This window comes from Bacillus sp. FSL M8-0071 (assembly GCF_037975455.1).
Lineage (GTDB): Bacteria > Bacillota > Bacilli > Bacillales > Bacillaceae > Bacillus > Bacillus subtilis.
In genome coordinates this window covers 1060344-1175236 of sequence record NZ_CP150256.1, presented here as the reverse complement: position 1 = coordinate 1175236, position 114893 = coordinate 1060344, and the positions used below count along the sequence as shown (strand labels likewise).

The following is a 114893-nucleotide window of genomic DNA, read 5'->3' as shown; positions in this document are numbered from 1 at the left end:
ACATCTTCGTACGGCGGCAAATGCTCAGTTGCGACTAGTGCGTCCTTCGATAAACCGACATCAACGAAAACGCCCATATCCTCCACTTTATCCACCACTTCAACCCAGCCATATTCATCCGCGCTGATGACCGGAATTTTCATCGTGGCCGCAAGCCTTTCCTGCTGGTCGACGTATATAAAGACTTCTACTTCGTCTCTGTCCTCGATATCCTCAGTCATTTCACTGTTATGTAAGAGAATCGTATCTTCCCCATCGGTTAAAAAGTAACCGAAGTCGGTTTGGTGATCTATACTCAAGGTTAATTGCTGCCCTGGTCTCATGCTATCGTCCTTCCTGTTCCGCTTATTCTCTGCGGATTTTGTTAACATTTTTTCCAATCATCACAAATTGATTCTTTGTTCTGTTGGAAGTTTCTCTTTATTCTACTATAATCAACACATAAGTTAAATGTTATGGAGGTTTTCATATGGCAAAAGAAAGTTCATTTGATATTGTATCCAAGGTGGAATTGCCTGAAGTGCAAAACGCAATCCAAATTGCACTGAAGGAAATCAGTACCCGATATGACTTTAAAGGCAGCAAAAGCGACATTTCTTTAGATAAAGAGGAGCTTATCCTCGTTTCCGATGACGAATTCAAATTAAGCCAGCTGAAAGATGTGCTGGTCAGCAAATTGATTAAACGAAACGTACCGACAAAAAACATTGAGTACGGCAAGGTTGAAAACGCGTCAGGCGGAACGGTACGCCAGCGTGCAAAGCTTGTTCAAGGCATTGACAAGGACAACGCAAAAAAAATCAATACGATCATCAAAAACTCCGGACTGAAAGTAAAGTCTCAGGTGCAGGATGATCAAGTGCGTGTCACCGGAAAAAACAAAGATGACCTGCAGCAGATTATCTCAGCTGTGCGGGGAGCAGATCTGCCAATTGACGTTCAATTTATAAATTTCAGATAAATTTTCTGATTCCTATTGATTATTGTCTTTATTTTCGGTAAATTTGGAGAAAGGGAAAAACGCCAGGTATCTTTTGGCACTTCCTGACACGAAAATTTCATATCCGTTCTTATCAAGAGAAGCAGAGGGACTGGCCCGACGAAGCTTCAGCAACCGGTGTAATGGCGATCAGCCATGACCAAGGTGCTAAATCCAGCAAGCTCGAACAGCTTGGAAGATAAGAAGAGACAAAATCACTGACAAAGTCTTCTTCTTAAGAGGACTTTTTTTATTTCTCTTTTTTCCTTGCTGATGTGAATAAAGGAGGCAGACAATGGGACTTTTAGAAGATTTGCAAAGACAGGTGTTAATCGGTGACGGCGCCATGGGGACGCTCCTCTACTCCTATGGCATTGACAGGTGTTTTGAGGAGCTCAATATTTCAAAGCCGGAGGAAATTCAGCGCATACATAAAGCGTACGTTGAAGCGGGAGCCAACATTATTCAAACGAATACGTACGGGGCCAACTATATTAAATTATCCAGACACGGGCTTGAGGATGACATCAAAAAAATGAATCAGGAGGCCGTAAAGATCGCGCGGGCTTCAGCAGGCGATGCATACGTGCTTGGAACGATGGGCGGCATACGCACATTTAATAAAAACGCATACAGTCTTGACGAAATTAAGCGCAGCTTCCGCGAGCAGCTGTATCTGCTGCTGCATGAAGAGCCGGATGGCTTGCTGTTAGAAACATATTATGATTTGGAAGAAGCCCGTGAAGTGCTGAAAATCGCGCGCAAAGAGACTGATCTTCCGATTATGCTCAATGTCTCCATGCACGAGCAAGGCGTATTGCAGGACGGAACGCCGCTTTCTGACGCATTGCGCTCGATTGCGGATCTCGGAGCTGATATTGTCGGCATTAACTGCCGCCTCGGCCCTTATCACATGATTGAAGCGCTAAGCGAAGTGCCGATTTTTGATGACGTATTCTTATCCGTTTATCCGAACAGCAGTCTTCCTTCGCTTGAAGAGGGACGGCTCGTCTATGAAACAGACGACACGTATTTTCAAAACAGCGCGTCAGAATTCCGTAAGCAAGGTGCGCGGATTATCGGCGGCTGCTGCGGCACAACGCCGAATCACATCAGGGCGATGGCGGAAGCGGTTGGCGGGCTGGCTCCGATTACGGAAAAAGAAGTCAAAACCCGGGCGAAAGAATTCATTTCTGTTCATCACGAGCGAACCGAGCCCGGCCTGGATGAGATCGCAGCGAAAAAACGCTCTATTATCGTAGAGCTGGACCCGCCGAAAAAACTAAGCTTTGACAAATTTCTGTCCGCTGCTGCTGAATTAAAAGAAGCGGGAATCGATGCCCTGACACTCGCCGACAATTCTTTGGCGACCCCGCGGATCAGCAATGTTGCCTGCGGCGCCCTTGTCAAGCAGCAGCTCGATATGCGTTCCCTTGTCCATATTACGTGCCGTGACCGTAACATTATCGGCTTACAGTCACATTTAATGGGCCTTGATACGTTAGGGCTGAATGACGTGCTTGCTATTACAGGTGACCCTTCTAAAATCGGGGATTTTCCTGGGGCGACGTCTGTATATGATTTAACATCTTTTGATTTAATCAGGCTGATCAAACAATTCAATGAAGGTCTGTCTCTGTCTGGAAAACCGCTCGGCAAGAAAACGAATTTCTCAGTTGCCGCCGCATTTAATCCTAACGTCCGCCATCTGGATAAAGCGGTAAAACGGCTTGAGAAAAAAATAGATTGCGGCGCAGATTATTTTGTTTCTCAGCCTGTCTATTCCGAGCAGCAGCTTGTCGATATCCATAACGAAACAAAACATCTGAAGACGCCGATCTATATCGGCATCATGCCGCTGACAAGCAGCCGGAATGCCGAATTCATCCATAATGAAATTCCCGGCATTAAGCTGTCTGATACGATTCGCGAAAAAATGGCCCATGCCGGTGAAGATAAAGAAAAGCAAAAGGCGGAAGGCCTTGCAATTGCACGCTCCCTGCTGGATACGGCATGCGAGCTGTTTAACGGCATCTACTTGATAACGCCTTTCCTCAGATCTGACTTAACCGCTGAGCTCACATCATATATTCAGCAAAAAGATGAGCAGCGCCAAAATATCTTTTTGCATTAATTTCCAAAAGACTGCCTGATCGAATCGGGCAGTCTTTTTCAACGAGATTCGTGTTACGATATAGAAAAACAATCATGAGGAGGAACATTATGCTCGAAGTCAAAACCATTTCCGCGGAAGATACATATGAAATCCGGCATCGCATTCTGCGTCCCCATCAATCCATCGAACAATGCAAATATAAAGAGGATCACGCAGAATGCTCCTTTCATCTCGGCGTGTTTTATGATGGAACGCTGATCAGCATCGCTTCTTTTTCCCCGCAAAGTCAGCCTTTATTAACGGAAGCCCCTGCGTATCGGCTGAGAGGCATGGCAACGCTCGAGGGATATCGCGATCAAAAAGCTGGAAGCACGCTGATCAAACACGCGGAGCACAAACTGGCGGAGAGCGGCGTTCAGGCGGTATGGTGCAACGCAAGACACCATGTCAAGGGCTACTATGCCAAGCTTGGCTGGAAGGAACTTGGCGAACCATTTGACATTCCCGGCATTGGCAATCATATTGTCATGTACAAAACACTTAGAACAAGCAGGTGATCTTATGGACGTAGTAGATGAACTGATTGAGCTTCATGAAGAACACGTTTCCGGCTTATTGCGGCTTTGCGGGCAAGCCGGGTGGCCGGATTATGGCGAACAAGAGCTGAAACTGCTTGTTCAGCAGGGACGCTTTTTCGGTTATCAAAATGTCAGCGGTGAGATGATTTCCTGCATCGGCTTGTTTTTGTTTGGCCGTCTTACTTCTATCGGCCTTGTTATCGTTGACAAGGAATATAAACGGCTTGGTCTCGGCAGGCGTATGGTAAACGCCTGTATCACCCAAACGGATGAAAACACCGCCATCAGGCTTTGCGCCACAAAAGAAGGTTTGCCGCTTTATGAAAAAGCAGGCTTTCATACGGCAGGAACAGTGCGAAAGTACAGCTGTCACAGTTTTCAACCTTATACAAAACAGCTTGACGCTGAACTGTCATCCTTTAGAGAACAAGACTTTCACGACTTAACCACGGCGGATCTGGCTGCCTTTGGCGGAGATCGATCAAACCTTTTGCAGCAGCTTATTTCTGCTTCATGCGAATGTATCATCGCCAGAAATCATGACGGACAGCTCATTGGCTACGGACTTTCTGTACAGACACCGGCCAATTTGAAATTCGGCCCTATCATCGCTCCATCATCAGATGTTGCAGCACAAATAATTAACAGGCTGGCGGCCGGCAAACAAGGGCCGATGCGAATCGATATACCGAGTGAACACACGTCTCTGCATGACAGCCTGATAGAAATGGGATTTCATAAAGATGATGAACCTCCGCTTTTGTTCTATCAGAAAAAAGCGCCTATTCAAAATGGACACTTACATGCTTTGATTTCACAGGCTCTCGGTTAACCCTCTTTTTTCCCGAACAGGTATCTTCTGTTCGGTTTTTTGCTGTCTGATCGCTGAATAAACGAAGCCATCAGGGACATTCTAAGCAGAAGAAAAGGAGTGTGCTCTGAGATGGAATCATCAAAACAAAATAACGGAATGACGATTGTAGCGATCGGTTCAATCCCTTTAATATTAACCCTAGGAAACTCGATGCTTATTCCGATTTTGCCAAAAATGAAATCTGAACTTCATTTATCACAATTTCAAGTCAGTCTCGTGATCACAGTATTTTCCTTGATTGCAGCATTTGCGATTCCGATTGTCGGTTATCTCGCAGACCGATTCTCAAGGAAAGTCATCATTATTCCCTGCTTAATTTTGTATGGTGCCGGCGGTTTGTTAGCCGGGTTTGCGGCAGGTTTTTTTGACAATGCCTATCCTTGGGTCATGGCAGGACGAGCGTTACAGGGAATCGGGGCAGCCGGAACCGGCCCAATTGCCATGGCACTGACGGGAGATCTGTTTAAAGGCGCCCAGGAGAGCAAGGTGCTCGGCCTTGTTGAAGCTTCAAACGGCATGGGGAAAGTGCTGTCGCCGATCATTGGCTCGCTGATCGCCCTGCTTGTCTGGTATGGTGCGTTTTTTGCCTTTCCTGTGTTTTGTATCATTTCGATCGTACTGACTTGGATTTTTATTAAAGAAAAGAAAAAGGAAAAAGAACCGCCACCAATCGGAAAATATGCAAAAGGGCTGTTAAGTGTCTTTAAACATGAAGGCAGATGGCTGTTTACCGCTTATTTAGCCGGTGCGACCTGTTTGTTTACTTTATTCGGCATCCTGTTTTATCTCTCAGATGTTCTTGAAAAAACATACGACACCGACGGCGTGAAAAAAGGCTTAATTTTAGCGATCCCGCTTTTGGTTATGTGTGTGACGTCCTATACAACAGGAAGCAAAATCGGGCAAAAGCAATCGTTAATGAAAAAGCTGATTGTACTTGGATTGGCGTTCATGACCGTATCCTACGCGGCACTGTCATTCATTGAAAATCTTGTCCTTTTTATCAGTGTTCTTGTACTGAGCAGTATAGGCTCAGGTCTTGTCCTTCCTTGTGTGAACAGTTTCATTACCGGGGCTGTCGGTAAAGAAAGACGGGGATTTGTCACCTCGCTGTACGGCTCTGTACGTTTCTTAGGGGTAGCGATCGGTCCTCCGATTTTCGGCCGCCTGATGCAATGGTCCAGACCCGGCATGTTTTTAAGCATCGCGGGATTGACTCTCGTTGTCGGGATTCTTGTGATGATGCTCATCCATGTGAAGCAAAACAATGAAGAAACAAAAGAAAAAGAAGACCCTAAAATGGCTGGCAATCGGCTCCAGCCCGCTGAGGAAAGGTAGCACCCAGTGTGAAAATTGTACGGATTGAAACCTTTCCGCTATTGCACCGATTAGAAAAGCCATACGGAGACGCCAACGGGTTTAAACGATATCGGACTTGTTATCTCATCAGGATTATCACCAAAAGCGGGATAGACGGCTGGGGAGAATGCGTTGATTGGCTCCCTGCTCTCCATGTCGGTTTTACGAAGCGGATCATCCCATTTCTATTAGGAAAACAGGCTGGCAGCCGCCTGTCATTAGTGCGCACGATTCAAAAATGGCACCAGCGGGCGGCCTCCGCTGTAAGCATGGCGCTGACAGAGATTGCAGCCAAAGCTGCGGATTGTTCGGTTTGCGAATTATGGGGCGGGCGATACAGAGAGGAGATTCCTGTGTACGCGTCTTTTCAATCGTACTCAGACTCCCCGCAATGGATCAGCCGCTCAGTCTCCAATGTTGAAGCCCAGTTGAAAAAAGGTTTTGAGCAAATCAAAGTCAAAATTGGCGGGACTTCATTCAAAGAGGATGTCCGGCACATCAATGCGCTGCAGCATACAGCAGGCAGCTCTATTACGATGATTCTGGACGCAAACCAAAGCTACGATGCCGCTGCGGCTTTTAAATGGGAGCGCTATTTCTCCGAATGGACGAATATTGGCTGGCTTGAGGAGCCTTTGCCCTTTGATCAGCCGCAGGATTATGCTATGATTCGAAGCCGTTTGTCTGTTCCTGTTGCCGGCGGAGAAAACATGAAAGGCCCGGCGCAATATGTGCCTCTCCTTTCACAGCGCTGTTTGGATATCATTCAGCCCGATGTCATGCATGTCAACGGAATTGATGAGTTTCGGGACTGCCTCCAGCTCGCGCGTTATTTCGGCGTCAGAGCATCCGCCCATGCATATGACGGATCGCTTTCACGGCTCTATGCTTTATTTGCACAAGCCTGTCTGCCCCCATGGTCTAAAATGAAGAAAGATCACATTGAACCGATCGAGTGGGACGTCATGGAGAATCCTTTTACAGATCTCGTCAGCCTGCAGCCTTCAAAAGGAATGGCCCACATCCCGAAAGGAAAAGGCATTGGAACAGAGATCAATATGGAGATCGTCAATCGCTACAAGTGGGATGGCTCAGCATATTAAGCTGGGCCATTTCTTTATTTTGAGACATAAATCATGGACAGCCTCATAAAATGAAAACAGCGGACAAGTCTTTTCATAAAGGAGCAAATGACTTAATGGCTGAACTGCTGATGAAAGCAAAACTTACGTTTATGATTGTCGTAGGCGGCGTACTACAGGGACTCGGCATGTCCTTGTTTTTATTTCCGCATGATATTCCAACAGGCGGTGCAGCAGGTATTGCGGTGCTATTGCATTATCTGTTTCAAATCCCCCACGGATTTTCAGTGTGGGCTGTGAATGTATCAATGCTTTTTACCGCTTTAAAATGGCTGGAGATGAGAACATTCACCGGCACCCTCGCTTCTATCACCGTCACCTCTGTCTCGGTATTGATCTTTGATGCGGTTTTTCCGGATATCACATCTAATCTGTGGCTTGATCTGGCAAGCGGCGCAGTGTTATTGGGACTCGGCATCGGACTTTTATACAAATATAAAATTTCGAACGGAGGATTCGGAGCCCTTGCTCTGATGATTTCTATCTACCGCGGCGGGAATCCTGGAACGATCCTGCTCATCATGAATTGCATCATTTTTATGGTCACCGCGTCTATTATTGACTGGGGCATCGTCATTCAAGCCCTCATATGCCAGGTGATATCGACAAGAGTCATCGACTTCATCTACAACATCCGCCTGACCTCTCTTCCCTATCTCACGCCTATGTACCGCCATAAAAAATAATAGGCAGAGGCTCTCTTCACGACGAGAGCCCCGCAGCCGCTGTTTTACAGAAAAAAGGTATCGGATCTTAGCCCTAAACGCAGCGTTTCCAACGCGATGGCATCATGAAATGGAATATTGGCCAGATTCACATTCGGCCCGATTTTTTGAATAAACCCTTGCTGAAGCGTTTTGTTAGGCGCTTCAAAAATCAGCCTGTTGATATCAATATCTGAGGAAATGATGTCGTCAACAATTTGAAATCTGACATCGCCGCTGCTGGAACAGATTCCTCCCGTTCCGCTTTCTCTGGCTTCTGTAATCACTTTTTCCGCGCCCGCTTCCATATCCTCAACGATATATTCAAGCCATTCCTCAGAGCTTTGCCGGCTTGCTAATTCCGCATCCTTGCTGCCCACCTCACTGAGCACAAGAAATTCATCAGAAAAATCGGCAATGAAAGCCGCTTTCTCTTTATTTGTCATCGGGAGCGTACCGTTTGAAATCTCAATATATTCACAGCCGAAATAGGTGCAGTACCGATGAAATTCATTCACTTTTTTCTGGCTTACGTACTTTTCAAACAGTGTGCCGCCAAAGAAAAATGTAATGTCATGTTCTTTCAGTGTGCTGATTTTTTCTTCAAGATCTTTCGTAAGTAATGATGTGCCCCAGCCGAATTTCACAAAATCAATATAGTCGGACGCTCCGGCTATGACATCTTTGAAAAATTGCAAGGGATAGCCGTTATCAATTAAAATGGACTGCCCGGTTTCTCTCGGCTTATTTGTTCTCACTGGCAATTCTAGTGAAAAATCATTCATATTATGACCCTCTCTATCGTTGGAACTTCTCCATCTTGTTTCACTTTCATCACAAAATCGCCCGTCAGTTCTTTTGCACAGTAAGCGATGTCCTCCGAATCAAATAATGGCTGGCGGCGGTCAAAAAATTTCTCTGCAACAGAAGAGCCTTTTATTCTTTGAATCGCCTCCGCAGCCGTTACCGCATTTGTCCCTTCAATGATGCCTTTGATATACTCCGCACACGCCATATCGTCATCACCGGATGGATGGGAAGCCACTATGTTTATGACACAATCGTTTGCGGCGAGCTTTTTCACATGCTGTGCCGTTGTTTTGGCATTGGAAAATCCAGTTACGAACAGATGCTTTGCGTTCAGCGCCCCCAATGCTGCTGTGACGCCGTTTGTTGTTTTCTGGATCAGGCTTTTATCCGCCATATCCTGTCCCGCCATGCGTTTTGGAGAATTATCTAAATCAAATCCGCTGATACCGACCCCCTTTTCCTCTCCCGTCAATACATAATCCGGATAGGTGTCTTTCAGCGCAAAGGCTTCATCAGCTGTCCGGACCAACAAAATCTCTTTCGCCCCGCCGATAAAAGCATAATGGGCGACCGTAAAGGCTCTGATGACATCAATGACGATGTTAATATCAGCCGGGGCAAGCGAATGATGATGCCCCTGATAAATGGCAATCGGCATACTACCTCTCCTTGGGCATAAAACCATTTTGCTAAAAAGCATATTCAGCCGGGCTCTTAATGGTTCCGCACCTCATTTTAGGCGGGCGCAGCCCCTAAAAACCCTGAACCTTTATGCAAAAAATGAATAGTCTGCCTATAACTCGATCAATAGATAAAAAAAGCAGATGCAAACGGGGGGAAAACATTGAACGAAACCATCACATATGACACATGGAACGACATGCTGTCCAAACGGATAACGGATCAATTGATCGATGAGCTCGATGTGTTGAAATGGGCTTACCGAACGTACGGAGAAAAGATTGTGTATGCCTGCAGCTTTGGCGCAGAAGGAATGGTGCTTCTCGACTTAATATCAAAAATCAACAAAAATGCACACATCATCTTTTTGGATACCGGGCTTCATTTTCAGGAAACATATGAGCTGATCGAGACCGTCAAAGAACGATATCCGGGATTTGCAATCCAGATGCTCGAACCCGAGCTGAGCTTAACAGAACAGGGGACGAAGTACGGCGGAGAGCTGTGGAAGCATAACCCGAACCTCTGCTGCCAATTGCGGAAAATCGAACCGCTCAAAAAGCACCTGTCCGGCATGACAGCTTGGATTTCAGGACTGCGCCGGGATCAGTCACCAACGAGAAAGCATATTCAATACGTAAACCTGGACCAGAAGTTTGAGCTCATCAAAATTTGCCCGCTTATCCACTGGACATGGGATGACGTTTGGACGTACATCCGCCTGCACAATTTGCCTTATAACAAACTGCACGATCAACATTATCCGAGCATAGGCTGTGAAATGTGTACACTGCCTTCCCCGGACCCGAACGATGAGAGGGCTGGAAGATGGGCCGGACGGGAGAAAACAGAATGCGGCCTGCATCAAGAATAGCGGATGGCAGGTTCTTGATGTGAGAATCGAAATGATGTTAAGGCGCTGATGTCAAACTTTCATTAAGTGCAGAAAAGAAAACAAGGAAACGTATAAATGGAGGTTGAACACGTTGAATGGAAACGAACCCCACGGAGGGGTATTAATCAACCGCTGTGATCCCGCATGCCATTTTGAAGGGTGCGCGTGCCAAGCAGAGCTGGATCAGCTTGCACTGAGTGATCTGGAGCTTATTGCGATCGGCGGCTACAGCCCGTTAACAGGTTTTTTGGGAGAAAAAGATTATCATTCCGTTGTGAAAGAGATGAGGCTGGCAAACGGCTTGCCGTGGAGCCTGCCGATTACGCTGCCTGTCGGAGAAAAAACAGCAAGACAGCTGTCTGCCGGAGATCACGTCAAGCTTGTGAAAGACGGTGTTACCTACGGCATGATCACAGTCACCGATATATACCAGCCTGATAAAACACAAGAAGCACTGTCTGTTTTTAAAACAAACGATCCTGCCCACCCAGGCGTAAAAAAATTGCTGGCGCGCCCGGATTACTATATCGGAGGGCCTATCACGGTCAGCCGCCTGCCTGACAAATCTTTCGAACAGTTTTATGCAACGCCCGCTGAAACAAGAGCGGCCTTTCAAAAACTCGGCTGGAAGACGATTGTCGGCTTTCAAACCAGGAACCCTGTTCACAGAGCGCATGAATACATTCAAAAAACAGCGTTAGAAACGGTCGACGGTCTGCTGCTTCACCCACTTGTCGGAGAAACAAAGTCAGACGATATCCCAAGCGATATCAGAATGGAGAGCTACCAGGCTTTGCTTAATCACTATTTTCCAAAGGATCGTGTCATGTTATCGGTTTTCCCTGCCGCCATGCGTTATGCAGGTCCGCGGGAAGCGATTTTCCATGCACTCGTCCGAAAAAATTACGGTTGCACCCATTTTATTGTAGGCCGTGATCACGCGGGTGTCGGCAGCTACTATGGAACATACGACGCCCAAAATATTTTTCAATCATTCACAGAGGAAGAGCTGGGCATCAAGCCGCTGTTTTTTGAGCACAGCTTTTATTGCCGAAAATGCGGAAACATGGGCACCTCCAAAACATGTCCGCACAGCTCGAGAGACCACATCCACTTATCAGGCACAAAAGTGAGAGAGCTTCTCCGCCAAGGCAAAAAGCCGCCTAAAGAATTCAGCCGGCCTGAGGTCGCAGCCGTGCTGATCAAGGGACTTCACCAACAGCCTGTTGCCATCAAGCAAAACAGCGGGGAATTGCAATGACACACAATCCGAACATCATTTGGCATCCCGCTGCCATCTCAAAGTCTGACAGACAGTCCTTAAACGGACACAAAAGCTGCGTCCTTTGGTTTACAGGTTTGTCCGGCTCCGGAAAATCGGTGCTGGCCAATGCTGTCGATGAAAAGCTTTACCGCAAGGGCATTCAGAGCTACGTGCTTGACGGTGATAATATCCGCCACGGCTTAAACAAAGACCTTGGATTTCAGACTGGTGACAGGATTGAAAACATCCGCCGGATCGGAGAAGTGGCGAAGCTGTTTGTCGACAGCGGGCAAATGATTTTAACGGCTTTTATTTCTCCATTCAGAGAGGATCGGGACATGGTTAGAGCACTCTTTCCTAAAGGTGAGTTCTTCGAAATTTATGTGAAGTGCCCGCTGCATGTTTGTGAACAGCGCGATCCAAAAGGGCTTTATAAAAAAGCGCGAAACGGAGAGATCAAACATTTCACCGGGATCGATTCTCCGTATGAAGCGCCGCTTTCACCCGATTTCATCATTGAGTCAGACCAGACCTCTATTTCCGATGGAGCTGATATCATCATTAACGCACTGCAAAACAGAGGAATTATATAAAAAACCCGATCAATGTCGGGTTTTTTCTTATGAGTTGGAGAACTGCGCAATTAAACTGTTGATCTTCTCTTTTTCCTCATAAAATGCTCCGTGCCCGCTGTTTGCAAACGGAACCAATTCCGACTGTTTGATACCGCGCTTCAATTCTTTCGCAAAATCAAACGGCGCAATTTTATCCTTTCTCCCGTGCAGGATCAGCGTCGGCACCTTGATTGCAGCAAGTTCCTTTCTGAGATCTTCGTCTCTTAATGCGATGCCCGAGTGGATCGTCCCGTAGGAGGAAGCCTCCAGCATCAGATTGAGAAACCACTGCCTAAGCTCTGGAGACACTTTTTTCTCAAAAAACTGTTCCCCTAAATCAGCCAGTGTTTTGGGCCGATCAGCTTTGAACAATTCAATCATATCGTCAATATCCTGCTTCCTCATCCCGTACGGATAACCCGGGCGTTTTGTAAACGCGGGGGCCGCCGCAGACAGTAAAATCAGCTTATCAACATCGGCTCCTTCATGCCTTGCCATATAACGGATTGCAATGGCGCCGCCCATTGAAAAACCGGCAAGAATCGCATTCTCAAGCTGCAGCGTATAAATGACTGCTTTCACATCATCGGCCATCGTGTCATAATCGTAGCCTTCCCAAGGGCGGTCAGATTGCCCATATCCCCGTAAATCAACGCCGATAAAACGAAATCCCCTTTTCGGAAGCTCATTCATTTGATATTCAAACATCTTATGATTCAACGGCCACCCGTGCAAAAAGATGATCGGCCTTCCATGTCCGATATCCTCTACAAACAGTGTCACATGCTCCTCGGTTTTGATGTAATGCCCCATTCCGCATTCCTCCTGTTCCCTTTGGCTTTCCCGGCCTGTAAACGCCTTGACGTATAGGAAGCTTTCCATTTATGCTTACAAAACAAGCGGGCTGCTGTACCAAGAAAAGGCTCTTCACGATTTACTATATGTATCAATTTCCTTAACGATCTATTAAATTGAACCCGGAAGCCTCTGTTTTTCGGGCAGCAAAGGATGTCATCACATGAATAAAATCGCAATTCAAAAACCGAACATACCGGAAAACCTGCAAACCGCAGATTTTCATGATGCCGTGACGCAGGATGATGTAATCAGCATGCATTTGTTTGAAGATTGTACAATCTGCGGCGAAGATATCGAAAGACTCTGTGTGGAAAAAACGGTATTCAGAAATGTCGTCTTTATCGATGTGTCTTTTCGGCATATTGAACTGACCGATGTGATCTTTGAAAAATGTGATTTATCAAACGCCGATTTCAGCGGGGCTGTCATTCACAGAACTTCAGTTAAGCAGTCAAAAATGGTTGGAATGAATGTGGCGGAAGCAACGCTGCGGAATGTTTCATTCGAGGAATGCCACGGACATTTCAGCTCATTTTCGTACTCAAATATGAAACAAGTTCGATTTGATCACTGTGCTCTTATGCAAAGTGAATGCAGCAATACGGTGCTCCAGCAGACACACTTTGACGGATGCGAATTGGAAGGCGCCAGCTTTACCGGCACGTCCCTTCAAAATATGGACATCAGCACGTGCCGTTTTGAACAGCTTCATGTCTCCCTCGACAAATTGAAAGGCTGCAAAATCGCACCTGAGCACGCGATTGCCTTCGCCAGGGCACTGGGAGCTGTCATCGTATAACCAAAGCTTAGGACATCATCAGGCGGCGTGCTGTTTCAGCTGCCGCTTTAATGCCAGTTTCCAAATCTCCAAGAGATGCATAGGAATATGACAGCCTGATGCTGTTTCGGTCTTCACCGTCATAAATGTAGCCGGGATTCACAAGCACCTGCCGTTTCAGCAATCCATAAAAGAAACGGCTGACAGGCAGGTTTTTGTGAAATGTCACCCAAATATAAAAGCCGCCTGCGGGAATCCGCCACGTGGCAATGTCCCCGGCATACCGCTCGAGAAAATGAACGGCGGCGTCTCTCCTTTCTTTAAGCTTCCTGCGTACCCAAGTCAGATGCTCTTCATAATACCCCTGTGACAGCCACTCGGCAGCCGCCCGCTGGGACAGGCCGCTTGATCCGTAGTCTGTCTGCATTTTAATGTCCGCCAACCTTTCAATAACCGGCTCCGGACCGGCAAGCCAGCCGATTCGCAGACCGGGGCTAACCGTTTTTGAAAACGTGCCCAGATACAGAATATTGCCCTCATGATCCATTGCTTTCAACGGCTGCGGAGGTTTTTCTTCAAACCATAAATCACCGTACGCATCATCCTCAATGATGGGCAGCTGCTCTTTTTTTGACAGGCTGATGATCTCTTTCCTTCGCTGCTCTGACATGACTGTGCCTGTCGGATTATGAAACGACGGAATCGTGTAAAGCAGCTGTCCTCCATATTGTTTTCGATTAGAAGAAACAAGCCCCGCTTTGACCCCTTCATCATCCATCGGCAAGCCGCGAAGCCGCATCCCAGCTGATTGAAATACATGCAAGGATTGAAGGTAGGACGGCTTCTCCGTCAAAATGACAGAATCTCGTTTTAAAAGTCCAATTGAGATGAGCTGAAGTGCCTGAAGTGCACCGGACACAATTAAAATTGCAGACGGTGACACATGGATCTTCTTTCCTTTTAAATGGTCGGCCACTGCCTCCCGCAGCTGACGGTTTCCTTTCGGCTGCTCATATCCTAAAGACAGGGCGCCCGGATTGATTTGCTGAAACATCCGTCCAATTGTGTCAGCAGGCACAAGATCCGGTGATAGTTCTCCAGTTCCTAATCTGATGATATCCGCTCTTGGTTCGTTCTGATTAATAGCTTGAATGATGGAAGAATTGGCGCGATGAATGCCCGAACGGACGTAATCGCTCCAATCAAGCGGTGGCTCAGCCGCCAGCACGCTCCAAGTACTGTTTACAACCTTCGTACCGCCGCCTCTTCTTCCCTCTAACAAGCCTTGAGACGTGAGTTCATCTATAGCTGCTGTGACTGTGCTGCGGTTGACTTGAAACATGTCGGCCAGCGTTCTCTGTGAGGGAATTTTCGTCCCTACAGCCCACTCTCCGTGAAGAATCTTGTCTTTCATATATTGTTCGATCTGCCGATGCAGCGGAACATCCGACTTTCGGCTTGGCTGCCATTGCGACAAGGTCATGCCCCCCTTTTTTACACATTATACATTTGGCTGGTTCCTAACCCAACCAAATGGCTGGAGACTTTAGTGACAATCTCTCTTATGATTGAAAAAAATGTGAAGGGAGCTTTTTCAGCATGAATGCAATCATTCACGGAATTGTGCTCGCGTTTGGCTTAATTTTGCCGCTGGGAGTGCAGAATGTGTTTATTTTTCAGCAAGGCGCGTGGCAAAAGCATATTTGGCGGGCTCTCCCAGCTGTCATCAGTGCTTCAGTCTGCGATACCCTGTTAATCGTATTAGCCGTTGCGGGCGTGTCTGTCATTGTGCAGGAGCTGCCTGTGTTTGAGACAGTCATGATGGCCGGCGGATTTTTATTTTTGCTCTATATGGGCTGGGTGACTTGGAACAGCCGTCCGAACACAAGCCAAAACGAGAAACATACGTTCACACCAAAAAAGCAAGCTGCGTTTGCGGCCGCTGTTTCTCTTTTAAACCCGCATGCCATTCTGGACACGATCGGCGTCATCGGCACGAGCTCTCTTCAATATTCGGGGCTTGAGAAATGGCTCTTTATGGCCGCCTGCATCGCTGTGTCTTGGATTTGGTTCATCAGCCTTGCAATAGCGGGTCGGTTGTTTCAGACGATAGATACGAGCGGCAGGCTTATGCTGATCGTAAACAAATGCTCTGCAGCGGTAATGTGGGCAGCGGCAGGATATTTTGGGGTGTCACTCTTTTGCAATTGAAGGAGAAACAGATGAAAAAAACGAATTTCTTAGAAAAGGGGGCATGCTGATGACTGATGCAAAACAGTTTTATGACTATCATTCTTGGGCAAACAAGAAAATATTTACCCATATCGAAAACCTGCCGGAGGAAACTGCCTATCAAGAAGTAAAGAGCGTATTTCCTTCTGTCAGCGACGTGCTGCTTCATATGTGCAGGGCTGACTACATTTGGCTGAATGTTCTTTCGGGAGTGGCCTACCAAGAGATTATAGACAGCGCAGGCAAATTAGAGTCCGCGCAAGGTAATATGGCAGCGATTAAACAGCACGCTGCCGAGCTGGAGTCACAGTATCATGATTTCTTCAGCCGCCAGACGGACTTAGAACAGACCTTCACAATGCAGCATCCGAAACTAGGTACACTGGAATCAACCTATGCAGACACCATCCTGCATGTCGTCAATCACGGCACTTACCACAGAGGAAACGTAACCGCCATGCTGAGACAGCTGGGCCATTCAGGCGTACCTACTGATTATATGTACTATTTATATGAGAAAAGAGAAAGCAAGGGCTAAAATGTCCTTGCTTTTTTTTGCGGAAAGCCTCAAATGCAACACATTAGCTTTTACATACCTGTATAAGCGCGCTTCACATCAAGCTGTACGGGCCTGCCGCTCTTATAGGAATTGGTCGCCGCGATGCCCACTTCTAAATTGATCGTCGCATCGATATCTGTCACAATCGGTGTTTTTCGATCCCGGACACACTCGGCAAAATGCTGAAGCTCCAAGCAGTAGGCTTCATGAAAACGAGTTTGAAAGTCTGGAATGATATCAAAACTGCTCCCTTTAGCCGATAGGATGGTCACATGTTGATGTCTCAATGTTCCTATGAAAATACTGCCCTCTGTCCCGATCACCTCCGCCCGAATGTCATGTCCATATGGAGAGGTTCTGCTTGCCTCGACGTCCCCCGCTGCGCCGGAGTCAAATTCAATATACGTCAGCGCCTGATCCACATCACCGTACTGCTCCATAAACGGATTGTTCAGAATCCTGCCGTGTCCTGAAACAGAAGTGATTTCCGCCCCTAGCAAATAACGGGCAATATCATAGTCATGGATGGAACAGTCGATAAAAATTCCACCGCTGTGTTTGATAAATTCTGCAGGAGGCGCGCCTTGGTCGCGCGTAAAGCCTTTATAATAGATAGGTTTGCCGATTTCTCCAGCGTCGATCCGCCGTTTGGCATCTGCGTATGCGGGATCGAACCGTCTCATAAAGCCGACTTGGCAGATGACACCTGTCTCCTGCACTTTTTCAGAAACTGCTCTAGATTCCTCAAGGCTTAATGTCAGCGGTTTTTCAACAAAGATCTGTTTGCCGTTCTCGGCAGCTTTGATGATCATATCACCATGTGTGCTTGTCGGCGTTACGATAATGACAGCGTCAATGCCGGTATCTTCTAACACTTCATACGGGTCCTCTGACCATTTTTCGATACCGAGTTCTCTGGCAACCTGCTCCGCTCTCCCTTTTAACGGATCACCGACACTAACCAGCTTTGCCCCCGGCACACTGGTGACGAGATTTTTCGCATGATAATAACCGAGCCTTCCTAATCCCAATACTGCACATCTTACTTGATGTTCCACGTCCCATCCTCTCCTTTATCTCATTTCAGGCTCGCTTCGAGAAAGCGCTTTCTCTTAACAGCTAAAAAAACAGCGGTTCTATCCGCTTTACCATTCTGCGCAAGCGCTTTCTCAAAAGATGGTTTTATTTTACACTGCCTTTGGTTTACACGCAATATGTTTTTTTGGCTTCAACTGTCATAATGAAAAAACCCGCTCATTAGCGGGCTCATGTGTTGAGCGGTGATGTAGAATGTCTGACTACAAGCTCAGGCGGGAGCACTATTTTTTGTTTCGCCTTTCGTTTTCCCTCTATTGCTTCTGCCAGCAGTTCGATGACGCTCCGCCCCATCTCTTTTATCGGCTGGGCTACGGTTGTCAGGGGCGGAGCCGCCATTTCTGCGAGTATCGTATTATCAAAACCAATGATAGAAAGATCATCCGGCACTTTTATGCCTCTTATTCTCGCAGCTTGTATGGCGGCACAAGCCAATACGTCGTTGAAGGCAAAAATAGCAGTCGGAGCGTTTCTGTCGAGCAATTTTCCCGCTTCTTCCTTGCCGCTTTCCAAGGAAAACCGCGTCTGGATGATAAGTGATTCATCAATGGGCACGCCCGCTTCCTCCATCGCCTGACGGAAGCCTTTAATTCTATTTTTTTCGCCTGTCGTTGACCCGTCTCCGATAATGCAGGCGATGTTCGTGTGGCCGAGTGACAGAAGATGCTTGGCAGCCTCATATCCGCCACGATCGTCATCTATCACAACAATATCCATCGAAAGAAGCGGCTTATCCTGAGAAATCATGGCAATCGGAATTTGTTCACTGGCGATTTCCTCCAAAGCAGACATACTGTCATGGCTTTCAATCCCTGTTGCAAAAATAATGCCATCCACCTTTTTCTGTTTCAGCACAGAAAAATACTTTGTTTCTTTTTTCGGATCGTAATCGGTGCTGCAAATCAACATTTGAAAACCGAGCTCATCCGCTCTTTCCTCAATGCTTTTGGCCAGTTCGCCGTAAAACGGATTTGAAATATCAGGCGCCACGAGAGCAATCATATTCGTTCGTTTTCCCGTTAACGCCGCGGCGTGGACATTGGGCGTGTATGCCATTTCATTCATGACATTCATGACCTTCTGCCGTGTTTTATGGCTGATTCTCCCCGTATTGTTAATCACACGCGACACAGTTGTGATCGAGACACCCGCCGCCTTTGCCACATCGTAAATTGTTGTTTTCATGTTCATCCCTCGTCTGGTTATTGAACTTTCCGGCTGACAATTTTCCGGTATTCAATTGGTGAAATGCCTTCTATCTGCTTAAAGAGTTTTGAAAAGTATGTCGGATCTTCCATTCCGACCGTTTCCGCAATAACGCCCATTTTATCATTTGTAGAGGATAAAAGACGCTTCGCTTCCGTCATTCTCACCCGGTTCGTGTATTGTGCCGGAGTTACGCCGAGCACCTGCTGCATGCAGCGGCTCACATAATCCTGATGATAGTGAAGGGCGAGCGACAGATCCTTGATTGTCGTCTTTTCCTTATAGTGCTCCTGTAAGTACCGGGCCGCCTCCCAGGCAACCCGCTCTTTCGCAGACGGTATTTGGAACGCTTCTTTTTGAAGATGCAGCATCAGCTCCTCAAATAAGATTTGCTTTCTGAGCGGCAAATCAGAGTTTTCCGCGGAGTAATCGATCAGCTTTTCAAACTGCTGCGCCATAAACTGCGGGCGCTGCACCTTGCCTTTTCTCGGCAAGGCCAATCCGTAGCGGGCCGGCTCTTCGAAGCTCCCTTTTTCCTGCTGAAGCTCAGACCAGTTGCTGCCTCCCTTTGCCGTAAATTCATATCGATGTTCATCGAAGTGAAGCCAATAGTAGGAGGTTGCTTCATCACTGCCCTTCGTCCCGTAGTGTTCAAGACCGGGAGAAAGCAAGATGTACTCGCCGCCTTCAACAGAAAACGATGTTTCATTTTCCGTTATATATAACGTTCCCTGTTTGACATATATCAGATCAAACACGGAGAATACACGTTTCACATGGGTTTCTCCTTTCTTAAAAACCCCTTCCCCGGCTGCGATAAATACCGGAAAAGGCGGGACTGTAAACAGGATGCGAGGCATTTGAATCATCCTCCTTTTTAAGTCGGATTTTTACAAGAAGTATCGTTTCTATCCCTTTTTATTATAAGGAAATGGAGGTACACTTTAAAACGTTGATTTTATTTACGAAAGGGGTTAGACACGATGAAACAAGCTGTCTTCAAATCAACTGCTTTGAAAAAACCCGCTGACAAAACGTTCTCATTATTTTCGCTTACTTGGCCGATCTTTATTGAGGTCTCATTATATATGTTTATGGGTAATGCCGATACACTGATGCTCAGCCAATACTCGGATAACAGCGTGGCAGCAGTCGGCGTCAGCAACCAGATTTTAAATTTAATTATCGTGATGTTCAGCTTTATCGCAACAGGAACGACCGTTATCATTTCGCAATTTCTAGGCTCACGGCAAAAGAAAGAAGCCATGGAAGTCGCTTATGTGTCAATCGGCGCCAACTTCTTCATCAGCCTGGCCATCAGCGCCGTCGTCTTTTTCGCGGCTGTCCCTCTGCTTCATATGATGGGATTATCAAACGCACTGATGCCTGATGCGAAAGTCTTTTTACAAATTGTCGGAGGTCTGTCCTTTATTCAGGCTTTAATCATGACATTCAGCGCGATCTTAAAAAGCTACGGCTACACAAAAGATACAATGTTTGTCACTATCGGCATGAACATTTTAAACATTGCCGGAAACTTTGTTGTGATTTTCGGTTTGTTCGGCTTTCCTGTTCTCGGCGTTGCCGGTGTGGCCATGTCCACATCTATCGCCCGCGTCATCGGATTAATCGCGATGATTGTGATTGTCAACAAACGCATCCAGCTGAAGATGTCGCTGAAAAAAGTCTTTCATATGCATAAAGAGCATTTGCGCAAGCTGCTGAAAATCGGCATTCCTTCTGCGGGAGAGCAGCTTTCATACAACCTTTCGCAAATGATTGTCACGTATTTTATCGCCATCATGGGCGCGCAGGCGTTGACAACAAAAGTGTATACGCAAAATATTACGATGTTTATTTTGCTGTTCGGCACTGCGATCAGCCAGGGTACACAAATCTTAATCGGCCGTTATATCGGCGGCAAACAATTTGATGCCGCTTATGAGCGCTGCATGAAGAGCTTATATTGGGCACTCGGAATTGCTGCGGCTACCTCTGTTTTGATGACGATCTTTTCAAAAGACCTGATCGGACTCTTCACACAAAGCCCTGACATTATAGCAACTGCAAGCCTATTGATTGCCATGACCATTATTCTTGAACCAGGCCGCTCGTTTAATGTCATTATCATTAACTCTCTGCGGGCTGCGGGGGATGCGAAATTCCCGGTTTACATGGCAATGATTTCAATGTGGGGCATCGGCCTCCCGCTTGCTTATCTTTTCGGCATCCACCTCGGTTTCGGTCTTGCCGGCATTTGGATTTCTTTTATCGCGGATGAATGGGTCCGGGGAATCTTAATGTACAGAAGATGGCGCTCACGTATCTGGATTCAAAAAGGTATGGCGTAACACCCGGCTCAATCAAGGCCGGGTGTTTTTTAGATATCAGACAGAATCTGCTTCACTTCGGTCTCTGTGAGAGCGAAGTGATATTGAAATACATCGTGCTGCTTCGCCCGGATTTTTTCTAAAACAGCCCGGTGCAAATGAAGAGCGGCTTTCACCGTTTTTTGAGAATACTGCGGAAATAGCGGCAAGGCATCCTGACACTCTTCAAGGTAGGCTTCTGCTTCAAAAGCGATATACTCCCACGTCATTGTGAACGCTTTATTTACGGTGCCTTTTTGGAGATCAGCCTCTGTATAGCCGAATTGCTGCATTACCTGACGGGGAATGCGGTTTTTTTGCTGATCTGTGCCAAGATCACTTAAGAAGCGAACCAGCTGTATGGCCAAGCCGAGAGAGACGGCTGCTTGTTTGAGCTGATCTTGTTTTCGGCGTGTCAGTATCGGCAGCAGCATCAATCCGGCAGCACCGCCCGTCCGATATGCGTACATGAGCAGTTCATCAAGGTCATCATACGGCTTGGCGTCTTCTTTTTGTGCGGCAATAAACTCCCGAAAAGGTTCGCTTTCCAATGTAAAGGTCCGATACGCATGATCAAAAGCCTTCCATAGATGTTGTTTACCGTTATTTGTCCTTTGGTAAACATGATCAGCTTTAGCTTCAAATGCGGGCAATACCTTTTCGTCTGCACTGGCCGCCGTGTGGCAAAACGACAATACTGCCCAAGAGGCTTGTCTTTGCTTTAGCGGGAGATATGATAATGCTTTGAAACAGGCTGGCGCGTATTCGCCAACAATCTGTCCGCATTGCTGGTAAGCTTCTTTTATCTCTTTCATTTTCTCACTCCTATGTATCACTGCTTCTTCAAGTCTAGTATGTTTTTTCCTAATTGTATATGAAGAAAATGACGATTCTTACTTTGTAAAAGTAACAAGACGCACAGCATCATCGACGAGATATGCATTATTATTTTTAATGCCATACAACAGGTAGAATGTAAACATTTCTCAATCATCACTTCAATAATAGAGGAATCACGGAAAAAAGGGCTAATTGTTATGATACATGATAGTATTGGAGTGAGTTCAGTGATAAAATTTTTTGAATATAACTGGCAGGTTAGAGATCAATGGTTTACTTGGTGTCATCAACTAACCACTGAAGAATTACTTAAAAACCGTCTTGGCGGAGTAGAGAATATTTTATATACCCTTTTTCATATTATTGATGTGGAATATAGTTGGATTCGTGCTATCCAAGGAAAAGAAGATATCGCTGTTCAGTTCGCTGATTATCAAACACTCAATAAAGTGAAATCTCTCTCAAATACATTCCGAACTGAAATAATTGATGTTTTACAAACACATTCAGATCAAATAAAAGATGAACTTGTAAGCGTTCCTTGGGAGACAAGTGTTTTATATACGCGAGATGAAATATTACACCATATCATCGCTCACGAAATTCACCATATTGGTCAACTTTCTGTATGGGCTAGGGAATTAAAGTTAAGCCCGGTATCAGCTAGTTTTATCGGCAGAACATTAAAACCTATTCATTCTTATTGAAGGAATGCGGGGGCAATTCGATAGTGCTGTTGTACAAAAAAGGATAGATAGAGCATATATTTCCCTGCTCATCTATCCTTCTTATTTAAATCTATACATCTCTGGCTTTTAATCACATTTGCATTGAACCTACCTCTCGTCAATATCAATGCGATACGCTTCAAACCATGTATGAATTTGAGCAAGATGGGCGATCAGCTGAGGCCCCTTCATGAGCTGCCCGAACCACGGCACCTTGAAGGAGGAGCCTTCCGTTTCTAAAAGCTGATCTAATTGTTTTCTGTCCAGCAAGGTATGGAGCACTGAGTCCTTTTGGCTTCTGATCGTTTTCAGCCATTCGCTGACGCCTTTTGTATATTCCGGATGGTGTGTTTTCGGATACGGGCTTTTTTTGCGATACAGAATGTCATCAGGCAAAATACCTTCAAGCGCTTTGCGTAAAATGCCTTTTTCCCGATTATCATGCATTTTCATTTCCCACGGAATATTCCAAACATATTCCACAAGCCGGTGATCGGCGAACGGCACCCGCACTTCCAGGCTCGCCCCCATGCTCATGCGATCCTTCCGATCCAAAAGGTTCGTCATAAACCAAAGCATATTTAAATAGAACAGCTGTCTTCTTGCTTTATCCACACCCGTTTCTCCGTCTAATAATGGCGTTTCTGCCAAGGTTTCTTCATATTTGGCATTTACGTATTCTTTCAGATTCAATTTTTTCTGCCATGAGTCAGAAAGCAGCTTGATCCGCTCCTCCGTTGATCTCATCCATGGAAAGCCAGACTCAACATCTGCCGTATGGAACCACGGGTACCCGCCGAAAATCTCATCCGCGCACTCTCCCGATAGGCTGACGACAAAGTCCTTTTTGATTTCCCGGCAAAACCACAGCAGGGATGAGTCGACATCCGCCATTCCCGGCAAGTCTTTGACCAGTACAGCTTCCTCCAAATGATCAACGAGATCTTTTTGGCTGATGACGCATTTGTGGTGCGTTGTGCCGAAAGCCTCTGTCATTTTTTCAATCCATGGTCCGTCATCATTCGGCTGAAAAGCGCTTGCTTGAAAAAATTTATCGTTCTCTTCGTAATCAATCGAATAAGTATGAAGCGGTGCTTTTCCTTCCTTTTCAAAATGGCCCGCCGCAATCGCTGTAATTGCGCTTGAGTCCAGACCGCCTGATAGGAATGTGCAAACCGGCACATCCGACACAAGCTGCCGCGTCACCGCGTCCTGAAATAACGATCTGACATTGGCAACCGTGTCATCAAAACTGTCCGTATGTTTTTCGCTTTCAACATTCCAATAACGCCAAATATTAAGTCCGTCTTTGGAAAATGTCAGCGCGTGAGCCGGGCGGATTTCTTTTATGCCTTTAAATATGCCAGTGCCCGGGGTTCTGGACGGTCCAAGACCGAAAATTTCAGAAAGTCCCGTTCTGTCCACTCTCGCTTTTATATCAGGGTGCGCGAGGATTGCTTTGATTTCCGAACCGAAGAGAAATGAAGAGCCTTCCTTCGTGTAAAAAAACGGCTTTACGCCGAGACGGTCTCTCGCGGCAAACAACAAATTTCGCTTTTCATCCCACACAGCGAAAGCGAATATGCCATTGAGATGGTCGACACAGTCTTCCTGCCATTCGATGTAGCTGTGCAGAAGCACCTCGGTATCTGACGTACGCTCGAAATGATGGCCCCGCGCCCGCAATTCTTTGCGCAAATCTTCCGTGTTATAAAGCTCGCCATTGTAAATAATGGTGTACGTATCCCCTTTATAGGTACACGCCATCGGCTGGCGTCCGCCTTCAATATCAACAACCGCAAGTCTTTTATGTCCGAATAAAACATGGTGCTCCCCCCAAACGTTTGAATCATCAGGCCCTCGTTTGGAAAGAGTGTCTGTCATTCTGTCCATCGTTTGTTTTTCCTGGACGAGCTGCTTTTTAAAATCGACCCAACCCGTAATTCCACACATGTGACATCAGCTCCAATCCCGTTTCTTTCGTAACAATTTCGTTTCTTTCAGCACCTTAGTAAGTTTATGCATCTATAGGCAGATAGTTGATTTGTCCATAAAAGAGTTGTATGGGACAGGCTTGAATTGGAAAGAAAAGAGAGGAATGAAGAAAAAGGAGACAGCATGGATGAAACGGAAACAATTGTTATATACAGAGGAACGAAAGTGGGAATACGGCACCATCCTCATTGAAGACGGCATCTGCTTAATCGAAAACGGTGAAGGCGATATACTGCTGGCGGACAGTCTCCAACACAGCCCAATCTGGATACATCATAAAGGAAAGTGGGAGCAAGCCGGCTTTCAGGACAAGTTGGTTTTGGCATGCGGTGCAGAAAACATCTCCCTTTCCGGCGGAGAACGCATCCGCTATGAGAAATCAGTCAAGCGGCCTCTCATGGCGCTTTTGGATTCGCTTGACGACGAAACCTTTCTCGCATTTCTGCAGCACTTGCACAGCTTCGGCTTATCGGTATTCGATTGCGTCTTTTCTTATAATAAAGGAGTCTTTTCGAATACTTCGGCGGGGCAGGGTGTGTCCTTTTATCACTTTTCAAATGACACCGCACAATGCGCGATGCAGCATCACTACAGCAGCGAAGGGACAGGAGACCGTTTTGAATGGACGGCTTCAAACGGAAAGCGATCCATTATGTATTCAGCAGTCCAACGGGGGCGCAAATAAAAAAGCGGTGCATCGAGCACCGCTTTTTAGTTACTTTTCAACAACAACTTTTGCTTCCTTGCTTTCTTTTTTATCTGTATCCGCAGCCGTGACGTACAGCACCGTTCCGGCTTTTTGTTTTTTGATTTTCACCGAAAACGTTCCTTTTGCGTTAGCTTTGGCAGAAGCAATGACTTTCTTTGATTTGTTTTTCACTCTGATCATCGCTTTGCTGTTTGCCTTCCCTTTTACTGCCGTATCCTTCGTTTTCACAGCGTTTACTTTCGGTGTGCCGGAAGGTTTTCCTTTGACGACGACAACTTTATACGATGTTTTCGCATCGCCTTTTGTTGCTTTCACATACAGTACTTGATCCTCTTTTTGAGTCGCGATATTGACCTTGAACGCATTGTCTTTTCCGGCTTTGGCGCTGCCGAGTTTCTTTTTGCCGTTCATCACCTCGATAAGTGTGCCTTCCTTCGCGTTTCCTCTGACAGCTGTTTGAGTGCTTTCCAGCTTGTTGACCTTAAGCTGTAAATCAGCTGCGCTGACAGCCTTCATGACATTCAGCCGCCCGTAGCCTGAATGCCAGTCTACACCAGGTGTCTTCGGAATTTCAATCGGATCGCCATAATCGTCATACAACTCTTCTTCTCCGCCATCGACACTTTCAAAGGAAATGTCATCTGCCGTCTTTTTCAACATATCCTCAACTTCTGTTCTTTTCAGCTTAGGATTTTGAGCAAACAGCAGTCCCGCAGCGGCGGCAGCATATGGCGTCGCCATAGACGTTCCGCTCATGTACGTGACATTTCCGTTCGGCACTAAGCTCGGGATATCAGACCCTGGAGCAGAGATGTCCAGACCTTTTCCATAGTTAGAGAAATCAGCGGTCATATCCATGCGATTCGTTGCGCCGACTGACATCACATATTTAGAAGATGCAGGATAAGATAAGGCATTTTCTCCATCATTCCCGCTGGCTGCGGCAATCAAGACATTTTTGTCAGCTGCGTACTTCAAAGCAAATTCAAGCACGCGGCTGTAGCCTCCGCCTAAACTTAAATTAATCACCTTTGCTCCTTTGTCAGCAGCATATTTGATGCCGAGAGCAATTTGTTCAGTATCTCCGGAACCTGCGGAATCAAGCACTTTTACCGGGATGATTTTTGCTTTGGCATTCAATCCAGTCATTGAATAGCCGTTATCGCTTTGGGCCGCAATAATGCCTGCGACATGCGTCCCATGCCCCTGATCATCCATTGCATTGTTATTCCGTCCGACAAAATTGTGTCCGAGATCTGTTCTTACTTTTCCTTTTAAATCAGCAAGCGTGCTGTCTACGCCTGTGTCTACTACTGCAATGAGTGTATCGTTAAGCTTGCGTTTGGACAGCAATGTGTTGGCAGGCTCATATTTCACATCCGCATTTTTGACACCCCCGTTTTCACCGTTGTTTTTAAGCGGCCATTGATAAGGGTACTGAATGTCGTTTGCCAGGCTTGTGTATTCCTGCACGGGTTCCGCAAACTCTACATTGGACATCTTGGATAGTGTCGCAGCAGCGCTTTTGACCCTTTTGGCGCTTGCCGTATATGCGCCGTTCTGTTTCTCATCTTTCGGAAGTTCAAATGAATACAGATTGTCAAACAGTTTCTTTGCCTTTTTCACATTGGATATGTCTTTTTTCGATTGCGCGCTTGCAGAAAAGCCCTTCATTTCATTATGTACGGATGAGAGGCTTTTATTGTCCTTCACCTTGAAAATAACCTTTGTTGTCTGAACTTCACTTTTTGCTGCAATATTGTTTTCTGTTAAAATGGTTCCGGCTGTTTTGCCTTGCAGCTGCTTCATATTTAGTCGGTCCGCTTGTTTCTTTATCTCCTCTTTAAGGAATGACGGGACTGATTGTAAAGCTTTATCATATAGCCGGTTGATCGCTTTTTGATCCTTTTCATTGACCTTATACGAAGATGATGCTCCGTTTTCTGACACATCGTCAAATAACGGCTTTAATGTCACAAGATCCTGATAGATTTCATTTCTTGCTGTTTTATTTAGTGCGAGTTTTGCAACGATAAACGGTGCTGCTTTGTAATAAAGGCTTGTCAGTTCTTTGCCTTCTGCTGTTTGGCTCAGCTGCTCATCACGAATCGCTCTCAGCTTATCCAGGATGCCTTTTCCTGATTTCTTCTGATCGACACTCATTTCAACCGGACAAGCTTCTTCCTCTTCTAAATCTGACGGCTGTTTTTTGGTGCCTTTATACCCAATCGTATACTTGGCTTCTGCAGCTGCTTCTGCCGTTCCGCCGTCCTCTGGCTCTTCTTCTCCGAGGTATTCAACTTTTACATAGTAAGGGCCGCTCCACGCGTATGGAAAAATGACTTCGCTTTTTCCATCCTCCGCTGTGAAAGAACGGTACATCTCAAACGTCTCATCTTTAAGCGCTTTTTCCTTACTTGGATATACAGATACATTCAGTACTGAATCACTCTTTACGGTCAGTGCCATATGTGAGTTTTTCTGAATATCCGTTGCTCCCGGGGTCACTTTGTACCATTTCACCTGTTCCGGCTCCTTCATGGCGCCTGTCTGCTCTTTGCCGTTTTCCAGAGCAGCCGCCTGATCGATCGCGCCGGCCGCTGCAGCTTTGGTTCCCGGAGAAAAAAGGCTGAAAATCAGTGCAAAAATAAGCACTGCCGCCACAACCGAGCTGAATTTTCTGCGTTTCATGTTATCCCTCCTGCAAAATAATGAATCTCCTTGAAGGTATCATAATTTCATAGGACGAGATACCGCTTACAGGGAATTTTAAGGTTATTTTAAATGATTTGGAATATGAGGGGATAAATATAAAAAAACCCAACTCTATCAAAGAGCCGGGTTCATAGGTTTTTCTATTAAAACAATTGAAAACCAATTGGCAAATGCAGACCGAGCAGCACTGTCAGCAAAAGGACAATGACGAAGCCGACCCACAGGCCTCCTGTTGATTTTTCTTTTTTCTTGCGGATGAGGAGCATTTCCATCAGGCCGATGGTGATAATGCCCAGAATCATTTTGCCGGCGTATTCTCCGTTCCAGTTGGCGAAACGGACAAACAGCTCAGCTCCTGTCAAAATAATAAGGATATAGAATAACCGCAGAATCATATGAGTGATTTTTGCGCCCTTTGCACTTCCTGACGAATACAGCGAGTAGCTGACGAAAAGCAGAATCAGCGCTACCACCCATGTTGTAATATGTAGGTGTGTCATATATGTTCCCCCTATCAGATAAATTACCCCACTTATAGTACCATGAACTTGTCCTCTGTCACAAAGATGATTACCAGAAAAAACGGGCGGGTCCGGGTCCGCCCTCCAGTTTTATTCAGCCAATTTGGTTTGACAGCGTTCCGATCGGATCAATTGTAATATCAATTTTGTCACCTGACCGCAAGAATTTTGGAGGCGTAAACCCCTTGCCGACACCAGACGGCGTACCGGTGGCAATGATGTCGCCCGCTTCAAGCGTCATCCCCTTTGAGAGGGTTTCAATTAATTCCGGAATGGAAAAGATCATATCGCTTGCCGAACCGGATTGGCGCAGCTCGCCGTTGACTCTTGTTTCAACCTTGAGGCGCTCTGGCTCCTGAATCGTTGATTTATGTACAAGCACGGGCCCCATCGGACATGTCGTATCCAAGCTTTTTCCGATAAAAAACTGCTTATGCCTTTTTTGCAGATCACGCGCCGTGATATCATTCACAATCGTATATCCGAAAACATGGTCATATGCATCTTCTTTTGAAATGCGAGTCCCGCTTTTTCCGATCACGACAGCAAGTTCTCCCTCATAATCAAGCTGAGAGGTAACCTCTTCATGGCTCTTTACGATATCACCATGCCCCGTAACCGTTACCGGCGATTTTGTAAATACCATCGGATGCTCCGGAATATCAGCCTCGCTCCCCATTTCAATCGCGTGATCCCGGTAGTTTTTGCCGATGCAGATGATATTTTTTGATGGCTTCGGAATGGGTGCATGGAGCTTCACCTCAGATAATGAATACATAAATGATCCCAGCTCATCATTCGGTTTCTTTGCCCACTCGGCCAGCTGCCTTGCATGCGCAACGAATTTATCCCCTTCTGCGATACATTCAATCAGCGATCCCGGAATCGTCTCAAGTTCAAACAGTTTTTTTTCAGCCTTTTGCAAATCCATAATTTTCTCATCGTCAATGATCAGGCCGACAAACATTCGGTTGTAAAGTTCCCCTGTCGCAAATTTCATGTTATTCCTCCATCATCTTTTAAATCAGAATGCTCCTTCATGTATTCTCTGTCGAATGCTGAAATCCCTTTTTCTCCTTTCCGTTTTCATTTCGTTTCAGGACGGGCTTGCTCTACATATCATACAAATGTCGTTTTGAGAAGGAGGAAAGAATATGGAGCGCGTGCATTTATTTTTTCACCGGGAGCAGCTGAAAAGGAAAGGTACTGCCAAGGGGCTTTTCGTAACAGATCGATCTGTTTCTCCCATTCTTCTCACACAGCGTGACAGAGCGGAAAAGGCATCCTATGAAATCAGCTGGGAACAGTCTCTGCTTGGTGAAAGGACACTTTTTTTGAATGCAGAACAGGATGATCCGTCCCTGATGCGGCGCAGACTCGCCTATTGTTTTTTTGACCAGATCGGCGTACCTGCTCCCGTTGCCTCGTACAGCTTTCTGACCATCAATGGCCAGCCTGAAGGCATTTATTTGAACATCAAGAACCATCAGCCAGCCGGTAAAAGGAGTTACGGAGTGAAGACGGCCGATCCAAGGGTTCCGTTGTCCCTTTTTAACAATGATTCCTCGGCATTCTTACATGAATTTTTCATACTGATCCGCACAGCCGGAGATGACGAATTGGCTGAAAGGATTAAATTGTATCTGGATGTCAAGCTGTTTTTTTTGTGGCTGATCGGCAACGCCTGCACCAATCAAGGCTTTTACTACACATTTTGTTTAAACGAATCCGGTCGGCTTTACGTTTCCCCGATGGAGACAAGATCGCTTGCCGTACAAGAATGGTATGACGAAGACCCGCTTCTGACAAAAGGAAAGACGCTTTCGTCAAGGCTTCTATCCATTCCCGCCTTCCGGTCGCAATATCACACATTAATGAAAAACGTGCTGAAGCGGTCGTTTACTATTGAACGATTATCTCCTCTCATCAACGAATGGCACCTTGACATTTGTCAAAGTGCTGCTGATGATCCTTTTATCAAAAAAAGCCCCTTTCAGATCGAAAAGGAGCAGACAAACATACTTAGAGAAATTGAGGAACGGCAGGACTTTTTGCAAACACACTTAGCAAGACTTTAGTCCTTTCTCCATTAAAAAAGGCCGCAGCAAAAATTGTCGCTTTTTTAGTCAAATTGACGAAAGGCAACCTTTTGAGCCAAAATAGGTTATACTAACGATATCCTGTATTTATATCAAAATAAAATCTAGAATTGGAGATAGCGTAATGAACAGTAAAATTGAAGAAATGAGGATCACACTAATTGAAACCGCACAAAAATACGGCATGAATTCAAAAGAAACGATTCAATGCAGCCAAGAGCTGGATATCCTGCTGAATACCCGGATTAAAGAAGAAATGATTTTTGGGAGATATCTTGAAAACTCCCGTATGTAAATCATTTTCTATAACAATTAGAATACACCACATGTAACTCCGCTTTTTGCTCAGCACTTCTGGGATATACCTCAGGGCGAGAATGTGCCCGCCCAAAAATCGAATACCGCAGCACGACATACTCCAAAAAGCATTCTACACGCAAAAACACCAAAGAAATAAACAAAAATCACCATAGGCGGATAGCGGCATCCTTCGCCGCATTTCCGCTCAATTTATACCCAACATCCTCTTTTGCCATGTTTAAACATAACGGCCCGAAAAAATAAAACGCTTTCATCAAGAGCCGATATGTCCCCTTTAAATTTCTCTCACACATATGTGCGTTTGTCATAAGCTATCGTGAATAGCCCAATTGAAATCAGAATTGTCATTTCACTTTACCTGTCTTTTTTCAATTTTTCAACAAAGGATGTGCTCGTATGCCGGCCATTGTCGGAGCGTTTAAAATTAATGCGATTGGTACGAGCGGAGTCGTTCACATCGGGGACTGCATTACGATTTCTCCTCAGGCTCAGGTCAGAACGTTTGCCGGTGCTGGCAGCTTTAATACCGGCGACAGCCTCAAGGTGATGAATTATCAAAACGCGACGAATGTGTATGACAATGATGCGGTTGATCAGCCGATCGTGGCCAATGCGTAAAAGGAGTGAGGCTCATGAACTTCTATATTAATCAAACCATTCAAATCAACTATCTCCGGCTGGAATCAATCAGCAACTCCTCCATTCTGCAAATCGGGAGCGCCGGATCAATCAAGTCACTGTCAAATTTGTATAATACAGGAAGCTATGTAGAACCGGCACCAGAAGTTTCTGGCTCAGGGCAACCGCTCCAGCTGCAGGAGCCCGACACAGGTTCATTGGTCCCGCTCCAGCCTCCTGGCCGTTAATCATATGAAAGAGGTGAAGAACATGTATGATCAATCTGTTTCCTCTTACCTGCAAAACTTGAATTCCTTCGTTCAGCAGCAGGCGATTCACATTCAGCAGCTCGAACGTCAGCTGAAAGAGATTCAAACTGAAATGAATACGATGAAACAGCGGCCGGCCACTACCATTGAGCGTGTGGAGTATAAATTTGATCAGCTGAAAATCGAAAGGCTCGACGGGACTTTGAACATCGGTTTAAATCCGACTGACCCGAACAGCGTCCAAAACTTTGAAGTCAGCCAGTCGACACCGCAAATCGGGATGATGCAGCAGGAAGAGAGCGCTCAGCTCATGCAGCAGATCCGCCAGAATGTCGACATGTACTTAACCGAGGAAATCCCAGATATTTTGGAACAGCTTGAAAACCAATATGACAGCAGACTTGACGATACAAACAGACATCATGTTATTGAAGACATCAGAAAACAAATGGACAGCCGAATCCATTATTATATGTCCCATATCAAAAAAGAAGAACATACACCGCCTGCACAATATGCAGAACATATCGCTGAGCATGTGAAGCGTGATGTCATCCGCGCTGTAGAACACTTTCTGGAGCATATTCCATCAGAAATGAAAGGAGATGAGCAAGCATGATCTTTACAGTCATCAACCGCAGCTTGGAAGTCGGGGACATCCGGATGAACGGTGTGTCCAGTTCCTCCGTTTTCCACATCGGAGACACTGAATCCATTTACCTGTCTTCTATTTTTGATACACCGCCTGAATCTCTTATTATTGGGCCGTTTGCTCCGCTTGCGCCAGAATAATGCTTAAACGCATATCGCGCATCAGACTAGTTAAGTTTAATTCCCTCGGGATCGCAAGTGTGTTTCAAGTTGGCGACACAAATGAAATCGATATGAGTGTAAAAGTATTTGCTGTGCAGCGTTCTCTGTCCACGTTTTACCATAATGAAGGCTCATTTAACAAAAAGGAGTATCAGATCTTTCAGCAGCAGGCCGTGAAGCCGCTCCCCGAAACAGGTGTACAAAGCGCTTTTTGCCACGAGGTGCCGGCTATTTATGTTCGCAGCATCAAAATTCAAGGGGTCTCAGCCTCTTCTGTTTTACATGCCGGATCAGCTTCGCTTATTCGCGGTGATGCGAGACTCAAACATATCAGACAGATTCAGTCTCCCCGCTCACAATCGCCCGCCAAGAACATATAATAAACAGAGACTTCGATAAAGGGTGTCGTTTATGCCAGCAATTGTCGGGCCTATAGCTATCAATTCCATATCGGGCGGAGTCGTAAACTTTGGTGATTCCTTTTACCTTTCTCCGAAAAGCTCTTCAAAATCTGCGCTCGGTTCGGGAGCAGGAAACACGGGAGATTTCCTTCTATTAAATAACGCAGTCAACGCGACAAATTATATAGACCCCGATGTCAACGATCAGGATATGGTTGGAAACGGATAAAAGCAGCCGCTCTGCAAAGAGAGGGCTGCTTTTTAGTCATTTTTTCTTTTTTCGTTCATTTGATTTCTTTGTTTTGATCAGCTTCTCAGGCGGCTGTTTTCTGATCCATTTGACAAACCGGGCAAGCTCTGGATCGCTTCTGAGTTCAGCCATTCCGTTTAAACGTACGGCGAGCTCTTGATTGGTATATAAGGCATGAATCTGTTTATGGCAAGGAATACAGAGCATCGCTGTCGGCAAAAACGTTCCGCCTTCCTCTTTCGGTGTGAGATGATGCTCTGTCAGCTGGACATTGCTCCGGCCACACAGCTCACATATTCCGGCAGTCTGCTTTGCCATATCCGCTCCTCCCTTACATCAACTCAAGTGATACCCGCGTACCGCGGCCGCTCGGTTCAGCCGGATGGACGATCAGCTTTTTCGGAAGCCGTGCACGCAGTTCCTGCACATGGCTGATGACACCGACAGCCAGATTGTCTGACTGAAGTTTTTCCAAGGCCGTTACAACCGTATCAAGCAGATCTTGATCCAGTGTGCCGAAGCCTTCATCTAAGAAAAAGAACTGCAGCGGGTATTCCCCCCGAAGCTGAATCTGCGCAGACAGCGCAAGAGCAAGTGAAAGCGAGGTGAGGAAGGTCTCTCCTCCAGACAAACTGGAAACCGGGCGTCGTACGCCTCCATTCGCGTCATCCCGCATCACGAAGCCGCCTTCTGAGTCTACTTCGATGGCATAGCGCTGTCTTGTCAGCATACTGAGTCTTGCTGAAGCGTCCCTCGCAACGCTTTCAAGCTGCTCCTCAGCTAAAAATTCGACGAAGGTATTGCCTTTAAACACAGCTTGCAGCTTGTCCAGCCTGTCGATATGCGTCTGCCATTTTTTCAGTTCAGCTTCAATTTCATTAAACCGTTTATGATGGTCGCGAATGACAGCCAGTGCTTTTGCTGCCGCGCCTTTTTCCTCAATAGCAGCGCCAAATGCGTCCTCAGCTTCTTGTAATGCTGCAACGGTTTCGTTCCATTCGCTCTCTGATAATGCTCTGCCGGCAAGTATCTCTGCTACTCGTTTTAAGTTTGCAGCATTTTGCTTCAGTTTATCCATAAACTGGTCTATGCCGGTTTTCATCTTTTCAAGTTCATCGGCTGGGATGAGACTTTGTTCAACCTCCTCAGTCCGGGTAATGGAGGTGTTTTTTGTATGCTCAAGCCAAGCAGCTTTTGCTTTTTCGAATCTGCCCTTCGCCTCTTGAAGAGTGAGCTCGCTTGCCGAAGCGCGGCTTTTCGCCTGGTTGAGCTTCATTTGGGCGCTTTGCAGTTCTTCATATAAAGATTGTTCTTTTTCCTTTAACAGCTTTAGATCCTGCTGGACAGAGCGGAGTTTGATTTGAATCGAATCTCCTTTTGCATAATCTCCGAGTTCGTGCTCATAATCAGCTATCACGCTCTTGATGCGTTCAGCCGCATAATGAAGCTCCAGCTTTTCCCGTTCAAGCCGGTGTCCAGATTCCCGCAGTTTTTCCTTTTGTGCTTCATGCTCAGCAAGAAACGCGATACTCTTCTCAATTCGTTTTTCACATTCTTCTGCAGCCCGGTCCTTTTCTTCAATGGCTTGCTGCCATTTTTCTGCTTCGTCCACAGATTGATTCTGAAATGCTTCTTTAAACATGTTCAGACTGCTGTCCATTGAGGATTGAAGCTCGCTGATGATGCTTTCAATACGGTCAGCTTCTCTTTTTTCAAAACCGATTTTTTCATTAAGCTGCTCGGCCTTTTTTAAAGATTCCTGATAGGCGCCGATCATTTGTGCCATTCGTGTCTTAACAGAAAGAATGTCCTGCTTGATTCGTTTCCATTCGAATTTGGCAGTTTCAAATGCTTCAAACACCGGCTGATGTTCGAAGGAAGCTGCCGCTTCAAGGTTCTGTGCTTGAATTGTCTGCAAAAACGGACACTGTTCAATAAAGCGCGCGGACTGTTCTTCAAGCGTAATTTTGGCTGAAAGAATCTCCTGGCTGAGAACTGCAGCTTCCGTCAATAACACATCTGTCCGTTTGATGTCCTCTTCAAGATGGCTGTCGGCTTCATATGTTTCATGTACTGAGGCAGATGGATCATGATCGGTTGAACCGCATACCGGGCAAGGCTTTCCGGCAGTCAGCTTTTGGGCTAACTCTTTTGTCAGCAGTGCCACCCTTGCTTTTTCACGCTGTAAATGAAGCGTGTGTTGACTCTTTCTAGCCTCTTCCGTCATACGTGTTAATGAGCGTTCCGTTTCGCACACCAAATGGTACACAGTTTGAACTGCCTCATATGCCTGAATGATGTTGTTTTCTTCTGCTTCCGTCTTTTGAACGAGTGTATTCTTCTCTTCATTTATCTTCTGAAGCACGAGGTTCAATTCGTCACTTCGTTTTTTCTCTTTTTTGATTTGCTCCTCGGTTTGTCTGATGCGCAATGCCATTTCTGCGGCCTGCTGGCAGCTTTTTCGCTCATCGGATGTCACCTGCAGGGATTTGAGCTGCTGTTTCAATTCTGTCTGTCTGTTTTGCCCTCGTGTCAGGCGGTCTGTTACGGCCTCTAATTCATTCATGACAGATTGAAGAGCCGCTTCTTTCTGCCGGAGGTCAGCCTTTTTGCGCTCTTCCTCTTGCTTGGCCTCACTCAGTTTGATTTCGATTTCCTGCAAGCGTGAAAGCTGTTCCTGCTCTGTTAAAAGCTCAGGCTCTTTCTCGCTTTTATGCTGGCGCCACGCTTCATACTCTTCATGTTTTTGCTGAAAGAAAGCTGTCCGGTCTGCTAAATCCTTTTGGGCTAGCGTTTGTTCCTTTTCAGCTTGCTCCTCATGCTGGATCGCTTCTGCGTACCGGTCCGCATAGGGTTTAAGGGCTGCTGCTGTTTCTGCTTCCAGCAGGCGTTTTTGCATGCTGTCTATATGCGGCTGTTCCTCTTCGAGACGTTTTTTCTCTTCTTCATATACGGCTTTTTCCTTTTGAACATTCCAAATCTCCTGATGTTCAGTAAACCGCTCTTTTGCCTGATCCCGATTCTTCTTCATCGCTTCCAGCCGGGATTCAGCTTGTTCGAGAGCCTGTTCTGCCTGCTCAACCGCTTCTGAACTCGCTTCCCCAAGACCGGACTGTTCAGCAAGCATTTCGTTTTTTCTCGCATTGGCTTCCTGTGCCTGCCGTCTTAGTTTTTTCACGAGCCGGTCTCCATACTGCTCCAAATGAAATAAGCGCTGGAGCATATGCCTGCGCTCCGCTCCTTTTAAAGACAAAAATTCAGCAAATTTCCCTTGCGGCAGGACCACCGCTCTCGTAAAATCGTCAATCGTCAGCCCCAAGAGCTCCTCGACTCTTTTATTGACTTCGCTGGCTTTATCGGCCAGCACTGTATGCTCATCCTTAATCTCAATGAAGCGGCAAAGTGCCGTTTTCACCTTCATTTCATCCGTTCTTTTAAACACGCGCTCGACTTTGTAAGAGATTTGATGGTTTGTCTGAAGCGCAAAGGTAAAGGAAACAGACAGCGTATCTTCCGCATGGTTTAAAATTCCGTGTGTATTGTTCGCCGCCCGCTCCACCTTTCCGTATAAAGCAAGCGTCATTGCGTCGAGAATAGAGGATTTACCGCTTCCTGTCGGGCCGAAAATGCCGAAAACACCGGCGCCGGAAAGGCCTTCGAAATCAATCGTCTGCTCCTCTCTAAAGCTGTGGAGCCCCTTTATCGATAAGGCGATCGGCTTCATTTCGCATCCTCCTCTTCAACACCTGATGCAAGCTCTAAAAACAGCTTCACCATTTCTTCATCCGGCACCGCGCCGCCAGTTTGTTTTTCATAAAATTTCTTAAAGCGGTCTTCGATCGACACATGCTTCACCTCGACCCGCTCCCGCTCTTTGTTTTGTTCTTCAAAAACCGGCCTGATATGGATAAAGCCCGGGTGCGCCTTCCGCAGCCTATGAATTTCTTCAAGTGACAGCTGGTCCGTCACACGGATTTCAAGGTCAATCCAGGCATTCTCATCCCTGCCTTCATCCAGCCAGCTGTACACCTCGCTCAAGCCATTTGCCGCTTTCCACCTCACAAGAGGCTTGCCGCTAGACAATAACACTTCATGCCAAGACGCCTCTTCTCCCGGCTTCGCGTCCACGATTGTCACCGATTTGGCGTAGCCCGCTTCAGAAAAGCTGTAGGCGAGCGGAGATCCGGAATAACGTGCAAGCGTCCGCGCCCGCTTGATCGTTTGCGGGCGATGCAAATGGCCGAGCGCCACGTAAGCGGCATCCGCCGGCAGGCTTTCAGCAGCCACCGTATATGCGCCGCCAACTTCAATCGGCCGCTCTGAATCCGTTTGGTTTCCGCCTGCGACATAAATATGGCTTGCGGCAACCTTCACTGCGTCTTTGCGAAACCGGCTCGTCATATGCTCAAACGCCTGCCTGATTTTCACATCATAATGATCGCGGAGCAGCTTTTCATCAAATGTATCGGAAAGCACTTCATTTAACCGCGCTTCAGATGGGTACGCCAGCGCTCCCACCGCCAAAAGCTCTCCTGCTGAAGGCACTTCAATATGAATCGGCTCTGTTGTCGGATAACCGATTAAATGAATGCCGTTTTCATGTGTCAGCGGTGAAGCGGCGGACAAACGGTCAGGATTATCGTGGTTTCCGGCAATGACGACGATCGGGCGCTTTCCTCTGTCGCTAAGCGCAGACAGGCTTTCATAAAACAGCTGCTCGGCTAAAGCTGGCGGGTTTACGGTGTCAAATGCATCCCCCGCCATTACAATGGCATCGATCTGCTCATCCTTTACAATCGTATTTATTTCATCCAGCACATCGGCCTGTTCACTCAGCCTGCTTCTTCCTTCAAGCGTTTTTCCAAGATGCCAGTCAGCCGTATGTAAAATCCGCAAATGCTTTCACCTCTCTTTTATATGGAAAACGAGATCCGCTCCGCCTGAAATCACCGGAGCTTACGGATCTCGCTATAATGTCAGAATGTGCCCTCCGTCAAAGAAATAAAGCGCACATCCCTTTACCTTTGTTTTTGCAATTTGCTCAACTGCCTTCGTGTACAGCTGAATTTGCGTTTCATATCGTTTCTTCAAGATCGGGGCCGCTCCTTCAAATCCGTGCTGGAATTTGCCCTCAATCCGGTCCGATTTATAGTCCAAAAGATATAAACCGCCGTCAGTTTCATAGAGACAATCAATGATTCCCTGCACTAAAAGCGGCTCATCCGCCTCCTGTGCATCAGGATAGATCTCCTTGGCTGGAAGCGCCAAACTGAACGGTACTTCCCTATTCTTCCATTGCGCGCTGATCAGCTGTCCGCCGATTTCCGTATGGAAGAATTGCACGATTTCTTCTATATCTATAGCGGCTTTTTGTTCTTCCGTGAGCAGTTCTTTTTCATAAAGCTTATGAACCGTCTGCTCCGCTTCTTCTATCGTCGGCACATGTGTCAGCGGGATATGCTGCATCACCGTATGCATGGCCGTTCCTTTCTCTGCCGCCGTCAGGCCTTTTTTCATCATGAAAGCAGGCCGTCTGTACAGCATGCTGCCGTCAGCCGGTTTAACAGGGGCCCTGCCGCTGTATTCATCCTCGTACTCTCTTTTTCTCTTGATCTCAGACACCGACTGCTTTGTGCGAATTTGCGTCACCTCGTGATGCGGGTAGGTCCAGTTCAGCTGCTCGCGGGCTTTTTCATCAAACATAAACGAGCCGGGAACTGGTTCACCTTGGCGAATCGCTTCTAGGCGCTCGCTTTTTTCTTCCATTCTTTCCTCCAAATCATCATCCAGCAAATCATAGGAATGGATCATTCGGACGGCAAAACGGGCCGGGTGTCCTGATATATCAGGACGCGCCGTCACACCGTTTTCAGCCAAAGTCTCCATATCTCTGTGTCTGGCAAGAGCCGGCCCGATGAAATCTAAATACGTTTTTGCCTGATAGCGGTCAAACTCCGGAAGAAGCCAATCAGTTTGTGACGCAGATGCCTGCCATTTTGCAAGCTGTTTCTGATGATCCTTGCACGAGCCAAGCAGAAACAATTTTTCCTTTGCTCTTGTTAATGCAACATAGAGTACCCGCAATTCCTCTGACAGCAGCTCCCTGCGCATTTTTTTCTTCATCGCAATGAGCGGAAGCGTCGGATAGCTGATACGCAATTGCGGGTGAATATACTTCGTGCCAAACCCGAGCTCCTTGTCCAGCAGGTACGATTTGTTTAAGTCCATCATGTTGAAATTGCGGCCGAGACCCGCTGCAAACACAACAGGGAATTCAAGCCCCTTGCTGCTGTGGATCGTCATTAAGCGGACAACATCCTCCTGCTCGCTGAGCGCTCTCGCCGTACCAAGATCATCGCCCCGCTCCTGCATGCGTTCGATAAATCGCAGGAAACGGAACAGGCCGCGAAACGCCGTTGATTCATATTGGCGCGCCCGGTCGTAAAGGACGCGCAAATTGGCCTGGCGCTGTTTTCCGCCCGGCATCCCGCCGACATAATCCATATATTTCGTGTCGCGGTACACTTCCCAAATCAGCTCAGATACTGAGTGGTTTTTCGAAAACGCGCGCCATTTTTGCAGATGTCCGTAAAACGTATTTAGCTTTTGATAAAGCTCATCGTTCCGGTCACCAGCAGCCAGGTAGTCTTTCATCGCCTCATAGTACGGCGCTTTTTTATTTTCAAGCCGGATCAAAGACAGCTCGTTTTCATCTGCTCCGACAATCGGTGAGCGCAGCACAGAGGCAAGCGGTATATCCTGATACGGATTATCGATTACCTTCAGCACAGAAAGCGCGACGGCGACTTCGACCGCTTCGAAATAGCCTGACGTCAAATTGGCGTAAACCGGTATGCCCTGTGCTCTCAGCTCCTCCATGATTTGCGGAGCCCAAGGCATGGAGCGGAGCAAAATCACGATATCCCGGTATTGAATATTGCGATGTGTTTTCGTTTTTCCGTCATACACCTTAAATGGCGATGAAATCAGCTTGCGAATTTCCTTAGCGATGGCTTTGGCCTCGAACTGCACCGTTTCAAGCTCTTCTGCTTCCTCGCTTGCATCCGTATCTTCTGCGTTGTCGATCAGCAGCAGCTCTGTTTCCGTCTCGTCATTGTCCGGATACGCTGCACCAAGCTTCAGCTCAGCCTGCTCGTCATAATCGACCTCACCGATTTTGCCGCCCATCAGCTGTTTAAATAAAAAGTTTGTGCTGTCTAAAATATCAGCCCGGCTTCGGAAATTTTTATTTAAATCGATTTTCCGCCCCGTGCCTTCTCCGCTCTCTGTAAACCGTTTGTATTTAGAGAGGAAAAGAAGCGGCTCCGCAAGCCTGAATCGATAAATCGACTGTTTGACATCTCCTACCATAAACAGGTTACCAGTCTCCTCCGGCCCGCTTGTGACAAGCTGCAGAATCGATTCCTGCACGAGGTTGGTATCCTGATATTCGTCAACGAGCACCTCATGAAACTGTTCCTGATAAAACCTTGCAGCCTCGCTCGGCCCACGTTCACCTTTGTCATTCTCAGCTGTCAAAATCGCTAAACAGTAATGCTCCAAATCAGAAAAATCGATGATTGATTTTTCCTGTTTCGCAGCTTCGAATCGTTTTCCATAGCTGATGACAAGCTGTACGAGCGTTTCAATGACAGGCTTCATCTCGGCTAGGCTTTTCAAGTGCTGTTCAGGACTTCGCGTGAAGTAGTCGGTTTTGAGCTTTTCAAGCAGTTTTTTTGCGCCGTTTCTCAAATCTGTCGCCTCATCAAGGAGCGCTGGATCGAACTCATCCCCTTTTACTGCTTTGGCACGCTTAAAAGAGACGGCGGGCACCCGCTTATATAGTTCACTGAAATCGTCCTGATGCTGAATCAGTTCATCAATCTGAGCAAGATCATCAAGAAAATTGTCAGCACGCGGCGCCGGGCCGCCCGGCGCTTTCGTCAGCTCAAGCGCGCGCAAGAGCTTTTCCTTCGCCCCGTTAAGCACCATTGCAATATCTTCTTTGACATATTGATAAAACGGCAGCTCCTCGATGGCGCTCTTTTCTGATACATCATACAAATGAACAAAGCTTTCCAGCCACGCCCCCGGGTTGGGATGGGATCGGGAATACTCGTACACCTGTTTAACGAGAAATTGCAGATCCAGATCATGCCGGTCTGTCGTATAGCGGTCAACAAGCTCAAAAAACGCCTTTTCGCCCTTTGCGTATTCGTCTTCAAACAGCTCGTCAAGCACTTCATCCCCGAGCAGCTCGCCTTCCGTCTGATCAGCTATCCGAAAGCCCGGATCAAGATCGATCAAGTAGTAATATTTCTTCAGCACTTGCAGGCAAAAGGAATGGAGCGTCGAAATGCTGGCCCGGTTTAAAAGAGACAGCTGGCGTCTAATATGCAGCGAGCCGGGGCGCTGTACAAGCTCTTTTTCCAAGGCTTCTGCGATTCGGTGCTTCATCTCTGCCGCTGAGGCGTTTGTAAATGTCACAACGAGAAGACGGTCTACATCTATTGGGTTTTCCTCCGCGGTGATTTTCCGAATCATTCGTTCAACGAGCACAGCGGTTTTACCAGAGCCCGCAGCCGCTGCCACAAGAATATCCTGGCCGGTTGAAACAATGGCATTCCATTGGTCATCTGTCCATGTGGTGTCTGCCGGTTTAGGAATGTTCATTGCCATCCGCCTCCTTTTTTATCCACTCAAGTATTGTCTTGTCCTTTTCAGCCTTTAATGGGCGATACTCGTTTTCTTCCAGTGATTCATCAAATTGGCATACTGATTTGAACGCACAGTATGTGCACGGCGTCTTGTTCTTCATTTTGTACGGCTCAATGGATACGCGCCCGTCGGTGATTTGTTCGCCCGCTTCCTGGAAGGTGCGGCGCACATGCTTTGTCAAAAGATCAAATTCCTTTTCACCGACTGCTGCCGAGTCTGATCTAAGAGATCCGTCTTTTTTCAAGCCGGCGTTTATGATATTTGACCGTCCCTCTTGAAGGGTTGTATCCATGAGGCGAACCACTTCCTGATCACCGAGGAGCAAGCCCTTCATTTTAAATTTCTTAAAGATCTCCTGTTCAATCTCGTCAAGCCCAAGCGGGAGATTAGATTGAATCATCGGGTCATGAATGTGGAAATACAGCACTCCGGCAGGCGTCGCCCTCATCCCGAGCCAGTCAGCTGAATGTGTAATCGATAAATCAAGGTACGTCAGCATTTGCAGTGCCAATCCGTAATATACTTCCGCTAAGTCAAGGCCTTTGTCGCTTGATTTATAATCGACAACCCTGAGGAGCAGGCCTTTTGAGCTTTCAGCCTTATCAACACGGTCAATTCGCCCGACGAGTTCCATCGTACAGCCGTTTTTCAGTTGAAAGGTCAGCGGCGGAAGCGGCCCTTTTCCTCCAAAGCCTAGTTCAAGCCCGATCGGTACGAATCCGCTCGCTTTCGCATGCTCGCTTAAAATGCCGGACACACGTGTCACAATTTTTTGCAGTTTTTCCTTCACATAATAATGCCGGTTTGAGCTGAGCAGAATTTCCTTTTGCAGTTTCGGTGCCAGCCGTTCTACCGCATCATAGGAAAACAGCTCGCACTGCTCCTTCGTTAAATCGCGCCAATCCAGCTTTTGCTCACGCAGCCTGTCAGAAATCAGCTTTAAGCTGGAATGAAACAGCTGGCCGATATCCGGTGCTTCAAGCTTGAAGAATTGCCGTTCCTTCAAATGCAGCCCGTGTGACGCAAAATGGGAAAACGGGCATGCGTTAAAGGTTTCCATTCTCGATACACTGCCCTGAATGCGTTCACCATAGAGCTGTCTCGACACGCTGCGTTCAAGCTGCTTCACTTCATTCCGGAAAAACAGGCTTGAGAACAGCTTTTTCGACTGCAGCCTGTCCGGCTCACTCATCAGCACATTGTACGTGCTCCACCAGACGTCGCTGATGTCGTATTCCCGTGTCCATAACCTGAGCTGGCTCGCGGTAAAGGACTGTGCCACGCTTTTATTCACGACATACATCAGCTGTTCCTCATCGCTGACCTGTTCAGGTTCATTTGTTAACAGGCGCTCCTTATGATGCGGAAACAGTTCTTCCAGCCGCTTAACGATCATCGACGGCAAAAGCGTTTTTCCTTCCGCATCAGCAATCGGATACGATACGTAAAGCCGGTCAGACGGACTTGAAAACGCCATGTAGATGAGGAAATGCTCATCAAGCAAACGCTCCCGTCCGCCTGAGGATAGCTCAACCCCAATCGTTTTCAGCCATTCCCGGTCATCATCCGACAGGACCCCGTTTTCATCAGGGCGTGCCGGCAGAACGCCGTCGTTTGCCCCGAGCACAAAGGTGCAGGAGGTGCCATACATTCTGGACAAATCCATATTGCCGACAAACACCTGGTCAAGCGCAGGCGGAATTAGAGAAAACGTAAGCGACTCCGCGCCGGCTTCTATCATTTGCTGAAACAAATCAAGAGAAATCTCATCATCTCCCATCATTTCAACAAACTCCTCAAGCAGCTGAATGACTGCGTCCCACGCCTGCTGATGCTGCTGCGCTTCAATGATTCTGCCGTCTTCCTCAGCACGCTGCCTTTCCTGATCCAGCTTCAGCGGCACATCCGTCTCTTCTAAATAACGATAGAGCGCCTCCGCCTTCTCTTGAACCGTCTTCGCTTTTTTCATGCGTTTTTGAAGCTGAAAAAGCGGCGGAACAATCCAATCGCGGGTGTCATTCAACATGTTTTCCATTTCGATTTCCTGATCAGTCTGCGCAAAATCATCATCCAATGACACAAAACGCCTGTATTGGAACCGATCGCCCTTTGTCCAGCGGTCGCCTTTAATACCATAGGCGATACAGTAATTTTCGAGCTGATCGACCTGTTCTCTCACTTTGGCCTTCGGTTCATTGAGCGGGAATAGCAGTTCGGTTTTCACGCAGCGAAACACCGCTTCATAACGCCAATTCCCTTTCAGAACATCAAGGCTTGACCGGATAAATTCGATTAACGGGTGGTTCAGCATAGATGCTTTTCCGTCAATGAAATAAGGAATCTCGTAATCTGCGAAAACTTCCTTCACCATATCCTTGTAGTCTTCCGGCTGGCGCGCAAGAATTGCTACATCCTTATAGCGATATCCCTTCTCTCTGACTAGGGCGTGAATTTCCCGAGCAATGCCTTCCAGCTCAGCTCGTCTGTTTGCGGCCTGCATCACAGTAAGGGCTTCTTGTTTTTCTGCGTATGGAACGGCCGGACGCGCTTCATACTGTGCCTCTAGATGCGCCAATTCCGGCGTCTTTGTATGCCGCTCAGTCCCGCTCAGCTCTTTATACGTAATGTCCAAATTCAGTTCCTTCGCCTTCTGATGCAGGCGGTAATAGGTTTTCCCCGTCATTCTGAACAATTCCAGTTCATGCGGCTCCCGCTCATATGACGGCTTGTCCGCTGTGAGCGAAAACGTGATATGCTCCGCATGAACCATAAGCTGCTCCAACACCCTGAATTCCTGCGGGGTAAACTGATAAAAGCCATCCACATAGATATGGGCGCCTTTTATATCTTCCGCAAGCGGGATATGCTCTGCCAGCAATGTCAAATAATCCTCAGAGTGAAGATATTGATCTGCGAGGCTTTTTTCCATTTGCTGATACAGAATTGATAAGTCATGGAGCTTTTCAGATAAAACACGTTCTCCGCGATACTCGGAAGCCGTTCCGCTTTCCGCCATCCGGCGGATATCCTCCGGTTCCAGACAATAGCGCTTAAACTCTGTCAGCATCCGCTCAACCTGTGCGGTAAACCCGCTTTTGTCACTCGCTTTTTGATAGACTTTGAACTCCTGTTTATGCTCCTCAATGAGCTTCCGCAGGAGCATTTGTACGCCGGTGCTCGTCAGAAACGGCCTGCTCATTCCTCCCGTATGCTGGAGGATGCGCCAGGCCAATCGTGAAAAACTGAACACTTGAGCGCGTATCATCCCGCCCATATCTGGCGTTTTAGCAAGCTCGTATTCCATTAAAAACGTCATTTGATCCGGGACTAGAAAAATGATCGGCTTCCCGAATGGAGCCCGGCGCAATTCATCCTGAATGCTGTCGATGATCAGCTTCGTTTTTCCACTCCCGGACCTGCCTACTAAAAACTCTGCTCCCAAATTAGAAGACCCCTCTCTTTTTATCTCTATATATTTTATCGAATGTTGACGAAAATGACCAATCTGATCTATTGGTAAAAACGGCCTTTTCACATATAAAAAGCTGATTATCTCCGCACATCTCTCCCTGCCCAACATATACTTTTACAGAAGCCCAATTCCTAAGAATGGAGTTGAATCCCCTTGCATTACAGCTACTATCCCTATCCGGTGCCATACAGGGAAGATCCTGTTTTGATTCGGAATTTGCAGAAGGCCATCAACGGAGAATTCAGTGCCATTCAATGCTACCGCAAGCTTGCCGAACTCGCCCACAGCGATGAGGTCAGAAAACAGATTGAAGAAATCAGGCGTGACGAGATTCGCCACCTCCGTGAATTTTCCACACTGTATGGTTCAATTACCGGCAAACACATCATGCCGAAACAAACGGAAGAATGCCCGGACAATTTCACAAGAGGACTGGATGCCGCTTTTAAAGATGAACAAGAAACCGTCGACTTTTACTTGCGTGCGGCCGAGGAAACGTCAAACTTAAAAGCGAAAGGCGTCTTTACGCGCGCAGCACGTGATGAACAAAATCACGCTGTCTGGTTCCTATACTATCTGATGGAACGTTAGATATACCCGTTCAGGGTATATGTACATATCCCCTTAGCTAAAAACACACTCCCCTGTTTTTTTCAAATGCAGCCGGGAAACATAAAACCATATACTGTCATACAGGGGGAATCCACCATGGAGCAATATTCTGAAGCTTGTATTGAGGCTTGCATCGATTGTATGAAGGCTTGCAATCATTGTTTCACTAAATGCTTGGAAGAAAGCGTGCAGCATCATCTCAGCGGCTGCATCCGGCTTGACAGGGAATGCGCGGATATTTGCGCGCTGGCGGTCAAAGCCATGCAAACGGACAGCCCGTTTATGAAAGAAATTTGTGCACTTTGCGCCGATATTTGTGAAGCATGCGGCACTGAATGCGGAAAGCACGATCATGATCATTGCCAAGCATGTGCGAAAGCCTGCTTCGCCTGTGCTGAACAATGCCGCAGCTTGGCAGTTTAAAAAAGAGGGTTCAAAAAAGAACCCTCTTTTTATTTGGACAGCCATACGGAGTACAAATCAACCCATCCCTCTTCATCAAGCACCAGGCCTTTTACATTTTTACTTGATGTCACCTGGAGCACATTTTGATACAGCGGAATCGCATTCAGCTCCTGTATCATCTGCCGGTCAATGTCACGTAAGATGTTGATTCTCGAACAACGGTCAGGCATGGAAAACATCTGCTCTGTCATTCCTGAGCATATCTGTGTCAGCTTTTCAGATAGATGCTGATACAAGAAACTGTTCTCCGACAGCAGCAAATGCAGAAAACCAAACTCGCTGTCTTGATAAAACGTCGCACTGTCATGAATGATATCCGCCATCTGCACGGTTTCCGGCCGTCGCAGATCAGCAGCATCACAGAATTGAAGTGTAAGCCTGATACCGTGCTGGGCGCAAATATTTTGAATCCATTCGGCGTCCTCACGATGATCTGTTTCCGAAAAGGTATAAAGCACGATTGTTTCGCCCTCGTATCCGCTTTTCTTCAACAATTCAGATGGCGAAACGCCCTCCCACTCAAAAGAACTCGGATGCAAAAAGGACGTAACCGGGATTCTTCGGTGCCCTCCCGCTTCACGAACGAGCCGTTCAGAGGAAATCAGCAGCCGGAGCGCTTTTCTAAAGCTTCGGTGCTGAAGAGGCCCCTTCTTTTTTAGATTAAGCGACAAATACTGAACATGCCGCTCATCAAAAACAGTTTGCTGCTCAGGACATGTTTGTTTTTCTTGAATGGTAAAACCGTTCATCTCTCCGGCTTGCTCAGAAAACACAAACTCAACGCGATCCAAATAGGGGCGTCCCTTGAAGTAGCGCTCATTGGCTTCAAGCACAAGCATCCCGCTGTGTTGCTGATTCACCTGAAAAGGCCCTGTTCCATTTTTCCCGCCGCCCTGTTCTGCCGGCAGTATGGACAGCCGTTCATCACAAAGAGCATACGGCAAAAGCGCATTCGGCTTATCGAGTATGAGTTCCACACAATAAGGGCCCTTTTCTAAGACTTGTTTCACTCCGTGCAGAAGCCATTTATACGGGTTGTCAGCCAGTTCCAAAAAGCGCTGAAATGTAAACGCAGCGTCCCGCGATGTCAGCGGCTGTCCATTATGAAATGACACACCTTTTCGAAGAAAAAATCTCCATTGTTTTTTTCCGACCTCTTCCCATCCATGAACCAAATGAGGCTTAGGCTCCTGCATATCCGAATCAAACGTGAAGAGTGTATCAAATATCTGTTTGACGAAATGGCCCTCAGACCGCAAAAATATTTGGCATGGATCCAAACTGCTGACAGATTCAGGCGTAATGAACAGCCGCAGGACATCCTTCGCCCCATTCTCGCCTGTCTCCGTCACAAATCCGAATACCTCTGAAAGCCACATGTTATATTCGTTTTGAAGCCCTGGAAACGCGGACTGATACTGCTGAAGCAGCTCCTTTGCCTTTTTAAGCTTTCCTGACATGGTATATTCCTTTGCAGTTTGAAGAAGCAGTTCCTCAGGCCTCCGAAGAAACGCGATTTTAGATTTGCGGCCGCGCCCCGCCCCGCTTTCCCGGATAATCCAATTGCTGTTCTCCAGCTTATGTAAAATGAGCTTTGCATTTCTTTCTGTACAAAATAAACAGTCGGCAATCTCAGTAAGCGTCATTTCGTTCATTTGCCCATACTCGGCACAGCCTGTTTTTACAAGCGCCACGTAGTGCTCTATCAGCTTCAATCCCCGCACCTCCCGACAAAAGGGGAACTTTTATCTCTTCTTTTCTTCACTTTTTGGGCCGCCGCCCCTTCTATACACTACTACTATATCAAACAGCGAAAGGCGGCGATCACATGTTGACCAGTTTTCACTCTATAAAATCGAGATATACCATTCCCGTTCGGCTCCGCTTTTTCGGCGAATTGCTGACAAGCCTGACAGGTGCAATGATGGGACCTTTTATGGTGCTGTATCTGCATGAACAATTAAACGGCAGTATCATGATGCCAATGCTGATCATCAGCCTTCAGCCATTTGCTGATATTTTCCTGACGCTCGCTGCAGGAAAGGCGGCGGACCGGATTGGGCGGCGCACAGCGATTTTGACCGCATTGCTTCTTCAATCAGCGGCAATGACAGGGTTTGTATTTGCTGAGCATGCGTATGTTTTCGCTATTCTCTATGTCATGAATGGCATCGGAAGGTCGTTGTACATTCCCGCTTCCCGCGCCCAAATCGCCGAAAGCACGCCGGAAAGCAGACGTTCGGAAGTGTTTGCGGTCATCAATGCGATCTATTCGGCGGGACTGACGGCAGGGCCGCTAGTGGGGATGCTGCTGTACAATCATAACCCCGTGTGGATATTCGCATTAGATGCCGCAGCATTGTTTATCTACTTTCTGATCGCTGCACTGAAACTGCCTGAGACAAAGCCGCTACACCCAGCTGTTACCCCGAAAATGTCCGCGAGCTTTACGATATACAGGCCTGTCCTGCTTCTTTTGCTGCTTTCTCTCCCCATCAGCATGTTATATGCACAAACAGAAACAACATACAGGCTGTTCAGCAAAAACATGTTTTCTGATTATCTGTCCATGCTGACCATCTATTCAGCAGCAAAAGCTTTATTCAGCTGTGTTCTCCAAGTACCTCTTGTCAAAGGGACCGAAAAGCTTTCAATGAAAACGATCCTCTTCATTACTTATATTTGCTACTCCCTTGCGGCTGCCGGTTTTGCATGCTCAACCTCCCTGACAATGCTTTTAGTGACGGCAGCGGTGATGACGGTTGGCGAAAGCATCGGGCTAACCCACATCCAGACCTTAATATCGAAATTGGCGCCGCCTCATTTGCTGGGCCGGTTTTATGCTGTCTATGGTCTGCATTGGGATATATCCCGCTCAATCGGACCGCTGGCAGGCGGGCTGATCCTGACATCATTTGGCGGAGAAGTGATTTTTTACGCTCTTGCCGTGTGTCTGCTGACAGCGGGTTTATCTCTGACTTACACAATAGAAAAGCTCGAACACAAGGTCATAAGAAAAGTGAATCGCTTATAGAAAATAATTCATAATTTCTTTATCAACAAAAATATACTATAGTAATAAATACATTCACTACGTGAACAATTGGAGTGTTACGTGAAAAAGGAAGAAGGGTTTTACATTGAAGAAAGACGAAAATCTCCTCAAAGATCTATGGTTTATCGCAATCAGTGCAGCCGGGGGGTTTATTCTTTCATTAACCGGAATATCAATTGGATGGATGATCGGAACACTGATTGTCGCCTGCTGCCTCGCCATGATACGGCCGGCATGGCTGATGATGGCACCAGACCAAAAAGGAATTAACCGACGATGGCTCGCCCTCGGGCAGATGATCCTCGGCATCGAATTGGGCCAAAAGCTGAATTTATCCGTTCTCTCTGTTCTCAAAGACCATTGGTTTTCAGTCGGCGTTATGCTGATATTGTCTATCCTGCTGGCCATGCTGTCAGGATATGTGCTTTGGCGTTTCAGCAAAACGGATATGATGACTAGCTTTGTCGGCACCGCTCCCGGCGGGCTTTCCGCCATGCCGAGCATCGCACAGGAAGTAGGCGCCAATACCGCTATAGTCAGCCTCGTTCAAATGATGCGTGTGCTGCTCGTGGTGCTTTCCATTCCGTTTTTAGTCATTCTGATCTATACAAAACAAGATCGTACCGCAAGTGCCGCAGCAGAGACGATTTCTTCTGCAACGACAGATTTTAGGCTCGCTCCCGTTTTGTGGACCGTCATTCTTATTCTCGCTGCCTGGGGAGCTTGCAAAGCTGCGAAATTTTTAAAATTTCCAGCTCCATGGCTGCTCGGCAGCATGCTCGGTGTAGCAATTGTACATGTTGGCGGAGCTGCGGTGACAGGGCACGACATGACGGCATGGTGGCCGTCACAAGCTAACCATGTATCACAAGTATTTCTCGGGGCAACGATCGGCTCTAAGATGTACAAAAGCATGTTTGCCGGCGTCACCCGTATTATCATCGTCGGGTTTGTCTCGTCCGTCGGTTTAATCGCAGCAATGTTTTTGAGCGCCGTGATCGTTTCCGAGCTCACAGGAATTTCGCTCATCACTTCTGTTCTGGCATTTGCGCCCGGCGGGATCGCAGAGATGGCGACGACGTCAGTTACCTTACATGCTGATTCCACCTTTGTCGTTGCGGTTCAGGTCATTCGCGTCATTCTGGTTATTGCCCTGCTGCCGCCGTTTTATCGCCTGCTTCACCATCTTCATGGTGAAAAAAAAGACAAAAAGAGCTCGATCAGCGGCAGTAATGCCTAGTTGAAAAAAGGGTTCAAGAACTTTTAAATCGCAAACCATCGAGATGGGGAAATATAAGCGGATATTTCGTTGTTAATGGATCAGGTTTGAAGTGAGTGCTGCCAGAGGGTGAAATGAAAGAAATAATTGACGACTTACGATTGAAAAAGAGGTTAAAATGAATAACCTCTTTTTCTTATATAAAGATATAAAATGATAAAGGGAAATCTATCGTTACGTTGATTCTCTTATAATAAGCTTTGTTGGCAGTTTAATAATTCTTCTGTTTAAAGAGGCATTACCCGAAATGGACTCGATGATTTTCAACACAGCCTGTTGGCCTAATTCTATTACGGGAATATCAATTGTTGTTATGGTCGGAGTAACGACTTGGCAAATCAATTGGTTGTCAAAACCAATTACAGCTAAGTCTTCTGGAACTTTAAAGCCATTTTTCATTGCCTGTTTAATAATACCTGCGGCGACTTGATCATTTCCTGTAAATATTGCTGAGGGTCTGTCCTTTAGATCCTTTATCTTATGAAAAACACGAAAGCCATCCTCGATATTAAACATTTCGCCGAATATCCATTCGCTTCTATGATGTAAATTGTAATCTTGTAAAGCTTTCAAGTAACCCTCTTTCCTCTGACATTGAGCTTCGCTATATGGAGTATCAAAACAAAACCCAATTTTTTCATGCCCTCTTTCAATTAAATGTACTACCCCCATGTATGTAGCTTCAAATTCATCATACCCAATTATCGTGATGTCCGCTGAGTGATGATATTCATTACATAATAAGATAGGACCATACTTTAAGAAAGGGGATATCTGATCCCATTCATTTTCTAAAGTTCCAAGAATAATACCATCCACTTCTTTATGTTTCAATAACTCTAATAATTCTAGCTCTGTCTGTTTGTCATAAAAGGTCTGAAATACAATTACCTTGTAATTCTTAAACAGTGCTTCATGAGAGACCCCTTTTATTAATTGAGCAAAAAATGGATGGTCGATACTCGGAACCGATAAAGCTATCGTTTGTGTCTTATTTCTCCTAAAATTCCGAGCTAAATAATTGGGAGTGTAGTCAAGTTCGTTAATAGCCTTTAAGATCATATCTCTTTTTTCTTTCGACACATAAGGATGATTATTCAATACTCTTGACACTGTGGTTTTAGACACATTGCATAATTTTGCTATTTCATCAATTGTAGGCATATTTTCCCTTCCTTAAAAAAGTTGTTGACATGTTACCGATTTCAGAAATTAGGATAAATTTGTAATAAATTTTTAGATTATAAAATCATTGGAGGTACTGTTCATGCAAAAACAGGTTAAGATTTCAGGTAAAAGCAAAGAAAACATGTCACTATTAAAACACTTAAAAGGTGACGTACAAGGAAAAGAACTTGTTATTGAAGACAGTATTGTAAACGAGCGGTGGAAACAAGTATTAAAAGAAAAGATAGATATTGAACATGACCTTTTCAACTATCAAAAAAATCGTGAAATCAGTAAAGTCCCGTTTTTGCCTGTAGACAGATTAATAACCAATGATGAAGTGGAAGATATCTTAAATACATTAACTGAAGTTTTGCCAACTGGAAAATTTACGAGTGGTCCCTATTTAGAGCAATTCGAAAAAGTTTTATCTACATATTTACATAAAAGGTATGTAATTGCAACCAGCAGTGGAACCGATGCTATTATGATAGGTTTATTGGCTTTAGGGTTAAACCCAGGGGATGAAGTTATCATGCCGGCTAATAGCTTTTCAGCTACTGAAAATGCTGTGTTAGCTTTGGGAGGCGTTCCTATCTATGTAGATATTAACCCACAAACATTCTGCATCGATCCTGACAAAATTGAAGAAGCAATAACTCCTTATACAAAGTTTATTCTACCTGTGCATTTATACGGAAAACATTCAGACATGCAGCATATCCGTCAAATCGCAAATCGTTATAAATTAAAAGTAATTGAAGATGCCTGCCAAGGAATTGGACTGACAGACTTAGGAAAGTATGCAGACATCACTACATTAAGTTTTAATCCCTATAAGAATTTTGGTGTATGTGGCAAGGCTGGGGCAATAGCAACTGATAATGAAGAACTCGCTAAAAAATGCATTCAATTTAGTTATCATGGTTTTGAAGTAAATGTGAAAAATAAGAAAGTCATCAATTTTGGATTTAATTCAAAAATGGACAATTTACAGGCAGCAATTGGTTTAGAGAGAATGAAGTACCTTTCATTAAACAACTTCAAAAGACTGTTCTTGGCGGATAGATACATTACCCAATTAGCAGAGTTGCAGAATAAAGGCTTTATTGAATTACCAGAATTAAGTGAAGATCATGTATGGCATCTGTTTCCTATTAAGGTAAGAACAGAAGATAGGGCAGATATCATGACTAAATTAAATGAAGATTTTGGTGTTCAAACAGATGTATATTATCCAATACTGTCTCATATGCAAAAAACTCCTTTAGTACAGGACAAGTATGCAGGACTCCAATTGGTTCATACGGAAAAGGCTCATAGTCAGGTACTGCATTTGCCTTTATATCCGTCATTTACTTTAGAAGAACAAGACAGAGTAATGGAGGGACTGTTTCATGTTATTAAGCAAGAAATCGGAGTATAAAACGTTATCCACGGTTGAACATCCTCAATATATTGTTTTTTGTGATTTTGATGAAACGTATTTTCCGCATACAATCGACGAACAAAAGCAACAAGACATCTATGAACTCGAAGACTATCTAGAACAAAAAAGTAAAGATGGGGAACTAATAATCGGATGGGTTACTGGGAGCAGTATAGAATCTATTCTCGATAAAATGGGACGAGGAAAATTTAGATATTTTCCGCATTTTATAGCTAGTGATCTCGGAACTGAAATTACGTACTTTTCAGAGCATAACTTCGGTCAGCAAGATAACAAGTGGAACAGTCGCATAAATGAAGGGTTTAGTAAAGAAAAGGTTGAGAAACTTGTGAAACAGCTGCATGAAAATCATAACATTCTTTTGAATCCTCAAACTCAATTAGGAAAGTCACGGTATAAGCATAACTTCTACTATCAGGAACAAGATGAAATAAACGACAAGAAAAACCTATTAGCAATTGAAAAAATCTGCGAGGAATATGGCGTTTCAGTAAATATAAATCGGTGTAATCCCTTAGCAGGCGATCCAGAAGACAGCTATGATGTAGATTTTATCCCCATAGGGACAGGAAAGAATGAAATTGTAACGTTTATGTTAGAGAAATACAACCTAAATACCGAAAGAGCTATCGCATTTGGGGATAGTGGAAATGATGTTCGTATGTTACAGACAGTAGGGAATGGATATCTGCTAAAAAATGCAACACAGGAAGCCAAAAACTTGCACAACCTTATAACTGATAGTGAGTACTCAAAAGGAATTACTAATACCTTAAAAAAATTAATTGGATCATGAGGAGGAAATTAAAATGAAGAAGATTGGCATCATAGGTGCAGGTGGTATTGCAAGAGCGCATGCAACTGCTTTATCTACAATAAAAAATGCAGAGTTAGTAGGGGTATATGACATAAATCAACAAAATGCGGAAAGCTTTGTGAAAACTTTCGGCGGGAAGTCATTTGAAAACGCAGATGAACTAATTGATGCCTCAGAAGGTTTAATTGTAGCATCACCAAACTTTTGCCATAAAGAACATGCTTTGCAAGCATTAGGAAAACATAAGCATGTTTTGTGTGAAAAGCCTATGGCTATTTCTCTTGAAGAAGCAAGCATAATGAAAGATACCGCTGAAAGGTTGAGCGTAAGAGCTAGTATGGGATTTAATTATAGATATTTATCTTACGTAAATATCTTAAAAAGCTTAATTATCAATAATGAATTAGGTAACATACTGTCCATAAAAGTACACTTCAAGAAAAATAGTGCACTTAGGCGTAAGAAGTTTACTTGGAGAGATGACGCTAACAGTAAGAAGACGAGTGGATCATTGGGGGATCTGGGTATTCACCTTATTGACATGGTATGGTATTTGTTTGAGAGTGATTTCATCACAGAATCAGTAAGGGCAAAAATGAACACAAATGTAAAAACAAAAGAGGATAAACAGGTACTCGTAGATGACTATGCAGAAATTTATGGCCAGCTGAAGAACAAGGTATTTGTAAATATCATCACATCAAAATGTTCTGTACCTGAAGACTGTGGTTTTAGCATTGAGGTAGTTGGACACAAAAAAGAGTTTAAATACCACACAGGTAATCCTCACGTTTACAAGCTCATAGATGGCTTGAACGTGGTAGACTGCCCAGTACCGCAAAGCCTATTAAACGATCCGCCAAACGAGTTTTATGGATGGGCTGATTCTTTTAGAAGCGAGTTAATCAATTGGATTGCATCAACTCAGAATGATTGGGTTGAGATCCCTTCTTTTAGTGATGGTTTTAGATCTCAGGAAGTATTAGAAATGTTCTTTGAGAAAGACAGCAACTCTCAACCAATGTCTGTTTCAGCAGTCAACTAGTATTTCAAAGAGAGAAGTTACTAAAAAAGCAGGAATTTACTTTCCTGCTTTTTCATATAGGGGTGTAATGAATGTTAAGAGGGACATATTTATTTGGATATGCTTTCTTTTTTACAGTAGGTATTATCCATATATCAACAGGGAGTTTGACGCCATTTCTATTAGAGGCTTTTAACAAGACAACAGATGATATTTCGGTCATAATCTTTTTTCAGTTTACCGGATTTCTAAGCGGAGTATTAATCGCACCTTTAATGATTAAGAAATACAGTCATTTTAGGACACTTACTTTAGCTTTGACAATAATGCTTGTAGCGTTAAGTATCTTTTTTCTAACCAAGGATTGGTATTATATTGTTGTAATGGCTTTTCTCTTAGGATATGGGGCAGGCACATTAGAAACGACAGTTGGTTCATTTGTTATTGCTAATTTCGAAAGTAATGCAGAAAAAATGAGTAAGCTGGAAGTTCTCTTTGGATTAGGCGCTTTATCTTTCCCATTATTAATTAATTCCTTCATAGATATCAATAACTGGTTTTTACCGTATTACTGTATATTCACCTTTTTATTCGTCCTATTCGTAGGGTGGTTAATTTTCTTGTCCAAGAACCGAAAGTACGCTAAGAATGCCAACCAACAAGTGACCTTTCCAGACGGAGGAGCATTTCAATACTTTATAGGAGATAGAAAAAAATCAAAGCAATTAGGCTTTTTTGTATTTTTTGCTTTCCTATATGCTGGAATCGAAACAAATTTTGCCAACTTTTTACCTTCAATCATGATAAACCAAGACAATGAACAAATTAGTCTTATAAGTGTCTCCTTTTTCTGGGTAGGGATCATCATAGGAAGAATATTGATTGGTTTAGTAAGTAGAAGGCTTGATTTTTCTAAATACCTCCTTTTTAGCTGTAGTTGTTTAATTGTTTTGTTGATTGCTTTCTCTTATATAAGTAACCCAATACTTCAATTGGGCGGTACATTTTTGATTGGCCTAAGTATAGCGGGCATATTTCCCATTGCTTTAACACTAGCATCAATCATTATTCAGAAGTACGTTGACGAAGTTACAAGTTTATTTATTGCCTCGGCAAGTTTCGGAGGAGCGATCATCTCTTTCTTAATTGGATGGAGTTTAAATCAGGATACGATCTTATTAACCATGGGAATATTTACAACTATGGCGGTCATTCTAGTAGGTATTTCTGTAAAGATTAGAAGAACTAAAACAGAAGACCCTATTTCACTTGAAAACAAAGCATCAAAAACACAGTAAAAACGTATAAAATAAAGATACTAATAGACATATCGTAAATGGAGTGCAAACTCCTGAACATCTCTTCAAGAGGAAAACTGATTTACGTTACAGCCTTGAAAAAGAAGGAAGAAACGCGAAAAACACGCACCGCAGTGCGTGTTTTTTTTATTTAAAAATGCTCGGAAGCCCCCCTTCAATTTCTTCTGACGACGGATACCATTTTGTCACCAGATCCCGAAACAGCCGTTCCGCAAAAAGAATCTCTTCCTCGGTATAGCGGTCAAAAAATGACAGAAAACGCTGTTCAGCCTTCTGATGATAATATTTGTGCAAACTGTGCAGCTTTTTTCCAGCAGGCGTCAATCGGAAGTAGACCTCCTTTTTATTATCGCTGAGCTGTGTTCTGTGAAGGAAGCCTGCGCCGAGCAATTTTGTGCTGATGCGTGATACAGTCGCTTTTGTCGTATTCATTTTTTCTGCTATCGACGTGACATTAATTGGTTCATTGTCCCCGACACAAGATAGAACATGAATTTCTGTCATCGTCAATTGAGATTTACTCCCGTGCTCTACATCCAGCTTCCTCAATTCGTCAGATAAAAAGGCTTTAATAAGCCCCTCCCATTTCTCCTGCTGATGAATGAGCTCCGCATACAATTCAAAAAGATTGCGTGTCGTATGATCTGTGTTCATCGGGTTTTCCATCCTTTTTCATTCGATTGTTTCTTCTATAATACCGTTTTGTTACAGATGAAACAATCGAATTGAATTATACTCGGCTGGTGACGGAAAACCAGCGGCTGATCCCTTTTTGAATCACCTCGGCACAATCGGGCGCTGATGCATCCACCGCCCAGGCTACATGTCCATCGGGACGAATCAATATGGTATGCACATCCCGCAACTTTTCATTCGGTTCTGCAAGCGAGGCGGTTACCGTACGTAAGCCTTTCACTTCGATATGATCATCAGCTTCCTGCCTCAATGACAGCAAAACGAATGTCCCGTTTTGGAGAAAGCTGTACAGCCGTTCCGAATTGCCGTCGGAAAGAATCAGTTCCATGTCAGGGAGCCTTGCCCCGTTCAAACGATTCGGCGGCATGGTACGATCAGCTTCATATCTGACATCGAGCGCAGAAATTTGCCCCGCTACATATCGATTCACATCAGGGAAGGCCAGCAGCTCCGACATCATGCTTCGCAAATGGAGGCCTGCTTGAGTGAAATCGATCAGCTTTGTCTGTGCCTCCGTGTTTCTCAGGAGCCCTTCAGCTGCCGGGTGCCGCTCGTCATGGTAGCTGTCCAAAAGCCATGAAGGCGCAGAGCCTTTGATGGCCGCCGCCAGCTTCCACCCAAGGTTCATCGCATCCTGAAGGCCGACATTCAGTCCTTGCCCGCCCGCCGGAAAATGAATATGCGCGGCATCACCCGCAAGAAAGATTCTGCCGTCCCGATACCGTTTCGCTTGGCGCGCGGCGTTCCCGAACCGCGACATCCACGAAGGGTCGCTTAAACCAAAGTCAGTTCCGCAAATTCGCAGGAGGTCAGCTTTCAGCTCTTCCTCAGTCACAGGCACATCTTTCGGCGTTTGCGTGCGATAAGGGCTGATCACAACGACACGATATCGGTCTGAAGATAACGGAACAATCATAACACCGCCCTCTTTTGTGCAAAGGGACAGCACGCCTGACGCCGGCGGAGAAAGGAGCGCCACATCCCCAAGCGCAGCGGTGACAGTGCTGTCTGTTCCCGGAAACTCAATTTTCGCCTGTTTCCGGACGGTACTCCCGGCGCCATCTGCCCCAACGGCAAACTTGCTTGTGATCGTCCGTACACTGCCGTCCCGATCCTTAAAAATTGTTTGGACCGCTTCCCCGTTTTGCGTAACCGCCAGCGCCTCGGCACCCCGAAACACCTCTGTTCCCAGGCTTCGTGCATGATCTTCAAGAAGCTTTTCTGTTTTTGACTGCGGGAGCAAAAGCGTGTAAGGACAGCTCGTATCCAAGCCTGAAAAATCCAGACGGGTATCCAGCATTGAAAAATGTCCGGAAGGTATCTTGCTTTCCTTGGATACGAACCGCTCTAAAATCCCTCTCATCTCAAGAAGCTCCAGCGTTCGGGGATGCAGCGTCAACGCCTTGGAATGCGGAACAGGTTTTTCAAGCCGTTCAATCACACAAGTTCCCACTCCGGCCATCGCAAGCTCAGAAGCCAGCATAAATCCAACCGGCCCTCCTCCTATAATCACTGTTTCATATTTCATCATCATTCACCACTCCTTTTGTTTCATGAAAAACGAACAAAAACCAATAAAAACGGCCCTCTAATCAAAAAAATATATAAATTTTGTTACATAGGTAACAATTTTGATTATAGCTCCTTACAAATTTTTCTTCAACACATTTTTCCAAACGGCATACAAAAAGACGCCTCTTCAATTAGCGTCTTTTTATTCGGCATCAGAAATCACACCGACAATATTTTTTTCTCTTATCGGACCAAAATGCCGGCTGTCGAAGCTGTATATGCGATTATCTCCAACGACAAAATATTTTCCTTTCGGCACCTTGCTTGTTCCCGTCACATCTTTCAAAGAAAAATCACCCGTTACATGGCTGCCGGCAGAAACAGATTTCAAATGCTTCAAAAATGGCTCAGCAACCTGCTTTCCGTTCACATACAGCTGATCATCTTTATATTTGATCGTTTCACCGGGCAAGCCGATTACCCGTTTAATCAGCACTTTATGATCAGGACCTTTAAAAAGGACGATGTCAAAACGATGGATGGTTTTAAATCGATGCGAAAATTTATTGACCAACAATTCGTTTCCTTCCTGGAAGGTCGGGTTCATACTGACGCCTTCTACCTTGTAATCAATAAAGACAGCATTTTTAACCTGAATGGCGAGAACAACGGACACTACACCGGCAAGAAACCAAAACCGTTTTTTCATGTTACTGTCTCCCTCCATCATGCTCACGCTGACTGGCTCTTACATGCAGATACCGCTCCACCTTTTTGCCGACATACCATAAGACAGTGATCACCAATACGGCGATGACCGTTCGAATCGGCTGTGTAATCAGCGCGTGCAGATCATATCCGATGAAGCTGATCATAAAAATCATGACAAGCTTCCCCGAGGCTGCCGCCAAAATAAACGGCCGCGTTCCGATCCTTGACAAACCGGCAACAACATTCACCGCGGCTGACGGTGTAAATGGAAAACAAAGCAGAAGAAACATGGGACCGAAGCCGTGTCTTTCCACCCATAACATCAGCTTTCTGACAGACGGATGACTGCGGATAAATCCAAGCAATTTTCTCTGTCCGTATTGACGGACAATCAAAAATACGAGAATGGAACCAGCAGTTGATCCCGCCCAGGACAGGATGAATCCTTCCCACAAGCCAAACGAGTTCGTATTCGCCACCACAAACACGATCAGCGGCAAAAACGGGAGAAATGCTTCAATTAAAGGCAGCAGCACAGCAATGAGCGGACCGAAAGCCCTATAGCTTTGAAATAATTCAGTTAAATGTTCTTGTGTCAAATAGGATAAAAAATGCTCCAACATTTATACTCCTTACCGGGTTTGTCTATCCTTATTCTACACATTATCAGCAGAAAACTAAAAAGTTTTGGTGATTTTTTCTGTCTTGAAACATTTCACCAGCCGATATAGAATACAAATAGAACAAACGTTCCCTTAGAAAGAAGGAGTCAACATGCCAAATCTGCAGGAGGAAATATACGATTTAATTGAACGGGCTCTCTTTTTGCCTATGGCCATTACGATTTTTAACCGTGATCTCGCCGGAATTGAAGAAAGCACATTAAAATTGAAGCATCCTTATAAACAGCTTATCAGCGAATCATTAAAAATAGCACAAAAGGATTTGATGGAGGTCAGAAAAGAACTGAGGAAAAGAAAAATTGCAATCCGCGAGACGGAACGCGATGAGGCCTTTACACTCTATACATTTGTCATCGACGGTTATGAAGAAAACCACCGCTATTTTAATCCGCGAATCCGTGAGCAGGTCAGCGAATTATTAACATACTATCTATTTGCCCCGGACAGACTCCGAGCCTTTTGAATCATACTGCCCGTTCCCTCTTCGGGCGATTCAGATCATTAATTTCAGACAATTCACACTATACAAACAAAATAAATTTATTTATAATTCGAACCACAGCCTTTCACCCTAAAAAGTGACATGTTCTGCCATATCTGCGACATCATTTTCAGTACGCTTAGGCTTGTACACCCCAATCCTAAATAGAAGGAGGATTCTATGAAACTGATTCACGTTCTTGCCGCTTTGCCCTTTATCGGAATCTTACTCGGCATCCCTTTTGCAAATAAGGTGACCCCCTATGTGTTCGGCATGCCGTTTATTCTTGCCTATATTGTGATGTGGGCTCTTTTGACCTCTGCGCTGATGGCGATTGTGTATGTCCTCGACAAGGAAAATAAAAAGGAGGAAACAGAATGAATGCAGCTCTCATCATCATCTTCGGTGTCCTGCTCTTGAGTATTTTTCTCGGTATACGCGCCCAAAAAGGAAAAGACATGAACCTGGAGCAGTGGACGGTCGGAGGGCGCGGCTTCGGAACTGTTTTCGTCTTCCTTTTGATGGCAGGCGAAATTTATACTACTTTTACGTTTCTCGGCGGCAGCGGCTGGGCCTACGGAAAAGGCGGTCCAGCCTTTTATATCATCGCCTACGGATGTCTGGCCTACATCCTTTCTTACTGGCTTCTTCCAGCAGTTTGGACGTACGCGAAACAGCATAAACTGATGTCGCAGTCTGATTTTTTCACAAAAAAATACAACAGTCCGCTGCTTGGCATTCTCGTTTCACTGGTCGGCATCGCCGCACTCATTCCCTATCTTGTACTGCAGCTGAAAGGCCTCGGGCTGATTGTATCGGAAACCTCGTACGGCAAAATCACCCCGACCGCTGCCATCTGGATCGGCGCTGTTTCCATCACGGTTTATGTTATGGTTTCAGGCATTCACGGGTCTGCCTGGATATCGGTTGTGAAGGACATCATGATTCTGGTTGTCGTTCTGTTTTTAGGTGTGTATTTGCCAATTCATTACTACGGCGGATTTCAAGACATGTTTCAGCAGATTGAAACGGCAAAGCCTGGCTTTCTTACGCTCCCCGAATCGGGACAAAGTGCGGCATGGTTCAGTTCAACCGTACTCTTGACAGCGCTTGGTTTTTACATGTGGCCTCACACGTTTTCCGCTTCGTATTCAGCCGAAAACCCAAAAGTCTTTCGTAAAAACGCCATCATCATGCCTTTGTACCAGCTGGTCCTACTCTTCGTCCTTTTCGTTGGCTTTGCGGCTATCCTGCAAGTTCCAGATCTGAAAGGCGCAGACGGGGATCTATCGCTTTTGAGACTGTCCCTGCAAGCATTTGACCCTTGGTTTGTCGGAATTATCGGTGCTGCCGGACTGCTGACAGCACTTGTGCCAGGGTCTATGATCTTAATGTCCGCCTCCACGCTGTTTGCAAAAAATGTGTACAAGGTAATCGCGCCCCGCACGACAGAACAACAGGTATCGGCTCTTGCTAAGTTTTTAGTGCCGGTGATTGCGCTGATTTCGGTGTATTTTACCTTCAAAGGCGGGAATACCATCGTTACGCTGCTTTTGATGGGCTACAGCCTTGTCACACAGCTATTCCCCGCCCTTTTGTTCAGCCTGTTCAAGCATAATATGGTAACAAAGCAAGGAGCCTTCGCCGGCATTATTGCAGGTGTCGGAGCAGTTACTTATATTACAATGACGGAAACGACGATCGGCACTTTATTTCCGGCTCTGCCGCAAGCCGCAAAAGACTTGAATGTAGGAATCGTCGCCCTGCTTTTGAATATCACGGTCATGATGGCAGTCAGCCTTATGACAAGGAAGGCGAAAAGTGCTGCGGCCGATCAGGCGGCCTAAGCATAAAAAAAGCAATCTGGACACCAGATTGCTTTTTCTTATTTACCGTTCACAGGCGATAAGATCTTTATCGCGGTCTTTGTTTTTATTGGCATCGTAAAGCGCCTTAGAAACGTAAGGCTTGTACTTCGTTTTTCCGCCTTTGTTTTTCACCTTCGATGTGCGGGCCACTCCGCCTTTGTATACTTTGTTTAGCTCCTTGCAGTTCTTATAGACCTTCACCTTTGTTTTGGCTTCCGCCACATGGCCAGCTCCGTATGAAAAACCGAAAACGAGACCGAGTGACAGCAAAACCGCCGCCGCTTTTTTCATGACGATTCACTCTCCCAACACCCAATATTTAGTTGATTTATAGCTCGAATTTATCATAATTCATATAGTCTTATTTGACAAGATAAATATGGAAGAAGGCTTTGTTTTTTCTTGTTTTCTTTTTCCTTCACTATTCAAACTGCCAAAACATGTTTTTCTGCTTATGCTCAGGGGTACACATACGAATGTACACCAAACAGAAAAGGAGCGTTGCTGATGTCTGATTCAAATCTTACGAATCCTATAAAAGCATTTTTTCATGATGAATTTCCCGAACAATATCAAGAACCGCCAGGCCTGCAAAAGAACATGAAGCCTGTCCCTGATTGCGGAGAAAAAAGCTACAAAGGATCAGGTAAACTAACGGGTCGAAAAGCGCTTGTCACGGGCGGCGATTCCGGTATCGGCCGCGCTGCCGCAATTGCTTACGCCAGAGAAGGTGCCGATGTGGCTATTAACTACTTGCCCGAGGAACAGCCAGATGCTGAAGAGGTAAAAGAGCTGATTGAAGCAGAAGGCCGAAAAGCAGTGCTGATCCCCGGAGACTTGAGCGACGAATCCTTTTGCCAAGATCTGGTCAAACAGGCGCAGCAGGAGCTCGGAGGACTGGATGTACTGGCGCTCGTTGCAGGCAAACAGCAAGCAGTCGAAAACATCGAAGATCTGCCTACTGAACAAATCTATAAAACATTTGAAGTGAACGTCTTTTCCCTTTACTGGGTTGTAAAAGCGGCGCTTCCGTATTTGCCGGAGGGAGCTTCAATTATTACAACTACCTCAGTTGAAGGCTACAATCCAAGCCCGATGCTGTTAGATTACGCAGCAACGAAAAACGCCATTATCGGCTTTACCGTCGGACTGGGAAAACAGCTTGCTTCCAAAGGCATCAGAGTAAATTCAGTTGCGCCCGAACCAATTTGGACACCGCTGCAAATTTCCGGCGGACAGCCGACGGAAAACATCCCGAAATTCGGACAAGGCACGCCGCCAGCTCCATTAAATCGCGCTGGGCAGCCAGTGGAATTGGCCGATGTTTATGTATTTCTAGCTTCAGAGAATTCAAGCTATGTGACATCTCAGGTATATGGCATCACCGGAGGAATTCCGACGGCATAGCTTTATGAAAGGAGCTGCCCTGTTCGGTCAGCTCCTTCCTATTTTTCTAATACCGTTCCCCGAGCTCACGCAAAATAAAATCATAAATCATCTTCGTCCGCTCTTCTTTCGGGTACAGCATAAATTCCTGTCTTTTCGGCACGCGGTGGTCGATTCTGTCTTGGAATTTGGTTCTGAGCCACGCTGTTCGGTATACCTGGTTCTCGAACGAATTATAAGAGATCGGCAGCTCCATCGTTTTCCCATTTGAAAACGTCACTTCCGTATCGTCAAATTCAGTCGCTTTGAATTCTTTTACATGCACATGGGAAATCCAGCCGCATTGGGGTCTTGTCGAAGAAAGTGTAGGGAATAAAAAGATTTGGTTCGAAGGGTCCACCATGATCGGCGGCTTGTGTGAAATTTTTGTCACTTCATAAGTTCCTGCTTTTCTTCCCGCATAGCTTGATCCAAAAAATCGGCAGCTTCTGTCGACAATTTGCAGTGGCTTCATGTTTACATAAAACACGCAATCTTTTTCAATAATTCTGGAACAGATTTTGCCGTCTATTTCTTCTGGCAGCACGGCAATTGTTGCGCCGTTCACTTCATACGATTCTAAAGGTGCGTCTGTTTTCTGACTCATATTATGGCCTCCATCCTTTTTCTGCAAAATTTATACTAATAATCTATCATCTGTTTTTGTAAAACGACAGGTTTTTTTAACATTTAAGATAAAATCATCTTTTAATGATATTTAATGGTACTAAATGACTAGTAATAAACCGATTTTACTTTCATAAGACTTGCCGGTTTACGGCATTTTGCAGGATATGTCGATAGATTGCCAAGTATTAGTTGTCTAAAAATTATAAAAATTTATTGATTTTTTCGACCGTTATCCATATACTATAAAAAAGGCATTGGGGGGATTCTTTATGAAAGAGAAAAAATCGTACACTGAGCTCATGAAGTCCCGCAACACGCAAAAAACAAAAGAATTCGATGTCACAATGACGGATATTTACATTCAAATGGTGCTCGATGAATCCTTGTATAACCGTCGGCTTGCCATGCTGACGGACCAAATTAACAAAGCCTTGGACGAAAAAGATAAAGATGCGTTTCTTACGCTCTCTAAAGAATATGCAGCGCTCAAGCAGAGCGAATAAGCCAATCCTTCAAGGATTGGCTTTTTATTATCCGTTCACAATTGTTCCGCCATTGACGTGAATCGTCTGCCCTGTGACGTATGTGGAATCGTCGCTGGCAAGGTATAGATAGCTTGGCGCCACTTCGACCGGCTGTCCCGGGCGTTCCATCGGCACGTCTGAACCAAACACTTCCACGTCTTTTGCGGCAAAGCTGGCCGGGATAAGCGGTGTCCAAATGGGACCCGGTGCCACTGCATTGACCCGTATGCCCTGCTGAACAAGCGACTGGGAAAGGGACCTTGTAAACGTAACGATCGCGCCTTTTGTCGCTGAATAATCGATCAGCGTTTTATTGCCTTTATAGGCGGTAATTGAAGCGGTATTAATAATAGAGCTCCCTTTTTTTAAATGAGGCAGCACTGCCTTTGTTAAGTAAAACATGGAAAAAATGTTTGTTTGGAAGGTTCTGATCAGCTGGTGGCTGGTGATTTTTTCAATGCTGGGCTGGACATGCTGCTCAGCTGCATTGTTAACCAATATATCAATGGATGGAAACACTTGGCTTGCCTGCCCGACCACATCATTGCAAAACGCTTCATCCCCAACATCTCCTGCAATCAGCAGGCATTTTACCCCTTCCTTTTCTACATACTGCTTTGTTTCCTCGGCGTCCTGATGTTCATTCAAATACACAATGACCACATTAGCTCCTTCTTTTGCGAATAACACCGAGACAGCGCGTCCAATCCCGCTGTCTCCTCCAGTAATAATAGCGGTTTTGCCCTCTAATTTTTTCGCTTTCTTCGGCTTATCAAAAACCGGACGCGGGTCCATCAGATATTCAAAACCAGGCTGCTGGTTCTGGTGCTGAGGCGGTAATGTTTTCTTTTTTTGATTCGCCAATGAAATCACTCCTTTTCAACCTTATTATGTTATGAACAATGCCTGCTTCCTATGTATGAAAAGATAGAATATGGAAAAATTAAGAATAAATCTGATTGGAGGTATAACGGCTTGGCTAATCAACATTTTGCAAAGGAAGCACCTGAAACATACTGGAAAACATCAACTGACCTGCCTTCTTTTCCTGCGCTTCAAGAGGACACTGAATGTGACGTCACCATTATCGGAGGCGGGATTACGGGAATCACAACGGCATATGAACTTACGAAGAGAGGCTTCCGTGTCGTTTTGATTGAAGCAAATCAGGTTCTTAACGGAACCACTGCGCATACAACTGCTAAAGTTACCGCACAGCATGACATGATATACGACGAATTTATCCGCCATTTCGGATTAAACCATGCGAGGCTTTATTATGAAGCAAACCAAAACGCAATTGATTACATAAAAGGCATTGTGGATGAACATCAAATTGATTGTGAATGGATCGAGCAAGACGCATATCTTTATACGGCAAATGAAAACGCTGTTCAAAAAATCCGCACCGAGCATGAGGCATACACAAAGCTCGGAATTGAAAGAGACCTTATCAAGGATCTTCCAATTCCCTTAGGTTCTAAGCTGGCGCTTGTCATGAAGAATCAAGCTCAATTTCATCCGCTTCAATACTTAAAAGCGCTTCTGGAGCAAATTGTTCAAAAAGGCGGCCGAATTTATGAAGAGACCGTTGCGCTTGATATCAAAAAAGGCGAAAGGCCCGAAGTGGTAACAAAAAGCCGGCACGCCATTAAGAGCCGCTTTATCATATGCTGTTCCCACTTCCCTTTTTATGACGGAGGCGGATTATATGCTGCGAGAATGTACTCCGACAGATCTTATGTCCTTGCCATCAAGCCGAAGATCGAGTATCCCGAGGGCATGTATTTGAGTATCGATCAGCCGTCAGTGGCGCTCCGCTATACGGTTGTAAACGGTGAAAAGCTGATTCTCTTCAGCGGAGTAAGCCATAAAACAGGCCAGGGAAAAGCCATGTCTACACATTATGAAACACTGAGACAACTGGCCGAAAGCACCATCGGCATCGAAAGCATTCCATATTATTGGTCCACACAAGATCTAGTGACGATCGACAAAATCCCGTTTATCGGGCCGATGTCGGAAAATGAGGACAATATTCTAGTAGCGACCGGGTTCAAAAAATGGGGCATGACGTCCTCAGCAGTCGCAGCCACTCTATTGTCAGACCTTGTGGAGAAAAAAGACAATCCATACGAAAGCATTTTCACTCCGTCCCGTTTCCATCTGAATCCCGGGTTGCAGAAAGTGATTTCCTACAATGCCGATGTCGCCAAGCATTTGATTAAAGGAAAGCTTGAAAAGCCTGATGTCCAATTTGAAGACATTTCGCCAGGAGAAGGGAAAGCCGTCACCATAAACGGCAGGCGAGCGGGAGCATTTCGGGATGAGACAGGCTGCCTCCATCTCGTTGATACGACTTGTACCCATTTAGGCTGCGAGGTCGAGTGGAACGACAGTGAGCATACGTGGGATTGTCCGTGCCACGGATCACGCTTTAAGCCATCTGGCGAAGTTGTAGATGGTCCGGCCATTAAACCATTAAAACAAATAGATCTCGATTAAACCGTTCATTTTAATGAACGGTTTTTCAAATATTTTTCATCTGCAGCTTCATTCATGTTTCTCTTGGCCGATAAAAAAGAAAAAGGCTTAAAAAGCCAAAAAGTAAAAATTATATTTTTCCCAAGGGGGATCATTGTATTGTTATTTAAAAAAGACAGAAAACAAGAAACAGCTTACTTTTCAGATTCAAACGGACAGCAAAAAAACCGCATTCAGCTCACAAACAAACATGCAGATGTCAAAAAACAGCTCAAAATGGTCAGGTTGGGAGATGCTGAGCTTTACGTGTTAGAGCAGCTTCAGCCACTCATTCAAGAAAATATCGTAAATATCGTTGATGCGTTTTATAAAAACCTTGACCATGAAAGCTCATTGATGGATATCATTAATGATCACAGCTCAGTTGACCGCTTAAAACAAACGTTAAAACGGCATATTCAGGAAATGTTTGCAGGCGTTATCGATGATGAATTTATTGAAAAGCGTAACCGAATCGCCTCCATCCATTTAAGAATCGGCCTTTTGCCAAAATGGTATATGGGTGCGTTTCAAGAGCTTCTTTTGTCAATGATTGACATTTATGAAGCGTCCATTACAAATCAGCAAGAACTGCTAAAAGCCATTAAAGCAACAACAAAAATCTTGAACTTAGAACAGCAGCTTGTCCTTGAAGCGTTTCAAAGCGAGTACAACCAGACCCGTGATGAACAAGAAGAAAAGAAAAACCTTCTTCATCAGAAAATTCAAGAAACCTCTGGATCGATTGCCAATCTGTTTTCAGAAACAAGCAGATCAGTTCAAGAGCTTGTGGACAAATCTGAAGGCATTTCTCAAGCATCCAAAGCCGGCACTGTAACATCCAGCACTGTTGAAGAAAAGTCGATCGGCGGAAAAAAAGAGCTAGAAGTCCAGCAAAAACAGATGAACAAAATTGACACAAGCCTTGTCCAAATCGAAAAAGAAATGGTCAAGCTGGATGAAATCGCGCAGCAAATTGAAAAAATCTTCGGCATCGTCACAGGCATAGCTGAACAAACAAACCTTCTCTCGCTCAATGCATCTATTGAATCCGCCCGCGCCGGAGAACACGGCAAAGGCTTTGCTGTCGTGGCAAATGAAGTGCGGAAGCTTTCTGAGGATACGAAAAAAACCGTCTCTACTGTTTCTGAGCTTGTGAACAATACGAATACACAAATCAACATTGTATCCAAGCATATCAAAGACGTGAATGAGCTAGTCAGCGAAAGTAAAGAAAAAATGACGCAAATTAACCGCTTATTCGATGAAATCGTCCACAGCATGAAAATCAGCAAAGAGCAATCAGGCAAAATCGACGTCGATCTGCAAGCCTTTCTTGGAGGGCTTCAGGAAGTCAGCCGCGCCGTTTCCCATGTGGCCGCTTCCGTTGATTCGCTTGTCATCCTGACAGAAGAATAACCATCAAAAACCGGTCTGCCATACGGCCGGTTTTTTTGCGTTCATTATGTAAACTTAAATTAAAAATCAGTTGACATAATAATTGCCTGCATTTATTGTATAACCATATTTGATTACTTTTTGGAGGATTTCACATGCTGAAATTAATCGACATGATGCATATTGCGATTTTCACCGCGCTGATGGCAGTGCTCGGCTTTATGCCCCCTCTCTTCTTATCCTTTACACCCGTTCCGATTACATTGCAAACGCTTGGTGTCATGTTGGCAGGCAGCATCCTCAGGCCAAAGTCTGCTTTCTTAAGCCAGCTTGTCTTTTTGCTGCTCGTCGCCTTCGGAGCGCCGCTGTTGCCCGGCGGACGAGGCGGTTTTGGTGTGTTTTTCGGACCGAGCGCAGGCTTTTTGATTGCTTATCCCCTCGCTTCATGGCTGATCAGTTTAGCCGCTAACAGGCTGCGGAAGGTGACAGTATCGCGTCTCTTTTTCACTCATATCGTATTCGGCATCATCTTTATTTATCTGCTTGGTATACCGGTACAAGCTTTTATCATGCATATTGATTTGTCACAGGCCGCCTTCATGAGCCTTGCATATGTGCCTGGTGATTTGATAAAAGCGGCTGTATCTGCATTTCTGGCGATAAAAATCACTCAAGCCTTGTCTCTTTCTGATACGATGTTTACAAAAGGAGGATGACACTACATGACAATTACCCATACCTATTCATCTACCGCCGAAACATCGCCCGGCCGTGTAGCGATCCAGACTGAATCGGAGCAAATCACGTACCAAGATTGGGATCGGCTTGTCTTTCAAACCGCAAATTGGCTGCGGTCACAGCCGAGCATGCCGAATCGTGTGGCGATCCTGCTCCCAAATAGTCTGGCGTTTTTACAGCTGTTTGCCGGAGCCGCAGCGGCTGGATGTACGGCAATTCCCATCGACACACGCTGGAGCGCGGCAGAATGTAAGGAGCGGCTGTCCATAAGCAATGCGGATCTTGTGGTTACTTTAGCCTTTTTTAAAAACAAACTGACAGATAGCCAGACACCTGTTGTTTTGCTGGATAACTGTATGGCAGATATTTCTGAGGCAGCCGCTGATCCCTTGCCTACCATTGATCCGGAGCACCCTTTTTATATGGGATTTACGTCGGGCTCGACAGGAAAACCGAAGGCCTTTACGCGATCTCACCGCTCATGGATAGAGAGCTTTACCTGTACAGAAACAGATTTTTCGATTTCATCAGATGATAAGGTTCTGATTCCCGGAGCGTTAATGTCCTCTCACTTCCTATATGGGGCTGTCAGCACCTTGTTTCTCGGAGGAACCGTTTGTTTGCTGAAAAAGTTTTCTCCTGCCAAAACGAAGGAATGGCTGAGCCGTGAATCCATCAGTGTTCTCTATACCGTACCGACGATGACAGACGCCCTCACAAGGATTGAGGGTTTTCCCGACAGTCCCGTCAAAATCATTTCATCCGGCGCAGACTGGCCGGCAGAATCCAAGGAGAAGCTTGCCGCTGCATGGCCTCATCTCAAGCTGTACGATTTTTACGGCACATCAGAGCTAAGTTTTGTTACGTTTTCTTCACCGGAAGACAGCAAACGGAAGCCTCATTCAGCGGGCCGCCCTTTTCATAATGTCCGGATCGAAATCCGCAACGCTGGAGGAGAACGCTGTCAGCCAGGGGAAGTCGGAAAAATATTTGTCAAAAGCCCGATGCGGTTTTCCGGCTATGTGAACGGCAGCACACCAGATGAATGGATAACAGTGGATGATATGGGCTATGTTGATGAAGAGGGCTTTCTATACATATCAGGAAGAGAAAACGGGATGATCGTGTACGGAGGATTAAATATTTTCCCAGAAGAAATTGAGCGTGTGCTTCTCGCCTGCCCAGAGGTTGAAAGCGCGGCTGTCGTTGGCATTCCCGACGAGTATTGGGGAGAAATCGCTGTAGCTGTCATTCATGGAAACGCTAATGCCAGAACACTGAAAGCCTTGTGTAAACAGAAATTAGCCTCCTACAAAATCCCGAAAAAATGGGTGTTTGCAGACAGCTTGCCGGAAACGAGCAGCGGAAAAATTGCCCGTTCCAGAGTGAAAAAATGGCTGGAAGAGAGTATACAGTATAAATGAATGCGGTTATTGTTGATGCAAAACGAACGATCTTTGGAAATCAAAACGGACTGCTGAAGCCCTTCCTGCCGGAGGATTTGTCAGCTCCCATCATCCGCTGTCTCAGCCGAAAGCTAGAGGATCAAATTGACGAGGTCATTCTCGGAAACGCTACCGGCAGAGGCGGCAACCTCGCCAGACTGTCAGCCCTTCAAGCCGGACTGCCTTTATCGGTTCCCGGAATGACAATTGACAGACAGTGCGGCTCCGGCCTTGAAGCTGTGCGCTATGCCTGCAGCCTTATTCAAGCGGGAGCCGGCACGATGTATATCGCGGGCGGCTCAGAAAGCAGCAGCCAATCCCCTTTTTCAGAACGGGCCCGCTTTTCTCCAGATGCCATCGGCGATCCAGACATGGGCATTGCGGCAGAATATACGGCTGCACGCTATTCCATCAGCAGAAGCATGCAGGATGAGTACGCGCTTCTCAGCCATCAACGCAGCAGGAACGCGCATGATGAAGGATTTTACCGTGAAGAAATTGTTGCTCTTGGGGAATTGGAGATGGACGAAGCATTTTTGAAAACGCGGCCGATAGAAGCGATTATTCCCCGTGCAAAGCCGGTTTTCGACACCAGCTCCGGAACAGTCACAGCAGCCAACAGCAGCGGCATAGCAGACGGAGCAGCCGCTCTTTTGGTAATGGAAGAAGAAAAAGCGGCAGCCCTCGGACTTAAGCCTGTGCTTCGGTTTATCGGCAGCGCTGTCAGCGGCATTCACCCCAACTATCCGCCCGCGGCACCGGTTGATGCGATCCGTAACCTCTTACATACACACGATATAACACCTGAGGATATCGGTTTATTTGAAATCAATGAAGCCTTTGCCGTCAAAATTTGTGTCTGCTCGCAAGAACTCGGCATTCCCTTTTCAAAAATCAATGTGCGCGGCGGCGCATTAGCTCTTGGCCATCCATACGGTGCATCAGGTGCAGCTCTGGTAACCAGATTGTTTTATGAAGCGAAAAGACGGACAGACTGTCAATATGCTGTTGCAGCCATCGGAAGCGGCGGCGGAATTGGACTGGCGTTATTATTTGAAGTTCTTGCATAGGCTTTTTCATAGGATGCACGCTTTCGATTTAGTATAATAGTGATATGAATAAAGTCAGGAAGGGGATTTTATGACAGCCGTTTGTTTAGTAAGACATGGAGAAACCGATTGGAACCTGCAGCAAAAATGCCAAGGCAAAACCGATATTCCGCTAAACGCAACAGGTGAACGCCAAGCAAGAGGAACCGGAGAATATGTAAAGGACTTTTCTTGGGATATTATTGTGACGAGCCCGCTGAAAAGAGCGAAAAGAACCGCGGAAATTATTAATGAATATCTGCATCTTCCGATAGTCGAGATGGATGATTTTAAGGAACGCGATTACGGCGACGCGGAGGGCATGCCGCTGGAGGAACGGACAAAGCGCTATCCAGATAACATCTATCCGAATATGGAAACCTTAGAAGAACTCACTGACAGGCTGATGGGCGGTTTGGCAAAAGTGAACCAGGCGTATCCAAACAAGAAGGTGCTGATCGTGGCGCACGGTGCGGCAATTCACGCCCTGCTGACGGAAATATCCGGCGGTGACCCGGAGCTTCAAAGCACCCGTCTCGTCAACGCCTGCCTCAGCAACATTGAATTTGCAGAAGAAAAATGGCGGATAAAAGACTATAATATCAACAGCCACTTATCCGGCTTTATCAAATAAGAAAAAGACAGGCGTTTGCCTGTCTTTTCTTTTATTTCTTAGCAGCCGTCATCTCTTTTTGAAGCTCGTCCAAAATGGCATTCGCCCCGTCTACACTGCGGCGCAGAGACCACACCGCACGATCCACGTGGTATACATGCCCGTTTTTCACTGCCTTCAGTTTTTTCCAAAGGACATTCTTTTCGATCGGGCGTTTACCGTCGGCGTCGAGGTCATCTGTTTTTCCTGTCATCAGGATGATCACATCCGGATCTGTTTTCAGCAGCTGCTCCAGTGTCATTTTCATATTCACAGAGTCGCCGCCATTGCTTGAATCGCTATTGCCTGACGTACTGATTGCATATCGATAGCCGACCTGTGTTAAAAGTCTCGATGTAAAGAAGTTTTCATCCCTGGCCATAATCATATCATTTGTATTTCCGATCAAAAGCACGGACTGGCTGTTCGCGCTGATTTTCTGCTTTGTCTCGCTAAGCTTTTCTTCATGCGCCGTCAGCTTTTTCTCCATTTCCTTCTCCTTGCCGACTGCTTTTGCAATCGTAAGCGAAGCGTCAATTGTATCCTGATAATCAGCATTTAAATTATTAAGCGCAATCGTCGACGCTATTTTTTTCAGCTGATCGTACACCTTCTTATGCCGGGTCGTGTCAGCAATAATTAAATCGGGTTTTAATGAAGCAATCTTTTCCATGCTTGGCTGTGAGCGAGTGCCGACAGATGTGTAGCCGTCAATTTTCTTCAGCACATCCTTGTTGATCAGCTGCTTCGCTTTGTTGTCATCGGCAACCCCGACAGGCGTAATGCCGAGATCAAGCAGTGTATCAATAAAACCAAGCTCAAGAACAACAACCCGCTTCGGATGCTCAGGCACATTTGTCTTCCCTAAATCATGTGTTACCGCCACTTTATGTTCTTTACTGTTTTGATTGCCGCTTGAAGACGAGCAAGCAGCCGTTAAGACAGAAAGAAGTAAAACTGTAAGAATAATCAGTGTTTTTTTCATATGTTCCAGTCTCTCCTGTTGGTAGTTTCTATGGTTAAGATGTCCAAGAGTAGTATAACACGGAATGAGAATCATTATCACCAATTATTTTTAAAATGAGAAGAGAAAGTTCGGCTTACAGGAAAATCTTGTTTCGCGACACAGCAGTTCAGCAGCTGATCATCCTGTCCACAAAAAAGCTTGCAGAAAAATAACATTCTCTGCAAGCTGATCCTGTTAAAGCTTCACAATCACTCTTCCTTGAATGCGATTTTGCAAAATATCTTTTAACGCACCCGGCGTTTCTTCCAATGATACTTCCCTGTCCACGATGGTCAGCAGCTGATCAGGCTTGAGATCAGAAGACATGCGCTCCCAAACAGCGGCTCTGACGTCCATCGGACAATATACTGAATCGATTCCGAGCAGGCTTACTCCGCGAAGAATAAAAGGATACACGGTTGCCGGAACTTCTCCTCCGCCGGTTAAGCCGCTCACTGCGACAGATCCGCCGTATTGAATTTTGCTTAAAAGCGAGGCAAGCTGTTTTCCGCCGACTGGATCAACCGCTCCCTGCCATTGCTGCTTGGACAGCGCCTTAAGCGTTCCGTCATAGACATCTTCCCTGCTGATTACTTCGCTTGCACCAAGCTGTTTCAAATAATCAGCCGCCTCCCGGTTTCCGGTACTTGCCACCACATCATAACCCCGCTTGTTCAGCATCGATACCGCAATTCCGCCGACACCGCCGGTTGCTCCTGTGACTAGCACGCTGCCTTTTTCCGGAGACAGACCGTTCTGTTCAAGCCGATGCACTGATAACGCCGCAGTAAATCCCGCCGTTCCGTACACCATCGCTTCTTTTAACGAAAGATTCTGTGGCAAAGGCACCAGCCAGTCACCAGGCACCGAAGCGTATTCACTTAATCCGCCATCACGGGAGACACCGAGCTCATAGCTTGTCGCGATCACCTCATCCCCCTCCGCAAAACGCGGATCATTGGAAGAGACGACCGTACCCGCAGCATCAATGCCTAAAATAAGCGGATACTCTCTGACGATATTGCCTCCTGCTTTTCCGGCCAGACCATCTTTGTAATTGATGCCGGAATAAGCAACTTTAATCAGGACACCATCCTTCGGCAAATCCTCTGTTGATATGGTGTTCACATGGACTGAAACATCATCGGCATTTTTTTCTGCCTGCAATGCTTGAAATAACGTTGACATTCGGCACACTCCTTTTCATTTATATCGTAACCGAAGAACGTTCAAAAAACCAAATCATCAAGCCGCCATTTTCACTTCGCCGGCACATTGAGAGAATAATGGACAAATGCGGTATCCTCTTCATAGCCGTTTTGCTCATACAAGCTTCTTGCCTTCCGGTTGTGGTGCTCAGTCTGAAGCGTTAAACATTTTGCCCCGTTTTCCCCTGCATAATCCTTTGCGGCAGAAAGCAGCCGGCCGCCGGCTCCCTTTGTACGCGCATGAGGAACGACAAATAAGTCATTTAATATGTAGATCCTTTTCATTGACACAGAAGAAAACGTTGGATAGAGCTGGGTAAAACCTATGAATTCTCCATTTTCTTCTGCTATCAAAATAACAGACTCGTGATTTTCCAAACGAGCTTTCAAAAAAGCCTCTGCCCCTTGCAAATCGGATGCCTGTCTATAAAATTCCCGATATTGGTTAAACAACGGCGCAATGTCGGCCGCATCTGATGTTTTTGCTTGGCGAATGTTCATCTTATTTCTTCCTCTCTCTCAATAATTTTTTCATTCTATCCCTTTTCTGTAAAGTTTATTTTTCAGAATACTTTTATCATCATGCTTTGAAAAAATATCACGATAATATCCATTGTTCTCACGGAAGCACACGCAGGTCATTTGAACGAATTTTTTCGACAGGAATTTGCCGGGACTCAGGAGCATTTAACCTAAAAAAGCATGACATTTCAGCATAATGAACATTTACTCATGTCTATTTTCGTTCTTTTCTGTATGAAAATAGTTATTTCGAGTCTCTACGGAAATAGCGAGAGATGATATACCTAAATAGAGATAAAATCATCTCAAAAAAATGGGTCTACTAAAATATTATTCCATCTATTACAATAAATTCACAGAATAGTCTTTTAAGTAAGTCTACTCTGAATTTTTTAAAAGGAGAGGGTAAAGAGTGAGAAGCAAAAAATTGTGGATCAGCTTGTTGTTTGCGTTAACATTAATCTTTACGATGGCGTTCAGCAACATGTCTGCGCAGGCTGCCGGAAAAAGCAGTACAGAAAAGAAATACATTGTTGGATTTAAACAGACAATGAGTGCCATGAGTTCCGCCAAGAAAAAGGATGTTATTTCTGAAAAAGGCGGAAAGGTTCAAAAGCAATTTAAGTATGTTAACGCGGCCGCAGCAACATTGGATGAAAAAGCTGTAAAAGAATTGAAAAAAGATCCGAGCGTTGCATATGTGGAAGAAGATCATATTGCACATGAATATGCGCAATCTGTTCCTTATGGCATTTCTCAAATTAAAGCGCCGGCTCTTCACTCTCAAGGCTACACAGGCTCTAACGTAAAAGTAGCTGTTATCGACAGCGGAATTGACTCTTCTCATCCTGACTTAAACGTCAGAGGCGGAGCAAGCTTCGTACCTTCTGAAACAAACCCATACCAGGACGGCAGTTCTCACGGTACGCATGTAGCCGGTACGATTGCCGCTCTTAATAACTCAATCGGTGTTCTGGGCGTAGCGCCAAGCGCATCATTATATGCAGTAAAAGTGCTTGATTCAACAGGAAGCGGCCAATATAGCTGGATTATTAACGGCATTGAATGGGCCATTTCCAACAATATGGATGTTATTAACATGAGCCTTGGCGGACCTTCTGGTTCTACAGCGCTGAAAACAGTCGTTGACAAAGCCGTTTCCAGCGGTATCGTCGTTGCTGCCGCTGCCGGAAACGAAGGTTCGTCCGGAAGCTCAAGCACAGTCGGCTACCCTGCAAAATATCCTTCTACTATTGCGGTAGGTGCGGTAAACAGCAGCAACCAAAGAGCTTCATTCTCAAGCGCAGGTTCTGAGCTTGATGTGATGGCTCCTGGCGTATCCATCCAAAGCACACTTCCTGGAGGCACTTACGGTGCTTACAACGGCACGTCCATGGCGACTCCTCACGTTGCCGGAGCAGCAGCGCTAATTCTTTCTAAGCACCCGACTTGGACAAACGCGCAAGTCCGTGATCGTTTAGAAAGCACTGCAACATATCTTGGAAACTCTTTCTACTATGGAAAAGGGTTAATCAACGTACAAGCAGCTGCACAATAATAGTAAAAAGAAGCAGGTTCCTCCATACCTGCTTCTTTTTATTTGTCAGCATCCTGATGTTCCGGCGCATTCTCTTCTTTCTCCGCATGTTGAATCCGTTCCATGATCGAAGGATGGCTGCCTCTGAAAATCTTCACAAGCACCGGAGGATCAACCTGGCTCAGCCCCGTCACGGCCAAATCCTGAAACGTTTTAACAGCGGCTTCTCTGTTCTCTGTCAACTCGATCCCATACTGGTCAGCCTTATTCTCCTGATAACGCGAGACAGCATTAGAAAAAGGCGTCACCGCAAAGCTCAAAACAGAAAACAAAAGCAATAACAGCGGAAGTGCCGCAAGATCATGCCGTCCTTCTAAATGAAACATGCTGCGGGTTAGGCGAACCGTCCGCTTGTAAAGCTTATCAATGACATAAAATCCGGCGAGCGACACGAGCAAATAACCAGCCAGACCGATGTAAACGTGCTTCATGACATAATGGCCCATTTCATGGCCCATAATAAACAGGATTTCTGAATCGTCAAGTTTGTTCAGCGTCGTATCCCACAATACAATCCGTTTATTGGCCCCAATTCCTGTAACATAGGCATTCAGCGCATTTGTTTTTTCTGACATGTTCACTTCATATACATGGTCAGCCGGAATATTGGCTTCATCTGCCAGCTCTAAAATTTTGCTTTCAAGCTCTTTGTTTTTCAGCGGATAAAAATCATTGTATAAAGGATCGATAATGACCGGCTGAATAAAAAACAGAAACAGCGAAAACGGCACTGTTAACAGCCAGGCGTATAACCACCATTTTTTTTCATGCCTTTTGATCAGCCAATAAAAAACGAGAACGCAAAGCGTAAAGATTGGAAAGCTGATCCAAAAGCTGATAACCTGATCCTTAGCCCAGCTGGCCGTTGTCTGTGTGGAAATGTTATAGTCAAGCGATACTTGATAGCCTATCCAATCTAAAGGCAGCGTCACCAATGTTGTAATCAGCGAAAGCACAAACACAAAACCAACGGTCTGCAAAAACCGAAAAGGCACGGCCGCTTCGATCCATTTCTTGATTTTCTTTGAAACACCGCTGACAAGCAGAACAAAAAACAGAAACCAATCAAGTGGTACCCCGATAAAAAATAAAAAATTTTTGACATTCGAATACTGCTCGGCCACTGCCAACTCAGACGGCTTCATGAAAGAAGCCGGATCAGCCTGCGTCCCTTTCACGGCTTCCGGTATTGCGGAATCACCCGACAGGAAAAAATACCAATAAAAAAACAGCCCGTACAGCACGTAAGCAAGTCCTGCTGCCGCAATCCACTTGCGCATAACGCCTCACTCCTCACATCAACCCGTTACTTCTATTGTAATCATAAATTCAAATTCTTAGAACCAAGCTGTGTTCCGCACTTTTCCACCCTTTTAAGCATGGAAAGCCCGATCGCTGGGAAAACTAACAATGTTTGGAGTGATGCAAATGAAAAAAATAGTGGCAGCCATCGTGGTAATCGGTCTTGTGTTTATCGCATTTTTTTATCTTTACAGCCGATCAGGCGATGTGTATCAATCGGTAGACGCGGATTTGATCACACTGTCTTCAAGCGGCCAGGAAGATATCGAGATTGAAAAAAGACAGCACGTCAAAGATATGCTGGATATTATGAATCAGGGAAAACAGGTGAAGACAGAAAAAACATCAGCCCCTGATTACGAAGGGACAATCAAGTTTCATAAAGACCGGTATGACTCATTCAGACTATGGATTGACGGCAGCCAGCAAGCCGTTTTTTTGAAGGATGGCACATACTACAAATTAAGCAAAAATGATACAAAGGCGCTGCTAAATATTATTAAAAAAGAAGCAAAGGATTGAAAATGAAAAAGCGAAGCTAACCGCTTCGCTTTTTCATTTTATTGGGGCAAAATATCTCTCAGTGCCCGTCTGAGCATTTTCCCCGTCGCATTTTTCGGAATATCGTCAAGAAACGTAATGGCGGCAGGCCGCTTGTATTTTGCCAGATGCTTTTCACAGTGCTGCATGATGTCCTCCTCTGTTACCCCAGAGCGTTTCGGCACCACATATCCCTTTACCGCTTCCCCGCTTTGGGGGTCCGGCACGCCGATGACAACCGCCTCCTTGACGTACGGATGGCTGTACAGCACCTCCTCTACCTCCCGCGGATACACATTGTATCCTCCTACAATGATCATGTCTTTTTTCCGGTCAACAATGTAAAAATAGCCGTCCTCATCCCGTCTTGCCAAGTCCCCCGTATAAAGCCACCCGTCTTTTAATGCATGCTCTGTTTCCATCGGCATTTTATAATAGCCCTTCATCACATTGGGGCCTTTCACGATCAATTCGCCGACCTGGTGAGCGGGCAGCTCGCGTCCGAGCGGATCTACGACCTTGTTTTCGACATGTAAGATACTTGTCCCGATGGAGCCCGGTTTTCTGCCCCTGTCAAATGGGTTAAAGCACGTGACGGGTGATGCTTCCGAGAGCCCGTAGCCTTCCAAAATGGTAACACCGAATTTTTCTTCAAACGCCGTCAGCAACGCGACTGGCATGGCCGCGCCTCCCGAAATGCACAGCCGGATGGAAGAAAAATCATCTTTCTTTCCGTTTTCATGCTGAAACAAGTAGTTATACATTGTAGGCACACCGGCAAAAATGGTCGCCTGCTGCTGCTTAACAAGCTTAAAAACAGATGCCGGACTGAATTGAGGCTCAATCAAGACAGTTGCGCCGCTCATCAGCGGTGCATTCATGCAGACGGTTAAACAAAACACGTGAAACATGGGAAGAGCGCAGACCACATTGTCCCTCTCATCCATTCCCAAATAGCCTGCAACATCGTTGGCATTGCTGTACAAATTCTGATGAGTCAGCATCGCGCCTTTCGGTTTTCCAGTCGTTCCTGACGTATATAAAATAACCGCGGTATCATCAGGGACAAGTTCTTGATTTTGTTTAGCGACAGATGTCGGCCGCAATATTTTTGCAAACGTTGTCATTTTCATCCTGACCTCTGGGTCCGCCGCTTCCGGCTCGGCCTCCCCCGTCTGGCATAAAATGACGAGCTCAACCTTTGGCAGCGATTCATGCATGCTCTCATAAAGCGGCAAAAGCTGGCTAACGCCCACGATTGCCTTTACATCACCATTTGTCAGCATATAACCAATTTCTGTCGGCGTGTACAACGGATTGATGGGAACAACCACGATCCCAGCTTTTAAAGTGCCAAAAAACGCGATGATAAAATCAGGCGAATTGCCAAGCAGCAAAGCTAGATGGTCCCCTTTCTCCATACCGGCTTCCTGAAGGCCGTCCGCAAATCGCTGAATATGTTCATTCAGCTCTTGATACGTCATCATGTGATCTTTAAACCTGCATGCGATGCTGTCGGGCTTCTCAGATGCTGTTTCTTCCAATTTTGAAACAAGATTCATTCTCCCACCCCTTAAAGTGAATGAATAGTCATTCATTATTGAAGCCAAGCTTTCTCCTCCATTATAGAGAAACAGAAAAAAACACTCAAGAGCAAAAAGCCCTGAGTGTCAGTACTGTCATAGTTTCTTCAATGCTTCGGCAATCGGCGTATCTCCTTCTGTCAGATCAAAGGCCCGATTTTCCGTATTCTTCTCATCTAAAGAGGCAATGACCGTTTTTGCAACGTCATCACGGGAAATAAATCCCCGCTCCAGATCCTTCGCTGCTGAAACAGTTCCCGTTCCAGGCTCATTGCGAAGGCCTCCCGGACGGATAATCGTATAGGTTAAACCGCTCGCTTCCAGAATTTTATCAGCATAATGCTTGGCCACATAATAAGGCTTGAGTGCCTCATTCCAATTTTCACGGTTATGGGCTTGCAGGGCGCTGACCATAATAAACCGTTTGATTCCGGCAATGTCCGCAGCTTCAATGGCTTTCGCCGCTCCATCGAGATCCACCAGCAGTGTTTTATCATAGCCTGTGCTGCCACCGGAACCGGCTGTGAAAATGATCGCGTCACAGCCTTTTGCCGCAGCGGCGATTTCTTCCGGGCTGCCCTCCAGATTCGCAAGCACAGCTTCTGCACCGGCAGCTTCAAGAGACGCTTTCTGTTCTTCTTTTCTGACCATCGCTCTGATGGAATGATCAGGATTATCTTGGAATAAAGAGACGAGTCTTTGCCCGATTTGTCCGTTCGCTCCGATTAAAAACACTTTCATGTGAATCCCTCCTGCCTCCATTATTTCAAAAACACAACCGCTCTTTCAAACGATGTGTTTTGCCTTAATAAATCAGATCAAGGAAATCCTCTTTCGTAATGTTCCCAAAGTAATGCTTGAGATTCACACCTTCGAGCACATCAGCGATGACGCTGCGTTCGTATTGTTTTCCTACCAGCAGGTTTTCAATTTCAGATACATCACCGACACCGAAGAAATCTCCGAAGATTTTGCAGTCCTCGATTTTGCCTTTCTTGACCTCTAGGCGCAAATCGATCGATCCAACCGGATAACGTTTCGAATGATTAAGGTTAAATTTCGGCGAGCGGCCGTAGTTCCAATCCCAATTCTGATAGCGCTCTTTCGAAATTTGATGAATGGTCTCCCAATCTTTTTCCGTCAGCTTATACTCCGGCACGTTTCCAATGTCGTTTGTGTTAAAAATATGGCGAAGCAAATGGCTGCGGAATTCTTCGGTGGTCATTTTATCATCGAGAAACTCACTGATGTTTGCTACTCGGCTTCTGATCGATTTGATGCCTTTTGATTCAATTTTATCCTTTTTCACCTTTAATGCTGATACAACATGATCAATGGCTGAATCAAACATGAGGGTGCCGTGGCTGAAAATACGGCCTTTCGTTGCAAACTGAGCGTTTCCGGATATTTTCCGGCCATCCACTACAATGTCGTTCCGGCCGCTTAATTCAGCTTCAACCCCAAGCTGATGTAACGCCTGAATCACCGGCTCAGTGAATTTTTTAAAGTTATGAAAGCTGTCCCCGTCATCCTTGGTAATAAAGCTGAAGTTCAAGTTCCCCAGATCATGGTACACAGCGCCCCCGCCTGATAAACGGCGGACGACGATAATCCCGTTTTCCTCAACATATTTTGTATTGATTTCTTCTATTGTATTTTGGTTTTTTCCAATGATAATAGACGGTTGATTCACATAAAAGAGCAAATATTGCTGTTCAGGGTCTAAATGCTTTACACAGTACTCCTCGATAGCAAGATTGATCCGCGGATCATTGATATTTTGATTGTCTATAAATAACATGGTGCTCCTCCTTTATCCTTCCCACACAAAACCTGATTTCGCAATATTCACTTCTCCGTTAAAAACGGTTTTCGCTTCTTTGCGAAGGTTGTCATGCACGCCAAAATGCGGCAAATGTGTCAGCAGCAGTTCTCCCGCTCCGGCTTCTTTTGCAATGCGCCCGGCTTCCAGGCTGTTCATATGGCCTGCACTTGTTCCGTCTTGATCGGCATAAAAATTGCATTCCGAGATCAATAAATCAGCATCTTTCGAAAACGGTATAAATGAATCCTGATAGCTGGAATCAGCAGTATAAACGACAGTGTGGCTGCCGTCAGTAATCCGCATGGCATAGCACGTCACCGGGTGAATTGTTTTTAAAAAGGTGATCGTAAACGGACCGGCAGCCAGCGGCTGATTCGGCTGATAGGCGATCCCTTTTGTATGTGTTTTATATGTAAGCTTTTGAAACTGTTCTATATCAGCATCATGTCCGTAAATCGGAAGCGTATGCTCTCCTTTGCCGAGAAACGAACCGACTTGCTTGGCAAATTGCAGCGGCCCGATATCAGCGATATGGTCATGGTGATAATGAGACAGAACGACCGCATCCAGCTTTTCCGCCGGCACATATCCGAACAGCTTAGACAATACGGCACTGCCGCAATCAACAAGCAGAGAGTAATCACCTGACTGAAACAAATAGCCTGACGTCGCTTCATTTGCGGCCGGAAAACCGCCATAGCATCCGATAACTGTAACTTTCATAATGTCCTCCTATCTTTTCAAAAAAATTGATCCTCCTTCAATATACCCATTTTTCTTGAAAAAAGCATGTTTTAAACATTGTATCAAAACAGTTATTGATTTTTACAATCTGTTATATTACAATGAAATCACTACAAAGGGGAAAGAGGGATTGGTTATGCTGGGGAAAATCACAGAATTTTTTAGAAACCTGCCTTCGAAAAAGTGTGCGGAATGCGGAAAAAAGATAGAAGAGCAGCATGAGTGCTATGGTAATATCTGCAATGACTGTATAAAAGTAAACGATTTGTAATGAGCGAAAATCCCGCGCCTTACGCGTGGGATTTTCTTATTTTTTCACATATCTCTTAATTTTGAAATAATAGTCAGGTTAGGTCAAAGCTCACCTGTTTTTAGATAATTCTGGTGATTATCATAATGTCATTGAATATTCTTTATTTTCGAAATATAATTTACTATAGACGAATTGATTTCTTATCTATTATAATTTGATCTAATAGTGAGATTAAATATATGTCTATTCATGATATATGTTGATACTTTGTTTTTTGGGAGGTAATCTATGAAAAGAATTAAGTTTGGATTAGCCACACAAATATTCGTTGGACTTATTCTAGGTGTCATTGTTGGCGTCATTTGGTATGGCAACCCAGCATTGCCTACTTACCTGCAGCCAATCGGGGATCTCTTTTTACGCTTAATCAAAATGATAGTGATTCCTATTGTTGTCTCCAGCTTAATCATCGGTGTAGCCGGTGCAGGAAATGGAAAGCAAGTCGGTAAATTAGGCTTCAGAACGATTCTGTACTTCGAGATCATCACGACTTTTGCCATTATTCTCGGACTAGCCCTTGCAAACATCTTCCATCCGGGTACAGGAGTTAATATACACGAAGCTCAAAAATCGGACATCAGTCAATATGTTGAAACTGAAAAAGAACAAAGTAATAAATCAGTGGCGGAAACGTTCCTCCATATTGTGCCGACAAACTTCTTCCAGTCATTGGTCGAAGGGGATCTTCTAGCCATCATCTGCTTTACAGTACTATTTGCATTGGGTATTTCCGCGATCGGTGAAAGAGGCAAGCCTGTATTAGCCTTTTTTGAAGGTGTATCCCATGCCATGTTCCACGTTGTAAACCTTGTGATGAAAGTGGCGCCATTCGGCGTTTTCGCTCTTATCGGAGTGACTGTGTCTAAATTCGGACTCGGTTCTCTTATCTCTCTCGGAAAGCTCGTCGGATTGGTTTATGTCGCGCTTGCTTTCTTCTTAATTGTTATTTTCGGGATTGTCGCAAAAATTGCCGGCATCAGCATCTTCAAGTTCCTTGCTTACATGAAGGACGAAATCTTACTGGCGTTCAGTACGTCCAGCTCTGAAACGGTTCTTCCGCGCATCATGGAAAAAATGGAGAAAATCGGATGTCCGAAAGGCATTGTTTCATTTGTCATTCCGATCGGATACACGTTTAACTTAGACGGTTCCGTTCTCTATCAATCTATTGCCGCACTCTTTTTAGCACAGGTATATGGCATTGATTTGACGATTTGGCACCAAATTACGCTTGTGCTCGTCTTAATGGTGACATCTAAAGGGATGGCTGCCGTGCCTGGTACTTCTTTTGTTGTCTTGCTTGCAACGCTTGGCACCATCGGCGTTCCGGCTGAAGGACTTGCCTTTATTGCCGGCGTAGACCGCATCATGGATATGGCACGTACAGTTGTCAACCTGACTGGTAACGCGCTTGCTGCCGTTGTGATGTCTAAATGGGAAGGCATGTTTAATCCTGCGAAAGCAGAAACTGTTATGTCCCAATCGAAAACAGAACAAAACGCAACCATTTCTGGTTAATGAAAAGCCTGCGGGGTTCTTGCCCCGCAGGCTTTTTTAATCTTTAACAAGCACAAACAGCTCTGTAATCAAAACAGTATCCTCATTCAGCTCCAGTTCACCGCTTTTGATCAGTTCCGCCCATGCCATCCGATGATCCTCTTGAAACTCCTCAATTCGGTCTCCATTGCCCTCTCCTTTGACTAACCTCATATCAGGCGCACCAAAGATGGTTTCAAAGACATCTGTTACTTTTATATTGCATCTTGGATTGTCATGTTTATCATAAACGGTAACAAGCTGACCCGCTGTTTGATAAACGTCCCTCAATTCATCTTTTGAATACAATGATTTCGGCGCGCACGTGGCGGTTTTTTCTCCGGCAAGGATCTGCTGAATCAGCTGTTCTCCCAACCCGTCATCACCTTCCCAGCCGAATGTGCTTTTCAGCTTATAAATCTTCATTGGTCCTCCCCCTTATACCATTGGTGACTGTACATAGTAATACAGAAGCTTAGCGGTATGGCGAAGAGATGATTTATGGGTGCGTTCAAATGCATGGGAAGCGTCAATTCCCGGCCCTATGAGGCCATGCACAATATCATGCCCGGATTTGATCGCTGCTGACGCATCAGACCCGTAGTACGGATATATATCAAGCTTATAGTCGATATGATGCTTCTCGGCTAATTGAACTAAATGCTTTCTGAGCTGATAATGATACGGCCCGCTCGCATCCTTCACACAGATTGATACTGAATATTCATCAGTCGCCTGCCCGTCACCGATAGCCCCCATATCAACCGCCAAATATTCAACTGTTTCAGGAGGAATATTCGAATTCCCGCCGTAACCGATTTCTTCATTATTGGAAATAAGAAAATGGGTTGTATACGGCAGCTCAATGTCTTCTGTTTGAATTTCATGAATTAAGCGGAGCAATAAGGCGACGCTTGCTTTGTCATCCAAATGGCGCGATTTAATAAATCCGCTTGATGTGATCTCGACACGGGGATCAAACGACACAAAATCTCCGACACCAATGCCCAGCTCCTCCGTATCTTTCCGGCAGTGAACTGGTTCATCTAGGCGGATCTCCATATTCTCTTGATTCCGCTCAGCCTTTCCCGCGTCTTTGTATACGTGCACAGACGTTTGATGCATTAAAATGGTGCCTGTGTACGTTTTTCCCGAGGCGGTTTCAATTTGGCAATACTCCCCCTCAATCGAGTTGTAGCGGAACCCGCCGATTAAGTCGATTTTCAGCCGGCCGTCCGCTTTAATCTCCTTCACCATAGCGCCGAGGGTGTCAACGTGCGCTGTCAGCATGCGATGCTGGGATGTGTCGCGTCCTGGAAGCGTTGCAATTAAGCCGCCCTTGTGGTTCCGAACCGTTTCTACCTTCCATTCTTTTAAAAGGCTTTCAATATAATTGATCACCTCATATGTATTTCCGGTCGGGCTTGGGATCGATACAAGTTCTTTAATGAGCTCCATCGTTTTACGTACGGACGTCATAGGGCATTCCTCCTTTTATTTTCTACTTAAAATATACTCTTTTCCCGAGGGACCCGTCCAATCTTTTCCTATCAATCTCTCATATGCTGTAGAGAGCATGGGAAGAGGAGGGATTTCTATGTGCTGTCGTCATTCACATGAACAGAAATGTCGTTGTCACGATTGGTTCGATGATTTTTGGTTCTTTGACGAGTGGTTCGATAAAGATTTCCACGACCATTGCAAGAAAAAGAAAGAATGCCATGACCCTTGCGAGAAGAAGAAAAAGAAACACCATTGTTTCTCTTGTAAAAAACACAGACATTCTTGCTGTCATTGCTAAAGACTGAATCAGAAATATTCTGATGACCCATGCTTAATGAATATTTCCATTCACATTTTTCCAAGCGGGCATTGCTGCTGCTTGGACCTTTTATTGAAACACCCTTTTTGCTTTTACAATCCAATAAACTGATAAAGCCGCTATAAGAGCAACAATGATTTCAACAGCAGCAGCATGCTCTATGATTCCTCTCTGATATAAAACCGCCGGTACATTAAACAGTGCATGTAAAAGAATAGAATACAACAAAAACAGCGGCCGGCGGCTTTTAACCGCGTACAAAACAAGCAGAGACAGCCCAATTTGGACGGCAATGGCACTGATTCTTTCTATTCCGCCCAGCATCCATTCATACGAAGGAGTATGCAGCAGCTGCTCCTGTATCGGCAAAAGCGCCTGTTTGACGTCGCCATTGACCAAAAGCTGTTCAAACGTCCCGCTATTGATTGCAAATGCGTATACAATAAGTGAGATAGAGGACAAGCCTGTAATCAGGATGGCTTCAAGCCCGCCATGGCCGGCCCCGAAAGCCAGACCATCCGCCCAGGTATGATGGCGCTTCATAAAAAATCGCATCATCATATACCTTCCGCACTCCTCAAAAATGCCGGCCATCAAGCAGCCGTAAATGCCATACCATAATGGATGTTGCATCGCTTCTTTCGTCATTTCATTCACTTGCAGTACATAAACATGAACGCCGCCTTCCAGCAGCTGAGCGAAGACAAAAAACGTGAGAGCGCCAATAAAAAACACTTTAAGCGAGGCGCCATACTTTCGCTTAAACCATACAATCAGCCCGATTGGCAACAGAAACGCAATAGCCCCGGATAATGCCAAAAAGACTACTGCTTCTTGACTGACCATTTTTCAGCCTCCTTTTTCTTTTTCATAGATTCCCTATTCTACACTTCTCTTTTTTTGTAAAAAAACCTTCTTTTTAGTACCAGATACTAATATCTAGTGTTATAATCTGACCATAAGGAGTGATTCATATGTCAAAAGCAAAAATTACAGCTATCGGCACCTATGCGCCGAGCAGACGTTTAACCAATGCAGATTTAGAAAAGATCGTTGATACCTCTGATGAATGGATCGTTCAGCGCACAGGAATGAGAGAACGCCGGATTGCAGATGAACATCAATTTACCTCTGATTTATGCATAGAAGCGGTGAAGAATCTCAAGAGCCGTTATAAAGGAACACTTGATGATGTCGATATGATCCTCGTTGCCACAACCACATCCGATTACGCCTTTCCGAGTACGGCATGCCGCGTACAGGAATATTTCGGCTGGGAAAGCACCGGCGCGCTGGATATTAATGCGACATGCGCCGGGCTGACTTACGGCCTCCATTTGGCAAATGGATTGATCACATCTGGCCTTCATCAAAAAATTCTCGTGATCGCCGGAGAGACGTTATCAAAGGTAACGGATTATACCGATCGAACGACATGCGTTCTGTTCGGCGATGCCGCTGGTGCGCTGTTAGTGGAACGAGATGAAGAGACGCCGGGATTTCTTGCGTCTGTACAAGGAACAAGCGGGAACGGCGGCGATATTTTGTATCGTGCCGGACTGCGAAATGAAATAAACGGTGTGCAGCTTGTCGGTTCTGGAAAAATGGTGCAAAACGGACGCGAGGTATATAAATGGGCCGCAAGAACCGTCCCTGGCGAATTTGAACGGCTTTTACATAAAGCAGGACTCAGCTCTGATGATCTCGATTGGTTTGTTCCTCACAGCGCCAACTTGCGCATGATCGAGTCAATTTGTGAAAAAACACCGTTCCCGATTGAAAAAACGCTCACTAGTGTTGAGCATTACGGAAACACGTCTTCGGTTTCAATTGTTTTGGCGCTCGATCTCGCAGTGAAAGCCGGGAAGCTGCAAAAAGATCAAATCGTTTTGCTTTTCGGGTTTGGCGGCGGATTAACCTATACAGGATTGATAATTAAATGGGGAATGTAACAAAAAAAGAACTTGTTTCCAAGGAAACAAGTTCTTTTTCTTTATGAAGCCGGCTGTTCTTCTGATGTTTCTTCCTTTCGGCTTAACATTGTAAAGTAAGTAATGCTTAGTGCAATCATGACGAGGGCGATGCCGATTAAGACGCCGGCCATCTGCCACATGTAGCCAAAGTCACCGTTTGAAATGACCGCTCTGAATCCGTTAATGCTGTAGGTCATCGGCAATGCGCCATGGATGACCTGATAGAAATTCGGGAGCAATTCAAGCGGGAAGGTTCCTCCGCTCGCTCCCAGCTGCAGCACTAAAATAATGACTGCGATAAAACGTCCAGGGTTGCCCATCGTTGTAGCCAAAAATTGAATCATCGCCAGGAAAGCGAGACTCGTAATGATTGTAAACACGTAAAATCTCCACGTGCTCTCTACCTCGAGACCAATTCCCAATAGAAGAACCGTCGCCACAATCAATGATTGAATGATTCCTACAAGCATCATGACATTGAATTTGCTGAAGAACCACTCAAAACCGTTTCTCGGACGTCCTGACGCTTCCTTCAGCGGGAAGACAACCGTCAGCATGATGCCGCCGACATACAAGCCCATTGACAGGATATAAGGTGTCAGCCCTGTTCCATAGTTAGGAACGGAATGAATGGCATCATCTTTGGTTTTAACCGGATCCGCAAACATGCCATATGTTTGATCATCAGCATCGATATCTCCTGTTTGATCAGCCGCATCCTTCAGCTTACTAGACAGCTCTCCTGTGCCGTCCAATAGCTTGCCTAAACCTGTATCAAGTGATGCAGATCCGTCTGCAAGTTTTGATGATCCGCTTTGGACCTGTTTAGACCCGTCTAACAGCTTAAACAATCCGCCGGATACTTGGCTGCTTCCTGTCACCAATTGCTCTGAGCCCGCTTTTGCTTTTGCGAACTGCTTATTATATTCACCGATACCCGCTGTCAGTTTAGTTTGGCCATCTGTCAGCTTCTGTGAACCATTGTATATCTTATCAGCTCCCTCAGTTAATCTGTCAATTGCATCTTGGATTGTTTTTGCGCCGTTATAAAGCTTAGATGTAGCTTCCGGCATGGCTTTCACCTGCGCCACCTGCGCTTTCACGTCTTCAAGAGAGCTTTTTATCGTTGCGATGTCAGGCAACTGATCAGCTGCAGGAAGTCCACTTAAAATTTCATCAAAATCAGGCGCATCAACTTTCGGAAGTTGCTTTTCAACAGAGCTGATCAACTGGCTTTTTTGCTCCGCTGTTAAGAAATCACTCGAATTGATGAGATTTTTGAATGCCTGATCACGGTTTTTTAAGCTGTTTTCAAAGTCAGACAGCTGTTTTTTAAATTCCTTCATCGCAGTTTCTGATTTTTCCAGATTGTTTACAGCAGTTTCAAGCTTCGTTAAATCGAGCGCATTTATGAGTTTTTCCGCTTTTGCTGCTTTTTCCGACTCTTCTTGCGCTTTACTGTTGAGCTGATCCAGCCCGTTAGTAAGATTAGGCGTACCCTTCTGCACATTTTGAAGTCCAGCAAGAAGTTCATTCATCTTGCTTGTCAGTTCGCCTGATCCTGCTGCAAGCTGACTAGATTTATCATAAATCTGGTTGCTGCTGTCCTGGAATTTTCCAAGCGAGCTGTCAAGTGATTGGATGCCGCTCGTCACCTGAGCCGCTCCATCTGCAAGCTGCGCTGTTTTGTCACTGATGGTAGCGGTGCTTTCCTTCAGCTTCGCCAGATTTTCTTTCAGCTGGGCGCTTCCGTTTTTCGCATCCTTTGTGCCGTCATCAATTTTTTTCGCGCCGCTGCTCGCGTCGCTCAAACCTTTTGCGATATCTTTAAAGTTATCAAAAATAACTTTCGTATATTGCTCGGTCACTTCTTTTGAAACAGAGGCCTTCAGTTTATCAATCGCTTTTTCGCCGATCGTTGCCCCTACATAGTTAGAACCTGCATTTGTGTGGTATTTCAGATCCAATTTTTTCGGATTTTTGTCTAATACAGTGCTGGCATTCTTAGAAAAATCCTCAGGAATCTCGACAACTAAATAATATTTTTGATTCAATAAGTCCTTTAACGATTGGTCGAGATCATTGGAAAAATGCCAATCAAAGTTGTTATTATCCTTTAATTCTTTGACCAGATCATCACCGATTTGAAGTTTTTCTCCTTCATACGTTGCTCCCTTGTCTTGGTTGACGACAACGACAGGCAGCTGGTCAACTGTGCCGTACGGGTCCCAATAAGCCTTTAAGAATACGCCGCTGTAAATAAGCGGGACAAACAAAATGGCGATGATGGGAATCAATAATTTTTTACTTGTTACGATGTCTTTCCACTGACTTCGTATTGTGTTCATCCTGATGCCTCCATTCTAAAACTGACTCATCATGAAAAATGGTCATTTTCTTGCAAAGAGAAAGGATTATCTAGTTCGCTGACAATCCTTTGACAACATACAATTCAAGCAGTCCCGCAATTGTCTCTTTATCAAGCGGGGGGTGTTGTTTTTCCCAGTCAAAAATGAGCGCGATATAAAGCTTCAGCATCACAAAGGCTGTCAGTTCAGGGTCGCACGGCTTGATTGCGCCGCTTTTGATCCCGTCTTCAATCTTACTTTTGATATAAGACAGTATGGCTCGCTCCATTTTCTGGATCACTTCCTGAACAGCCATTGTACCAATCTCGGCATTCTCTTGGAAAATTTTAATCGTCAGCTGATGTGTTTTCCTGAACTCCAGAATGGCAAACAGCGCTCTGTGCACATTTTCATGGAACGGAAGGTTCGGCTCCATCGCTTCATCCGCTTTTTGTTTCATTTCCTTTAATAAAGTAGTGAAAATCTCGTCAAACAGCTCTTCTTTGTTTTTGAAAAAAGTATAAATGGTTCCCTTCCCCACGTTCGCAAGTTTTGCGACAAGATCCATTGTCGTCGCTTTATACCCGAACTGCGTGAAAGACTTTGTAGCCGCCTCCAAAATGAGCTTTTTTCGATCTATTGACATTGTATTCACCTCGAAACTGACCGTTTGAACATTTTAGTCATTAAGTACATATGCAAATGTATCATAACCTGCCGTTCAATTCAATCATTTTTTTACACAATATTGCCATTGCACATCAAAAAAACCTCCGCGATAAAGCGGAGGTTTTAGCTGAATAAATAGGTAAGCGCGTCAGACACGGCAGCTTTTCCTTGATCAATGCAGTCGGGAATGCCGACACCTTCGAAAGAAGCGCCTGTCATATAAACACCCGGATACGCAGATGCAAGTGCTTCACGCAGCTCCTTGATACGCTGCTTATGGCCGACATGGTACTGCGGCATGCTTTCATGCCATCGGGTGACACATGTCATTTCCGGCTCGCCGTTTATGTTCATGACTTTCTTTAAGTCTTCTAACACAATGTTGATAATGTCATTATCTGATAGATCGACAATGGATTCGTCTCCGGCTTTTCCGACATATGCCCGAAGCAGCGTTTTGCCTTCCGGCGCTGCGTGCGGCCATTTTTTATTCGTCCACGTACAGGCTGTGATCGCAAAGTCACTGTTTCTTGAAATGACAAAACCCGTGCCCTCATGCTCCATTTGGACGGAGCCTTCAGGGAAACCTAAAGCGACGTTTGCCACGGATGTGGAGTGCATATTTTTCAAATGAGAAATGGCAGGAAGCTCAGAAAGCATTCCCGCAGCCGCTTTATGCGGAGCAGTCACAATTACTGAATCAGCATCAAGTGTGACGCCGTTATCCAGTTCGAGCGAATAGCAAGAGCCGCTATGGCTGAGTTTGGTCACTTTTGTGCCTTTATACACCTTCGTCAGCTTTAACTGCTTTTCGATCTCTTCTACAAGGGTCTGCAAACCGGTTGACAGAGTTTGGAACTGCCCTTGTTTTTTTGCCGTCAGCTGCTGGCCTGAGCCTTGAGGCCTTGTTTTTTTCATGCCGAGAATCAGGCTTCTATGCTTTTGTTCCGTCTGATAAAATTGCGGAAATGTCGACATCAGGCTGAGCTTGTCAATGTCGCCTGCGTAGATCCCTGATAGTAGCGGCTCGATTAAGTTCTCGACCACTTCATCTCCGACACGTCTGCGGAAGAATTCTCCCAATGACTGATCATCCTTTGTTTTGCTTGCAGGCAGGATGAAATCCATAGCAGCTCTCGCCTTCCCGGACAAGGAAAACAGACCCGTAGAAACAAACGGCGCAATTTTTGTCGGTATCCCCATTACAGCGCCCTTCGGCATTGGATGCAGGGTGCGGTTTACAAGCACATAGGATTGCCCGGTCGCATTGTTGACAAGCAAATGCTCAAGACCTAAGTCTTTAACAAGCTGCGGGGCGCTTTTCTTTCGTTCCAGAAATGAGTCTGGCCCTCTTTCGATGATATAGCCGTCTTTCTTGACAGTCTGGATTTTCCCGCCGACTCTCGGACTTGCCTCAACAAGTGTCAGCTCAAGCGGCAGATTCTTTTCTTTGATTTCTTTTTCCATATAGAAGGCGGCGGCTAAACCGGTAATGCCGCCGCCGATGATGACTACATGTTTTTTGCCGTCACTCATGTTCATCGCCTTCTTTAACGTCCTAATTTTTTTAATACGACTGTTGCCAAAGCATCAATAAATTCAGGCTTGGCATTTGGCATTTCCGGCCGGTAATAGCTTGCGCCGATATCGTCAGTAACCACTTTGCATTCATAATCATTATCATAAAGCACTTCTAAGTGATCCGCGACAAATCCAACAGGAACATATACAAATGCTTGATAGCCTTTTTGTTCGAATAAATCACGTGTTAAATCCTGAACATCGGGTCCGAGCCAAGGATCAGGCGTGTTCCCTTCACTTTGCCAGCCGACAGCATATTCGGAAACGCCTGCGCCTTCAGCAATCAATTTCGCCGATTCATGCAGCTGGTCCGGATACGGGTCTCCAAATTCTTTGATTTTTTCCGGCAGGCTGTGTGCGGATACGATGAGCATCGCGTTTTCTCTTTCATCCTCAGGCATTGACGCATATGTTTCCTTCACTCGGTCAACCCAATATGTCACGAACTTCGGTTCATCGTACCAGCTTTCAACTGACGTAATCGTTAAGCCGCCGAGTTTTTCAGCCTCTTCTTTGGCGCGTTTGTTGTAGGACTGAACGCTGAACGTGGAGAAATGCGGCGCCAGCACGATGCTGACTGCTTCTGTAATGCCATCCTTATGCATCTCTGCTACGGCGTCTTCAATAAACGGCTCGATATGCTTCAGTCCGATATACGCTTTAAACGTAATCTCATCCTGAATTTCATTCAAGTGCTGTTCCAGATTATGCGCCTGCTCTTCTGTGATTTTGGCAAGCGGTGAAATGCCGCCAATCGCTTCGTATCTGTCTTTCAAATCTTGAAGCATTTCAGGTTCAGGCTTTCTGCCTCTTCTGATATGTGTATAATAACGTTCAATATCTTCTTCCTTATAAGGCGTGCCGTACGCCATCACGAGAAGCCCCATTTTCTTTCTACTCACTGTTTACACCCTCTTTAATGATCTGATACAAACATTTTGACAGGATATCATTAAGATACCAAAAGATATGCTTAGGAATATTGACCCATTTTTTTGTTTTGTGAATATTCATGGACAAATGCTGTCAGTTTTTTCAAAACCTCTGGACTGACATCAGGAAATACCCCATGGCCAAGATTGAAAATGAAGCCGTCTGACTCCATACCCTGATCAAGTATTTCCTTCGTTTTCTGCTCAATGACTTCCCATGGCGCAAGCAAAATGGACGGGTCCAGGTTGCCCTGCACTGTTTTAGTAATTCCTTTTGATCTGGCTTCATCAATGCCGAGTCTCCAGTCAAGCCCGACAACATCAAGAGGAAGGTCATGCCAATCACCTGCAAGATGGCTTGCGCCAACGCCAAACATGATCAGCGGCACATTCTCCTTTGCGAGCTCTGAAAAGATCCGGTTCATCACGGGTTTGATGTATGTTCTGTAATCTGCCTGATTCAATGCGCCGACCCACGAATCAAAGATTTGAATCGCTTTTGCGCCTGCCTTAATCTGCGCTTTCACGTACACGATGATCATGTCGGCAAGCTTGGACATCAGCAGATTCCATGCATCTGGCATGCTGTACATGAAGGCTTTTGTTTTATTGTAGTTTTTCGACGGGCCGCCTTCGATCATATAGCTTGCAAGCGTAAAAGGCGCACCTGAGAAACCGATGAGCGGGACGTTCAGCTGCTCATTGACAAGCAGTTTAATCGTCTCAAGCACGTACGGCACGTCCTGTTCCGGATCAATCTGGCCGAGTTTTTCAATGTCCGCCAGAGACCGGATTGGCTGATCAATCACAGGACCGATCCCGTTTTTGATTTCAACATCCACACCGATTGACGGCAGCGGCGTCATGATATCTTTATAAAGGATTGCAGCATCGACTCCGTATTGCTCAACCGGCAGTCTTGTGACATACGCACAAAGTTCGGGCTGATGTGTGATCTCAAACAATCCGTACTTTTCCTTCAGCTTGCGGTATTCCGGCTGTGAGCGCCCTGCTTGCCTCATATACCACACAGGCGTGTGATCCGCTTTTTCTCCCCGCGCAGCTTTTAAAAACGTCTCGTTAAACGTTTCTCGTTTACTCATCTGATTTCCACCTTTCATACGGCAACCATACGTTCGTATTTCTTGACTTATTACACTATACCTTGTTTTAGGCAAATGGTATAGAAATGTAGCTCAAAGTTCAAAAAATCGCCGAATTCCATTAAGAGGAAAACAATTTTGGCTGAACGTAATCGGTTCCTTCCCCTTCTCTTTTTGTCTGTGTATTATAAGGCACAATTTTATAAGACGCGCCCGAAAATAAGTTGGCATAAGGAATTTCATAGCTTCCCTTCCCTTCAACCGAATCAAGAAGCGTCTCCTCGCCGTCCTTGTTTACATAAATTCTGTATACGGCCCGATCATCCTCTTGAGCGTCCCACTTTAATTCAATAGTAAAGAGCCCCGCTGCTTTAAATGTGTAATCGGCTGTGAGTGTTTTGACCGGCTTCAGCTCAATCGGGCTTTCCAGGTCTTTAACGTTTTTAGGCTTTGTGAACACATGACCGGTTTCTCCTGCCTGTGTCAAAATATCCTTAAACAGCCGCGTCGGGTATGAGCTCCCGGCTTTCAAATAATGGTTTTGATCCGTTTTGTCATAGCCCATCCAGACTGCCCCGGTTATTTTCGGCGTATAGCCTGCAAACCAGGCGTCCTTTGTCGCGCCGGAGACGCCTGTATAAGATGTTGAACCTGTTTTTCCCGCCAGGTCGCCGTGATAGGTGCCGGACGTGGCCGTTCCCTTTTTGACTACCTGCTGCAGCATTCTCGTCATATTCCAAGACGTCTGCTTGTTGAAAACCCGCTTTCCTTCTTCTTTATGATCGGCTATTGTTTCTCCGTCTTCATCTATTATGCTCGAGATAAAGAAGGGTTCAGTATACGTTCCATTCGCGGCAAATGTATGAAACGCGCCGGCAAGCTGGAGCGGCGAAACACCTTTTTCCAAGCCGCCTAGAGCAAGAGCAAGGCCTTCATCAGGGATATCAATGCCGTTTGCTTTCAAATAAGATTTTCCTGTTTCAACGCCGATCTCATTCAGCGTCCAGACAGCCGGCGCGTTTTTGCTGTACGTAATGGCGTCAGACATAGTGACTTCGCCCTCATACCGGCTGTCGTAGTTTTTCGGCGTATAATCTCCGTAGAACTGCAACTCATCCTTCAATAGAGAATATGGCTTAAATTTCTTTTCCTGCATCGCCGGTCCGTATACAGCAAGCGGCTTAAATGTGGAACCCGGCTGGCGGACAGCTGTGACACGGTTATATCCTTTGGATGTGTAATCCCTTCCGCCGATGGCCGCTTCTACACCGCCTGTCTTGTTATTAATAAATACCGCGCTTCCCTCGGCATTCTGATCTGTTCCGGGATAATAGCTTCCCTCTTTCATTACCTGGTAAGCCGTCTTCTGCAGCTTCGAATCGAGCGGCACCTTGATCGTGTATCCGCCTTGAAGAAGCTGCTCTCCGGAAATGGAATACTTGTCTTCCGCCTCTTTAATCACAAGGTCAATGTAGCTGTCAAACCAAGGTGTTTCCGACTGTTTCTTCACGTGCAGTCCAAGCGTTCGGCCCTGTGCGGTGACAGCCTCTTTCGCACTAATATAGCCTTGTTCATTCATCATGCCTAGAATTGTATCACGCCGCTCCTTATTTTTATCAGGGTGCAAAATTGGAGAGTACGTAGAAGGCGCCTTCGGAATAGCGGCCAAAACAGCGCCTTCAGATACAGTCAAATCTTTTACTTCTTTATTAAAATAATAGTGGGACGCCGCTTGTATGCCGTAAACCCCATGTCCGAAGTAAAGCTGGTTTAAATACATTTCAAGCAGCTTATCCTTGCTGTAATCCCGTTCAAGATTGATCGCAATGATCACTTCTTTTGTTTTTCTTAGAAACGTTTTGTCATGTGTCAGAAAAATATTTTTGGCAAGCTGCTGGGTGATCGTGCTTCCGCCTTCCACCTTTCCGCCTGCTAATATATCGCGGTACACTGCTCTTCCGACAGATTTTGCATCAATGCCGTGATGCTCATAGAACCTTTTATCCTCAACAGCGATAAACGCTTCTCTGACCTGCTTTGGAATCTCATTGATCGAGACCGGCTCGCGATTTTCTGTATACAGGCTTGCAACCTCATCTCCGTTTTGATCAACAATTTTTGAAGAGGCATGAAGTATCAGCTTCTTTTCATCTATGACATAATGGCCGAGAAAAATAATTGAAATATATCCTATTAAAGCGAGAAAAGCAGTTAACACTAAAATAATGATAGGTATAAAAAGTTTCTTTTTCTTTATCTTAAACATGAACTCACCTCGCCTTTCTAAAGGTAGTATGGGAAAAATTGTTTGGAATTATGTTCGAAGCACTCGCCAATAGAAACTTATACCATTGTTTTGATATACTAGCAAGCAGGAGGTGGCTGATATGAAGGTTTATATTACATATGGGACAGCCGATTTTTTAAAAACGATCGTACAGAAGCATCCCTCAGAAAATATCCTTTTGATGCAGGGGCAGGAAAACGCCATTTTGATTCATGAAACAAACGGAGATACCGTTTTCCAGGCACCACACGCTTATGAAGTCATTGACCAAGTCGGAGAGATCAAACATCCCGGTTTTGCAGTATTGAACAATATTGCCGTCACTCAGGAAGGGCGTCCGCTGTTTGAAAACAGATTTAAAAACAGAGCGGGAAAAGTCGAAAACGAGCCTGGCTTTGAAGCAATTCGAGTGCTCCGTCCGATCGACAGTGACACCTATGTCATTCTGACCTTGTGGGAAACGGAAAGCGCCTTTCAAGACTGGCAGCAGTCCGGTTCTTACAAAGAAGCCCACAAAAAACGCGATACATCTGCCGGAATTGACACAACGTCGATCTTCTCCCGGCCTTCCTATGTCACCACATATTTCGCTGTCGAATAGCTGCCGGCATGTCCGGCAGCTTATTTTATTGGGAGGAAAGCAAAATGAAGCATACTTGCCCAGAGTCTGCGGGTTTAAGGGATTGGCTGAACCGCCATATGATCATGAAGGCAATCATTCTCATGAAATCTGCCCGTGCTGCGGTTTTCAGTTCGGATTTGATGATTACGAGATGCAGCACGAGGATGATTCATATTTAGAGCCATCGGAAAGCATCATCGCCTATAGAAAAAACTGGCTTGCTGAAGGGTGCGTCATTTTTTCTCCTGAATGCTTCCCAAAACATCTGCAAAAAGCGAATAGAGTATTAAGGCATCATCTGATTGAGCAGCTGAAACAGATCAATGTTCATCTTCCATCATAACCCTCCCCTCTGTCCCGGCACCTTCCGCCCGCCTATGAATAATCTGTAAGCGGAAGGAGTGATCGATGATGGAAGTCGGGATTTTGTCTGTCCATGTTCTGTATGTGTTTTTTATCGGTGCAATTATCCTATTTATGCTGCTGAGAAAAGACACGACATTTATTTCTCTATTCGGCATTTTTATCATATCGCTATGGGCCAGCCATTCACTTTCAGCTTCTGTCAGCAGTTTATTCCACAGCTTTATCTATGCGGCCGGCGAACTGCTGCCCACGATTTTCATCATTTGCTTTATCGTTTCAATGAGTGATTTGTTAACAAAAACAGGGATAAATGAAGCGATGATTTCTCCCTTTGCAAGCCTTGTGAGAGGGCCTGTGACTGCCTATTGGCTGATTGGAGGCCTGATGTTCGCCATTTCTCTATTCTTCTGGCCTTCTCCGGGTGTCGCTTTGATCGGCGCCGTCCTGCTCCCCGCAGCCGCACGTGCCGGTTTGACGCCTCTTGCCGCGGCCATGGCCATGAACTTATTCGGACACGGTTTTGCCCTGTCAGGAGACTTTGTCATTCAGGCGGCGCCAAAGCTGACTGCGGATGCAGCAGGCATTCCAGTCGGTGATGTCGTCTCGGCCAGTATTCCGCTTGTGCTGATTATGGGTGTGACAACAACAACTGCTGCCTTTATCATGATTCAGCGCGAACGCAAAAAACAGGAGCATCCCGCTTCTTTTTCCCCCGTTCTTTCCGGCGAACAAGACAACTCGCTGTACTTGCCAAAACGCCTGCGGTCCATACTGGCTTTTTTGATTCCGCTTGCCTTTCTTGCAGATATCGCCTGCATGCTCTTGTTTAACCTGCAAGGAAATGATGCAACCGCGTTAATTGGCGGGTCTGCAATTTGTATCCTCTTTACCGTTCATTTTTTCGTGTATAAGCATAAAGGGCTTGAAAAAATCACCGGCTATTTTATTGACGGATTTAAGTTCGGTTTTAAGGTTTTCGGCCCCGTCATCCCGATTGCCGCTTTCTTTTATCTTGGCGACTCAGGCTATGAAAGCATACTGGGCACTTCACTCCCTAAAGGTTCCCACGGCATTGTCAACGATCTTGGCATTGCTTTATCCCATATGATGCCTATGTCAAAGGAGCTTGCCGCCACTGCATTAACTGCCGCTGGAGCCATAACAGGCCTTGACGGCTCAGGATTTTCTGGCATTTCTCTCGCCGGCTCCATCGCAAAGCTCTTTTCGTCCGCTCTCCATGCCGATCCCGCTATTCTGACCGCGCTCGGACAAATCTCTGCCATCTGGGTGGGCGGAGGAACACTGGTCCCATGGGCGTTGATTCCCGCCGCGGCCATTTGCAAAGTTGATCCTTTTGAGCTTGCCAGAAAAAACTTCATTCCCGTCGCGATTGGCCTTTTGGTGACAACCCTCGCAGCTGTGATGATGCTTTAAAACAGCATGAGTTGAAATATTCAGACTTTTTCTATACAATCATGGAAAAGCATAGAAAAGGGGGAAGCGGCTTTGTCCATATCCACACTGCAGAAAGAGATAAACAAACAGCTCGACGGCTGTTTTGAAGAAATGGTTGAGATCAGGCGCCATTTTCATATGTATCCTGAGCTCTCATTTCAAGAAGAAAAAACCGCCGTATTTATTGCTTCCTATTATGAATCGTTAGGAGTCCCAATCCGCACAAACGTTGGCGGCAGAGGGGTTTTAGCATATATAGAAGGAAGCGAACCCGGCCCTACAGTCGCTTTGAGGGCCGACTTTGACGCTCTCCCCATTCAAGATGAAAAAGATGTCCCTTACGCCTCCAAAGTGCCTGGTGTCATGCATGCATGCGGCCACGACGGCCACACCGCAGCTCTTCTCGCAGTGGCCAAGGTCCTTCACCAAAACAGACATGAACTGAAGGGAACTTTTGTGATGATCCACCAGCATGCAGAAGAATATTATCCGGGAGGCGCAAAGCCAATGATTGATGACGGCTGTCTCGAAAACGCGGATGTGATATTCGGCACTCATCTTTGGGCAACTGAGCCGCTCGGAACCATTCTTTGCCGCCCCGGTGCCGTAATGGCGGCGGCAGACCGATTTACGATTAAAGTCTTCGGAAAGGGCGGCCACGGCGCTCATCCGCATGATACTAAAGACGCCGTCCTAATCGGTTCTCAAATCGTTACCTCTTTGCAGCACATTGTCAGCCGCAAAGTCAATCCGATTCAATCCGCCGTCATTTCGACAGGCTCCTTCATCGCAGACAATCCGTTTAATGTCATCGCAGACCAAGCAGTACTCATCGGCACAGCGCGTTCTTTTGATGAAAATGTCCGGGACATTCTGGAGAAAGAAATTGAAGCGGTTGTAAAAGGAATATGCAGCATGCACGGCGCGTCCTATGAGTACACCTATGAACAGGGTTATCCGGCGGTTGTGAACCATCCTGCCGAAACGAGCCACTTGGTGAGCACCGCAAAGAATACCGAGGGCGTTCAGCAGGTCATTGACGGTGAACCGCAAATGGGCGGCGAGGATTTTGCTTATTACTTACAAAACGTGAAAGGCACTTTTTTCTTTACAGGTGCCGCTCCCGAACAGCCAGATCGAGTTTATTCCCACCACCATCCGAAATTTGATATCAACGAAAAAGCCATGCTGACAGCGGCCAAGGTCCTTGCCGGCGCTGCGATCACCTATCATCAGCTATAAAAAAACAGCCGGAGTGTTTATTCTCCGGCTGTTTCCTTTAATATCCTCAGATGAAAAACATGTCTTGCCGTTTCTCCAAGCTGAGCAAGCAGCTTATAATTGGCAATTCCGCCGACTGCCGCTCCTATTCCCGGCAAAAGCTGAAAAAGCTTCACGACGTCGATATAATCGCGATATTCCTGCTGGAACACTCTCCAGTCGATGCTCTTTTTCTCCGTCTCCCAATTTTCGATGACAGAAAAAAGCGATTTACGGCCATCATCACTCGAAAACGCAAGCTGAAACACGAGCAGCAAGAACATTCTTTCTTGTGCATCCTTCACATCAAAGCCGTAAATGGAAGACAAGGTAAATAAACACTTCATCTTAATTGAAAGCAGCAGCGGAAAATCAGCAATGCCTAAAAAAATGCCGCCCGCTCCGGTGCCGACTCCCTCAGCAGCTGCCACTTTCTGATAAGAAACAATCGTTTTTTTCGCCAATTCATTTTTTTCACTGAGCGACAGTGCACTTGTATCCTTTTTATAAGTGATGATATTGGAGCCGGCCATTGTCGCTTCTACCATTTTTCTCACACTCTCGGTGACGACCGTATGGATTTTCTCAGGAATCCGTTCATTCACCTTCGTCTGGACACGCTTCGAAAAGCGTTCAAACATGGAATCCTTTCGCAAAAAATGCATTTTCCATTCCAAAGCTTCCTGCATCAGCAGCTGATTATCTGTCATTTGATTACCTCTTTTCAGTTCACAGCTTTCCGTGCTTTTTCAGCCTGGTTGTCATATAAGCAGGCAAAACAACAAAAATCAGAACGGCAGAACCGATCAGCGCGTACAGAAAACCGGTCAAGCCGGCTGCATAGGCAGATGCAACAGACATCAGCAGCGCTTGAATACTAAGTGCAGTTTTTAATAGAGAGAAATAGCTTTTCAGCTTTGTTTCTTTTTTCACAGGGTACAGCTCTTGAAGCGCCAGATGGTCAAAGTGGCCGAAGAGCGGCAGAAGCTGAATGCCCGTAATGAAAATGGCAAACACAGTCAAAACCGCTGTAATCAACGGGCTAGCTGAGACATACATAATGATCAGCGCGAAAACGATCGTTAATCTGACAAGAATGCCCAAATAATCACTCGAACGCAAAAAGGCGCGGGTGAACATATAGGCAAATGTTTTGCGCTGTTCAAACGGCACAAGCCGCAGCAAAAAGTCGAGATAAGCTCTGCGTTTGGCTTGCTTTCGCAAATGCGGCACATCAGTAAACAGGTTGGCAATCCGATAGAAACGCTGCTTTCGTCTCAATTCGGACTCAATATGGCTTTCCCATTTAAATGTTTTCCGTTTTGCTGCGGAAGACATATACAGATAAAGAACAGCCATAATGACATAGACGAGAAGCGCATACATATAAACAGATTGGAAAACAAAATAAAGAACGAGTGTATTCGCCGCAAAGCGAATGATGACGTCCATCCGTTTCATGCTGCGGTCGTTTTGGAAAGTCGTTCGCCATTCCATTACCTGATTCCACGCTTTCAGCAGCAACAGTTGGACAAAGACCGCGGCATACGATACGAGCGAAGCCCCCGGTGTGACTGCGAAATAAAGCGGCATCGCAACGATGCTCAGCGCAATAAGCGGAAACAGCTGAGACACATAGCTGTAGACAAACGCCTGCTTCAAGTAAGGCTCCATTTTTGCTTCAAGAGGCAATAAGAAAACAAGGTCAGCCTCCTTCAAAAGCGTTCGCACATAAGAGCTTGTCAACACGAGCGAAAACAGCACGGCCATCACCCAAAAGGATGGAAAGTGAGCGGGAATGTCCCGTATCCATTTGCTGTACCAGCTTGCAGCGCCCGCTAGAAAAAAAATCAAAACAATGACGAGGTGATCATTGAGCATATATTTCATGTATGTTCTTGTTTCTTTGATATGCTCCTGCAGCCGCGACTGCCAAATATCAAGCATATTATTCATGGCCAGCGTCTTCCTTTGTAAGCTCAAGATACAAATCGTCCAGCGCCGCGTCCTTCATTCCAAACTGCTCTCTGAGCTCTGACAGCGTGCCGCGCGCCCGCACCTCGCCGTTATGTAAAATAATAAACGAATCGCAATAGCGTTCTGCCGTTGCCAAAATGTGTGTTGACATCAGCACGCTCGCCCCGCCTTTTTTCGCTTCATTCATCCGTTCAAGCAGCGCGTTAATGGCAAGCGGATCAAGCCCTAGAAAAGGCTCATCAATAATGTAGAGCGCAGGCTCTGCCAAAAATGCGCACATAATCATAACCTTCTGCTTCATTCCTTTAGAAAAATGGGCCGGGAACCACTTCAGCCTCTTTTCCATTCGGAATTCCTTTAGTAGCGGAGGCAGCCTTTTCTCCATCGTTTCTTTTGACAGTCCATATGCCATGGCTGTTAGTTCAAGATGCTCCATCAGCGTCAATTCTTCGTATAAAACAGGTGTTTCAGGTATATAGGTAAATTGTGAACGGTAGCCTTCCGGATCCTCAGCAAACGTTTTACCGTTTAATTCGATTGAACCTTTATGCGGGTCCATCAGCCCGATGATGTGTCTGATTGTTGTACTTTTACCAGCACCATTCAGCCCGATTAATCCGACAATTTGATTCGGTTCAAGGGTGAATGATACGTTTTTTAAAACCGGATTCCTTGTATATCCGCCGGTCAAGTCTTTTACCGATAGCAGAGACATAGTTTCTCCCCTTATAGTGTTTTTCTTCATAGTACCAAAAACAAGGCCTGATTTGAAACAATTCCCTTTTAACAAATGATGAATTTGCTGTCATAAAGAGACAGGGTTCTGGACATCATAATAGTTGTAGAGGAAAAGCATATCAACTGAAAAATGAGGTGTTTGTCAAAGACGTCTTAGAAACAGTTGGATAGAAAATAAACATGTCCAATGCTCAAACCATTTCTCTTCACTGAATTGATGAATTCTTCATGTATGAAGCAAATTGTCAAATGAGGTGTTTATCGCAGGAATCGTTAGGCATTAAACAAGTCTTCATTTTATTGACAAATGAGGTGCTTACCAAAGGCATAACACATTTTCTTCATATAAGCTCTTCCTCTGCATTCAGGGTGAACGCTCGCCGTTCATCCTGTTTTCTATTTTCTGCATTTCTGTGGTACGATGAGTGTATACATACTAAACAATTTCATAAGGAGGAACCCTCATGCATTGTGCAGAAAATTGTATCTTTTGTAAAATTATCGCCGGCGACATTCCATCCGCGAAGGTGTATGAAGATGAACATGTACTTGCCTTTCTTGATATCAGCCAAGTGACAAAAGGCCATACGCTTGTCATTCCGAAAACACATATTGAGAATGTATATGAATTTACAGATGAATTAGCAAAACAATATTTCCATGCTGTCCCGAAAATCGCCCGCGCTATCCGGGATGAATTTGAACCGATCGGCTTAAATACGCTGAACAATAACGGCGAAAAAGCTGGACAATCTGTGTTCCACTACCATATGCATATTATCCCTCGCTACGGAAAAGGAGATGGATTCGGAGCGGTTTGGAAAACGCATGCTGATGATTATAAACCGGAGGATCTGCAGAACATCTCTTCCTCTATCGCAAAACGCCTGGCCTCATCATAAGATGAGGTTATTTTATTTTGTGAACATTTCGCAAACATCCGTCAATTTCTTTTGATAATTCTAATTTTTTATCAAAAAACTGAATTTTTGTGATAGGATAATTGTATTATTTTATACATTAACGTGGAAAACAGGGAGAGATCATAATGGAACGTACAACGAATTTTAACGCAGGTCCTGCAGCGCTGCCACTGGAAGTTCTGCAAAAAGCACAGAAAGAATTTATTGATTTTAACGAATCCGGCATGTCTGTTATGGAGCTTTCCCACCGCAGCAAAGAGTATGAAGCGGTGCACCAAAAAGCGAAAAGCCTCTTAATCGAACTGATGGGCATTCCGGAAGATTACGATATCTTGTTTCTTCAAGGCGGGGCAAGCCTTCAATTCTCAATGCTTCCGATGAACTTTTTAACACCTGAAAAAACCGCACATTTTGTCATGACAGGCGCTTGGTCTGAAAAAGCACTGGCAGAAACGAAATTGTTCGGGAACACGTCTATCACCGCTACAAGTGAAACAGACAATTACAGCTATATTCCAGAGGTTGACCTTACGGATGTAAAAGACGGCGCATATTTACATATCACATCCAACAATACAATTTTCGGCACTCAGTGGCAGGAGTTTCCGAATTCTCCAATTCCGCTCGTAGCCGACATGTCCAGCGATATTTTGAGCAGAAAAATCGATGTGTCCAAATTTGATGTGATCTACGGAGGCGCCCAAAAGAACCTCGGCCCTTCCGGCGTGACTGTAGTCATCATGAAAAAAAGCTGGCTGAAAAATGAAAATGCGAACGTCCCAAAAATCCTGAAATATTCCACGCATGTCAAAGCGGATTCACTCTACAACACTCCGCCGACATTTGCGATTTATATGCTGAGCCTTGTTCTGGAGTGGCTCAAGGAAAACGGCGGTGTGGAAGCTGCTGAACAGCGCAATGAACAAAAAGCGCAGGTTCTCTACAGCTGTATTGATGAAAGCAACGGCTTCTATAAAGGACATGCCAGAAAAGACAGCCGCTCACGCATGAATGTCACCTTCACGCTTCGGGATGACGAATTAACGAAAACATTCGTCCAGAAAGCAAAAGATGCGAAGATGATCGGCCTTGGCGGACACCGTTCGGTGGGAGGCTGCCGCGCTTCTATTTATAACGCGGTCTCTCTCGAAGACTGTGAAAAATTAGCTGCGTTCATGAAGAAATTCCAGCAGGAAAATGAGTAAAAAGTCTGGCTATGCAAACCGTTCGTTTGGTATACTGTTTGCATAACACATTCTGTAAAGCCTTCGCAATAAATGATGAGCATATTATTGGAGGGCAAAAGCTTAGCAGAGGAGAGCATAGTTATGAAAACAAAAGAGTTAGTCATTATGGCTCTGTTTGCCGCAATCGGCGCAGCGCTTCATTCCATTATTCCGCCCTTTTTAGGCGGCATGAAACCAGATATGATGCTAATCATGATGTTCATGGGCATTCTGCTGTTCCCGCGGGTGCAAAATGTACTCGTCATCGGGATCGTGACCGGAATCATTTCCGCACTTACAACCGCGTTTCCAGCCGGACAGATCCCTAACATCATTGATAAACCCGTATCAGCGTTTCTGTTCTTCTCCCTGTTTCTCTTGTTCAGAAAGAGCCGAAAAACAGGTGCAGCCGCTGTGCTGACAGTGATCGGGACCATCTTATCGGGAATTGTGTTTCTATCGTCGGCTTTATTGATCGTCGGTTTGCCGGGCGGTTTCGCCGCATTGTTTGCGGCTGTTGTTCTGCCGGCCGCTGTGCTGAATACAATCTCAATGATCATTATTTATCCGATTGTGCAAACCATTTTAAGGCGTTCAAGCTTTATGGAAGCTGCTAAATAATTGTCACACAAAACCTCTTCCGCTTCCGGGAGAGGTTTTTTTGAACAGAGCGCCCGCAGCATGTCAGCATGTTTTAAGCGAGGAGTTTTGTGAAAAAGATAAGACATAGTGTAAAGGCGGTTCCGGTTGAACAAACAAGCGCTTTCTGCCGGATAACCCTCTTGGGCGGATAAGAAGCAGCCTGGCTGAGAAGTTTGATATAGTAAACAGCGCCTGAAGCGAAGGCAAGGGTGATGCAGGATAATACAATCAAAAAGACAGACAACCTTCTCCCTCCTTTTCACTTAAAAAATATGCTAAAATAAAGCAAGCTATGTATAGAAGTTCAGGCTTTCAACAAAAATGAAAAATGCTGAATGAATCCTATTTTGAAGAAAAAGACGGGGTGATTGTAATGGCGAGCGGACGTTCTCTATTAACAGGACTATTCGTAGGCGGCATCATCGGAGGAGCAGCGGTTCTTCTTACTGCACCTTCCTCAGGAAAGCAGCTGCGTGAAAAAATGAAAACCAATTATGATTCTTTTGAAGAAACAATCAAACGCTTAAAGTCAGACGGGCTTGCATTAAAAGACCAGCTGATCAAAGCGGCAAAAGAAAGCACGGATGTTATTAAAGACGTGGGCGGCGAGCTCCAAACGTCAATTAAAAAATGGCAGGAAGAGATCAAGCCTCACCAGCAGGATCTGCAAAAAGAAATTGCCGATATCGAAGAGAAAATCAGACAGCTGGAGAAAACCTTACAAAACTAATATCCTATTCAAAAGAAAAAAATGCGGGCCAAAATTGGACCCGTATTTTTTTTTGGCCGAAAAACCCTTCCGCCGCAATGGTTTGTGAATTTATTAAAAAATTCTTACATTTTCATCTTTATTAATCTTTATTTTATTGGCATAATAGAGAAAAAGAAAAAGAGAAGCAGGTGACGTAATGAATCGAGTGGAACCGCCCTATGATGTGAAAGAAGCTCTGGTTTTCACCCAGAAAATGGCTCAGCTTAGCAAAGCTCTTTGGAAATCGATCGAGAAGGATTGGCAGCAATGGCTCAAACCGTATGACCTGAATATTAATGAGCATCATATTTTATGGATTGCGTATCAATTGAATGGAGCTTCCATTTCTGAAATCGCGAAGTTCGGGGTCATGCACGTATCAACCGCATTCAACTTTTCAAAAAAGCTGGAAGAACGGGGATATTTAAGGTTCTCCAAACGGCTGAATGATAAACGGAACACATATGTCCAATTGACTGAGGAAGGTACCGAGGTATTCTGGAGCTTGCTTGAGGAATTTGATCCGACACGCAACGCTGTTTTTAAAGGGTCACAGCCTTTGTATCATTTATTCGGAAAATTTCCTGAAGTGGCAGAAATGATGTGTATGATACGCCATATCTACGGCGATGATTTTATGGAAATTTTCGAAACGTCACTCACCAATATTGACAATGACTTTGAAAGCGTAAACGGAAAACTGAAGAAAAAAGCAAAGGACAGTGCGGCGGATGAACCGGCTGAAGAGCTTGAACCTGTAAACAGTTAATCAAAATGCTTCATGATGTCGATAAAGACTTCCATCAGCTCTTGATAAAGCCCCTGCTCATACAGGGCAAAAATCGTTTCATGAACATCTAATTTTTCATTCAGCTGTCCGGCAAAAAGCGCAAGGAGCTTATCAAAGGTTACAAATCCTTGCGCTTTTTGTGTTGCCAGCTCTTCCGACAATTCATCGCATATCCTCATAACCGCTTCCCCTTCTTCCTTGCTCAGCCCTTTGTCAATGAGAAGCGCATAGAAGGGGTACCTGTCCATATCTACTGTTTTCACTAATAATTGTATGTAATATTCTAATCGCTCAATGCGATGATCCATCGAATCCATCCACACCACTTCTTTCTATCTTTAATCTTATTTTAGCTGATAATTCACTGAGAAGAAAGTTCTAACCCCATATTTCGCAGTTTGTTTGCTTGTTTCAAAAAAATACCTGCCGGATGATATTTTTTCTTAAAAAAGCATTGATTTTTTCTCTTGGGAGGAGTAAATTATTTTGAGATTCTATTCAAGATGTATGGAAGGATGACTTTGATGAATTGCTGGAAGACCATAAATCTCATGAAGGATTATGGCGCCGTTCGCATAATATTAACTGCTGTATGTTTTATGATTTTGGTTTTTATATCTACCTTTTTAGCTTTTGAGCTGCTGCGGCCTGGCACAAGCTTAAGCGATGAATATGTATCTTTATTCGGCGGTTTGCTCGTCGTTATTTTATTTGTACATAAAGTCATCCATGTCCTGCCAATCATCTGCAAAAAAAGAAAAATAGAAAAAAAGTTTTACATATTGCGCATGCGCACATGGAAACGTATACCAAAAACAACAATGCTGATTTCACTCGTCAGCCCGTTCTTGCTGATTACACCGGTATTGTTTTACGCAGCACTGGCATTTCCGAATCACGCTCATTATTTTTGCATGATCTCGGGCATTCACGCCGGCTACTGTCTGCCTGATTTCCTGCTGGCTCTCAAGCTGATAAAAGCACCGAAAACCGCTTTTATTGATCAGGAAGCTGACGGCTTGGATATTCTTGTTGAAAAGTAGTCAAACCCTGGTGCTGGTGGCGATTTTTCAATTTGCATTCTATCTTTTTTAATAAATATTTGGTAATGTAATATGGGACAGTTCAGAGAGAGGGGGAATCTCCCATCATTTTATTCTATTTTATCGTGGCTGCCGTGTTTATTTTATATTTCATAAACAGGCTCACCAATACATTATGCCTTGTCAGAGAGATTCCTGAAGAGCGGCAAGATAAGGTATTCCGATTTATTAATGTATCTATATTAATTTTACTGATCTCTTCGTTTGTGGAGATCTCCTTTACAGTGTAAATACGAAAGAAAGCATAGCTGCTGATTAAGCAGCTATGCTTTTTTATGTTGATTAGTACAGCCAAGAAGCGCCGATGATAATCAATAAAATAAATAACACAACCAATAAAGCGAATCCGCCTGCAAATACTTCACCCATCTTAAAAAGCACCTCCTGTAATAAGCTTTATTTACCAATTACATGTTATGCAATTCATGTTTGAAACGATTAGGCGCTAGTGAAAATAAAGGATCGCTTATGTTGCAAGCGATCCTCGGGCTGCTTAGTAGATGTAAGCTGCACCTACGATGATAAGCAAAATGAACAGTACTACGAGCAACGCGAATCCGTTAGAGTATCCTCCGCTCATGTTACATACCTCCTTTTCTTGATCAATATATAAGTATGTCATCAGCAAAAGTTTGACTAGACGAATGCCCTTAATTTAAAATCTTTTTACAGAAAGCCACAATATGTTATGATACGCATAGGTAATTTAATTTGGAATGATTAGGAGTGTTTGAAAACAATGAAGAAAATCGCAATAGCAGCTATCACTGCTACAAGCATCCTCGCTCTCAGTGCTTGCAGCAGCGGCGACAAAGAAGTCATCGCAAAAACAGACGCAGGCGATGTCACAAAAGGCGAGCTTTACACAAACATGAAGAAAACAGCTGGCGCAAGCGTACTGACACAGCTAGTGCAAGAAAAAGTATTGGACAAGAAGTATAAAGTTTCGGATAAAGAAATTGACAACAAGCTGAAAGAATACAAAACGCAGCTTGGCGATCAATATACTGCCCTCGAAAAGCAATATGGCAAAGATTACCTGAAAGAGCAAGTAAAATATGAATTGCTGACACAAAAAGCGGCTAAAGATAACATCAAAGTAACAGACGCCGATATCAAAGAGTACTGGGAAGGCTTAAAAGGCAAAATCCGTGCAAGCCACATCCTTGTTGCTGATAAAAAGACAGCTGAAGAAGTAGAGAAAAAGCTGAAAAAAGGCGAGAAGTTTGAAGACCTTGCGAAAGAATACTCAACAGACAGCTCTGCTTCAAAAGGCGGGGATCTTGGCTGGTTCTCAAAAGAAGGCCAAATGGACGAAACATTCAGCAAAGCTGCATTCAAATTAAAAACAGGTGAAGTCAGTGATCCTGTCAAAACGCAATACGGCTACCATATCATTAAAAAGACAGAAGAACGCGGCAAATATGATGATATGAAAAAAGAACTGAAATCTGAAGTGCTTGAACAAAAATTAAATGACAACGCAGCTGTTCAGGAAGCTGTTCAAAAAGTCATGAAGAAGGCTGACATCGAAGTAAAAGATAAAGATCTGAAAGACACATTTAATACATCTTCAACAAGCAACAGCACTTCTTCATCTTCAAGCAATTCTAAATAATAAAAAAAGCTGTGCGGCTCATTGAGCCGCACAGCTTTTTTATGCGATGGAATGGTTTTGATTTTCTTCTTCATGCTGCTGAGAACTGCGGCGTTCTCGCTCCTTTTCCATCCTCTCCATATAAATCTGCCCTTCTTTTTCAATAAAAGCCTGGTCTACTTTTTCTTCCTCTTTGGCTGCCGCCACAAGTTTATATGCGCTGAAAATGATCCCTACAATACAAAGATACACCCACCACGGAAAAAATAACACGGGCTCCTCCCCCTTTGCATAGATTCTTTATTCTTAACCATATGCGGGAATGAGACGAGTTATGTGCGGGAAAGACGCATCAAAAAGGACTGAGCTGAATATGTCAGCATCAGTCCTTTTTAAGTTATTTATGAAATGTCGGTTTATAAAAGGAACGGTTTTCCAGTGCAAATACACGTTCAGTATACTCGCCCGGCTTCACGCGCTCAAGCGCTCTGTCCATCATATTCATTTTTGCATCCAGATTGTCTATATAGTGAAGAATTTCCGCTTCTTTCACCATCGGCGGTTTCGGGCTGCCCCATTCTGCTTTGCCGTGGTGACTCAAAATCAAGTGCTGAAGAATTAACACCTCTTCAGAATCGATTTGAAGCTCCTCAGCCGCTTTTGAAAGCTCTGTCACCATGATGGAAATATGGCCGAGCAAATTGCCTTCAACCGTATATGAAGTGGAAACAGGGCCGGACAGCTCCTTCACTTTTCCAAGATCATGCAGGATAACACCGGCGTAAAGCAGATCACGATCAAGAGACGGATATAAATCTGCTATTGCTTTCGCCAGGTTCAGCATAGAGACAACATGATACGCCAAACCTGAGACAAACTCATGGTGGTTTTTCGTAGCCGCCGGATAATCCATAAACTCAGCTTCGTGTTTTTTAACCAAAAACCTTGTGATTCGCTGGATATTCGGATTTTTCATTTCAAATATATATTGAGTGATGGTATCCATCATTTCATTTTTCGGAATCGGCGCGGTTTCTAAAAAATCATCAATATTGACGTTTTCTTGCTCGCTTACCGGTCTGATATTTCTTAGCTTCAGCTGGGTGCGTCCGCGATAATGGTGAACATCGCCGACGACCTTGACAATCGTCTGCGGCGCATAGGTCACTTCATCACTTTGCTTGGCATCCCACAGCTTCGCTTCAATATCGCCTGATTGGTCTTGCAGCATCAGCGTCAGAAACGGTTTTCCATTGCTTGCAATCCCTTTCGTCGAGGATTTAATCAATAGATACTGGTCCACCTGTTCGCCAACCTCATGTAGCATAATCCCTTTAGCCATTCTATTAAAGCTCCCTCCGTATCTTACATAATACCAGTATATCACATACCGATTTTCAGCTATAGAACCTCTTTTATGACACCAAATGGATGATTTGGCTGTTATGAAATGCATCTTTTACGTGCTCATGGCATGTAAAATACAAAATCTGCCTACCGCCTTCAGATAAATCATACAGAACATGTAATACACGTTTCAGCCTTTCCTGATCAAAATGAACAAAACTGTCGTCAAGCTGGAACGGAAGCTTTGACTCACCCTGGCGCGTAACGGCCAAAGCAAAGCGGATCGCTGTATACAGCTGTTCACACGTCCCTTGTGACAGCTCTTCCGCATGATAGACAGTGCCATCGCGATGCATAACCATGATCGAATCATCCGTTTCGGAAAAATAAATGGTTTGGTAGTTTCCGTCAGTCAGAGGGCGGAAAAATTCTCCTGCCGTCTCCAGAAGGCGCGGAAGCTCGATTTTTTTATGCCGCTCCAATTTGTTTCTGATCACCTGTTTGACCATTTGTATGGAGGCCCATTTTTTAGCCGTTTCTTTCACACGTTCTTTTTGCATTTCGGTTTGAAGCTTGAGGTCTGAGACCATTCCCGAAGCCTCTAATTGTTCCTGTTTGACTGAGAGCAGTGCGATTTGGCTGCGGAGCTGCTCGATCTCCTCAGTCAGCCGCTCTTTTCTTTCATTCTCAACAAATTGCTTATCTTTCAATTCAGAAAGCGTATTGGAATCCGCCAGTTCAAGTTCCTCCGGGTACCCGCCTTGAAGCTGTGCGTTTACGTGATGAAGCTTGTTCTCCGTATCCTTCAATTGCCTGCTGATGTCGGCTATGGCAAAAAACGCATCTCTGTCTTTTGCAGCAGCCGCGGCAAATAACTGTTCAATCTGTGCGTGGAAATACTGTATTTCTTGCTCAAGTTCAAGCATCTGTTCCTTTGTATAATGAATATCTGTTTCAATTTCCTTTTTTTGCTTCTCAATTTCTTTTTCACGTTCAATGTTTTTCCGCAATGTGTGAAGGGCGTCCGAAATGGAGATATCCTGACTCTGATTCACGGGAAGAAGCATACTGACGCGTTCTTCGAATGTTCTCCGGTGCTTTTTCAGCCTGCCTGCTTCTATGGTCAGCTCATGCTTTTTCTTCACTTCTTTTTTAACATCCTTCATTAAGCTGTATGCATCAAGCAAAAATGATGGATCTTCCTTAAATCCGAGCTCATTCATAAAACGCTCAACCTGTGTAAAGGACGGCGCCATTTCGGCTTCCCACTGTTCAAACTGCTGGATGACCCTTTCATACGCCGCCTCTTTTTGCTGAAGCGCTGCACGCTGTGTGAGAAGGTGCTGCTTATTGCGGTCATCCTCCCATAACGCTCCTCTAAGCATTTCAGCTTCTGCTGGTGAAATATCCGTCATGGGCTGTCTTGTCTCTCGGCTGTTTCGAAAAGACGGTTTTCCTGATACAAGCCAATACACAATAAGTGCAGCGCCGAAACTTATGGCGGGAATCCATTGCTGCAGCAGAGAAAAGAGAACGATGAACAACATACCAGCTGCAATGACAGTCTTTTTCTGTTTAGCCTGCTGTCTTTCAAAAAACGTTAGCTGTTCTCTGAGCTTCGCTTGCTCTTGGTGCTGCCCCTGTGTTTCATCATATGCTCTAAGAGCTGCTTCTTTATCTTTTCTTTGGCTGTTTTCAAGAATCGCGGACGAAGCGGCATGAACGGCCTTTTCCGCGTCTTCCAGCTCTTGCCGGGCAAGTTCAAACGTCTCGTCAAGCTGCCGTTTTCTGTCTCTTGCCTGTACATATTGCTGCACCGCTTGCTGAAGCTGCCATTCATAATCATATGAGGTGTTCATATTCAGGAGCTCATTTTCATCCGTTTTATTGAGCTGTTCCAGCCCTGCCGCTGTCTGCGCAGACGTCTGGCGCAGCTGTGCCTGAATGGCTGCCAGCTGTTCTCCCCAGGATTGGTACATATGAAACGCTGCCGAAAGCTCTTGTATCAGCGTTTCTTTCGCCAATAGTTCTTTATCGGGGATAAGCTTTTGCCTCTGTTTG

Annotated in this window: 113 protein-coding genes, 2 pseudogenes and 1 riboswitch (2 of these 116 cut by a window edge); of the genes and pseudogenes, 60 read left to right on the top strand and 55 right to left on the bottom strand. The window is 45.3% G+C overall.

What is annotated here, in order from left to right:
- On the bottom strand, nt 1-371 hold the beginning of the coding sequence (locus MKX71_RS05995; RefSeq protein ID WP_339231856.1) for a S1 RNA-binding domain-containing protein. The gene continues 526 nt to the left of window position 1, outside the view; the window shows 371 of its 897 coding nt (coding positions 1-371); its start codon is at nt 369-371; its stop codon lies beyond the left edge, outside the window.
- Nucleotides 372-469: 98 nt separating this feature from the next.
- Between MKX71_RS05995 and MKX71_RS05990 the strand changes: the two genes are divergently transcribed.
- The 7 genes from MKX71_RS05990 (at nt 470) to MKX71_RS05960 (ending at nt 7734) form a co-directional block, all read left to right on the top strand.
- The gene (locus MKX71_RS05990) at nt 470-961 is read left to right on the top strand and encodes a YajQ family cyclic di-GMP-binding protein (RefSeq protein ID WP_021479576.1); all 492 of its coding nucleotides are present in this window, start codon (nt 470-472) and stop codon (nt 959-961) included.
- A 106-nt stretch (nt 962-1067) separates the two neighbouring features.
- Nucleotides 1068-1185, top strand: a riboswitch (SAM riboswitch).
- An 89-nt stretch (nt 1186-1274) separates the two neighbouring features.
- Nucleotides 1275-3113, top strand: a complete 1839-nt coding sequence (locus MKX71_RS05985) for a bifunctional homocysteine S-methyltransferase/methylenetetrahydrofolate reductase (protein WP_003245847.1) — start codon at nt 1275-1277, stop codon at nt 3111-3113.
- Between the two features lie 89 nt (nt 3114-3202).
- Nucleotides 3203-3652 (top strand): GNAT family N-acetyltransferase, encoded by a 450-nt coding sequence (locus tag MKX71_RS05980; RefSeq protein WP_339231855.1) that lies wholly within the window; start codon nt 3203-3205, stop codon nt 3650-3652.
- A gap of 4 nt (nt 3653-3656) precedes the next feature.
- On the top strand, nt 3657-4505 hold the full coding sequence (locus MKX71_RS05975) for a GNAT family N-acetyltransferase (RefSeq protein ID WP_167408045.1): 849 nt from the start codon (nt 3657-3659) through the stop codon (nt 4503-4505).
- A gap of 111 nt (nt 4506-4616) precedes the next feature.
- The gene (locus tag MKX71_RS05970) at nt 4617-5885 is read left to right on the top strand and encodes an MFS transporter (RefSeq protein ID WP_003233041.1); all 1269 of its coding nucleotides are present in this window, start codon (nt 4617-4619) and stop codon (nt 5883-5885) included.
- 8 nt (nt 5886-5893) lie between these two features.
- Nucleotides 5894-7009, top strand: coding sequence for a mandelate racemase/muconate lactonizing enzyme family protein (locus tag MKX71_RS05965; RefSeq protein ID WP_339231854.1), 1116 nt, complete (start codon nt 5894-5896; stop codon nt 7007-7009).
- Nucleotides 7010-7104: 95 nt separating this feature from the next.
- Nucleotides 7105-7734, top strand: coding sequence for a YitT family protein (locus MKX71_RS05960; protein ID WP_009966972.1), 630 nt, complete (start codon nt 7105-7107; stop codon nt 7732-7734).
- A gap of 44 nt (nt 7735-7778) precedes the next feature.
- Here the strand turns inward: MKX71_RS05960 and MKX71_RS05955 are convergent, their stop codons facing one another.
- Nucleotides 7779-8537 carry a phosphosulfolactate synthase gene (locus MKX71_RS05955; protein WP_021479581.1) on the bottom strand — a complete coding sequence of 253 codons (759 nt, stop codon included), beginning with the start codon at nt 8535-8537 and terminating at the stop codon, nt 7779-7781.
- Entirely contained in the window at nt 8534-9220 is a 687-nt protein-coding gene (locus tag MKX71_RS05950; RefSeq protein WP_339231853.1) for a 2-phosphosulfolactate phosphatase, read from the bottom strand. The genes MKX71_RS05955 and MKX71_RS05950 overlap by 4 nt, the downstream gene beginning before the upstream one ends.
- Nucleotides 9221-9406: 186 nt before the next feature.
- On the opposite strand from MKX71_RS05950, the gene MKX71_RS05945 reads away from it, so the two are divergent.
- The 3 genes from MKX71_RS05945 to cysC all read left to right on the top strand — a co-directional run bounded on the left by MKX71_RS05945 (nt 9407) and on the right by cysC (nt 11995).
- Nucleotides 9407-10117, top strand: coding sequence for a phosphoadenylyl-sulfate reductase (locus MKX71_RS05945; protein WP_015715655.1), 711 nt, complete (start codon nt 9407-9409; stop codon nt 10115-10117).
- A gap of 112 nt (nt 10118-10229) precedes the next feature.
- Entirely contained in the window at nt 10230-11399 is a 1170-nt protein-coding gene (sat, locus tag MKX71_RS05940) for a sulfate adenylyltransferase (RefSeq protein WP_339231852.1), read from the top strand.
- Complete coding sequence (cysC, locus tag MKX71_RS05935) at nt 11396-11995, top strand: adenylyl-sulfate kinase (RefSeq protein ID WP_339231851.1); 600 nt, start codon at nt 11396-11398, stop codon at nt 11993-11995. Before sat ends, cysC begins: the two co-directional genes overlap by 4 nt.
- A gap of 27 nt (nt 11996-12022) precedes the next feature.
- Here the strand turns inward: cysC and MKX71_RS05930 are convergent, their stop codons facing one another.
- On the bottom strand, nt 12023-12829 hold the full coding sequence (locus MKX71_RS05930; protein WP_339231850.1) for an alpha/beta hydrolase: 807 nt from the start codon (nt 12827-12829) through the stop codon (nt 12023-12025).
- Nucleotides 12830-13034: 205 nt separating this feature from the next.
- Here MKX71_RS05930 and MKX71_RS05925 point away from each other — a divergent pair, with 205 nt between their 5' ends.
- A complete protein-coding gene (locus MKX71_RS05925; RefSeq protein WP_014479410.1) occupies nt 13035-13673 on the top strand; it encodes a pentapeptide repeat-containing protein in 639 nt (212 codons plus the stop codon).
- Nucleotides 13674-13680: 7 nt separating this feature from the next.
- On the opposite strand, the gene MKX71_RS05920 is transcribed toward MKX71_RS05925, so the two are convergent.
- Nucleotides 13681-15135, bottom strand: a complete 1455-nt coding sequence (locus tag MKX71_RS05920; RefSeq protein WP_339231849.1) for a PLP-dependent aminotransferase family protein — start codon at nt 15133-15135, stop codon at nt 13681-13683.
- Between the two features lie 66 nt (nt 15136-15201).
- On the opposite strand from MKX71_RS05920, the pseudogene MKX71_RS05915 reads away from it, so the two are divergent.
- Both MKX71_RS05915 and MKX71_RS05910 read left to right on the top strand, forming a co-directional pair.
- Nucleotides 15202-15863: pseudogene (locus tag MKX71_RS05915) on the top strand (LysE/ArgO family amino acid transporter).
- A 49-nt stretch (nt 15864-15912) separates the two neighbouring features.
- Nucleotides 15913-16422: a DinB family protein gene (locus MKX71_RS05910; RefSeq protein WP_064671447.1), complete on the top strand. Its 510-nt coding sequence runs from the start codon at nt 15913-15915 to the stop codon at nt 16420-16422.
- Between the two features lie 50 nt (nt 16423-16472).
- Here MKX71_RS05910 and iolX read toward each other — a convergent pair whose 3' ends face one another.
- From iolX to MKX71_RS05895, 3 genes are all read right to left on the bottom strand, one after another.
- The gene (iolX, locus tag MKX71_RS05905) at nt 16473-17501 is read right to left on the bottom strand and encodes a scyllo-inositol 2-dehydrogenase (RefSeq protein WP_015252396.1); all 1029 of its coding nucleotides are present in this window, start codon (nt 17499-17501) and stop codon (nt 16473-16475) included.
- Nucleotides 17502-17709: 208 nt separating this feature from the next.
- Nucleotides 17710-18723 carry a transcriptional regulator DegA gene (gene degA, locus MKX71_RS05900; protein WP_339231848.1) on the bottom strand — a complete coding sequence of 338 codons (1014 nt, stop codon included), beginning with the start codon at nt 18721-18723 and terminating at the stop codon, nt 17710-17712.
- 17 nt (nt 18724-18740) lie between these two features.
- Complete coding sequence (locus MKX71_RS05895; protein ID WP_003245539.1) at nt 18741-19604, bottom strand: AraC family transcriptional regulator; 864 nt, start codon at nt 19602-19604, stop codon at nt 18741-18743.
- Between the two features lie 123 nt (nt 19605-19727).
- Between MKX71_RS05895 and MKX71_RS05890 the strand changes: the two genes are divergently transcribed.
- On the top strand, nt 19728-21095 hold the full coding sequence (locus MKX71_RS05890) for an MATE family efflux transporter (RefSeq protein ID WP_128737728.1): 1368 nt from the start codon (nt 19728-19730) through the stop codon (nt 21093-21095).
- Between the two features lie 29 nt (nt 21096-21124).
- Here the strand turns inward: MKX71_RS05890 and farP are convergent, their stop codons facing one another.
- Nucleotides 21125-21949, bottom strand: a complete 825-nt coding sequence (gene farP / locus MKX71_RS05885) for a farnesyl diphosphate phosphatase (RefSeq protein ID WP_010886471.1) — start codon at nt 21947-21949, stop codon at nt 21125-21127.
- A 231-nt stretch (nt 21950-22180) separates the two neighbouring features.
- Here farP and MKX71_RS05880 point away from each other — a divergent pair, with 231 nt between their 5' ends.
- Nucleotides 22181-22660, top strand: coding sequence for a DinB family protein (locus MKX71_RS05880; RefSeq protein ID WP_080479538.1), 480 nt, complete (start codon nt 22181-22183; stop codon nt 22658-22660).
- A 129-nt stretch (nt 22661-22789) separates the two neighbouring features.
- On the opposite strand, the gene asnB is transcribed toward MKX71_RS05880, so the two are convergent.
- Entirely contained in the window at nt 22790-24634 is a 1845-nt protein-coding gene (gene asnB, locus MKX71_RS05875; RefSeq protein WP_339231847.1) for an asparagine synthase (glutamine-hydrolyzing), read from the bottom strand.
- Between the two features lie 145 nt (nt 24635-24779).
- On the opposite strand from asnB, the gene MKX71_RS05870 reads away from it, so the two are divergent.
- The gene (locus MKX71_RS05870; RefSeq protein ID WP_072692655.1) at nt 24780-25361 is read left to right on the top strand and encodes a DUF2777 domain-containing protein; all 582 of its coding nucleotides are present in this window, start codon (nt 24780-24782) and stop codon (nt 25359-25361) included.
- 30 nt (nt 25362-25391) lie between these two features.
- Here the strand turns inward: MKX71_RS05870 and wprA are convergent, their stop codons facing one another.
- The 3 genes from wprA to MKX71_RS05855 form a co-directional block, all read right to left on the bottom strand.
- Nucleotides 25392-28076, bottom strand: a complete 2685-nt coding sequence (wprA, locus tag MKX71_RS05865) for a cell wall-associated protease WprA (RefSeq protein WP_339231846.1) — start codon at nt 28074-28076, stop codon at nt 25392-25394.
- Between the two features lie 167 nt (nt 28077-28243).
- Complete coding sequence (locus MKX71_RS05860) at nt 28244-28600, bottom strand: YisL family protein (RefSeq protein WP_003244937.1); 357 nt, start codon at nt 28598-28600, stop codon at nt 28244-28246.
- Nucleotides 28601-28715: 115 nt separating this feature from the next.
- On the bottom strand, nt 28716-29621 hold the full coding sequence (locus tag MKX71_RS05855; protein WP_003233084.1) for a fumarylacetoacetate hydrolase family protein: 906 nt from the start codon (nt 29619-29621) through the stop codon (nt 28716-28718).
- A 154-nt stretch (nt 29622-29775) separates the two neighbouring features.
- Between MKX71_RS05855 and MKX71_RS05850 the strand changes: the two genes are divergently transcribed.
- The 8 genes from MKX71_RS05850 to MKX71_RS05815 all read left to right on the top strand — a co-directional run bounded on the left by MKX71_RS05850 (nt 29776) and on the right by MKX71_RS05815 (nt 33371).
- Nucleotides 29776-30699, top strand: coding sequence for a CotH kinase family protein (locus MKX71_RS05850; RefSeq protein ID WP_339231845.1), 924 nt, complete (start codon nt 29776-29778; stop codon nt 30697-30699).
- A 145-nt stretch (nt 30700-30844) separates the two neighbouring features.
- A complete protein-coding gene (gene yisI, locus MKX71_RS05845) occupies nt 30845-31015 on the top strand; it encodes an aspartyl-phosphate phosphatase YisI (RefSeq protein ID WP_003233086.1) in 171 nt (56 codons plus the stop codon).
- A 422-nt stretch (nt 31016-31437) separates the two neighbouring features.
- Entirely contained in the window at nt 31438-31659 is a 222-nt protein-coding gene (locus tag MKX71_RS05840) for a spore germination protein (protein ID WP_003233088.1), read from the top strand.
- 14 nt (nt 31660-31673) lie between these two features.
- Nucleotides 31674-31907 (top strand): spore germination protein GerPB, encoded by a 234-nt coding sequence (gene gerPB / locus MKX71_RS05835; RefSeq protein ID WP_003233090.1) that lies wholly within the window; start codon nt 31674-31676, stop codon nt 31905-31907.
- 22 nt (nt 31908-31929) lie between these two features.
- Nucleotides 31930-32547 carry a spore germination protein GerPC gene (locus MKX71_RS05830; RefSeq protein ID WP_014479393.1) on the top strand — a complete coding sequence of 206 codons (618 nt, stop codon included), beginning with the start codon at nt 31930-31932 and terminating at the stop codon, nt 32545-32547.
- Entirely contained in the window at nt 32544-32720 is a 177-nt protein-coding gene (gene gerPD, locus MKX71_RS05825; protein ID WP_003233093.1) for a spore germination protein GerPD, read from the top strand. Before MKX71_RS05830 ends, gerPD begins: the two co-directional genes overlap by 4 nt.
- On the top strand, nt 32720-33121 hold the full coding sequence (locus tag MKX71_RS05820) for a spore germination protein GerPE (RefSeq protein WP_010886467.1): 402 nt from the start codon (nt 32720-32722) through the stop codon (nt 33119-33121). The genes gerPD and MKX71_RS05820 overlap by 1 nt, the downstream gene beginning before the upstream one ends.
- A gap of 31 nt (nt 33122-33152) precedes the next feature.
- Nucleotides 33153-33371, top strand: coding sequence for a spore germination protein (locus MKX71_RS05815; protein ID WP_003233096.1), 219 nt, complete (start codon nt 33153-33155; stop codon nt 33369-33371).
- A gap of 36 nt (nt 33372-33407) precedes the next feature.
- Here the strand turns inward: MKX71_RS05815 and hlpB are convergent, their stop codons facing one another.
- The 5 genes from hlpB to addB form a co-directional block, all read right to left on the bottom strand.
- Nucleotides 33408-33710, bottom strand: coding sequence for an HNH nuclease-like protein HlpB (gene hlpB, locus MKX71_RS05810; RefSeq protein WP_015252406.1), 303 nt, complete (start codon nt 33708-33710; stop codon nt 33408-33410).
- A gap of 13 nt (nt 33711-33723) precedes the next feature.
- Complete coding sequence (gene sbcC / locus MKX71_RS05805; protein ID WP_339231844.1) at nt 33724-37116, bottom strand: exonuclease subunit SbcC; 3393 nt, start codon at nt 37114-37116, stop codon at nt 33724-33726.
- Nucleotides 37113-38288 carry an exonuclease subunit SbcD gene (sbcD, locus tag MKX71_RS05800; protein WP_339231843.1) on the bottom strand — a complete coding sequence of 392 codons (1176 nt, stop codon included), beginning with the start codon at nt 38286-38288 and terminating at the stop codon, nt 37113-37115. The genes sbcC and sbcD overlap by 4 nt, the downstream gene beginning before the upstream one ends.
- 72 nt (nt 38289-38360) lie before the next feature.
- Nucleotides 38361-42065 carry a helicase-exonuclease AddAB subunit AddA gene (gene addA / locus MKX71_RS05795; RefSeq protein ID WP_339231841.1) on the bottom strand — a complete coding sequence of 1235 codons (3705 nt, stop codon included), beginning with the start codon at nt 42063-42065 and terminating at the stop codon, nt 38361-38363.
- A complete protein-coding gene (addB, locus tag MKX71_RS05790; protein ID WP_339231840.1) occupies nt 42052-45552 on the bottom strand; it encodes a helicase-exonuclease AddAB subunit AddB in 3501 nt (1166 codons plus the stop codon). The genes addA and addB overlap by 14 nt, the downstream gene beginning before the upstream one ends.
- A gap of 183 nt (nt 45553-45735) precedes the next feature.
- On the opposite strand from addB, the gene MKX71_RS05785 reads away from it, so the two are divergent.
- On the top strand, nt 45736-46173 hold the full coding sequence (locus MKX71_RS05785; protein WP_003245806.1) for a ferritin family protein: 438 nt from the start codon (nt 45736-45738) through the stop codon (nt 46171-46173).
- A 117-nt stretch (nt 46174-46290) separates the two neighbouring features.
- Complete coding sequence (locus MKX71_RS05780; RefSeq protein ID WP_032728981.1) at nt 46291-46617, top strand: four-helix bundle copper-binding protein; 327 nt, start codon at nt 46291-46293, stop codon at nt 46615-46617.
- Nucleotides 46618-46646: 29 nt separating this feature from the next.
- On the opposite strand, the gene MKX71_RS05775 is transcribed toward MKX71_RS05780, so the two are convergent.
- A complete protein-coding gene (locus MKX71_RS05775) occupies nt 46647-48374 on the bottom strand; it encodes an SgrR family transcriptional regulator (protein WP_339202480.1) in 1728 nt (575 codons plus the stop codon).
- A gap of 113 nt (nt 48375-48487) precedes the next feature.
- Between MKX71_RS05775 and MKX71_RS05770 the strand changes: the two genes are divergently transcribed.
- Together MKX71_RS05770 and MKX71_RS05765 are read left to right on the top strand one after the other, a co-directional pair.
- A complete protein-coding gene (locus MKX71_RS05770) occupies nt 48488-49693 on the top strand; it encodes an MFS transporter (RefSeq protein WP_339231839.1) in 1206 nt (401 codons plus the stop codon).
- A 106-nt stretch (nt 49694-49799) separates the two neighbouring features.
- Nucleotides 49800-50954 carry an AbrB family transcriptional regulator gene (locus MKX71_RS05765; RefSeq protein WP_015383286.1) on the top strand — a complete coding sequence of 385 codons (1155 nt, stop codon included), beginning with the start codon at nt 49800-49802 and terminating at the stop codon, nt 50952-50954.
- A 213-nt stretch (nt 50955-51167) separates the two neighbouring features.
- Here MKX71_RS05765 and ntdR read toward each other — a convergent pair whose 3' ends face one another.
- Nucleotides 51168-52157 carry an NTD biosynthesis operon transcriptional regulator NtdR gene (gene ntdR / locus MKX71_RS05760; RefSeq protein ID WP_163189287.1) on the bottom strand — a complete coding sequence of 330 codons (990 nt, stop codon included), beginning with the start codon at nt 52155-52157 and terminating at the stop codon, nt 51168-51170.
- A gap of 103 nt (nt 52158-52260) precedes the next feature.
- Here ntdR and ntdA point away from each other — a divergent pair, with 103 nt between their 5' ends.
- The 4 genes from ntdA (at nt 52261) to glcP (ending at nt 56749) form a co-directional block, all read left to right on the top strand.
- The gene (gene ntdA / locus MKX71_RS05755) at nt 52261-53586 is read left to right on the top strand and encodes a 3-dehydro-glucose-6-phosphate--glutamate transaminase (RefSeq protein ID WP_133953536.1); all 1326 of its coding nucleotides are present in this window, start codon (nt 52261-52263) and stop codon (nt 53584-53586) included.
- Complete coding sequence (ntdB, locus tag MKX71_RS05750) at nt 53558-54406, top strand: kanosamine-6-phosphate phosphatase (RefSeq protein WP_003244845.1); 849 nt, start codon at nt 53558-53560, stop codon at nt 54404-54406. Before ntdA ends, ntdB begins: the two co-directional genes overlap by 29 nt.
- Nucleotides 54407-54419: 13 nt before the next feature.
- On the top strand, nt 54420-55472 hold the full coding sequence (ntdC, locus tag MKX71_RS05745; RefSeq protein WP_015383282.1) for a glucose-6-phosphate 3-dehydrogenase NdtC: 1053 nt from the start codon (nt 54420-54422) through the stop codon (nt 55470-55472).
- Between the two features lie 71 nt (nt 55473-55543).
- Complete coding sequence (gene glcP, locus MKX71_RS05740) at nt 55544-56749, top strand: glucose/mannose transporter GlcP (RefSeq protein ID WP_015252418.1); 1206 nt, start codon at nt 55544-55546, stop codon at nt 56747-56749.
- Nucleotides 56750-56896: 147 nt separating this feature from the next.
- On the opposite strand, the gene MKX71_RS05735 is transcribed toward glcP, so the two are convergent.
- From MKX71_RS05735 to MKX71_RS05720, 4 genes are all read right to left on the bottom strand, one after another.
- A complete protein-coding gene (locus MKX71_RS05735; RefSeq protein ID WP_042977771.1) occupies nt 56897-57424 on the bottom strand; it encodes a MarR family transcriptional regulator in 528 nt (175 codons plus the stop codon).
- A 76-nt stretch (nt 57425-57500) separates the two neighbouring features.
- Complete coding sequence (locus MKX71_RS05730) at nt 57501-59000, bottom strand: monooxygenase (protein ID WP_015252420.1); 1500 nt, start codon at nt 58998-59000, stop codon at nt 57501-57503.
- Between the two features lie 180 nt (nt 59001-59180).
- Nucleotides 59181-59687: a signal peptidase I gene (gene lepB / locus MKX71_RS05725; RefSeq protein WP_003233128.1), complete on the bottom strand. Its 507-nt coding sequence runs from the start codon at nt 59685-59687 to the stop codon at nt 59181-59183.
- A gap of 1 nt (nt 59688) precedes the next feature.
- On the bottom strand, nt 59689-60312 hold the full coding sequence (locus tag MKX71_RS05720) for a VTT domain-containing protein (RefSeq protein WP_010886465.1): 624 nt from the start codon (nt 60310-60312) through the stop codon (nt 59689-59691).
- 151 nt (nt 60313-60463) lie between these two features.
- Between MKX71_RS05720 and MKX71_RS05715 the strand changes: the two genes are divergently transcribed.
- From MKX71_RS05715 to MKX71_RS05705, 3 genes are all read left to right on the top strand, one after another.
- Entirely contained in the window at nt 60464-60835 is a 372-nt protein-coding gene (locus tag MKX71_RS05715; protein WP_014476361.1) for a hypothetical protein, read from the top strand.
- A gap of 198 nt (nt 60836-61033) precedes the next feature.
- Nucleotides 61034-61234, top strand: coding sequence for a DUF3311 domain-containing protein (locus MKX71_RS05710; protein WP_015252421.1), 201 nt, complete (start codon nt 61034-61036; stop codon nt 61232-61234).
- Nucleotides 61231-62700: a sodium:solute symporter gene (locus MKX71_RS05705; protein WP_106073785.1), complete on the top strand. Its 1470-nt coding sequence runs from the start codon at nt 61231-61233 to the stop codon at nt 62698-62700. Before MKX71_RS05710 ends, MKX71_RS05705 begins: the two co-directional genes overlap by 4 nt.
- Nucleotides 62701-62742: 42 nt before the next feature.
- On the opposite strand, the gene MKX71_RS05700 is transcribed toward MKX71_RS05705, so the two are convergent.
- On the bottom strand, nt 62743-63012 hold the full coding sequence (locus MKX71_RS05700) for an excalibur calcium-binding domain-containing protein (protein WP_003233136.1): 270 nt from the start codon (nt 63010-63012) through the stop codon (nt 62743-62745).
- Between the two features lie 216 nt (nt 63013-63228).
- On the opposite strand from MKX71_RS05700, the gene MKX71_RS05695 reads away from it, so the two are divergent.
- Nucleotides 63229-64128 (top strand): SDR family oxidoreductase, encoded by a 900-nt coding sequence (locus MKX71_RS05695; protein ID WP_339231837.1) that lies wholly within the window; start codon nt 63229-63231, stop codon nt 64126-64128.
- Nucleotides 64129-64174: 46 nt separating this feature from the next.
- Here the strand turns inward: MKX71_RS05695 and comK are convergent, their stop codons facing one another.
- Nucleotides 64175-64753: a competence transcription factor ComK gene (gene comK / locus MKX71_RS05690; RefSeq protein WP_029317573.1), complete on the bottom strand. Its 579-nt coding sequence runs from the start codon at nt 64751-64753 to the stop codon at nt 64175-64177.
- Between the two features lie 292 nt (nt 64754-65045).
- Between comK and MKX71_RS05685 the strand changes: the two genes are divergently transcribed.
- Complete coding sequence (locus MKX71_RS05685; RefSeq protein WP_003233142.1) at nt 65046-65279, top strand: IDEAL domain-containing protein; 234 nt, start codon at nt 65046-65048, stop codon at nt 65277-65279.
- A gap of 27 nt (nt 65280-65306) precedes the next feature.
- On the opposite strand, the gene MKX71_RS05680 is transcribed toward MKX71_RS05685, so the two are convergent.
- On the bottom strand, nt 65307-66164 hold the full coding sequence (locus MKX71_RS05680; RefSeq protein WP_003245662.1) for an SDR family oxidoreductase: 858 nt from the start codon (nt 66162-66164) through the stop codon (nt 65307-65309).
- Between the two features lie 111 nt (nt 66165-66275).
- Here MKX71_RS05680 and MKX71_RS05675 point away from each other — a divergent pair, with 111 nt between their 5' ends.
- From MKX71_RS05675 to phoE, 6 genes are all read left to right on the top strand, one after another.
- Complete coding sequence (locus MKX71_RS05675) at nt 66276-67805, top strand: FAD-dependent oxidoreductase (RefSeq protein ID WP_317680021.1); 1530 nt, start codon at nt 66276-66278, stop codon at nt 67803-67805.
- Nucleotides 67806-67943: 138 nt separating this feature from the next.
- The gene (gene hemAT / locus MKX71_RS05670; RefSeq protein WP_003245216.1) at nt 67944-69242 is read left to right on the top strand and encodes a heme-based aerotactic transducer HemAT; all 1299 of its coding nucleotides are present in this window, start codon (nt 67944-67946) and stop codon (nt 69240-69242) included.
- Nucleotides 69243-69376: 134 nt separating this feature from the next.
- Nucleotides 69377-69937 carry a biotin transporter BioY gene (locus MKX71_RS05665; protein ID WP_019712351.1) on the top strand — a complete coding sequence of 187 codons (561 nt, stop codon included), beginning with the start codon at nt 69377-69379 and terminating at the stop codon, nt 69935-69937.
- Nucleotides 69938-69943: 6 nt separating this feature from the next.
- Nucleotides 69944-71383: an acyl-CoA synthetase gene (locus MKX71_RS05660; protein ID WP_339231835.1), complete on the top strand. Its 1440-nt coding sequence runs from the start codon at nt 69944-69946 to the stop codon at nt 71381-71383.
- The gene (locus MKX71_RS05655; RefSeq protein ID WP_339231834.1) at nt 71380-72474 is read left to right on the top strand and encodes an acetyl-CoA C-acyltransferase; all 1095 of its coding nucleotides are present in this window, start codon (nt 71380-71382) and stop codon (nt 72472-72474) included. The genes MKX71_RS05660 and MKX71_RS05655 overlap by 4 nt, the downstream gene beginning before the upstream one ends.
- A 70-nt stretch (nt 72475-72544) precedes the next feature.
- Nucleotides 72545-73126 carry a phosphatase PhoE gene (gene phoE, locus MKX71_RS05650; protein ID WP_339231833.1) on the top strand — a complete coding sequence of 194 codons (582 nt, stop codon included), beginning with the start codon at nt 72545-72547 and terminating at the stop codon, nt 73124-73126.
- Nucleotides 73127-73157: 31 nt separating this feature from the next.
- On the opposite strand, the gene MKX71_RS05645 is transcribed toward phoE, so the two are convergent.
- The 3 genes from MKX71_RS05645 to MKX71_RS05635 form a co-directional block, all read right to left on the bottom strand.
- On the bottom strand, nt 73158-74129 hold the full coding sequence (locus MKX71_RS05645; protein WP_339231832.1) for an ABC transporter substrate-binding protein: 972 nt from the start codon (nt 74127-74129) through the stop codon (nt 73158-73160).
- Nucleotides 74130-74345: 216 nt separating this feature from the next.
- A complete protein-coding gene (locus MKX71_RS05640) occupies nt 74346-75338 on the bottom strand; it encodes an acryloyl-CoA reductase (protein WP_033883076.1) in 993 nt (330 codons plus the stop codon).
- 71 nt (nt 75339-75409) lie between these two features.
- Nucleotides 75410-75859, bottom strand: a complete 450-nt coding sequence (locus tag MKX71_RS05635; RefSeq protein WP_326144875.1) for a GNAT family N-acetyltransferase — start codon at nt 75857-75859, stop codon at nt 75410-75412.
- A 433-nt stretch (nt 75860-76292) separates the two neighbouring features.
- Here MKX71_RS05635 and aprE point away from each other — a divergent pair, with 433 nt between their 5' ends.
- A complete protein-coding gene (aprE, locus tag MKX71_RS05630; RefSeq protein ID WP_015715621.1) occupies nt 76293-77438 on the top strand; it encodes a subtilisin AprE in 1146 nt (381 codons plus the stop codon).
- A gap of 38 nt (nt 77439-77476) precedes the next feature.
- Here the strand turns inward: aprE and MKX71_RS05625 are convergent, their stop codons facing one another.
- A complete protein-coding gene (locus tag MKX71_RS05625; protein WP_003233175.1) occupies nt 77477-78757 on the bottom strand; it encodes a M48 family metallopeptidase in 1281 nt (426 codons plus the stop codon).
- Between the two features lie 148 nt (nt 78758-78905).
- On the opposite strand from MKX71_RS05625, the gene MKX71_RS05620 reads away from it, so the two are divergent.
- A complete protein-coding gene (locus MKX71_RS05620; RefSeq protein WP_003245187.1) occupies nt 78906-79301 on the top strand; it encodes a hypothetical protein in 396 nt (131 codons plus the stop codon).
- Between the two features lie 38 nt (nt 79302-79339).
- Here the strand turns inward: MKX71_RS05620 and lcfB are convergent, their stop codons facing one another.
- The 4 genes from lcfB to MKX71_RS05600 form a co-directional block, all read right to left on the bottom strand.
- Nucleotides 79340-80881, bottom strand: coding sequence for a long-chain-fatty-acid--CoA ligase LcfB (gene lcfB / locus MKX71_RS05615; RefSeq protein WP_339231831.1), 1542 nt, complete (start codon nt 80879-80881; stop codon nt 79340-79342).
- 117 nt (nt 80882-80998) lie between these two features.
- The gene (locus MKX71_RS05610; protein ID WP_049140680.1) at nt 80999-81643 is read right to left on the bottom strand and encodes an SDR family oxidoreductase; all 645 of its coding nucleotides are present in this window, start codon (nt 81641-81643) and stop codon (nt 80999-81001) included.
- A 64-nt stretch (nt 81644-81707) separates the two neighbouring features.
- Nucleotides 81708-82703 carry a lipoate--protein ligase LplJ gene (gene lplJ / locus MKX71_RS05605; RefSeq protein ID WP_014479356.1) on the bottom strand — a complete coding sequence of 332 codons (996 nt, stop codon included), beginning with the start codon at nt 82701-82703 and terminating at the stop codon, nt 81708-81710.
- 12 nt (nt 82704-82715) lie between these two features.
- Nucleotides 82716-83450 carry an MBL fold metallo-hydrolase gene (locus MKX71_RS05600; protein ID WP_339231830.1) on the bottom strand — a complete coding sequence of 245 codons (735 nt, stop codon included), beginning with the start codon at nt 83448-83450 and terminating at the stop codon, nt 82716-82718.
- 157 nt (nt 83451-83607) lie between these two features.
- On the opposite strand from MKX71_RS05600, the gene yhfH reads away from it, so the two are divergent.
- Entirely contained in the window at nt 83608-83742 is a 135-nt protein-coding gene (gene yhfH / locus MKX71_RS05595) for a protein YhfH (RefSeq protein ID WP_003244802.1), read from the top strand.
- Between the two features lie 270 nt (nt 83743-84012).
- Nucleotides 84013-85302 (top strand): glutamate/proton symporter GltT, encoded by a 1290-nt coding sequence (gene gltT / locus MKX71_RS05590; protein ID WP_003245579.1) that lies wholly within the window; start codon nt 84013-84015, stop codon nt 85300-85302.
- Between the two features lie 36 nt (nt 85303-85338).
- Here gltT and MKX71_RS05585 read toward each other — a convergent pair whose 3' ends face one another.
- From MKX71_RS05585 to MKX71_RS05570, 4 genes are all read right to left on the bottom strand, one after another.
- Entirely contained in the window at nt 85339-85746 is a 408-nt protein-coding gene (locus MKX71_RS05585) for an ASCH domain-containing protein (protein ID WP_015252434.1), read from the bottom strand.
- Between the two features lie 12 nt (nt 85747-85758).
- Nucleotides 85759-86799: a M42 family metallopeptidase gene (locus MKX71_RS05580; RefSeq protein ID WP_187954395.1), complete on the bottom strand. Its 1041-nt coding sequence runs from the start codon at nt 86797-86799 to the stop codon at nt 85759-85761.
- Between the two features lie 133 nt (nt 86800-86932).
- Nucleotides 86933-87097: a hypothetical protein gene (locus tag MKX71_RS05575; RefSeq protein WP_170295641.1), complete on the bottom strand. Its 165-nt coding sequence runs from the start codon at nt 87095-87097 to the stop codon at nt 86933-86935.
- A gap of 114 nt (nt 87098-87211) precedes the next feature.
- The gene (locus MKX71_RS05570) at nt 87212-87988 is read right to left on the bottom strand and encodes a YhfC family intramembrane metalloprotease (RefSeq protein ID WP_017695356.1); all 777 of its coding nucleotides are present in this window, start codon (nt 87986-87988) and stop codon (nt 87212-87214) included.
- 128 nt (nt 87989-88116) lie between these two features.
- On the opposite strand from MKX71_RS05570, the gene fabHB reads away from it, so the two are divergent.
- On the top strand, nt 88117-89094 hold the full coding sequence (gene fabHB, locus MKX71_RS05565) for a beta-ketoacyl-ACP synthase III FabHB (protein ID WP_029317561.1): 978 nt from the start codon (nt 88117-88119) through the stop codon (nt 89092-89094).
- A gap of 41 nt (nt 89095-89135) precedes the next feature.
- Here the strand turns inward: fabHB and MKX71_RS05560 are convergent, their stop codons facing one another.
- The 6 genes from MKX71_RS05560 to MKX71_RS05535 all read right to left on the bottom strand — a co-directional run bounded on the left by MKX71_RS05560 (nt 89136) and on the right by MKX71_RS05535 (nt 98014).
- Nucleotides 89136-91463 carry a YhgE/Pip domain-containing protein gene (locus MKX71_RS05560; RefSeq protein ID WP_339231829.1) on the bottom strand — a complete coding sequence of 776 codons (2328 nt, stop codon included), beginning with the start codon at nt 91461-91463 and terminating at the stop codon, nt 89136-89138.
- A 70-nt stretch (nt 91464-91533) separates the two neighbouring features.
- Nucleotides 91534-92109 (bottom strand): TetR/AcrR family transcriptional regulator, encoded by a 576-nt coding sequence (locus tag MKX71_RS05555; RefSeq protein ID WP_014479348.1) that lies wholly within the window; start codon nt 92107-92109, stop codon nt 91534-91536.
- 146 nt (nt 92110-92255) lie between these two features.
- A complete protein-coding gene (gene hemY, locus MKX71_RS05550; protein WP_003245394.1) occupies nt 92256-93668 on the bottom strand; it encodes a protoporphyrinogen oxidase in 1413 nt (470 codons plus the stop codon).
- Between the two features lie 14 nt (nt 93669-93682).
- Nucleotides 93683-94615, bottom strand: a complete 933-nt coding sequence (gene hemH, locus MKX71_RS05545; RefSeq protein ID WP_014663414.1) for a ferrochelatase — start codon at nt 94613-94615, stop codon at nt 93683-93685.
- Nucleotides 94616-94686: 71 nt separating this feature from the next.
- Nucleotides 94687-95748 (bottom strand): uroporphyrinogen decarboxylase, encoded by a 1062-nt coding sequence (gene hemE / locus MKX71_RS05540; RefSeq protein WP_017695362.1) that lies wholly within the window; start codon nt 95746-95748, stop codon nt 94687-94689.
- Nucleotides 95749-95869: 121 nt separating this feature from the next.
- Nucleotides 95870-98014, bottom strand: coding sequence for a transglycosylase domain-containing protein (locus tag MKX71_RS05535; protein ID WP_339231828.1), 2145 nt, complete (start codon nt 98012-98014; stop codon nt 95870-95872).
- A gap of 121 nt (nt 98015-98135) precedes the next feature.
- Between MKX71_RS05535 and hmoB the strand changes: the two genes are divergently transcribed.
- The 4 genes and pseudogenes from hmoB to sndC all read left to right on the top strand — a co-directional run bounded on the left by hmoB (nt 98136) and on the right by sndC (nt 101720).
- On the top strand, nt 98136-98636 hold the full coding sequence (hmoB, locus tag MKX71_RS05530) for a heme-degrading oxygenase HmoB (protein WP_032721261.1): 501 nt from the start codon (nt 98136-98138) through the stop codon (nt 98634-98636).
- A gap of 44 nt (nt 98637-98680) precedes the next feature.
- A pseudogene (locus MKX71_RS05525) lies at nt 98681-99000 on the top strand (hypothetical protein).
- 65 nt (nt 99001-99065) lie between these two features.
- Complete coding sequence (locus MKX71_RS05520; RefSeq protein ID WP_212060127.1) at nt 99066-100457, top strand: hypothetical protein; 1392 nt, start codon at nt 99066-99068, stop codon at nt 100455-100457.
- Nucleotides 100458-100529: 72 nt separating this feature from the next.
- Nucleotides 100530-101720, top strand: coding sequence for an N-acetyl amino acid acetylase SndC (gene sndC, locus MKX71_RS05515; protein WP_339231827.1), 1191 nt, complete (start codon nt 100530-100532; stop codon nt 101718-101720).
- A gap of 17 nt (nt 101721-101737) precedes the next feature.
- Here sndC and MKX71_RS05510 read toward each other — a convergent pair whose 3' ends face one another.
- The 3 genes from MKX71_RS05510 to ecsA are packed head-to-tail and all read right to left on the bottom strand — an operon-like array spanning nt 101738 to nt 104430.
- Nucleotides 101738-102448 carry an EcsC family protein gene (locus MKX71_RS05510; RefSeq protein WP_017695368.1) on the bottom strand — a complete coding sequence of 237 codons (711 nt, stop codon included), beginning with the start codon at nt 102446-102448 and terminating at the stop codon, nt 101738-101740.
- 19 nt (nt 102449-102467) lie between these two features.
- Nucleotides 102468-103694 carry an ABC transporter permease EcsB gene (gene ecsB / locus MKX71_RS05505; protein WP_041052751.1) on the bottom strand — a complete coding sequence of 409 codons (1227 nt, stop codon included), beginning with the start codon at nt 103692-103694 and terminating at the stop codon, nt 102468-102470.
- Nucleotides 103687-104430, bottom strand: coding sequence for an ABC transporter ATP-binding protein EcsA (gene ecsA / locus MKX71_RS05500; RefSeq protein ID WP_003233230.1), 744 nt, complete (start codon nt 104428-104430; stop codon nt 103687-103689). The genes ecsB and ecsA overlap by 8 nt, the downstream gene beginning before the upstream one ends.
- A gap of 487 nt (nt 104431-104917) precedes the next feature.
- On the opposite strand from ecsA, the gene MKX71_RS05495 reads away from it, so the two are divergent.
- From MKX71_RS05495 to trpP, 3 genes are all read left to right on the top strand, one after another.
- Nucleotides 104918-105355, top strand: coding sequence for an HIT family protein (locus MKX71_RS05495; protein WP_003233231.1), 438 nt, complete (start codon nt 104918-104920; stop codon nt 105353-105355).
- Nucleotides 105356-105501: 146 nt separating this feature from the next.
- The gene (gene serC / locus MKX71_RS05490; protein ID WP_116315417.1) at nt 105502-106581 is read left to right on the top strand and encodes a 3-phosphoserine/phosphohydroxythreonine transaminase; all 1080 of its coding nucleotides are present in this window, start codon (nt 105502-105504) and stop codon (nt 106579-106581) included.
- Nucleotides 106582-106704: 123 nt separating this feature from the next.
- Nucleotides 106705-107223, top strand: coding sequence for a tryptophan transporter TrpP (gene trpP, locus MKX71_RS05485; protein WP_003233236.1), 519 nt, complete (start codon nt 106705-106707; stop codon nt 107221-107223).
- Nucleotides 107224-107296: 73 nt separating this feature from the next.
- Here the strand turns inward: trpP and MKX71_RS05480 are convergent, their stop codons facing one another.
- On the bottom strand, nt 107297-107488 hold the full coding sequence (locus MKX71_RS05480; RefSeq protein ID WP_003233238.1) for a hypothetical protein: 192 nt from the start codon (nt 107486-107488) through the stop codon (nt 107297-107299).
- 129 nt (nt 107489-107617) lie between these two features.
- Here MKX71_RS05480 and MKX71_RS05475 point away from each other — a divergent pair, with 129 nt between their 5' ends.
- Together MKX71_RS05475 and MKX71_RS05470 are read left to right on the top strand one after the other, a co-directional pair.
- The gene (locus MKX71_RS05475; RefSeq protein ID WP_003245875.1) at nt 107618-107974 is read left to right on the top strand and encodes a YtxH domain-containing protein; all 357 of its coding nucleotides are present in this window, start codon (nt 107618-107620) and stop codon (nt 107972-107974) included.
- Between the two features lie 178 nt (nt 107975-108152).
- Nucleotides 108153-108764, top strand: coding sequence for an HTH-type transcriptional regulator Hpr (locus MKX71_RS05470; protein WP_003239501.1), 612 nt, complete (start codon nt 108153-108155; stop codon nt 108762-108764).
- Here the strand turns inward: MKX71_RS05470 and MKX71_RS05465 are convergent.
- Nucleotides 108761-109102 carry a YhaI family protein gene (locus MKX71_RS05465; RefSeq protein WP_009966921.1) on the bottom strand — a complete coding sequence of 114 codons (342 nt, stop codon included), beginning with the start codon at nt 109100-109102 and terminating at the stop codon, nt 108761-108763. The two genes, MKX71_RS05470 and MKX71_RS05465, sit on opposite strands and share 4 nt — an antisense overlap.
- A 207-nt stretch (nt 109103-109309) precedes the next feature.
- On the opposite strand from MKX71_RS05465, the gene MKX71_RS05460 reads away from it, so the two are divergent.
- Together MKX71_RS05460 and MKX71_RS05455 are read left to right on the top strand one after the other, a co-directional pair.
- Nucleotides 109310-109828: a DUF3267 domain-containing protein gene (locus tag MKX71_RS05460; protein ID WP_003245590.1), complete on the top strand. Its 519-nt coding sequence runs from the start codon at nt 109310-109312 to the stop codon at nt 109826-109828.
- Nucleotides 109829-109935: 107 nt separating this feature from the next.
- Nucleotides 109936-110118: a hypothetical protein gene (locus tag MKX71_RS05455; RefSeq protein ID WP_024571667.1), complete on the top strand. Its 183-nt coding sequence runs from the start codon at nt 109936-109938 to the stop codon at nt 110116-110118.
- Between the two features lie 52 nt (nt 110119-110170).
- On the opposite strand, the gene yhzE2 is transcribed toward MKX71_RS05455, so the two are convergent.
- Both yhzE2 and yhzE1 read right to left on the bottom strand, forming a co-directional pair.
- The gene (yhzE2, locus tag MKX71_RS05450) at nt 110171-110257 is read right to left on the bottom strand and encodes a sporulation protein YhzE2 (protein ID WP_003155248.1); all 87 of its coding nucleotides are present in this window, start codon (nt 110255-110257) and stop codon (nt 110171-110173) included.
- A 124-nt stretch (nt 110258-110381) separates the two neighbouring features.
- Nucleotides 110382-110468: a sporulation protein YhzE1 gene (gene yhzE1 / locus MKX71_RS05445; RefSeq protein ID WP_003327753.1), complete on the bottom strand. Its 87-nt coding sequence runs from the start codon at nt 110466-110468 to the stop codon at nt 110382-110384.
- A 159-nt stretch (nt 110469-110627) separates the two neighbouring features.
- Here yhzE1 and prsA point away from each other — a divergent pair, with 159 nt between their 5' ends.
- The gene (gene prsA, locus MKX71_RS05440) at nt 110628-111506 is read left to right on the top strand and encodes a peptidylprolyl isomerase PrsA (protein ID WP_339231825.1); all 879 of its coding nucleotides are present in this window, start codon (nt 110628-110630) and stop codon (nt 111504-111506) included.
- Between the two features lie 39 nt (nt 111507-111545).
- Here prsA and yhaL read toward each other — a convergent pair whose 3' ends face one another.
- The 3 genes from yhaL to sbcE all read right to left on the bottom strand — a co-directional run.
- Nucleotides 111546-111758 (bottom strand): sporulation protein YhaL, encoded by a 213-nt coding sequence (yhaL, locus tag MKX71_RS05435; RefSeq protein ID WP_003233252.1) that lies wholly within the window; start codon nt 111756-111758, stop codon nt 111546-111548.
- A gap of 124 nt (nt 111759-111882) precedes the next feature.
- On the bottom strand, nt 111883-112827 hold the full coding sequence (gene yhaM, locus MKX71_RS05430; RefSeq protein WP_003245698.1) for a 3'-5' exoribonuclease YhaM: 945 nt from the start codon (nt 112825-112827) through the stop codon (nt 111883-111885).
- A gap of 73 nt (nt 112828-112900) precedes the next feature.
- Nucleotides 112901-114893: the 3' portion of a DNA repair/recombination ATPase SbcE gene (gene sbcE, locus MKX71_RS05425; protein WP_339231823.1), read on the bottom strand. The gene runs 899 nt beyond the window's last position; only the last 1993 of its 2892 coding nucleotides appear in the window; the start codon falls outside the window, past its right edge — the gene reads right to left on this strand; its stop codon occupies nt 112901-112903.

What these genes read in the sequence shown, in the direction of transcription:
- MKX71_RS05990 (WP_021479576.1), top strand. Translation starts at nt 470, where the DNA reads ATGGCAAAAGAAAGTTCATTTGATATTGTATCCAAGGTGGAATTGCCT.
- MKX71_RS05985 (WP_003245847.1), top strand. Translation starts at nt 1,275, where the DNA reads ATGGGACTTTTAGAAGATTTGCAAAGACAGGTGTTAATCGGTGACGGC.
- MKX71_RS05980 (WP_339231855.1), top strand. Translation starts at nt 3,203, where the DNA reads ATGCTCGAAGTCAAAACCATTTCCGCGGAAGATACATATGAAATCCGG.
- MKX71_RS05975 (WP_167408045.1), top strand. Translation starts at nt 3,657, where the DNA reads ATGGACGTAGTAGATGAACTGATTGAGCTTCATGAAGAACACGTTTCC.
- MKX71_RS05970 (WP_003233041.1), top strand. Translation starts at nt 4,617, where the DNA reads ATGGAATCATCAAAACAAAATAACGGAATGACGATTGTAGCGATCGGT.
- MKX71_RS05960 (WP_009966972.1), top strand. Translation starts at nt 7,105, where the DNA reads ATGGCTGAACTGCTGATGAAAGCAAAACTTACGTTTATGATTGTCGTA.
- MKX71_RS05955 (WP_021479581.1), bottom strand. Translation starts at nt 8,537, where the DNA reads ATGAATGATTTTTCACTAGAATTGCCAGTGAGAACAAATAAGCCGAGA.
- MKX71_RS05950 (WP_339231853.1), bottom strand. Translation starts at nt 9,220, where the DNA reads ATGCCGATTGCCATTTATCAGGGGCATCATCATTCGCTTGCCCCGGCT.
- cysC (WP_339231851.1), top strand. Translation starts at nt 11,396, where the DNA reads ATGACACACAATCCGAACATCATTTGGCATCCCGCTGCCATCTCAAAG.
- MKX71_RS05930 (WP_339231850.1), bottom strand. Translation starts at nt 12,829, where the DNA reads ATGGGGCATTACATCAAAACCGAGGAGCATGTGACACTGTTTGTAGAG.
- MKX71_RS05925 (WP_014479410.1), top strand. Translation starts at nt 13,035, where the DNA reads ATGAATAAAATCGCAATTCAAAAACCGAACATACCGGAAAACCTGCAA.
- MKX71_RS05920 (WP_339231849.1), bottom strand. Translation starts at nt 15,135, where the DNA reads ATGACCTTGTCGCAATGGCAGCCAAGCCGAAAGTCGGATGTTCCGCTG.
- MKX71_RS05910 (WP_064671447.1), top strand. Translation starts at nt 15,913, where the DNA reads ATGACTGATGCAAAACAGTTTTATGACTATCATTCTTGGGCAAACAAG.
- degA (WP_339231848.1), bottom strand. Translation starts at nt 18,723, where the DNA reads ATGAAAACAACAATTTACGATGTGGCAAAGGCGGCGGGTGTCTCGATC.
- MKX71_RS05895 (WP_003245539.1), bottom strand. Translation starts at nt 19,604, where the DNA reads ATGCCTCGCATCCTGTTTACAGTCCCGCCTTTTCCGGTATTTATCGCA.
- MKX71_RS05890 (WP_128737728.1), top strand. Translation starts at nt 19,728, where the DNA reads ATGAAACAAGCTGTCTTCAAATCAACTGCTTTGAAAAAACCCGCTGAC.
- asnB (WP_339231847.1), bottom strand. Translation starts at nt 24,634, where the DNA reads ATGTGTGGAATTACGGGTTGGGTCGATTTTAAAAAGCAGCTCGTCCAG.
- MKX71_RS05870 (WP_072692655.1), top strand. Translation starts at nt 24,780, where the DNA reads ATGAAGAAAAAGGAGACAGCATGGATGAAACGGAAACAATTGTTATAT.
- wprA (WP_339231846.1), bottom strand. Translation starts at nt 28,076, where the DNA reads ATGAAACGCAGAAAATTCAGCTCGGTTGTGGCGGCAGTGCTTATTTTT.
- MKX71_RS05860 (WP_003244937.1), bottom strand. Translation starts at nt 28,600, where the DNA reads ATGACACACCTACATATTACAACATGGGTGGTAGCGCTGATTCTGCTT.
- MKX71_RS05855 (WP_003233084.1), bottom strand. Translation starts at nt 29,621, where the DNA reads ATGAAATTTGCGACAGGGGAACTTTACAACCGAATGTTTGTCGGCCTG.
- MKX71_RS05850 (WP_339231845.1), top strand. Translation starts at nt 29,776, where the DNA reads ATGGAGCGCGTGCATTTATTTTTTCACCGGGAGCAGCTGAAAAGGAAA.
- yisI (WP_003233086.1), top strand. Translation starts at nt 30,845, where the DNA reads ATGAACAGTAAAATTGAAGAAATGAGGATCACACTAATTGAAACCGCA.
- MKX71_RS05840 (WP_003233088.1), top strand. Translation starts at nt 31,438, where the DNA reads ATGCCGGCCATTGTCGGAGCGTTTAAAATTAATGCGATTGGTACGAGC.
- gerPB (WP_003233090.1), top strand. Translation starts at nt 31,674, where the DNA reads ATGAACTTCTATATTAATCAAACCATTCAAATCAACTATCTCCGGCTG.
- MKX71_RS05830 (WP_014479393.1), top strand. Translation starts at nt 31,930, where the DNA reads ATGTATGATCAATCTGTTTCCTCTTACCTGCAAAACTTGAATTCCTTC.
- gerPD (WP_003233093.1), top strand. Translation starts at nt 32,544, where the DNA reads ATGATCTTTACAGTCATCAACCGCAGCTTGGAAGTCGGGGACATCCGG.
- MKX71_RS05820 (WP_010886467.1), top strand. Translation starts at nt 32,720, where the DNA reads ATGCTTAAACGCATATCGCGCATCAGACTAGTTAAGTTTAATTCCCTC.
- MKX71_RS05815 (WP_003233096.1), top strand. Translation starts at nt 33,153, where the DNA reads ATGCCAGCAATTGTCGGGCCTATAGCTATCAATTCCATATCGGGCGGA.
- hlpB (WP_015252406.1), bottom strand. Translation starts at nt 33,710, where the DNA reads ATGGCAAAGCAGACTGCCGGAATATGTGAGCTGTGTGGCCGGAGCAAT.
- sbcC (WP_339231844.1), bottom strand. Translation starts at nt 37,116, where the DNA reads ATGAAGCCGATCGCCTTATCGATAAAGGGGCTCCACAGCTTTAGAGAG.
- addA (WP_339231841.1), bottom strand. Translation starts at nt 42,065, where the DNA reads ATGAACATTCCTAAACCGGCAGACACCACATGGACAGATGACCAATGG.
- MKX71_RS05780 (WP_032728981.1), top strand. Translation starts at nt 46,291, where the DNA reads ATGGAGCAATATTCTGAAGCTTGTATTGAGGCTTGCATCGATTGTATG.
- MKX71_RS05770 (WP_339231839.1), top strand. Translation starts at nt 48,488, where the DNA reads ATGTTGACCAGTTTTCACTCTATAAAATCGAGATATACCATTCCCGTT.
- ntdR (WP_163189287.1), bottom strand. Translation starts at nt 52,157, where the DNA reads ATGCCTACAATTGATGAAATAGCAAAATTATGCAATGTGTCTAAAACC.
- ntdA (WP_133953536.1), top strand. Translation starts at nt 52,261, where the DNA reads ATGCAAAAACAGGTTAAGATTTCAGGTAAAAGCAAAGAAAACATGTCA.
- ntdB (WP_003244845.1), top strand. Translation starts at nt 53,558, where the DNA reads ATGTTATTAAGCAAGAAATCGGAGTATAAAACGTTATCCACGGTTGAA.
- ntdC (WP_015383282.1), top strand. Translation starts at nt 54,420, where the DNA reads ATGAAGAAGATTGGCATCATAGGTGCAGGTGGTATTGCAAGAGCGCAT.
- glcP (WP_015252418.1), top strand. Translation starts at nt 55,544, where the DNA reads ATGTTAAGAGGGACATATTTATTTGGATATGCTTTCTTTTTTACAGTA.
- MKX71_RS05735 (WP_042977771.1), bottom strand. Translation starts at nt 57,424, where the DNA reads ATGAACACAGATCATACGACACGCAATCTTTTTGAATTGTATGCGGAG.
- MKX71_RS05730 (WP_015252420.1), bottom strand. Translation starts at nt 59,000, where the DNA reads ATGATGATGAAATATGAAACAGTGATTATAGGAGGAGGGCCGGTTGGA.
- lepB (WP_003233128.1), bottom strand. Translation starts at nt 59,687, where the DNA reads ATGAAAAAACGGTTTTGGTTTCTTGCCGGTGTAGTGTCCGTTGTTCTC.
- MKX71_RS05720 (WP_010886465.1), bottom strand. Translation starts at nt 60,312, where the DNA reads ATGTTGGAGCATTTTTTATCCTATTTGACACAAGAACATTTAACTGAA.
- MKX71_RS05715 (WP_014476361.1), top strand. Translation starts at nt 60,464, where the DNA reads ATGCCAAATCTGCAGGAGGAAATATACGATTTAATTGAACGGGCTCTC.
- MKX71_RS05710 (WP_015252421.1), top strand. Translation starts at nt 61,034, where the DNA reads ATGAAACTGATTCACGTTCTTGCCGCTTTGCCCTTTATCGGAATCTTA.
- MKX71_RS05705 (WP_106073785.1), top strand. Translation starts at nt 61,231, where the DNA reads ATGAATGCAGCTCTCATCATCATCTTCGGTGTCCTGCTCTTGAGTATT.
- MKX71_RS05700 (WP_003233136.1), bottom strand. Translation starts at nt 63,012, where the DNA reads ATGAAAAAAGCGGCGGCGGTTTTGCTGTCACTCGGTCTCGTTTTCGGT.
- MKX71_RS05695 (WP_339231837.1), top strand. Translation starts at nt 63,229, where the DNA reads ATGTCTGATTCAAATCTTACGAATCCTATAAAAGCATTTTTTCATGAT.
- comK (WP_029317573.1), bottom strand. Translation starts at nt 64,753, where the DNA reads ATGAGTCAGAAAACAGACGCACCTTTAGAATCGTATGAAGTGAACGGC.
- MKX71_RS05685 (WP_003233142.1), top strand. Translation starts at nt 65,046, where the DNA reads ATGAAAGAGAAAAAATCGTACACTGAGCTCATGAAGTCCCGCAACACG.
- MKX71_RS05665 (WP_019712351.1), top strand. Translation starts at nt 69,377, where the DNA reads ATGCTGAAATTAATCGACATGATGCATATTGCGATTTTCACCGCGCTG.
- MKX71_RS05660 (WP_339231835.1), top strand. Translation starts at nt 69,944, where the DNA reads ATGACAATTACCCATACCTATTCATCTACCGCCGAAACATCGCCCGGC.
- MKX71_RS05655 (WP_339231834.1), top strand. Translation starts at nt 71,380, where the DNA reads ATGAATGCGGTTATTGTTGATGCAAAACGAACGATCTTTGGAAATCAA.
- phoE (WP_339231833.1), top strand. Translation starts at nt 72,545, where the DNA reads ATGACAGCCGTTTGTTTAGTAAGACATGGAGAAACCGATTGGAACCTG.
- MKX71_RS05645 (WP_339231832.1), bottom strand. Translation starts at nt 74,129, where the DNA reads ATGAAAAAAACACTGATTATTCTTACAGTTTTACTTCTTTCTGTCTTA.
- MKX71_RS05640 (WP_033883076.1), bottom strand. Translation starts at nt 75,338, where the DNA reads ATGTCAACGTTATTTCAAGCATTGCAGGCAGAAAAAAATGCCGATGAT.
- MKX71_RS05635 (WP_326144875.1), bottom strand. Translation starts at nt 75,859, where the DNA reads ATGAACATTCGCCAAGCAAAAACATCAGATGCGGCCGACATTGCGCCG.
- MKX71_RS05625 (WP_003233175.1), bottom strand. Translation starts at nt 78,757, where the DNA reads ATGCGCAAGTGGATTGCGGCAGCAGGACTTGCTTACGTGCTGTACGGG.
- MKX71_RS05620 (WP_003245187.1), top strand. Translation starts at nt 78,906, where the DNA reads ATGAAAAAAATAGTGGCAGCCATCGTGGTAATCGGTCTTGTGTTTATC.
- lcfB (WP_339231831.1), bottom strand. Translation starts at nt 80,881, where the DNA reads ATGAATCTTGTTTCAAAATTGGAAGAAACAGCATCTGAGAAGCCCGAC.
- MKX71_RS05610 (WP_049140680.1), bottom strand. Translation starts at nt 81,643, where the DNA reads ATGAAAGTGTTTTTAATCGGAGCGAACGGACAAATCGGGCAAAGACTC.
- lplJ (WP_014479356.1), bottom strand. Translation starts at nt 82,703, where the DNA reads ATGTTATTTATAGACAATCAAAATATCAATGATCCGCGGATCAATCTT.
- MKX71_RS05600 (WP_339231830.1), bottom strand. Translation starts at nt 83,450, where the DNA reads ATGAAAGTTACAGTTATCGGATGCTATGGCGGTTTTCCGGCCGCAAAT.
- yhfH (WP_003244802.1), top strand. Translation starts at nt 83,608, where the DNA reads ATGCTGGGGAAAATCACAGAATTTTTTAGAAACCTGCCTTCGAAAAAG.
- gltT (WP_003245579.1), top strand. Translation starts at nt 84,013, where the DNA reads ATGAAAAGAATTAAGTTTGGATTAGCCACACAAATATTCGTTGGACTT.
- MKX71_RS05585 (WP_015252434.1), bottom strand. Translation starts at nt 85,746, where the DNA reads ATGAAGATTTATAAGCTGAAAAGCACATTCGGCTGGGAAGGTGATGAC.
- MKX71_RS05580 (WP_187954395.1), bottom strand. Translation starts at nt 86,799, where the DNA reads ATGACGTCCGTACGTAAAACGATGGAGCTCATTAAAGAACTTGTATCG.
- MKX71_RS05570 (WP_017695356.1), bottom strand. Translation starts at nt 87,988, where the DNA reads ATGGTCAGTCAAGAAGCAGTAGTCTTTTTGGCATTATCCGGGGCTATT.
- fabHB (WP_029317561.1), top strand. Translation starts at nt 88,117, where the DNA reads ATGTCAAAAGCAAAAATTACAGCTATCGGCACCTATGCGCCGAGCAGA.
- MKX71_RS05560 (WP_339231829.1), bottom strand. Translation starts at nt 91,463, where the DNA reads ATGAACACAATACGAAGTCAGTGGAAAGACATCGTAACAAGTAAAAAA.
- MKX71_RS05555 (WP_014479348.1), bottom strand. Translation starts at nt 92,109, where the DNA reads ATGTCAATAGATCGAAAAAAGCTCATTTTGGAGGCGGCTACAAAGTCT.
- hemY (WP_003245394.1), bottom strand. Translation starts at nt 93,668, where the DNA reads ATGAGTGACGGCAAAAAACATGTAGTCATCATCGGCGGCGGCATTACC.
- hemE (WP_017695362.1), bottom strand. Translation starts at nt 95,748, where the DNA reads ATGAGTAAACGAGAAACGTTTAACGAGACGTTTTTAAAAGCTGCGCGG.
- MKX71_RS05535 (WP_339231828.1), bottom strand. Translation starts at nt 98,014, where the DNA reads ATGTTTAAGATAAAGAAAAAGAAACTTTTTATACCTATCATTATTTTA.
- hmoB (WP_032721261.1), top strand. Translation starts at nt 98,136, where the DNA reads ATGAAGGTTTATATTACATATGGGACAGCCGATTTTTTAAAAACGATC.
- MKX71_RS05520 (WP_212060127.1), top strand. Translation starts at nt 99,066, where the DNA reads ATGATGGAAGTCGGGATTTTGTCTGTCCATGTTCTGTATGTGTTTTTT.
- MKX71_RS05510 (WP_017695368.1), bottom strand. Translation starts at nt 102,448, where the DNA reads ATGACAGATAATCAGCTGCTGATGCAGGAAGCTTTGGAATGGAAAATG.
- ecsB (WP_041052751.1), bottom strand. Translation starts at nt 103,694, where the DNA reads ATGAATAATATGCTTGATATTTGGCAGTCGCGGCTGCAGGAGCATATC.
- ecsA (WP_003233230.1), bottom strand. Translation starts at nt 104,430, where the DNA reads ATGTCTCTGCTATCGGTAAAAGACTTGACCGGCGGATATACAAGGAAT.
- MKX71_RS05495 (WP_003233231.1), top strand. Translation starts at nt 104,918, where the DNA reads ATGCATTGTGCAGAAAATTGTATCTTTTGTAAAATTATCGCCGGCGAC.
- serC (WP_116315417.1), top strand. Translation starts at nt 105,502, where the DNA reads ATGGAACGTACAACGAATTTTAACGCAGGTCCTGCAGCGCTGCCACTG.
- trpP (WP_003233236.1), top strand. Translation starts at nt 106,705, where the DNA reads ATGAAAACAAAAGAGTTAGTCATTATGGCTCTGTTTGCCGCAATCGGC.
- MKX71_RS05475 (WP_003245875.1), top strand. Translation starts at nt 107,618, where the DNA reads ATGGCGAGCGGACGTTCTCTATTAACAGGACTATTCGTAGGCGGCATC.
- MKX71_RS05470 (WP_003239501.1), top strand. Translation starts at nt 108,153, where the DNA reads ATGAATCGAGTGGAACCGCCCTATGATGTGAAAGAAGCTCTGGTTTTC.
- MKX71_RS05465 (WP_009966921.1), bottom strand. Translation starts at nt 109,102, where the DNA reads ATGGATTCGATGGATCATCGCATTGAGCGATTAGAATATTACATACAA.
- MKX71_RS05460 (WP_003245590.1), top strand. Translation starts at nt 109,310, where the DNA reads ATGAATTGCTGGAAGACCATAAATCTCATGAAGGATTATGGCGCCGTT.
- yhzE2 (WP_003155248.1), bottom strand. Translation starts at nt 110,257, where the DNA reads ATGGGTGAAGTATTTGCAGGCGGATTCGCTTTATTGGTTGTGTTATTT.
- yhzE1 (WP_003327753.1), bottom strand. Translation starts at nt 110,468, where the DNA reads ATGAGCGGAGGATACTCTAACGGATTCGCGTTGCTCGTAGTACTGTTC.
- prsA (WP_339231825.1), top strand. Translation starts at nt 110,628, where the DNA reads ATGAAGAAAATCGCAATAGCAGCTATCACTGCTACAAGCATCCTCGCT.
- yhaM (WP_003245698.1), bottom strand. Translation starts at nt 112,827, where the DNA reads ATGGCTAAAGGGATTATGCTACATGAGGTTGGCGAACAGGTGGACCAG.